Source organism: Gordonia soli NBRC 108243 (assembly GCF_000334455.1).
GTDB classification, from domain to species: Bacteria; Actinomycetota; Actinomycetes; order Mycobacteriales; family Mycobacteriaceae; genus Gordonia; species Gordonia soli.
This window is the reverse complement of the sequence record NZ_BANX01000016.1, coordinates 1-115,343: the sequence shown is the minus strand read 5'-3', so window position 1 is coordinate 115,343 and position 115,343 is coordinate 1. Positions and strand designations below refer to the sequence as shown.

General features: G+C 65.0%; 86 protein-coding genes and 2 pseudogenes (1 of these 88 running past the window's edge). 63 read left to right on the top strand and 25 right to left on the bottom strand.

The genetic code is table 11. From position 1 onward, the window contains the following. The 4 genes in view from eno to GS4_RS11835 are tightly spaced (at most 13 nt apart) and all read left to right on the top strand, a layout consistent with a single transcriptional unit that may run on beyond the window. A protein-coding gene (gene eno, locus GS4_RS11850; protein ID WP_007620793.1) for a phosphopyruvate hydratase crosses the window boundary here: on the top strand, positions 1 to 1,058 show its 3' portion. 229 nt of this gene lie to the left of the window's left edge; the window shows 1,058 of its 1,287 coding nt (coding positions 230-1,287); its start codon lies beyond the left edge, outside the window; the stop codon is at positions 1,056 to 1,058. 13 nt (positions 1,059 to 1,071) lie between these two features. Beyond that, positions 1,072 to 1,644 (top strand): FtsB family cell division protein, encoded by a 573-nt coding sequence (locus tag GS4_RS11845; RefSeq protein ID WP_007620791.1) that lies wholly within the window; start codon positions 1,072 to 1,074, stop codon positions 1,642 to 1,644. Then, positions 1,641 to 2,156, top strand: a complete 516-nt coding sequence (locus GS4_RS11840; RefSeq protein WP_007620788.1) for a DUF501 domain-containing protein — start codon at positions 1,641 to 1,643, stop codon at positions 2,154 to 2,156. The genes GS4_RS11845 and GS4_RS11840 overlap by 4 nt, the downstream gene beginning before the upstream one ends. After that, positions 2,153 to 3,100 (top strand): Ppx/GppA phosphatase family protein, encoded by a 948-nt coding sequence (locus GS4_RS11835; RefSeq protein WP_007620786.1) that lies wholly within the window; start codon positions 2,153 to 2,155, stop codon positions 3,098 to 3,100. The genes GS4_RS11840 and GS4_RS11835 overlap by 4 nt, the downstream gene beginning before the upstream one ends. 6 nt (positions 3,101 to 3,106) lie before the next feature. On the opposite strand, the gene GS4_RS11830 is transcribed toward GS4_RS11835, so the two are convergent. The 5 genes from GS4_RS11830 to GS4_RS11810 all read right to left on the bottom strand — a co-directional run bounded on the left by GS4_RS11830 (position 3,107) and on the right by GS4_RS11810 (position 6,992). Next, a complete protein-coding gene (locus tag GS4_RS11830; protein WP_007620785.1) occupies positions 3,107 to 3,616 on the bottom strand; it encodes a DUF4395 domain-containing protein in 510 nt (169 codons plus the stop codon). 74 nt (positions 3,617 to 3,690) lie between these two features. Beyond that, positions 3,691 to 4,293, bottom strand: a complete 603-nt coding sequence (locus GS4_RS11825) for a hypothetical protein (protein ID WP_007620784.1) — start codon at positions 4,291 to 4,293, stop codon at positions 3,691 to 3,693. After that, positions 4,290 to 4,619 carry a hypothetical protein gene (locus tag GS4_RS11820; protein WP_007620783.1) on the bottom strand — a complete coding sequence of 110 codons (330 nt, stop codon included), beginning with the start codon at positions 4,617 to 4,619 and terminating at the stop codon, positions 4,290 to 4,292. Before GS4_RS11820 ends, GS4_RS11825 begins: the two co-directional genes overlap by 4 nt. Positions 4,620 to 4,695: 76 nt before the next feature. Beyond that, positions 4,696 to 5,901 (bottom strand): fatty acid desaturase family protein, encoded by a 1,206-nt coding sequence (locus tag GS4_RS11815; RefSeq protein WP_007620782.1) that lies wholly within the window; start codon positions 5,899 to 5,901, stop codon positions 4,696 to 4,698. A 5-nt stretch (positions 5,902 to 5,906) separates the two neighbouring features. Then, positions 5,907 to 6,992 carry a ferredoxin reductase gene (locus GS4_RS11810; RefSeq protein WP_007620781.1) on the bottom strand — a complete coding sequence of 362 codons (1,086 nt, stop codon included), beginning with the start codon at positions 6,990 to 6,992 and terminating at the stop codon, positions 5,907 to 5,909. A 193-nt stretch (positions 6,993 to 7,185) separates the two neighbouring features. Here GS4_RS11810 and GS4_RS11805 point away from each other — a divergent pair, with 193 nt between their 5' ends. The 4 genes from GS4_RS11805 to GS4_RS11790 all read left to right on the top strand — a co-directional run bounded on the left by GS4_RS11805 (position 7,186) and on the right by GS4_RS11790 (position 11,816). After that, entirely contained in the window at positions 7,186 to 7,881 is a 696-nt protein-coding gene (locus GS4_RS11805) for a TetR family transcriptional regulator (protein WP_040510325.1), read from the top strand. A 266-nt stretch (positions 7,882 to 8,147) separates the two neighbouring features. Then, positions 8,148 to 9,782: a serine/threonine-protein kinase gene (locus tag GS4_RS11800; protein ID WP_040510324.1), complete on the top strand. Its 1,635-nt coding sequence runs from the start codon at positions 8,148 to 8,150 to the stop codon at positions 9,780 to 9,782. 30 nt (positions 9,783 to 9,812) lie between these two features. Further along, on the top strand, positions 9,813 to 10,703 hold the full coding sequence (locus tag GS4_RS11795) for a hypothetical protein (protein ID WP_007620777.1): 891 nt from the start codon (positions 9,813 to 9,815) through the stop codon (positions 10,701 to 10,703). A gap of 198 nt (positions 10,704 to 10,901) precedes the next feature. Beyond that, positions 10,902 to 11,816 (top strand): hypothetical protein, encoded by a 915-nt coding sequence (locus GS4_RS11790; RefSeq protein WP_007620776.1) that lies wholly within the window; start codon positions 10,902 to 10,904, stop codon positions 11,814 to 11,816. A gap of 514 nt (positions 11,817 to 12,330) precedes the next feature. On the opposite strand, the pseudogene GS4_RS11785 reads toward GS4_RS11790, so the two are convergent. Both GS4_RS11785 and GS4_RS11780 read right to left on the bottom strand, forming a co-directional pair. Next, positions 12,331 to 13,638, bottom strand: a pseudogene (locus GS4_RS11785) (YibE/F family protein); the annotation flags it as partial. Between the two features lie 214 nt (positions 13,639 to 13,852). Continuing rightward, positions 13,853 to 14,407 (bottom strand): TetR/AcrR family transcriptional regulator, encoded by a 555-nt coding sequence (locus tag GS4_RS11780; RefSeq protein ID WP_007620774.1) that lies wholly within the window; start codon positions 14,405 to 14,407, stop codon positions 13,853 to 13,855. Between the two features lie 158 nt (positions 14,408 to 14,565). Between GS4_RS11780 and GS4_RS11775 the strand changes: the two genes are divergently transcribed. Beyond that, positions 14,566 to 16,266: a nitroreductase family deazaflavin-dependent oxidoreductase gene (locus tag GS4_RS11775; protein ID WP_007620773.1), complete on the top strand. Its 1,701-nt coding sequence runs from the start codon at positions 14,566 to 14,568 to the stop codon at positions 16,264 to 16,266. A gap of 68 nt (positions 16,267 to 16,334) precedes the next feature. Here the strand turns inward: GS4_RS11775 and GS4_RS11770 are convergent, their stop codons facing one another. From GS4_RS11770 to GS4_RS11750, 5 genes are all read right to left on the bottom strand, one after another. Continuing rightward, on the bottom strand, positions 16,335 to 17,261 hold the full coding sequence (locus tag GS4_RS11770; protein WP_007620772.1) for a MetQ/NlpA family ABC transporter substrate-binding protein: 927 nt from the start codon (positions 17,259 to 17,261) through the stop codon (positions 16,335 to 16,337). A 51-nt stretch (positions 17,262 to 17,312) separates the two neighbouring features. After that, positions 17,313 to 18,023 (bottom strand): methionine ABC transporter permease, encoded by a 711-nt coding sequence (locus GS4_RS11765; protein WP_007620771.1) that lies wholly within the window; start codon positions 18,021 to 18,023, stop codon positions 17,313 to 17,315. Further along, positions 18,020 to 19,027: a methionine ABC transporter ATP-binding protein gene (locus tag GS4_RS11760; RefSeq protein ID WP_007620770.1), complete on the bottom strand. Its 1,008-nt coding sequence runs from the start codon at positions 19,025 to 19,027 to the stop codon at positions 18,020 to 18,022. The genes GS4_RS11765 and GS4_RS11760 overlap by 4 nt, the downstream gene beginning before the upstream one ends. Further along, complete coding sequence (locus GS4_RS11755) at positions 19,024 to 20,472, bottom strand: LLM class flavin-dependent oxidoreductase (RefSeq protein ID WP_040510319.1); 1,449 nt, start codon at positions 20,470 to 20,472, stop codon at positions 19,024 to 19,026. Before GS4_RS11755 ends, GS4_RS11760 begins: the two co-directional genes overlap by 4 nt. A 170-nt stretch (positions 20,473 to 20,642) precedes the next feature. Continuing rightward, positions 20,643 to 21,989 carry a M20/M25/M40 family metallo-hydrolase gene (locus tag GS4_RS11750; RefSeq protein WP_040510354.1) on the bottom strand — a complete coding sequence of 449 codons (1,347 nt, stop codon included), beginning with the start codon at positions 21,987 to 21,989 and terminating at the stop codon, positions 20,643 to 20,645. A gap of 107 nt (positions 21,990 to 22,096) precedes the next feature. Between GS4_RS11750 and GS4_RS11745 the strand changes: the two genes are divergently transcribed. Continuing rightward, positions 22,097 to 22,597 (top strand): mycothiol transferase, encoded by a 501-nt coding sequence (locus GS4_RS11745; RefSeq protein ID WP_007620767.1) that lies wholly within the window; start codon positions 22,097 to 22,099, stop codon positions 22,595 to 22,597. A gap of 79 nt (positions 22,598 to 22,676) precedes the next feature. Here the strand turns inward: GS4_RS11745 and GS4_RS11740 are convergent, their stop codons facing one another. Beyond that, positions 22,677 to 23,093 carry a hypothetical protein gene (locus GS4_RS11740; RefSeq protein WP_007620766.1) on the bottom strand — a complete coding sequence of 139 codons (417 nt, stop codon included), beginning with the start codon at positions 23,091 to 23,093 and terminating at the stop codon, positions 22,677 to 22,679. A gap of 235 nt (positions 23,094 to 23,328) precedes the next feature. Here GS4_RS11740 and GS4_RS11735 point away from each other — a divergent pair, with 235 nt between their 5' ends. Further along, positions 23,329 to 24,240 carry a cation diffusion facilitator family transporter gene (locus GS4_RS11735; protein WP_007620764.1) on the top strand — a complete coding sequence of 304 codons (912 nt, stop codon included), beginning with the start codon at positions 23,329 to 23,331 and terminating at the stop codon, positions 24,238 to 24,240. Positions 24,241 to 24,288: 48 nt separating this feature from the next. Next, complete coding sequence (locus GS4_RS11730; RefSeq protein ID WP_007620763.1) at positions 24,289 to 25,218, top strand: LLM class F420-dependent oxidoreductase; 930 nt, start codon at positions 24,289 to 24,291, stop codon at positions 25,216 to 25,218. Between the two features lie 69 nt (positions 25,219 to 25,287). On the opposite strand, the gene GS4_RS11725 is transcribed toward GS4_RS11730, so the two are convergent. The 6 genes from GS4_RS11725 to GS4_RS11700 all read right to left on the bottom strand — a co-directional run bounded on the left by GS4_RS11725 (position 25,288) and on the right by GS4_RS11700 (position 31,890). Further along, positions 25,288 to 26,016, bottom strand: a complete 729-nt coding sequence (locus GS4_RS11725; RefSeq protein ID WP_007620761.1) for a pirin family protein — start codon at positions 26,014 to 26,016, stop codon at positions 25,288 to 25,290. After that, on the bottom strand, positions 26,013 to 26,471 hold the full coding sequence (locus GS4_RS11720; protein WP_007620759.1) for a MarR family winged helix-turn-helix transcriptional regulator: 459 nt from the start codon (positions 26,469 to 26,471) through the stop codon (positions 26,013 to 26,015). The genes GS4_RS11725 and GS4_RS11720 overlap by 4 nt, the downstream gene beginning before the upstream one ends. After that, the gene (locus tag GS4_RS11715; protein ID WP_007620757.1) at positions 26,468 to 27,439 is read right to left on the bottom strand and encodes a pirin family protein; all 972 of its coding nucleotides are present in this window, start codon (positions 27,437 to 27,439) and stop codon (positions 26,468 to 26,470) included. The genes GS4_RS11720 and GS4_RS11715 overlap by 4 nt, the downstream gene beginning before the upstream one ends. A gap of 103 nt (positions 27,440 to 27,542) precedes the next feature. After that, on the bottom strand, positions 27,543 to 27,857 hold the full coding sequence (locus tag GS4_RS11710) for a hypothetical protein (protein ID WP_007620755.1): 315 nt from the start codon (positions 27,855 to 27,857) through the stop codon (positions 27,543 to 27,545). Positions 27,858 to 27,954: 97 nt separating this feature from the next. Next, positions 27,955 to 29,799, bottom strand: coding sequence for an AMP-dependent synthetase/ligase (locus GS4_RS11705; RefSeq protein WP_007620753.1), 1,845 nt, complete (start codon positions 29,797 to 29,799; stop codon positions 27,955 to 27,957). A 42-nt stretch (positions 29,800 to 29,841) separates the two neighbouring features. Further along, complete coding sequence (locus tag GS4_RS11700) at positions 29,842 to 31,890, bottom strand: flavin-containing monooxygenase (RefSeq protein ID WP_007620751.1); 2,049 nt, start codon at positions 31,888 to 31,890, stop codon at positions 29,842 to 29,844. A gap of 122 nt (positions 31,891 to 32,012) precedes the next feature. Here GS4_RS11700 and GS4_RS11695 point away from each other — a divergent pair, with 122 nt between their 5' ends. Together GS4_RS11695 and GS4_RS11690 are read left to right on the top strand one after the other, a co-directional pair. Next, positions 32,013 to 33,182 (top strand): acyl-CoA dehydrogenase family protein, encoded by a 1,170-nt coding sequence (locus tag GS4_RS11695; protein WP_174344011.1) that lies wholly within the window; start codon positions 32,013 to 32,015, stop codon positions 33,180 to 33,182. Between the two features lie 2 nt (positions 33,183 to 33,184). Then, a complete protein-coding gene (locus GS4_RS11690) occupies positions 33,185 to 34,324 on the top strand; it encodes an acyl-CoA dehydrogenase family protein (RefSeq protein ID WP_007620746.1) in 1,140 nt (379 codons plus the stop codon). Positions 34,325 to 34,500: 176 nt separating this feature from the next. On the opposite strand, the gene GS4_RS11685 is transcribed toward GS4_RS11690, so the two are convergent. Both GS4_RS11685 and GS4_RS11680 read right to left on the bottom strand, forming a co-directional pair. Beyond that, entirely contained in the window at positions 34,501 to 35,655 is a 1,155-nt protein-coding gene (locus tag GS4_RS11685) for a CaiB/BaiF CoA transferase family protein (protein WP_007620744.1), read from the bottom strand. After that, positions 35,652 to 36,974, bottom strand: a complete 1,323-nt coding sequence (locus tag GS4_RS11680; RefSeq protein WP_007620742.1) for an oxygenase MpaB family protein — start codon at positions 36,972 to 36,974, stop codon at positions 35,652 to 35,654. The genes GS4_RS11685 and GS4_RS11680 overlap by 4 nt, the downstream gene beginning before the upstream one ends. A 268-nt stretch (positions 36,975 to 37,242) precedes the next feature. Here GS4_RS11680 and GS4_RS11675 point away from each other — a divergent pair, with 268 nt between their 5' ends. From GS4_RS11675 to GS4_RS11655, 5 genes are all read left to right on the top strand, one after another. Continuing rightward, positions 37,243 to 37,887, top strand: coding sequence for a nitroreductase (locus GS4_RS11675; RefSeq protein WP_245555639.1), 645 nt, complete (start codon positions 37,243 to 37,245; stop codon positions 37,885 to 37,887). A gap of 123 nt (positions 37,888 to 38,010) precedes the next feature. Continuing rightward, on the top strand, positions 38,011 to 39,225 hold the full coding sequence (locus GS4_RS11670) for an acetyl-CoA C-acetyltransferase (RefSeq protein ID WP_007620738.1): 1,215 nt from the start codon (positions 38,011 to 38,013) through the stop codon (positions 39,223 to 39,225). Between the two features lie 52 nt (positions 39,226 to 39,277). Next, positions 39,278 to 41,464, top strand: coding sequence for a 3-hydroxyacyl-CoA dehydrogenase NAD-binding domain-containing protein (locus tag GS4_RS11665; protein ID WP_007620736.1), 2,187 nt, complete (start codon positions 39,278 to 39,280; stop codon positions 41,462 to 41,464). 40 nt (positions 41,465 to 41,504) lie between these two features. Next, entirely contained in the window at positions 41,505 to 42,332 is an 828-nt protein-coding gene (locus GS4_RS11660) for an alpha/beta fold hydrolase (RefSeq protein WP_007620734.1), read from the top strand. Between the two features lie 43 nt (positions 42,333 to 42,375). After that, entirely contained in the window at positions 42,376 to 43,674 is a 1,299-nt protein-coding gene (locus tag GS4_RS11655) for a TetR/AcrR family transcriptional regulator (RefSeq protein WP_007620733.1), read from the top strand. A gap of 71 nt (positions 43,675 to 43,745) precedes the next feature. Here the strand turns inward: GS4_RS11655 and GS4_RS11650 are convergent, their stop codons facing one another. After that, positions 43,746 to 44,558 carry an enoyl-CoA hydratase gene (locus GS4_RS11650; protein WP_007620732.1) on the bottom strand — a complete coding sequence of 271 codons (813 nt, stop codon included), beginning with the start codon at positions 44,556 to 44,558 and terminating at the stop codon, positions 43,746 to 43,748. A gap of 198 nt (positions 44,559 to 44,756) precedes the next feature. Here GS4_RS11650 and GS4_RS11645 point away from each other — a divergent pair, with 198 nt between their 5' ends. Together GS4_RS11645 and GS4_RS11640 are read left to right on the top strand one after the other, a co-directional pair. Then, a complete protein-coding gene (locus tag GS4_RS11645) occupies positions 44,757 to 46,148 on the top strand; it encodes an aldehyde dehydrogenase family protein (RefSeq protein ID WP_007620731.1) in 1,392 nt (463 codons plus the stop codon). A 204-nt stretch (positions 46,149 to 46,352) separates the two neighbouring features. Further along, complete coding sequence (locus GS4_RS11640; protein ID WP_007620727.1) at positions 46,353 to 47,849, top strand: aldehyde dehydrogenase; 1,497 nt, start codon at positions 46,353 to 46,355, stop codon at positions 47,847 to 47,849. Between the two features lie 71 nt (positions 47,850 to 47,920). Here GS4_RS11640 and GS4_RS11635 read toward each other — a convergent pair whose 3' ends face one another. After that, a complete protein-coding gene (locus tag GS4_RS11635; protein WP_040510348.1) occupies positions 47,921 to 48,577 on the bottom strand; it encodes a TetR family transcriptional regulator in 657 nt (218 codons plus the stop codon). Between the two features lie 362 nt (positions 48,578 to 48,939). On the opposite strand from GS4_RS11635, the gene GS4_RS11625 reads away from it, so the two are divergent. From GS4_RS11625 to GS4_RS11515, 23 genes are all read left to right on the top strand, one after another. Further along, complete coding sequence (locus GS4_RS11625) at positions 48,940 to 49,809, top strand: SDR family NAD(P)-dependent oxidoreductase (RefSeq protein WP_007620721.1); 870 nt, start codon at positions 48,940 to 48,942, stop codon at positions 49,807 to 49,809. A gap of 12 nt (positions 49,810 to 49,821) precedes the next feature. Next, positions 49,822 to 50,049, top strand: a complete 228-nt coding sequence (locus GS4_RS11620) for a ferredoxin (RefSeq protein WP_007620720.1) — start codon at positions 49,822 to 49,824, stop codon at positions 50,047 to 50,049. Beyond that, a complete protein-coding gene (locus GS4_RS11615) occupies positions 50,046 to 51,275 on the top strand; it encodes a cytochrome P450 (RefSeq protein WP_007620719.1) in 1,230 nt (409 codons plus the stop codon). Before GS4_RS11620 ends, GS4_RS11615 begins: the two co-directional genes overlap by 4 nt. A 189-nt stretch (positions 51,276 to 51,464) precedes the next feature. Then, positions 51,465 to 52,646, top strand: coding sequence for an aromatic ring-hydroxylating oxygenase subunit alpha (locus GS4_RS11610; RefSeq protein WP_007620718.1), 1,182 nt, complete (start codon positions 51,465 to 51,467; stop codon positions 52,644 to 52,646). A 135-nt stretch (positions 52,647 to 52,781) separates the two neighbouring features. Next, positions 52,782 to 54,302 (top strand): class I adenylate-forming enzyme family protein, encoded by a 1,521-nt coding sequence (locus GS4_RS11605; protein ID WP_007620717.1) that lies wholly within the window; start codon positions 52,782 to 52,784, stop codon positions 54,300 to 54,302. A 135-nt stretch (positions 54,303 to 54,437) separates the two neighbouring features. Then, complete coding sequence (locus GS4_RS11600) at positions 54,438 to 55,073, top strand: TetR/AcrR family transcriptional regulator (protein ID WP_007620716.1); 636 nt, start codon at positions 54,438 to 54,440, stop codon at positions 55,071 to 55,073. A 515-nt stretch (positions 55,074 to 55,588) separates the two neighbouring features. Continuing rightward, complete coding sequence (locus tag GS4_RS11595) at positions 55,589 to 56,449, top strand: ABC transporter permease (protein ID WP_007620714.1); 861 nt, start codon at positions 55,589 to 55,591, stop codon at positions 56,447 to 56,449. An 89-nt stretch (positions 56,450 to 56,538) separates the two neighbouring features. After that, positions 56,539 to 57,321, top strand: a complete 783-nt coding sequence (locus GS4_RS11590) for an MlaE family ABC transporter permease (RefSeq protein ID WP_157226606.1) — start codon at positions 56,539 to 56,541, stop codon at positions 57,319 to 57,321. Between the two features lies 1 nt (position 57,322). Beyond that, positions 57,323 to 58,408: an MlaD family protein gene (locus tag GS4_RS11585; RefSeq protein ID WP_007620710.1), complete on the top strand. Its 1,086-nt coding sequence runs from the start codon at positions 57,323 to 57,325 to the stop codon at positions 58,406 to 58,408. Position 58,409: 1 nt separating this feature from the next. Continuing rightward, positions 58,410 to 59,417, top strand: a complete 1,008-nt coding sequence (locus GS4_RS11580) for an MlaD family protein (protein WP_007620705.1) — start codon at positions 58,410 to 58,412, stop codon at positions 59,415 to 59,417. Continuing rightward, entirely contained in the window at positions 59,405 to 60,415 is a 1,011-nt protein-coding gene (locus GS4_RS11575) for an MlaD family protein (RefSeq protein WP_007620703.1), read from the top strand. Before GS4_RS11580 ends, GS4_RS11575 begins: the two co-directional genes overlap by 13 nt. A 1-nt stretch (position 60,416) precedes the next feature. Next, the gene (locus GS4_RS11570; protein ID WP_157226598.1) at positions 60,417 to 61,505 is read left to right on the top strand and encodes an MlaD family protein; all 1,089 of its coding nucleotides are present in this window, start codon (positions 60,417 to 60,419) and stop codon (positions 61,503 to 61,505) included. After that, a complete protein-coding gene (locus GS4_RS11565) occupies positions 61,505 to 62,512 on the top strand; it encodes an MlaD family protein (protein WP_040510314.1) in 1,008 nt (335 codons plus the stop codon). The genes GS4_RS11570 and GS4_RS11565 overlap by 1 nt, the downstream gene beginning before the upstream one ends. Continuing rightward, complete coding sequence (locus tag GS4_RS11560) at positions 62,509 to 63,465, top strand: MlaD family protein (protein ID WP_007620700.1); 957 nt, start codon at positions 62,509 to 62,511, stop codon at positions 63,463 to 63,465. The genes GS4_RS11565 and GS4_RS11560 overlap by 4 nt, the downstream gene beginning before the upstream one ends. After that, entirely contained in the window at positions 63,465 to 64,226 is a 762-nt protein-coding gene (locus GS4_RS11555; RefSeq protein WP_007620699.1) for a hypothetical protein, read from the top strand. The genes GS4_RS11560 and GS4_RS11555 overlap by 1 nt, the downstream gene beginning before the upstream one ends. A 51-nt stretch (positions 64,227 to 64,277) precedes the next feature. Next, positions 64,278 to 65,366 carry an ABC transporter ATP-binding protein gene (locus GS4_RS11550; RefSeq protein WP_007620698.1) on the top strand — a complete coding sequence of 363 codons (1,089 nt, stop codon included), beginning with the start codon at positions 64,278 to 64,280 and terminating at the stop codon, positions 65,364 to 65,366. 205 nt (positions 65,367 to 65,571) lie between these two features. Further along, complete coding sequence (locus GS4_RS11545) at positions 65,572 to 67,185, top strand: FAD-dependent oxidoreductase (protein ID WP_040510313.1); 1,614 nt, start codon at positions 65,572 to 65,574, stop codon at positions 67,183 to 67,185. Positions 67,186 to 67,267: 82 nt separating this feature from the next. Beyond that, positions 67,268 to 68,749 carry an acetyl-CoA acetyltransferase gene (locus tag GS4_RS11540; RefSeq protein WP_007620693.1) on the top strand — a complete coding sequence of 494 codons (1,482 nt, stop codon included), beginning with the start codon at positions 67,268 to 67,270 and terminating at the stop codon, positions 68,747 to 68,749. 73 nt (positions 68,750 to 68,822) lie between these two features. After that, on the top strand, positions 68,823 to 69,143 hold the full coding sequence (locus tag GS4_RS11535) for a hypothetical protein (protein WP_007620692.1): 321 nt from the start codon (positions 68,823 to 68,825) through the stop codon (positions 69,141 to 69,143). Then, positions 69,140 to 69,583: a Zn-ribbon domain-containing OB-fold protein gene (locus GS4_RS11530; RefSeq protein WP_007620691.1), complete on the top strand. Its 444-nt coding sequence runs from the start codon at positions 69,140 to 69,142 to the stop codon at positions 69,581 to 69,583. The genes GS4_RS11535 and GS4_RS11530 overlap by 4 nt, the downstream gene beginning before the upstream one ends. Next, on the top strand, positions 69,580 to 70,764 hold the full coding sequence (locus GS4_RS11525) for a thiolase C-terminal domain-containing protein (protein WP_007620690.1): 1,185 nt from the start codon (positions 69,580 to 69,582) through the stop codon (positions 70,762 to 70,764). Before GS4_RS11530 ends, GS4_RS11525 begins: the two co-directional genes overlap by 4 nt. 30 nt (positions 70,765 to 70,794) lie before the next feature. Next, positions 70,795 to 72,234, top strand: a complete 1,440-nt coding sequence (locus GS4_RS11520; RefSeq protein WP_007620689.1) for an aldehyde dehydrogenase — start codon at positions 70,795 to 70,797, stop codon at positions 72,232 to 72,234. Positions 72,235 to 72,277: 43 nt separating this feature from the next. Then, positions 72,278 to 74,725: a CaiB/BaiF CoA transferase family protein gene (locus GS4_RS11515; RefSeq protein WP_007620688.1), complete on the top strand. Its 2,448-nt coding sequence runs from the start codon at positions 72,278 to 72,280 to the stop codon at positions 74,723 to 74,725. A gap of 42 nt (positions 74,726 to 74,767) precedes the next feature. Here the strand turns inward: GS4_RS11515 and GS4_RS11510 are convergent, their stop codons facing one another. After that, positions 74,768 to 75,919 carry an acyl-CoA dehydrogenase family protein gene (locus GS4_RS11510; protein WP_007620682.1) on the bottom strand — a complete coding sequence of 384 codons (1,152 nt, stop codon included), beginning with the start codon at positions 75,917 to 75,919 and terminating at the stop codon, positions 74,768 to 74,770. A 194-nt stretch (positions 75,920 to 76,113) separates the two neighbouring features. On the opposite strand from GS4_RS11510, the gene GS4_RS11505 reads away from it, so the two are divergent. Further along, entirely contained in the window at positions 76,114 to 77,100 is a 987-nt protein-coding gene (locus GS4_RS11505) for a GNAT family N-acetyltransferase (protein WP_007620680.1), read from the top strand. Between the two features lie 26 nt (positions 77,101 to 77,126). Here the strand turns inward: GS4_RS11505 and GS4_RS11500 are convergent, their stop codons facing one another. Further along, positions 77,127 to 77,915: an SDR family NAD(P)-dependent oxidoreductase gene (locus GS4_RS11500; protein ID WP_007620678.1), complete on the bottom strand. Its 789-nt coding sequence runs from the start codon at positions 77,913 to 77,915 to the stop codon at positions 77,127 to 77,129. Between the two features lie 128 nt (positions 77,916 to 78,043). On the opposite strand from GS4_RS11500, the gene GS4_RS11495 reads away from it, so the two are divergent. The 18 genes and pseudogenes from GS4_RS11495 to GS4_RS25165 all read left to right on the top strand — a co-directional run bounded on the left by GS4_RS11495 (position 78,044) and on the right by GS4_RS25165 (position 115,034). After that, positions 78,044 to 79,003: a PDR/VanB family oxidoreductase gene (locus GS4_RS11495; protein ID WP_007620677.1), complete on the top strand. Its 960-nt coding sequence runs from the start codon at positions 78,044 to 78,046 to the stop codon at positions 79,001 to 79,003. Positions 79,004 to 79,032: 29 nt separating this feature from the next. After that, positions 79,033 to 79,842: a crotonase/enoyl-CoA hydratase family protein gene (locus tag GS4_RS11490; protein ID WP_007620670.1), complete on the top strand. Its 810-nt coding sequence runs from the start codon at positions 79,033 to 79,035 to the stop codon at positions 79,840 to 79,842. Then, positions 79,827 to 80,702, top strand: coding sequence for an enoyl-CoA hydratase-related protein (locus GS4_RS11485; protein WP_245555633.1), 876 nt, complete (start codon positions 79,827 to 79,829; stop codon positions 80,700 to 80,702). Before GS4_RS11490 ends, GS4_RS11485 begins: the two co-directional genes overlap by 16 nt. A 33-nt stretch (positions 80,703 to 80,735) precedes the next feature. Beyond that, on the top strand, positions 80,736 to 81,803 hold the full coding sequence (locus GS4_RS11480) for an oxidoreductase family protein (protein ID WP_157226596.1): 1,068 nt from the start codon (positions 80,736 to 80,738) through the stop codon (positions 81,801 to 81,803). A gap of 16 nt (positions 81,804 to 81,819) precedes the next feature. Next, positions 81,820 to 82,419: a PaaI family thioesterase gene (locus GS4_RS11475; RefSeq protein WP_007620662.1), complete on the top strand. Its 600-nt coding sequence runs from the start codon at positions 81,820 to 81,822 to the stop codon at positions 82,417 to 82,419. Positions 82,420 to 83,842: 1,423 nt separating this feature from the next. Beyond that, positions 83,843 to 85,375: a sugar transferase gene (locus tag GS4_RS11470; protein ID WP_083862710.1), complete on the top strand. Its 1,533-nt coding sequence runs from the start codon at positions 83,843 to 83,845 to the stop codon at positions 85,373 to 85,375. A gap of 80 nt (positions 85,376 to 85,455) precedes the next feature. Next, positions 85,456 to 85,929, top strand: a pseudogene (locus GS4_RS26395) (glycosyltransferase); the annotation flags it as partial. A gap of 45 nt (positions 85,930 to 85,974) precedes the next feature. Further along, the gene (locus GS4_RS26195) at positions 85,975 to 86,514 is read left to right on the top strand and encodes a glycosyltransferase (protein WP_245555632.1); all 540 of its coding nucleotides are present in this window, start codon (positions 85,975 to 85,977) and stop codon (positions 86,512 to 86,514) included. Then, positions 86,514 to 87,530: a glycosyltransferase family 4 protein gene (locus GS4_RS26330; RefSeq protein WP_007620658.1), complete on the top strand. Its 1,017-nt coding sequence runs from the start codon at positions 86,514 to 86,516 to the stop codon at positions 87,528 to 87,530. The genes GS4_RS26195 and GS4_RS26330 overlap by 1 nt, the downstream gene beginning before the upstream one ends. Next, entirely contained in the window at positions 87,479 to 88,588 is a 1,110-nt protein-coding gene (locus tag GS4_RS11455; RefSeq protein WP_157226595.1) for a polysaccharide pyruvyl transferase family protein, read from the top strand. Before GS4_RS26330 ends, GS4_RS11455 begins: the two co-directional genes overlap by 52 nt. Before the next feature lie 95 nt (positions 88,589 to 88,683). Next, entirely contained in the window at positions 88,684 to 89,979 is a 1,296-nt protein-coding gene (locus GS4_RS11450; protein ID WP_007620656.1) for an oligosaccharide repeat unit polymerase, read from the top strand. Continuing rightward, a complete protein-coding gene (locus GS4_RS11445; RefSeq protein WP_007620655.1) occupies positions 89,976 to 91,292 on the top strand; it encodes an MATE family efflux transporter in 1,317 nt (438 codons plus the stop codon). The genes GS4_RS11450 and GS4_RS11445 overlap by 4 nt, the downstream gene beginning before the upstream one ends. A 90-nt stretch (positions 91,293 to 91,382) precedes the next feature. Next, positions 91,383 to 92,843: a tyrosine-protein kinase domain-containing protein gene (locus tag GS4_RS11440; RefSeq protein WP_245555630.1), complete on the top strand. Its 1,461-nt coding sequence runs from the start codon at positions 91,383 to 91,385 to the stop codon at positions 92,841 to 92,843. A gap of 148 nt (positions 92,844 to 92,991) precedes the next feature. After that, complete coding sequence (locus GS4_RS11435; RefSeq protein ID WP_369403307.1) at positions 92,992 to 94,632, top strand: DUF4012 domain-containing protein; 1,641 nt, start codon at positions 92,992 to 92,994, stop codon at positions 94,630 to 94,632. After that, the gene (locus GS4_RS11430) at positions 94,629 to 95,606 is read left to right on the top strand and encodes an ATP-binding cassette domain-containing protein (protein WP_007620652.1); all 978 of its coding nucleotides are present in this window, start codon (positions 94,629 to 94,631) and stop codon (positions 95,604 to 95,606) included. Before GS4_RS11435 ends, GS4_RS11430 begins: the two co-directional genes overlap by 4 nt. Continuing rightward, the gene (locus GS4_RS11425) at positions 95,603 to 96,430 is read left to right on the top strand and encodes an ABC transporter permease (protein ID WP_007620651.1); all 828 of its coding nucleotides are present in this window, start codon (positions 95,603 to 95,605) and stop codon (positions 96,428 to 96,430) included. Before GS4_RS11430 ends, GS4_RS11425 begins: the two co-directional genes overlap by 4 nt. Further along, on the top strand, positions 96,364 to 114,468 hold the full coding sequence (locus GS4_RS11420; protein WP_083862708.1) for a non-ribosomal peptide synthetase: 18,105 nt from the start codon (positions 96,364 to 96,366) through the stop codon (positions 114,466 to 114,468). The genes GS4_RS11425 and GS4_RS11420 overlap by 67 nt, the downstream gene beginning before the upstream one ends. Then, on the top strand, positions 114,465 to 115,034 hold the full coding sequence (locus GS4_RS25165) for an arsenate reductase/protein-tyrosine-phosphatase family protein (protein ID WP_083862707.1): 570 nt from the start codon (positions 114,465 to 114,467) through the stop codon (positions 115,032 to 115,034). Before GS4_RS11420 ends, GS4_RS25165 begins: the two co-directional genes overlap by 4 nt. Positions 115,035 to 115,343: the final 309 nt, after the last annotated feature.

Genomic DNA, 115,343 nt, shown 5'->3' with positions numbered 1-115,343 from the left:
CCGTCATCGACATCGACGCCGAGGACCAGCGTCTGGTCGACCAGGCCCTGCTCGATGCGGACGGCACCCCGGACAAGTCGCGACTCGGCGCGAACGCGCTACTCGGCGTCTCGCTGGCGGTGGCGAAAGGCGCGGCCGAGTCGGCCGGTCTGCCGCTGTTCCGCTACGTCGGCGGCCCGAATGCACACATCCTGCCCGTACCGATGATGAACATCCTCAACGGCGGCGCGCACGCCGACACCGGCGTCGACGTCCAGGAGTTCATGGTCGCGCCGATCGGCGCGCCCACCTTCAAGGAGGCCCTGCGCTGGGGCACCGAGGTCTACCACTCGTTGAAGTCGGTGCTCAAGGCCAAGGGCCTGTCCACCGGACTCGGTGACGAGGGCGGCTTCGCGCCGGATGCCGCCAACACCACCGCGGCACTGGAGCTGATCTCCGAGGCCATCAACGCCACCGGGCTCCGCCTGGGACCCGACGTCGCGCTCGCACTGGACGTCGCCGCGACCGAGTTCTACACCACCGGAACCGGATACGCCTTCGAGGGCTCCAACCACAGCGTGGAGCAGCTGATCTCGTTCTACTCGAAGCTCGTCGACGACTTCCCGCTGGTCTCGATCGAGGACCCGCTCAGCGAGGACGACTGGGACGGCTGGGCCGCGCTGACCGAGACCGTCGGTGACAAGGTGCAGCTGGTCGGCGACGACCTGTTCGTCACCAATCCGGAGCGCCTCGAGGACGGCATCGCCAAGGGCGTCGCGAACGCACTGTTGGTCAAGGTCAACCAGATCGGCACGCTCACCGAGACCCTCGACGCGGTCACGCTGGCGCACAACAACGGTTACAAGACGATGATGAGCCACCGGTCGGGAGAGACCGAGGACACCACCATCGCCGACCTCGCCGTCGCGGTCAGCTCCGGCCAGATCAAGACCGGTGCGCCCGCACGCAGCGAGCGCGTCGCCAAGTACAACCAGCTCCTCCGCATCGAAGAGGGTCTGGGCGACGCCGCGCGGTACGCCGGGGACCTCGCCTTCCCGCGGTTTTCGTTCGGTTCGTGATTAGCTAGGAGTCATGGCTTCTCGGGACCGGGTGCGGGGTGATCGACGCGACGTGCGTGCGCGCGATCGCTCCCGGCCCGGTTCCCGGCCACGTCGCTCGTCGGAGCAGGCGCCCGCATCGGTCACCGAGACCGGCGAGCAGGAGCTCTCCGACCTCGACGCGCGGGTCGTCACCCGTCGTCGGGTCACGCCGAACCTGGCCGTGCGATGGGAAGGGCTCAACCCGCGTCGAGCTCTCGTACTCGGCCTGGTGGTCAGCGTCGTGGCGTTGACCCTCGCGATGCCGCTGCGCACGTACTTCTCACAGCAGTCGGAGTTCGATCAGTTGAAGACCTCCAATGCGCAGCTCCGCACGGAGGTCGCCGACTATCAGCAGAAGGTCAACGAACAGAACGACCCGGCCTACATCGAGGCGCAGGCACGCGATCGGTTGAAATTCGTGAAGCCGGGGGAGAAGCCGGTGGTGATGATGTTCCCGGGCGATGACGCACGGAAGGCTGCCGAGCAGCAGGCCGAGGAACGCCGCCGCGCACCGTGGTACGGCAATCTCTGGGACGCGGTCGCCACACCGCCGACGCAGAAGTGAGCGTCAGCGACGCCGACCTGTCCGTGATCGCCACGCAGCTCGGACGTGAGCCACGCGGCGTCATCGAGGTCAGCTACCGCACGCCCGACGGCGCGCCCGCGGTGATCAAGACGACCCCGCGCCTGCCTGATGGCACTCCGTTTCCCACCCTGTACTACCTGACCGACCCGCGGCTCACCGCCGAGGCGAGCCGGCAGGAATCGGCCGGGGTGATGAAAGGGATGACCGCCCGACTGGCCGAGGATCCGGAGCTGGCCGAGGCCTACCTGCGCGCCCATCGCTCCTACCTTGCCGAACGCGATGCCATCGAGTCGTTGGGTACCGAGTTCACCGGTGGCGGTATGCCCGACCGGGTGAAGTGCCTGCACGTCCTCATCGCGCACTCCCTGGCGAAGGGGCCGGGAGCCAACCCGCTCGGCGACGAGTCGGTGGCGCTCGCCGCTGATTCGGGTCTGCGGGGCACCGCGATCCCGGCCGACTGGCCCACCTACCGCGACGAGACGGCGCAGTGACGGTCGTCGGCGCGGTCGACTGTGGGACCAACTCGATCCGCTTGCTGGTCGTGCGCGCGGATCCCGACGGAACCCGGCACGAGTTGCATCGTGAGATGCGGGTCGTGCGTCTCGGGCAGGGAGTCGATGCGACCGGCCGGTTCGCCGACGAGGCCATCGAACGCACACGGGTGGCACTCGCCGACTACGTGGACATCCTCGTCGACGCCGGTGCCGAACGCCTCCGGATGGTCGCGACGTCGGCCACCAGGGACGCCGCCAACCGCGACGACTTCTTCGCCGTGACCGGCGCGCTCCTCGATCGGGTGGTGGCAGGGGTGAATGCAGAGGTCATCAGTGGTGACGAGGAGGCTTGTCTGTCCTATCGAGGCGCCGTCGGCGAGCTCGATCCGGCCGACGGACCGTTCGTGGTGACCGACCTCGGAGGTGGTTCCACCGAGGTCGTACTCGGCGACTCCGACGGTGTGATCGCGGCGCACTCGGCCGACATCGGTTGCGTTCGATTGACCGAGCGGGCGTTGGCCTCGGATCCGCCGACACGCGACGAGATCGACCACGCGACCTCGTTCGCCACCGAGCGGTTGGCTCCGGCATTCGCTACGGTCCCGGTCGAGCGGGCGCGCACCTGGGTGGGTGTCGCCGGGACCATGACGACTCTCTCGGCTGTCGGCGCCGGACTGGAGACCTACGATCCCGACGCCATCCACCTCTCCCGCATCTCGTTGGGCGATCTCGACGACGTGTGTCGGCAACTGGTGGGTATGACCCGGGCAGAGCGCGCGGCGCTGGGGCCGATGCATCCCGGCCGAGTCGACGTGATCGGCGGCGGTGCGCTGGTGACCACTGTGCTGGCAAACGAGTTCGACCGGCGTGCGGGCATCTCCGAGCTCGTGGTCAGCGAGCACGACATCCTCGACGGCATCGCCGCGGGACTGCTCGACTGATCGCGGTCAGCGTGCAGCGGCGCTTTCCTCGGGGACGCGCAGCGAGATGTTGTTGCACGCCTCGCAGACCGACTCGGGAATGATGCCGCGCCGCTGCAGGAAGCCGAAGATGATGCAGCCCAGGCAGATCCCGAAGACCGACTCGAGTGTTGCCGCGACGATCAGGAACCCGACCGCGATCTGGGCCGCGAGGCCGAAGCCGAGGAGGCTCAGGACGAGCGCCACCGTCGTCAGGACGAGACCGATCGACTGGGCGAACCGCTTGGGCGGGCCGGCGACGAGCTTCGTCTTCTTCCAGATCTTCGGCACGATGAAACGTACGGACAGCTGACCGAATGGCGACAGCTTCGGGCCGGCGAGCACACGCAACAGGAATCCGATCGCGAGCACCGCATACAGGACCGGGTGGTTCACGACGACCGCGACGATTGCCAGGAGCACCACCAGGCCGGCCGTGGATCGGGCGGCGTAGTCATTGACCGGGTTCGGAAAGGTGTACAGCGATCGGACGGACATCGCGACCTCCTGGGTAGAGCCGTGGCGAACGGAACCAAGTTACGGAGTCGCGGCAGTCCTGGCAACGGATGCGATCACTGGAGATGTAAGGGCGCCGAGGGCGAGATCGGGGTGTAGTGGCCGGTGACGACGGCCGACGACACCGTCCGGGGTGGCGCGGGCGATCGGCTCGCCACCGCGAGAGCGGCTGCGGTGACCACCGCGCAGATCACCAGGAACAGCGGGAAGCCCCACGCCGCGGTGAAGAGGCCGGCATCGGAGTCCCCGTCGAACCAATAAGGACCCAGGGCCAGATACGGCCCGGTGAAGCCGAGCAACATCAGGATGGTCGGGAGGATCAGCAGCACCGAGCACACGCGGGCGACGCGACTGAAGAACGACGCGATCGAGCCGATGAGCAGCAACGCGCTGATCGGCGGCGACAGGACCCAGCAGAGCAGCAGGGTCGACAGAGCCGCACTGCCGGAGTGGCTGATCCCGGTCAGGATCTCGCCGATCGGCCAATTACCGCCACCGACTATCTGCGACCAGGTCACGGCCGTGTAAGCGGCGACGAGGATCGCGAAGATCACCGCCAGCAGACCCGAGACCACCGCCGACGCCGGACGTGCCGGAGTCGGCGGTGGAGGTGGTGTCGCAAAGGTATTCGGCCCCTGCCCTGGCGGCGGGAAGGTCACCGATCACCCTCGGTCTCGAGATCGCGCTGCTCGCGGGCGCCCGGGAGTGCCGGTCGCTCACCGATCCCGTCGAGGATCTCGCCGTCGATGTGATCGTCGACGGGTACCTCGTCGTCGGCACCCAGTTCGCCCGTACGCTCGGCGTCCAGGCGAGCACGTTGGGCCGCTTCGCGCATCTCGAATCCATCGCTGATCAGGTCTCCGACCTCGCGCGCGACGTCCACGACGGCGGTGGTGATGATCGTGGCGATTCGCCCGACCCGGGTGGCCGTCGACTCCAGGATCTCCTGGGCGATGTCCTTGTTGCGTTCCAAACGGTCGACCATGGTCTCTCCTCGTCGTCGCGGGATCGCGCGCCGTCGGTGGGTTCGGACCGACCATACCGCCCGCGGGCGGGTCTGCTCAGGCCGCCGACGACGCCGAGCGCTCGACCGTCACCACGATGTCGTTGTCGTCGCGGGTCATGAAGTTCGGCAGCGACAGCTTGGCGATCTTCTTCCACGTCGACATCAGCTGGTGGCTCAGCGAACCGGTGTTGTAGGGCAGACCGTACTTCTCGCAGATCTCGCGCACCTCGCCGGAGATCTCCGGGTACCGGCTCGCCGGGATGTCGGGGAACAGGTGGTGTTCGATCTGGTGCGAGAGGTTGCCGCTCATGATGTGGAACAGGGGCGACCCGTCGATGTTCGCGGAGCCGAGCATCTGCCGCAGGTACCACTGACCGCGGGTCTCGTTCTCGCATTCCTCCGACGTGAACGTCTGTGCGCCGCTGGGGAAGTGACCGCAGAAGATGATGGAGTACGTCCACACGTTGCGGACCAGGTTGGCGGTGGCGTTGCCGACCAGAGTCGGAACGAACAGCGGTCCGGTCAGTGCCGGGAAGACCACGTAGTCCTTGAGGACCTGGCGACCGGCCTTGCGCCACATGCCCTTCACGAGGCCCTTGACGTCGTGCCACTTGCGCTTGCCGGCCACGATGTTCTCGACCTCGAGGTCGTGCAGCATCACGCCCCACTCGAACAGCAGCATCAGTGCGGTCGCGTACCCGAGGTTGCCGAGGTAGTACGGATTCCACTTCTGATCGCGATCCATCCGCAGGATGCCGTAGCCGATGTCGCGGTCTTCACCGACGATGTTGGTGAAGGTGTGGTGCATGTAGTTGTGGCTGTGGCGCCACTGGTCGGCCGGGCAGACGGTGTCCCATTCGAATTCGCGCGAGTTGTAGGTGTCCTCGCGCATCCAGTCGTACTGGCCGTGCATGACGTTGTGACCGATCTCCATGTTGTCGAGGATCTTCGACACGGAGAGTGCACCGACGGCGGCGATCCAGGCCGGCGGGAAGAAGCCGAGGTACATCAGGGCGCGACCGGCGACCTCGAATCCACGCTGGGCGCGGATGACCGAGTAGATGTATTCGCGGTCCTTCTCGCCGAGGTCGGCGACGAGACGCGCCTTCAGGGCGTCCAGGTCGCGTCCGAGTGCCTCGACCTCCGCGTAGCTCAGGACGATGTTCTTCGGATCGCGGACGACCTTGAGAGGGTTCGCCGGTTCGACCGCGGTCTCGGCGGCCTCGGGAGCGGGGGTGGGGGTGTCCAGGATGTCGGTCATGGTTCTCATACCTCGATTTCCACGTCGCCAACCGGTGCGTTGATGCACAGCTGGATCTGGGTGTCGGATTCGGTGTCGATGTCGCCGGTCAGCACGTTGCGCGTGCATCCGGCCTTCTTGACGGCGGTGCAGGAGAAGCAGATCCCCATGCGGCAACCGTGCTCTGGCGAGAGCCCCGCGGACTCGGCCTGGTCCAGGATCGTCCGGCCGTCGTTGGTCGCCACGCGATCGGAGGACAGGAAGCGGAGTTCGCCGCTCACCGCCTCGTCGGGGTCAGGTGCGACGCGGCTCGCCAGGGTGAATGCCTCGGAGTGCAGCGACCGGGTGTGGCCGGTCGACTCGTGGTGCTCGGTGACCGCCGACATCAGGCCGGGCGGACCGCAGAGGAAGAGGTCTGCGACGGCGAGGTGTTCGATGTCGGCCAGGTGGCCCGCCTCGAAGTGGCCGCCGCCCGGACCGTCGGCACGGGTGTACCGGAGCCGGAGATCCACGGTCGGATGAATGGCTGCGAGTTCCTCCAGTAGTTCTCGCTGCGGGACGTCGTCGGCGTCGCGCGCGTAGTGCAGGAAGGTGATCGGACGGCGGTACCCGCGGGCCAGCAGCGTGCGCACCATCGAGAGTACAGGTGTAATGCCGCTGCCTCCGCTGACGAAGACCGCTGCCTCCGGATCGCGCGCCGGGAGGGTGAAGGTGCCGTCCGGGGTCGAGAGGCCCAGGACGTCGCCGACCCGGGTGCGCTCGCGCAGATGTCGTGACACGAATCCGTCGTCATGGGCAGTCACGATCAGTTCGATGTCGGAATCCGGGCCACCCTCGGCGTTGGCCGGCGAGAAGCAGCGCATGTGACGCACGCCGTCGATGACGACGCTGAGCTGCACATACTGGCCGGCACGATGGCCGGACCACTGACGGGTGGGACGGAGGACGAGGCGAACCGTCCGGTCCGTGGGGTGCTCGACCTCGATCACCTTCGCGCGGAGGTCACGCCACGTCAGCATGGGGTCGACGAGCTCGAGATAGCGGTCGACGGGGTGGGGCGAGAGTGCGGCTTCGATGACGGAGCCGACGAAATCTGGGAGTCGGATGCTCATTGGGCTGAGTCCTTCACTTCGTGCTTTCAGTGCACATCTGTACACCAACGAGTGTGGCATGGGATCGGACCGGTCCGTCAAGGCGAACCGCGTGTGATGGCACTCACGAGTGACCCCGGTATGTGGCGTGGACTCCAGACAGGCGGACGGGGACGTCGACGCGCTGATGCGGGTGGGACATAGAATCGTCGTCGTGACCCGGACCCGGACCGCAGGTTCCGCGCGTCGGCCCCGGCCGGCACGCGGCGATGTGACCGATTCGGAGAGCCGGGCCGAGCGCAAGGGGCGGACGCGGCAATCGCTGATCGACGCCACCATGGACCTGGTCGAGGAGCGCAGTTTCGCCAGCATCAGCCTGCGCGAGGTGGCACGCGGTGCGGGCATCGTCCCGACCGCCTTCTATCGACACTTCGCCTCGATGGAGGACCTCGGGGTCACCCTCGTGGAGGACTCGATGCGAGTGCTGCGCGGCGCGCTGCGCGAGGGTCGGCGTGATCTGGCCGCGCGTCAGGCGCTGCCGACCGCGCAGAACTCGCTGGAGATCCTGCTCGCCCACGTCGACGACAACGAGCCCGCGTTCCGATTCCTGGTGCGTGAACAGCACGGCGGCGTCAGCGAGATCCGGCGCGCGATCGACACCGAGCTACGACTGTTCTCCAAAGAGCTCGCGATCGACCTCTCGCGCATGCCCGACCTCGCGGCCTGGGGGCCCGAGGATCTCGAACTCGCCGCCGAGCTGATCGTGACGATCATGCTCACCGCGGTCGCCGACATCCTCGACGGTGACCACCGGGGCCGTGGGTCCCGTCGTGAGATCGTCGAGCGGACCGAACGCCAGCTGGTGATGGTGTTCCTGGGCATGGGAAAGTGGCGCCCGCTGAACAGCTGAGACGTCGATCGTGCGCTCGGATCCGTCGATCGTGCGCTCCGACTCGTTCATCGTGCGCTCGAAAGCGTCGAACGTTCGCTTGAGTGCGTCGGTCGTGCGGGTCGCGCCGGCAGCTGGTGGTCTGCTCTCCGCACCGGTGACACCTCAGGGCCGATCGCTGTGCAATGCGGCAAGCGCGCCTCTCTGACGCGTCATTTGTGCAGATCGAGCGCGTGATGAGATCCGGATACCGTACGGCTGTCCGACTTCCCGCATATGCTTCTGCCATGTCCGGTGAGCGCGTCGACACCCAGTTCGGGCCCTATCGGCTCGACGAGTTGCTCGGGCGTGGTGGCATGGGAGAGGTCTACCGCGCGTTCGACACCGAGAAGGAACGAGTCGTGGCGGTCAAGCTCCTTAACCCGGGACTGGCCGGCGATGCGACGTTTCAGGAGAGGTTCCGTCGCGAGTCCCGTGCAGCTGCTCGCCTGGGCGAGCCGCACGTCATCCCGATTCACGACTGGGGCGAGATCGACGGCGTGTTGTTCATCGACATGCGGCTGGTCGACGGAGAGGACCTGCGTTCCGTCCTCCGGCGCGAGGCGCCGCTGACGCCGGAGCGAGCGGTCGGGATCATCGCGCAGGTATCCTCGGCGCTCGATGCCGCGCACGCCGACGGATTGGTGCATCGGGACATCAAACCGGAGAACATCCTCATCGGGACAGGCGATTTCGCCTATCTGGTCGACTTCGGCATCGCTCACGGCGCCGACGACACGCACCTCACCCAGACGGGGACCGCGATCGGGTCCATCGCGTACATGGCTCCCGAGTTGTTCGACGCGACCGCGATCGGCCCCTCTGGTGACATCTATGCTCTGACCTGTGTGTTGTTCGAGTGTCTGACGGGCCGGGTCCCTCATCCGGCGCATTCGGTCAGTGCGGCCATCAAGGCTGCGGTCCTGGATCAGCCGCCATCGGTGAGCGAGGTGAACTCCGATGTGCCGGCAGGCCTCGACCCTGTGATCGGGGCCGGCCTCGCCGCTGATCCCGAGAGACGGTTTGCGACGGCCGGACGTCTGGTCGACGCAGCGAAGCGTGCACTCGCCGGCGAACCGGACCCGTTGGCCGGCCTGGTCCCGGGACCCGTGGTCGGTGCCACGACGTCAGATGCCGAGTCGCCGACGTCCATCGTGGCCTCCCCGACGGTCATCGCACCGTCTGGCGAGCAGTACGAGCCGACTCAGGTTCGCCGCCTGGATTCGGGCGGGGCCGGCCCTGAGCCGGCGCAGTATCCCGCAGCGACCAACTTCTCGGGTCCTCAGCCCCCTTCAGGAATCACCCAGCCGGGAACCACTCAGTACTCGGGACCACAGCAATTCTCCGGGCCCCAGCACTTCTCGGCCCCGCAGCAGTACTCAGAGCCGCACGCCTACGGCATCTATGGACCTCCGGTAGTCGGCCGGGAGGCGCCGCCACGTCGGGATCGCTCGGTCGCCTACGTGCTGCTCGCGATCGCTGCCGTCGCCGTGATCGGAGTACTCGTCCTCGGCGCGATCTGGCTGACCGGCCGGTCGTCGACAACACAGTCGGCGTCGACCCCGACCACGCCCACCGTCACCCAGACGATCACGCCGTCGGACGCGACCCCGACGATCCCGCCCGTCGCGACAGGTCCCGCGGCGCCGCCGCCCGGGTCGTCCCCGTGCGACGGAACGGTCGGGGTCGGGACCGGCGTCACCAGCTGCGCATTCGCGTTCAGCGTTCGCGACGAGTACCTCCGCACAGGTCCAAAGGGCGCACCACGGGCGGTCACCGCATACAGCCCGGTCACCGGGGCGTCGTATCCGATGGTGTGTGTGCCGGAGGGGGTCATCGTGGTGTGCCGCGGGGGAACCGATGCAGTGGTCCACATCTATTGACCACACCTGGTCGTCAGGAGCCGAGATCGTATGTCCATCCGAGCTGTCCTCGCCCCACTCCTGATCGTCCTATCCCTTGCCGTCGCTCTCGTGGGATGTGGGACCTCATCGACCACCGAGCCGTCGTCGGTGCCCCCGGTGACGGTGACCGTGACAGCTCCTCCGTCGAGCAGCGCACCGTCTACGTCGGAGTCCGCCACGCCGCGAACAACCGCGTTGACTACGGGATTCACGCGGGCGCAGGCATCTGCGGGTCAGCCGGTCGGCGTCGTGGTGGTCCCGGTGGGTGGTGGAGAAGCGGTGGAGTTGGGCGATCAGACCCCTCGCGTCGCCTGGTCGACGATCAAGGTCCCGCTCGCGATCGCCGCTCAACGTGCCAATGGCCAGTCCTCGGCGCAGACGACTGCGATCATCAACTCCGACAATGCCTCAGCCGAGCAGTTGTGGTCCTCGCTGGGCAGCGCAGGCCAGGCATCTGCGGCAGTCACCGCGGTGCTGCGGGACGGTGGGGACACATCGACGGTGGTGCCGGCACAGCGACTCCGGCCCGGGTACACGGTCTTCGGGCAGACGGTGTGGACGCTCGCCGCGGCCGGGACGTTCACCGCACAACTGCCGTGTATGAGGGGTACCGAGCACGTCGTCTCCCTGATGGGACAGGTGGCGGCCAACCAACAGTGGGGCGTCGAGACGATGGCGACTCCGAAAGCCACGGCGGTCAAGGGAGGGTGGGGCCCCGGCGCGTCTTCCGGCTACGTGGTCCGGCAGATCGGGCTCATCACGTATCGCGACGGTCGGATGGCCTCGATCGTCATGAGCACTGCAGGTTCGTCGTTGGACTCCGGGATCGCTGCGTTGAACGTGATCGGTAGATGGTTGAACCGGAACCTCGTTCAGTTGCCCCGCGGTCGCTGCAGTTAGCCTCTCGAGCTCGTAGTTCGCGCCCCGACTGCACTCGTGCGCCTGTTCGACCAGACGCAGCAACTCGGGGGAGACACTCATGGGCGCGGATCATCCAGGTCACGGCTACTTCACACCTTGATTGCTGTTCGTGACCCAACTCGCGGACCAGCGCGCGAGCTCGTAACCTGAGTTACTGATGTTATTCAGGAGGTAGAAGTGACTAGAGTGAGGCGGACGAGTCGGGCCGCGATCATCATCGCGCTGACCGGCGTACTCATGTGCGGGGGTGCGGTCGCGCACGCGGCACCGCAACCGCCGTGGTTCGCGATGCTGCCGCCTCAGATCCAGCAGTTGCTGACGCCACCGGTTCCGGTCGAGAAGAAGCTCGCGACCAGCTTCGCGGCACTGCAGAAGTCCATGCGGAAATCTCTGCCCGGCAAGTTCGGTGTGTCCATCGCCCCCATCGGCGGCGACACCCCACTGACTTTCGGCACGCTTCGCACCGGTCGGGCATGGTCGACGCTCAAGGTCCCGGTATCGCTCGCGGCTCAGCGCAAGAACGGGTATCGCGTCGTACAGAAGGAGAACAAGGCGATCATGTTCTCGGACAACGACGCCGCGGGAGACCTGTGGGGATCCCTCGGCGGCGGTCGTAGCTCGGTCGACGCCGTGACCACGGTTCTACGCGAGGGGCATGACGACGGCACCAGGGTGAGTTCCGAAGCCGACAACCCGCCGTCGTACCCCGGCTACACCCAGTGGTCACTCGCCGATCAGGCGCGATTCGGCGCCCACCTGCCGTGCCTGAAAGACAGCGAGCACGTCATCCGACTGATGAGTTCGGTTGCGCCGAACCAGCAGTGGGGTCTCGCGAAGGTCGGTCGCAATCAGGGTGCGGTCACCGCAGTGAAGGGCGGGTGGGGGCCGGCGACCGGGAACAGTGGCGGCTATCTGGTGCGCCAGCTCGGCATCATCACCACCACTCGGGGCCAGGTCGCGGTCGCCATGGCGGCGGTGCCCAAGAACGGTTCGTTCTCGACGGGCACAGCGATGCTCAACCGCGTCGGAGACTGGCTGGGCCGGAACCTCGCGACCCTCCCGGCCGGGAAGTGTGGGGTGTCCGTGCCCTGACGTGTCAGCTGCCGTCCGGGAGTGAATGACGCCCGGAGCTGGGGCCGTCGTTCGGCGGTGCGTTTCGGGGCGGACCCGATGTCGGCGGAATCGCCGGCCACGAATCGGTCGGTGCGGATGACGGTTCCGGAGCGGGTGCGGGAGTCGGATCATCGTCGCCCAGCCACGGGTCGAGGCGACGTGATGTCACCGGCTTCTCGAGACGCGAGCCGGCGGTGTCGTCCGGTCGGCGGTCATCTGTCGCGGGCCGGTCAGCCGAGGTCGGGCCTTCGGGATCGATGGTCGACCGGCGAGCGGCCGGCTCGTCGTAAGGATCGATCGCGATCGCGTTGAGTTCGCCGGTCCGCAGGCGGGCCGGGAGATCAGAGTCCCTGGCGCGCGCGGATCTGGCCTCTCGCAACCGCTGACCCGACGTCCGGCCAGGCGTCGCGGCAATCGGCGCTCCCGACGGATCGTCGCCGGCCTGATCGTCGTGCCATCCTGCATCGTCGGAGTCGGCGTCGTCGGTCCCGTCCCGATTCCCCGACGGCCGGGTGAGCAGTGCGGCGATGGCAGTCGTCAGCGGAACCGACAGGGCGATCGCGATCCCGCCGACGAACGAGCGACCCAACTCCACGGCGACCGCATCGGTGGTCAGCAGCGACCCGAAAGGCTGCTGAGCCACCGAGAAGAGCAGCAACAACGGCAGAGCGCTGCCCGCGTATGCGAAGACCAGGGTGTACACGGTGCTCGCGATGTGGTCGCGTCCCACGCGCATCGCCGCACGGAACGTCGCCGTCCGGGTCGGCTCGCCGGCCGCGGACAGTTCGAAGGCAGCTGATGCCTGGGTGATCGTGACGTCGTTCAGCACCCCGAGCGTGCCGATGATGAAGCCTGCCAACAACAGTCCGCTGATCGAGATGCTGCCCTGATAGACCTGCAGGTTGGTGGTCTGGTCACCCGAGAGCCCGGTCAGGTTCATCGTGTCGATGGCCAGCCAACTCAGCAGTCCGGCGAAGACGAGCGAGGTCAACGTGCCCAACAGGGCGGAGCTGGTCCGCAGACTGATGCCGTGCGCCAGATAGAGCACGACGAACAGGATCGCCGCGGACGACACCACGGCAACCGCCACGGGTGACTCACCGTCCAGTATCGCGGGCAATGTGAAGAAGCCGAGGACGACGAAGGCGAACACGAGCCCGATGATCGACCGGAGTCCGCGCCAGGCGGCGACCAGGACCACGGCGCCGACGAATGCGAGGGCCCAGAGGATCGTCGGGATCGTTCGGCCGAAGTCGTAGAAGGTGTAACGCTGCGATCCGTCGGGGTTGGGGACCACGCTCAGTCGGATCTTGTCCTCGGTGCGCAGCGTCGGCTGGCCGGCCTGCGGTTCGTCGAGGATTGCCGGGTCGGGCGTCACCGAGTCGGGGCCCGCGCCGGACTGGGCGCGATTCGTCGGGACCTCCAACAGCACGTACTTGCCGGAGTCGGTCCCGGACGACAGACGCACGACATTCTGGATGCACGGGCCACCATCACCCTGTTGCACGGGGATGTCGGAGGTGTCCTGGACCGTGCCTGCCAATGGGTTGAGGCAGTCCGCGCGAACCTGCGAGATGACCTGACCGTCGACAGTCCTGATCGAACCGCCGTCGGCGGACCGGAACTGGACCGGGATCGGATGATCGCCACCCGACGGCCACAGCGCCACCGCGCCGGCCACCACCCCGCCGCCTGCGAGGGCCAGCAACACGATGACCAGCCATTTGGCGACAGGTGAGAGCACCGACGACGTGTCGATCTGCGGCGCCCCGTGCCCGTGCCCCACATGGCCATGACCCACATGCCCGGGGGAAGTCTCCGGTCGGGACGCTCGTAGACGGGTTCGGCCCGGGGTGCGATCCACGACGACACCCTATGCGCTGCGGCCGGCAGTTCCCAGGTACGCGGTTGATCAGCGACTCATCTCACCGCCGAAGGCGACGAGTTCTGATGACGTCACGCGGCACGGCGGCATCGGTCTGCAGACCGTGACCGCAATCGGCAGGGCGAGATGCTCAGCCGGCGAGGTGCAGGGCGACGAGTTCGTTGAGGTGGGCGGCGACGTCATCCAACGGTGCGGTGGTCCGGGTGGCCTCGGACAGCACGACCGCACCCTCGACCGCAGCGACGATGGTCGTGGCCAGCGATGCCGCGACGGTGTCGGCGACACCTGCCTCGTGCAGATGGTCGGCGATCACCCGTCGCCACTCGCCGAACACCTCGACGGCGGCTTCGGTCGCCCCGGCGGCGGAGTGTCTGCCGAGGGCTGCGGCGACCACCGGGCATCCGCCCTGGAAATCCGTCGCCCGCAACATCGCCGACCACATCTCGGCAAATGCGCCGATCGGGTCGGGTTTCGTCATGACCGCGCTCAGTACGGCGGTGAGCGCACCGCCCGCTGTCTTCGTGGTGGCGGTGACCAGTTCCGTCTTGCCGCCGGGGAAGTTCAGATACAGCGAACGTCGGGCGACCCCGCTCTCCTTGAGGATCTCGGCGACACCGGTTCCGGCCACGCCATGACGACGCATGAGATCGGCTGTGGCCTCGATGAGTTGATCCCTGACCGCCATCCGGCTGTACCTCCTTGCGAATCGTCGCCGGCGCGCCGCTGCCGGTCCCGGTGGCTGCGCGATCAGACGCGCACCGTTGCAATATACCAATTGGTCTACTACCGTTCGATCGGAGTAGACCAACTGGTCTAGCCTGCCCCGCCCCCGAGGAGTTGTCGATGTCGCAGACCCTGACCCTGTCGACGTCCCTGACCTTGCCGTCAGGGCTGACGTTGCCCAACCGCATCATGAAAGCCGCGCTCAGCGAAGGACTGGCAGGCGACGACGCCTCGCCAGACGATCGTCTGGAACGCCTGTACGAACGCTGGGGGACCGGTGGATACGGGCTGATCGTGACCGGGAACGTGATGGTGGACCGTCGATACCTGGGCGAGCCGGGCAATGTGGTGATCGAGGACGAGCGTCATCTCGATGCGCTGAAGCGTTGGGCGGGGGCCGCTCGCGGCGATGGCGCCCCGGTCTGGATGCAGATCAATCACCCCGGGCGCCAGGCGAACCCGTTGACCACGGACGGGCCGGTGGTCGCGCCGTCCGCGATCCGCATGTCTATCCCGGGCCTCCCGACGCCCAGGGCGCTGACCGAGTCCGAGATCGAGGACATCGTCACACGCTTCGCCGCTACGGCGGCGGTGGCGAAGGCGGCGGGATTCGACGGTGTGCAGATTCACGGCGCGCACGGGTACCTGCTGTCGCAGTTCCTGTCGCCGTTGGCGAATCAGCGCACCGACCGCTGGGGTGGATCGATCGAGAACCGCACGCGCTTCGCCCTCGAAGTGGTCCGGGCCGTGCGATCCGCGGTCGGCCCCGGGTTCGGCGTCGGCATCAAGCTCAACTCGGCCGACTTCCAGCGGGGCGGATTCACCGAGGATGAGTCCCGCACCGTGGTCGCGACATTGGCCGCGGAGTATCTCGACCTGATCGAGATCAGCGGCGGTAGCTATGAGTCACCGGCGATGATGGGGCGCCCCGCCGTGTCGGACAGCACCCGTGCACGGGAGGCGTACTTTCTCGAATACGCCGTCACCGTCCGTGATCTCGCCGCGGGAATCCCGTTGGCTGTCACCGGTGGCTTCCGAAGCCGTTCGGCGATGGCCGACGCGGTCGCAGACGGAGCGTGCGACATCGTCGGCATCGGCCGACCGACCGTCATCACGCCCACCGCGGCCGACGAACTCATCACCGAGGGACTGTCGACGCTGCCTGCGCAGAGGTCGCGTCTGCCGCTCCCTGCGCAGGCCTCGACCATCGCCTCGGTGCGGTCACTCGAGGGCGCTCTGGACCTGCAGTGGCACACCGACCAGCTCCATCGACTCGGTGGCGGTCAGGAGCCGGACCCGCGACGTCCACTGTGGCGGACTGCAGTCACGACCGTGCGCCGCAACGGGATCGATGCGCTCAGGCGGTCGCGTGGTGTCACGTCCGCCGACAACCGCGCGGTCGTGCGCAAGTTCCGGTTCGAGCGCGCTGTCGGCCGATACGTCGCGAACCCGACGGTCGCCCTGCTCGGCCGGCTCGGTGTCAGCACTCGGTTGGCGACCGACCTGGAGACGACCGGCCGCAAGTCCGGACAGCCTCGGACAGTCCCGGTATCGGCGGCTTTCGACGAGACCGGTGCCTGGATCATCAGCCAGCACGGCCGACGATCAGGATGGGCGATCAACGTCGCGGCCGAGCCGCGCGTGCGAATCCGTCAGGGCGACGTGTGGAGGACCGGTACCGCCGCGTTCGTCCCCGACGACGATGTGCAGAGTCGGGCGCGCACCTTCGCGTCCCGTCCGGCCTTCGCCGGGCTGACCGCGGCCGGTTTCCGTGCCCTGCAGAGTGATCCGATGTCGGTGCGAATCACCTTCGTGGACTGACCCCTCGACGAGAATGTGGCGCGGACACGCGGATCGATCCCGCGTGTCCACGCCACATATCGAGTGGGTCAGAGCGGCAGCAGAATGTTCTTCACCGACGGATCGGTACGCAGGAACTCCTGCACCGCAGGATCCTTGAACGCGGCGACCAACTTCTTGATGTTCTCCGTGTCCTTCCACTGACTGCCGATTGTCAGCTGACCGGCGAACTCGTCCGGTGCCGGCGGCGAGAAGATCTGCTTCGCGATGTCGATCCCGGCGGCAAGGTAGTACTCGGTGTAGCCGACAGTCGCGTCGAGATCGGGCAGCGCTCGTGACTGTGCGGCGAAGTCCAGCAGGGTGAACTTGAGTCCCTTGGGATTCGTCGCGATGTCGTTCTGGGTGGCTTTCCATTTGTCGGTGCCGGGCTTCAAGGTGATCAGCCCCGAACGCTCGAGCAGCCAGAGCCCCTGCGCTTCGTTGGCCGGATCGGAGTACAGCGACACCGTTGCGCCCTGCGGAAGTTCGGCGGGGGTCTTGTACTTGTCCGACCAGATGCCGAATCCCCAACGGAAGACGGGGGTCGCGGCCTCCTCCTTGAAGTCGGGGTTGGCGGCGAGGACCTGCGACAACCACAGCTTGTGCTGGTAGATGGTCCCCGCCACCTCGCCGTCACTGACCGCCCGATTCAGCGTGGTCGAGTCGGCCAACCCCTTGAACCCGACCTTGATGCCGTACCGCGGTGCCACGTTCTTGGCGACGAAGTCGACCAACGCCTGCTCCGACGCATTGCTCTCGGCGGTGACGACCGTCAGGGTCGCGCCGGCCACCTCGTTCGGCGACTGTTCATCCGAACCGAAGAAGCGCCAGCCGATCACGGCTGCGACGACGACGATGACGACCGCGACGGCGGCGTAGATCGGCCACCGCTTACGGGCTGCGATCTCGATTCCCTCCGAGCCGCCACCGGGCGGCTGATCACCGACCTCGGTGGAGTCCTGCGTGGATTGGGACATGGCGTGCGCCTTTCTGGGTGACTGGTGGGACTTCTGACCACAGCCGAGCCGTCATCGATTGACGCGCGCGGACTTCTCCGGGGTGAGGTGACGGACCAGCGCATCGCCGACCACCTGGATGAGCGCGACGGTGATCACCAGCACGATGATCGTCGCGATCATGACGCCGTGGTCGAATCGCTGGTAGCCGTAGGTGACCGCGATGTAGCCGAGTCCACCGGCGCCGATGGTGCCGGCGATGGTCGAGTACTCGATCATCGCAATGGTGTTGATCGTGAGGCCTCCGATGATGTTCGGGAGAGCCTCGGGCACCTGTGCCTTCCAGATGATCTGGGCATTGGACCCGCCGGAGGCCTTGGCGACCTCGACCACCGACGTCGGCACTGCGCGCAGCGAGTTCTCGACGATGCGGGTGAAGAAGGCGATACCGGCGATCGACATCGGGACGACAGCGGCCGCGATGCCGATGTTGGTGCCGGTGATGAGTCGCGTGAACGGGATGATAGCGGTCATCAACACCAGGAACGGTAGCGAGCGCCCGATGCTGATGACCCAGGACAGCGGCGTGTGGAACCCGCGGTTCTCGAAGAGACCACCTGGTGCGAGGTTGTGGACCAAAGCTCCGAGCGGTACGCCGACCACCAGGACGACGGCCATCACGATGGTCACCATCAGCACGGTGTCGATTGCTGCGGGGATGAGCAGTGAGGGGATCTCGTCCAGGGGGACGGTGATCGCGGCCAGATTCAGGGTGGTGCTCATACCGTGACCTCCAGCAGTCCACCGGCGGTGCGACGCGCGGTGATCCCGAGCTCAGCGGTGGCGGTGACGAATTCATCGACATCGGCAGCGGCCACCGACACCGTCAGATCTCCCACAGAGACCCCGTCGACGGTCTGGATGTTGGCACCCAGAACCGAGATCGGGGTGCCGATCCGCTGCCCGACGCGGGTGATCCAGTCCACCGGGACCGCGACGGAGTGGTAGGTCACGTCCAGTGACACCTGACCGTCGACCGCGGTAGCGGTGGCGCCACGGGGACGGAGCGACTTCCCGAGTGGTGAGTCGGGGTCCAGCACGAGATCGACGAGCGCACCTTGTTCGACGATGCGACCCTGGTCGATTCGGCCGACCTTGTCGGCCACCTTGACGATCGTCTCCATCTCGTGGGTGATGAAGACGACGGCCAGCCCGAGCTCGTCGCGCACCTCGGTGAGCAGGCGGAGGAACGAGTCGGTTGCCTGTGGGTCGAGCCCCGACGTCGCCTCGTCACTCAGCAGGACGGCAGGCTTGAGCGCCAGCGCGCGGGCGATGCCGACACGCTGTCGCTGCCCCCCGGACAACTGGTGCGGGTAGTGATCGGCCTTATCGCCCAGACCCACCCGGTCCAAGAGCTCATGGACCCGGGTCTTCGTGGACTGCTTTGTCGCACCCAGGTATTCCAGCGGCAGCGCGACGTTCTCGGCAGCCGTGCGGCGCGCCAACAGGTTCGACGACTGGAAGACCGTCCCGATCCGTCGACGCGCCGTACGAAGTGCCGCCGCGCTCAGATCGGCCAGATCGTCACCGTTGACGATGACCTTTCCGGACGTCGGTCGCTGCAAGAGGTTCAGGCATTGGGCGAGTGTGCTCTTGCCCGCTCCGGACGGGCCGACCACCGCGAAGATCTCGCCGCCGTCGACGGTGAAGTTCACATCGTCGAGAACACGATTCGACGACTCGGTCCCGGAACCGAAGACCTTGGTGAGGTGCTCTACTTCGATCATCGTGTCGTGCTTCCTGTCAGCGCCGTGTGGTCGCGGAGCGAGTCGTCGATCGTCGAGTCGGGGCCGCCGACCCGGTAGCGGGCCGCCCGATGGTTGTGGGGCAAGAGGTCACCGCGTCCGAACAGCTTGTGTCGCAGCGTCCCCGGCGTGTAAGTGCGGTCGTAGACACCGCGGCGCTCCAGTGCCGGGACGACGTGGGTGACGATGTCGGCGAAGGTGCCGGGGGAGACGGCATAGGCGACGTTGAAGCCGTCGACGTCGGTGTCGTCGACCCAACCCTGCAGCGCCTCGGCGATCTCGTCACCGGAACCGATCAGAACCGGACCCATACCGCCGATGCCACCCCAGGCGGCGATGTCGCGGACCCGCCACTCCTCGCCGCTCTCCGATGCCTGGCTGAACGCCTCGACTGCGGACTGGATGGCGTTGCTGTGTACGTTGCCGATCGGTTCGTCGAGGTCGTAGGACGCGAGATCGATGCCCATCCAACCGGACATGAACACCAGCGAACCCTCATCGCTGGCGTAACGCCGGTACTCGGCGGCCTTCTCGCGCGCGGCCTCGGGGGTGGAGTCGGTGATGATCGTCAGTAGCGTGTAGATCCGCGCGTCGTACGGCCCGCGGCCCGCGGCGACGAGCTCTTCGCGGATCTGCGAGACGATCTGGCGCAGAATGGTCTTCGTCGGCGCGGCGACGAAGATCGCTTCGGCGTTCTCTGCGGCGAACCGTCGTCCGCGGGTGGAAGCACCGGCCTGGTAGATCACCGGCGAACCCTGTGGGGAGGGCTCCGCGAGGTGGATGCCGGGAACGGTGAAATGTTCACCGCGATGGCCGATGTGGTGCACCTTCGCCGGATCGGCGAACACACCCTGTTCGCGATCGCGCTGTACGGCATCGCGTTCCCACGAACCCTCCCACAGCTTGTAGAGGACCGTCAGGTACTCGTCGGCGTGGTCGTAGCGGGCGTCGTGCTCGAGTTGGTCGTCGGACCCCATGTTCCGAGCGGCGGCAGGGAGGTAGCCGGTGACGACGTTCCACCCGATGCGACCACGCGTGAGGTGGTCGAGCGTCGAGATGCGGCGGGCGAACGGGTAGGGATGCTCGAATCCGGTGCCGGTGGTGACACCGAACCCCAGGTGCTCGGTGGCGTGCGCCATCGCGGAGACGAGCAGCAGCGGGTCGTTGACCGGGATCTGCGCACCCTGCCGGATGGCCGCCTCGTCGGTGCCGGCGTAGGCGTCGTAGGTGCCGAGCACGTCGGCGATGAACAGGCCGTCGAAGCCACCCTGTTCCAGTAGCTTCGCGAGGTCGACCCAGTAGTCGATGGTGTTGTAGTCCCACGAGCGGTCGTCGGGATGCCGCCAGAGGCCGGGCGACTGGTGGGCGACGCAGTTCATGTCGAACGCGTTGAAGCGGATCGGGCGCTTGTGGTTCAGGTCAGGCACCCTGGCATGGTGCGCAGCGCCCGGCACCGTCACCAGCTTTGCAGCCAGCACGAATCCAAGTTGGGCGGCTGCTCACAACTGGGGTAAGGCGTCGGGCCGACCTGCGCAGACGCCGTCGGACAGCGCCGAGATCGTGAGCGTTGCTCAGGTGTCGGTGCCCTGCGGACCCGTCAGGAGAACGTGCTGAGGAAGATCGCCTCGGCCAATGCTGTTCGTCGGATCTCCTCCGGGTCGACGCTCTCGTCGACCGCGTGGATGCGGCATTGCGGCTCCTCCACGCCGATCAAGGCGATCTCTGCCCGCGGCACGATGTCGGAGAGCACTGTGCACAGCGGGATCGAACCGCCCTGACCCGAGCGGACCACGTCGGCGTCGTATGCGGTCGAGAGGGCGTCGGTGAGCGCGCGGTAGCCCGGGCCGTCGGTATCGGCGGAGAACGGCGCACCCACTGCATCGGCGGCGATCTCCACCTCGACGCCCCAGGGGATGTGCCCGCGCAAGTGCGCGGTGAGTGCTTCGAACGTTGCATGGGGGTCGAGTCCCGGTGGCACACGCAGATTCAGTACGGCCTTCGCCTCCGGGACGATTGCCGCGGCACAGTCCGCGGTGGCCGGCGCGTCGAGACCGATGACGGTGACCGCCGGTCGCGCCCAGACCATGTCGGCGGGGGCTCCGGACCCGAGGAGGTCGGTGCCGGGCAGGGCGGTCGAGTCGGTGCGGAAGACGTCGGGGTCGTACGCGGCGCCATCCCAGCGCTGATCGGTGGTGACACCGTCGATCGTCGTGTTGCCCTGCGCATCCCGCAGCGATGCCAAGCCCGCGACCAGCGCTGCCAGAGCATCCGGGGCTGCGCCGCCGAACTGCCCGGAGTGCACGGCTGACCCGAGCGCACGCACGGTGACGGTCGCGTTGACCACGCCCCGCAGCGAGGTGGTCAGCGTCGGTGTGCCGACCGCGACGTTGCCGGTGTCGGCGATGATGATCATGTCGGCGTCGAAGAGCTCGGGCCGGTTCCGAGCGAGATCGTCGAGTCCCTCACCGCCGGCCTCCTCGGAGCCCTCGATGACCACGCGGACGGCGGCACCGGTGGTTTCGCCCACGGCCCGCAACGCCGTCAGGTGTGCGATCAGATTGCCCTTGCAGTCGGCGGCTCCGCGTCCGTACCAACGGCCGTCGCGGTCGGTCAGCTCGAACGGCGGTGAGGTCCAGCGGTCGACCTGTCCGGCCGGCTGGACATCGTGATGGCTGTAGAGCAGCACCGTGCGGGCATCCGGCTCCGAACCAGGACGAAAACCCATCACCGCGGGGCTGCCGTCGGAGGTCTCGATCACATCGATCTCGAAGCCGAGTTCGGTGAATGCCGCGGCCACCCACATCGCACTGGCTCGACTGTCGTCCCGACGTGCGACGTCGAGGTGCACGGACGGGTGTGCGACCAACGCGGCGAGATCGTCGCGGGCGCGTCCCATGAGGTCGTCGACTCGTGCGGCCAGATCCGTTGCGGTGAATGCGGACATGGATCGAGCATGCCACGTCGAGACGTCTGCCAGCTCGGTCGGCGACGTGTCGGTCGGCCCGTGCGGACACATCGACCGATGCGCATGAGAAGAGTAGAAGTGGTGCCATGCGTTCCACAGACATCCTGGCCGACAGCCTGAGCCGCATCGCCGAGAACGTCCACGGTGTCCTCGATGGCATCGACGCCGACGGGTTGGTGTGGCGGCCGGAGAACCACGGGAACTCGGTCGCGTGGCTGATCTGGCATCTCACCCGGGTCCAGGACTCGCACATCGCGGATCTGGCCGGGACAGAGCAGGTGTGGATCGTCGACGGTTGGGTCGATCGCTTCGGGCTGGACCTGCCTGCCGGACACACCGGATACGCCCACTCGTCGGACGACGTGGCCAAGGTGGATGTGCGCGACCGGGAACTCCTGCGCGGCTACCACGACGCGACGCACGCGGCGACCCTCCGCTACCTGGAAGGCCTCTCCGACGCGGATCTGGACGAGGTCATCGACGAGAACTGGGACCCACCGGTCAGGCGTGGGGTCCGGTTGGTCAGTCTCGTCGACGACGACGCCCAGCACGTCGGTCAGGCGGCGTTCGTCGCAGGCCTGCGCTGAGAGCGGACTGCGGGCCGGGCCGCGGACGACGTGTGGCGCGGCAGATCAGCGTTCCGCGCCACTCGTACGTCTCGTCGCGTCAGGACCGGCAGCCCTGCCAGGTCTGGAAATCCCCGGCGAACGCCGGGCCGCCCGTGCAGACCGGTCGGTTCTTGCCGTCGACGGTGACGGTCGCGCCCGGTCCCGCGATCCCGATTGCGAGTCCCGGCTTGATACCGCTCATCGTCACGGTCGCACCCGGCCCCATGGCGATTGCGGCTGGACCTGCGAAGTTGTCCCCCGTGGAGGTGGCCTTACCGCCGTTGTCGGTGATCGCCAGAGTCAGTCCGGTAGGCCCCGATTTCGCCGAGCACGTCGAGGCCGACGACGATTGGCCGGGCAGGCCCGGACAGACCTGAGGTGCGGCGCTCGCAGCAGGAGCGGCGGCGAATGCGATCGCGCCGGCTCCGGCGGCCGACAGGGTCGCTCCGACCATCATCCGGGTGAACGTTCTCATCGTGAATCCCTTCCTCGTGCTCATGTGTGATTGCCGACACAGGGTGTTCGGAGTCGACTACCCGGGCAGATGGGCCCGAAACGTCGCCGGTTCGGCACGAGTGCTCCGCGTACTCGCGGGCGCCGGTGACGACGGCGCTGCGTGAGACGATGGCCCGGTGTCCGACGACGCTCATGACGCCCCAGATCCCTCGACCACCGAACACGACCGTGCCGGGAGTGGTGGTGGTGAGTCGATGGTGACGGTCGTACTGGCGTTCGCGATGAACGTTCTTGTGGCCGTTGCGAAGACGATCGCATCGGTGCTCACGGGATCGGCGTCGATGGTGGCCGAGGCGGCACATTCCTGGGCCGATGCCGGCAACGAGATCTTCCTACTCATCGCCGAGCGACGCGGCTCGCGTGGGCGCGACCGTCGGCATCCGTTCGGGTACGGACGAGAAACCTACATCTGGTCGATGTTCGCGGCCTTCGGATTGTTCACCGTGGGCGCGGTCGTGTCGGTGATGCACGGCATCAGTGCGCTGACTGCGGAAGAGGGCGAGACCGACTATCTCGTGGGATACCTCGTGCTCGCGATAGCCGCCGTGCTCGAGGGCATCTCGTTCCTGCAGTCGATTCGACAGGCGACGCGTGGTGGCCGCCGACTCTCGATGCATCCCTTGCGGTACGTCAATGCCACCTCGAACACCACATTGCGTGCGGTCTTCGCCGAGGACGCCGCCGCGTTGACCGGCCTGGCGATCGCCGCCGGCGGTATGGCCCTGCACCAGATCACCGGGTCGCCCGTATGGGACGCGGTCGGGTCGATCCTGGTCGGCGTCCTGCTCGGGGTGATCGCGGTCTTCCTCATCAAGCGCAACGGGCAGTTCCTGCTCGGCCAGACAGCCCTCCCGGCCACGCGTTCGGAGATGTTGCGGCGACTGCTCCAGCACCGCGACATCGATCGCGTGACCTACCTCCACGTCGAGTACGTCGGACCGTCGCAGTTCTATCTCGTCGCCGCGGTCGACATCGTCGGCGATCTCGCCGAGCACGATCTCGCCGTACGTCTCCGCTCCCTCGAGGCGCAGATCGAGACCAGCGACCGGGTCGTCGAGGCGGTGTTGACGTTGTCGACCGCCGACGAACCGTCTCTCGTCCCGTGATCAGGACGTGCTGGGCGCACCCCTCACGCCGGGCGTAGGTTGATATGCGTGGAACTGCGAATCTTCACCGAACCCCAGCAAGGTGCCACCTACGACGATCTCCTGCGTGTGGCGAAGGCGACCGAGGACCTGCACTTCGACGCGTTCTTCCGCTCGGACCACTACCTCGCGATGAATGTCGACGGGCGGCCCGGCCCCACCGACGCCTGGCTCACGCTCGCCGGCCTGGCGCGGGAGACGTCGCGTATCAGGCTCGGCACACTCGTGACCTCCGCGACGTTCCGTTATCCGGGACCGCTCGCCATCTCGGTGGCCCAGGTCGACCAGATGAGCGGCGGCCGTGTGGAACTCGGCCTCGGTGCGGGATGGTACGAGGAGGAGCACGCTGCCTACGGCATTCCGTTCCCTCCACTCGGGGAGCGTTTCGACCGTCTCGAGGAGAGTCTGGAGATCATCACCGGGTTGTGGGGCACACCCGACGGCGAGACGTTCGACCACCCGGGTGGGAACTACCCGATCAATGATTCGCCCGCACTGCCCAAGCCGACGCAGTCGCCGCATCCGCCGATCATCGTCGGTGGTAGTGGCAAGAAGCGCACACCCGCGCTCGCCGCCCGTTTCGCCGACGAGTTCAATGCGGCGTTCCAGCCCGTGGACGAGGCCGCCAAGCTGTTCGAGCGCGTGGGCTCGGCCGTCGAAGCCGCCGGGCGCGCGTCCGATTCGATCGTCTACTCGGCTGCGCTCGTCCTCGCGGCCGGCCGGACCGAGGAAGAGTTGGCCAAGCGGGCCGATGCCATCGGCCGTGAGGTCGCCGAACTCCGTGAGAACGGCGCTGCGGGCACACCGGCCGAGGTCGTCGAGAAGATCGAGAAGTACCGGGCTGCCGGAGCGAGCCGGATCTATCTCCAGGTGCTCGATCTCGCCGACCTCGACCACCTCGCGCTGGTTGCGGACGAGGTCGTACCGCAGCTCAGCTGAGGCCTCGCCGCCCCGAGTTGTGTAATACGTAGCGACTCTCAGGAACGCTACGTACTACGAAATCGCTTGTCACGACGCGCGGGCATCCATCTGCCAGTAGAGGATCTCGGCGTCGGTGGTCGCGATGAGGTCGATGTCGGGGTGGTCGGTGAGGCGTAGCGCGTCCCCCTCCGACAGATCGCCGACGTCGGGAACGGTGACAGCTCCGCGCACCACGAACAGATGGCCGAACGGTGCACCGGGAAGGCTGATCGTGCTCCCGGCCGCAGGGCGCGCGGCGTGCAGGACTGCGTGGCGGTTCGCTACGGTGACCGATGGACCGGACGCGTGCTCGGGCCTTCCCGAAGCGATCACGATCGGTTTTCCGGAGGCGAGTTCGCCTGTCATGTCCCGCTGTTCGTAGCTCGGATCGAGACCAGCCGTGTCCGGCGCGACCCACATCTGGATGACGCGGAGGGTGTCATCTGCGGAGCGTGGCTCGGGGTTGCGTTCGCTGTGCCGGATGCCGCGGCCTGCGGTCATCCGCTGGATCTCCCCGGGCCGGATGACGGACTCGTTGCCCGCCGAGTCACGATGGGCCGCAGAGCCGTCGACCACCCAGGTGAGGATCTCGGTGTCGCGGTGCTGGTGTGTGTCGAGGCCTTCACCGGACTCCACACGATCGTCGTTGTGGACGAGGAGGACACCATGCGCGTTGGCCGCGAGATCGAAGTTGCCGGTGGCGGGGAACGATTGTCGCGAGTCGAGCCACTCGTTCCACCAGTGGTGTCGATCGTCGGCGCGGATCAGTCGGATCATCGTCGATCCTCCATCGTGGTCAGGTGTGCGGACAGTCGGGTCATGATGTCGAGCAGCGCTCGACCGTCGTCGTCGGTCAGCGCATCGGTGAACAGTGCGCGCACGCATCGGCCGTGATCACGTACGGCAGAGCGGAAGACGGTGGCTCCCTCGTCGGTCAACACCGCGTAGCTCCCGCGTCGGTCCTCGTCGGCGCGTTCGCGGCACAACCATCCCCGACGCACGAGTGTGTCGATCTGGTACGAGAGCCGAGACGTCGAGAACACCAGTCGATCCGAGAGTTCACGCATGCGCAGGCGCCGGTTGGGTGCGTCGTGCAGGAGCATCAACACCTGGTAGTCGGCCAGGGACATCCCCGCGCTCGCCTTCAGATCGTCGTCGAGGACGGTCTGGAGGCGAGCGCTGGTCTCGATGAAGACCTGCCAGGCGCCGCGGCGTGGGTCGGTCGCCGTCACCGCGAGGTGTGGGGCATCAGCGCGTCCGGCGGGATGACCCCGAGGCGTCCGGCCTGGAAGTCCTCGATGGCTTCGGCGAGCTGCTGTTTGGTGTTCATCACGAACGGTCCGTATTGCACGACCGGCTCACGGATCGGCCGACCGCCGAGCACGAGCACCTCGAGCGCAGGCCGATTCGAGTCCTGGTCTTCGTCCGCCGCGATGGTGATGCGGTCACCGGCTCCGAACACGGCCAGTTGGCCCTGCCGGATCGGGCGGGCATCGGGCCCGACCGTGCCACGTCCGGACAGGACGTAGACGAGTGCGTTGAAATCGGTGCGCCACGGCATCGAGACGCGCGCGCCCGGAGCGATGGTCGTGTGGGAGAACGTGATCGGCGTGTGAGTCGATCCCGGTCCCTGGTGCCCGCCGACGTCGCCGGCGACGACGCGGATCAGCGCACCACCGTCCTCCGAGGTCAGCAGTCCCACCTCGGCGCCCTCGAGATTCTGGTACTTCGGGGTCAGGAACTTGTCCGCGGCAGGCAGGTTCACCCACAGCTGGATCCCGTGGAACAACCCGCCGGAGTCGACGAGCTCCGCGGGCGGTGTCTCGATGTGCAGGATGCCGGCACCCGCGGTCATCCATTGCGTGGCGCCGTTCTCGATCAGCCCGCCACCACCCGTCGAGTCCTGGTGCTGGAATCGTCCGTCGATCATGTACGTGACGGTCTCGAATCCGCGGTGCGGATGCCACGACGTGCCCTTGGGCTCACCGGGCTCGTAGTCGACCTCACCCATCTGGTCCATGTGGATGAACGGATCGAGGTCGGCGGCCGATACCCCGGCGAATGCTCGGACCACGGGGAATCCCTCGCCCTCGTACCCCCGCGGGCCGGACGTGATCGACCGGACCGGCCGGTCGGTGGCCTCGACCGGTGCCGGGGTCAGACGGGGCAGGGTCAACGTGTCTGCGGTGACGGCGGGCATGGTGGACTCCTCTCAGTAGCTCAATTTTGAGCTATGCGAGGGTCAACTGTCGGGGTTCGAGGACTATTCCCCGCTCCCTGCGAGGTCTGCCGCCGGCGCTCTCTCAGGACGCGATCGGCTCGCCGACCGTGGACGATCTCGACACGAGTGCGACCCGAAGGAACACTCCGTCGAACCATCCGCGGCTGTCGGCGAAGGAGAGGAGTTCGCGGACCTCCGCCGACCATCGTGGTTGAGAGTCGAGCGACTTGAGCCACATCGCGTTCACGTACGCATAGCCGCCGTCCACGTATCCGAGGCCACGTCGGCGGAGCCGCTCACCGGTGTCCGGGCCGTCCAGTGACGTCGTGACCCTGAGTGCCCGAAGATCTTCACGGTCGAGGACCTGCACGACGTCCTCGTCCACACGGATGTCCATCTCGGTCAGATCCTCTCGTCTCGTTGTCGATGCCCCGATTCAGCCGAGGCGGCGCGGCCGACCCCGACTCACGGTGTCGTCGCGGTCGTGGCAGGTGTCAGCGCGCCGACGTCGCGTAGATGTCGTCGATGACCTCTGCGTACTTCGATGCGACTCCGCGTCGCTTCAGCTTCATCGTCGGTGTGAGTTCGTCGGAGTCGGGCAGCCATTCGGCCTCGAGGATGCGATAGGCCTTGACCTGTTCGATGCGCGACAGTTGCGAGTTCGCCAGCGAGACCGCGTCGGCGACGGCCCGCTGCAGTTCCTCGTTGTCGATCAGGGCAGCGATGGATGTCTGATCGAGTCCATGGGTCTGGGCGAACACTCGCGCCCCATCCGGGTCCAGGACGAGGAGTGCGATGTTGTAGGGACGGCGGTCCCCGACCACGCACGCCTGGCCGATCAAGGGGGACGCGCTCTTCAATTTGCCCTCGATGTTCACCGGTGACATGTTCTTGCCGGCCGCGTTGATGATGAGTTCCTTCTTGCGGTCCACGATGGTGACCCAGCCGTCGGCGTCGATCGTCGCGATGTCACCCGTGTGCAGCCACCCGAATTCGTCAACCGCTTCCTTGGTCTTCTCCGGCGCCTTGCGGTATCCGCGCATGACGTGCGGTCCGCGCAGGAGGAGCTCACCGTCGTCTGCCAATCTGGCTTCGGTACCGGGCTGGGCCAGCCCGACCTTGCCCACCCGGATGTCGGTGGGCACGTTGGTGAATCCGAGCGCACCCGTCTCCGACATCCCGAACCCCTCCTGGAGGGGCAGGCCCAACGCCAAGTAGAACTCGTGCACCGCGGCGGCGATGGGCGCGGCCCCGGTCATGAGCAGGGAGACACGGTCGAAACCGAGTTGAGCGCGCAGGTTCGCGAAGATCTGCGCGTCCGCCGCGTCGACGCGGGCCACGTGCTCGACGGGTACCTCGACTCCCGATTGATCGAACTGCACCTTGGTGATGGCGTCCTCGAGCGCTGCGAGCGTCGCGGCACGTTGCGGTTCGTCGAGGCCGTTGAACCGCGCGAGCAGCCCGGCGCGGAGCTTCTCCCAGATCCGTGGGACCCCGAGGAACCAGGACGGACGTGCTTCGGCAACGGCTCCGAAGACATCGGTTGCGATCGCGACCGTGGTGATCGGCCACCCGGTGACGGTGGCGAGGTAATGGGAGAAGACGCGGTCGGCGGCGTGGGCCGTCGGAAGGTACGAGATCGCAGCGCCTTCCGGGGTGAACGGGAATCGGAGGTTGCACGTGTGCATCACGAACATCAGGTTCGCGTGGGTGAGCTCGACGCCCTTGGGATCACCGGTGGTGCCGGATGTGTAGATGAGTGTCGCCAGGTCGCTCGATTCCACCGACCGCCACTCTTTCGCGAAGTCGAAGTCGGCTGGTCGACGTGACCTCAGGGCATCCATCGCCACGATCGTCGCCGGTCCCGCGAGATGTGTCTCCGCGGTGAGCGGATCGGTCACCACGACGCTCTCGACCTTCGGCATCGCGGTGCGGGACAACACATCCAGGAAGCGTGATTCGGTGACGACCACCCGGTTGTCGGCGTTGTCGAACAGGTAGTCGATCTGCTCGGGCGCGGAGGTGAGGTAGATCGAGAACGGCGTGGCACCCAGGTGAAGGACCGCCATGTCGACGATGTGGAAGTCCGGACTGTTCGGCAGCATGATGGCCACGGTGTCGCCTCGTGCCACACCGAGGTCGGCCAGTCCGCCGGCAACTTCCTCGACGGCCGTGGCGTACTCGTTCCACGTCAACGCAGTGTCTTCACCGAATGCGCTCAGGGCGAGGCGATCACCGCGATCGGCAACCGTCGCCTGGAAAGCGGCCGGCACCGTGATGGCACCGATTCCCGGAGCCGCAGTGATCGGGGTGGTGGGTGCGGAAGCAGTCGTCGACATGTTTGTCCTCGCCTCGTTGTGGCTCACGTGGATGTTCTGGGATCAGGTATGAGATGCGACGGCATCAGTCCGGATCGGCTCGTCGCCGACGAGCGGTTCGGTGACGTAATCGCCGATCACCGGTTCGTGCACTCGGCGCCAGTAGTCGATGTACTTCCACGGACTGTTGGTGACGATGCGGCCGCGGGAGTTGCGGTAGTACGTCGTGGCTCCGCCGAAGTCCCACACCGTGTGCGCCAGTGCTTCGTCGAGTTCCCGGTTGTAGGCGTCGTGTGCTTCCCGGGTGACCTCGATGGTCTTCAGGCCCTCGTCGATGAGGGTCGCGATGAGCGACGTGACGTGCTGGACCTGCATTTCGGTGCCGGCGATGACCGTTCCGCCGTGACCGGTGTTGGTGTTGGGACCGTACAGGCAGAAGAAATTGGGGAACCCCGGCACGGAGATACCCAGATGGGCGCGTCCGTCTCCCGCTCCCCAGGTTTCGCGGAGGGTCGCGCCGTCTCTGCCGCGCACGGTCAGTGAGGCCAGTACATCGACCGCCCGAAAGCCGGTGGCGAGGACGATCACATCGGCGGCATGGTGTCCTCCGTCGCTCGTCCGGACTCCATCGGCGGTGATCGCGTCGATGGGTTCGGTGACGAGATCGACGTCATCGCGGGTGAGGGTCCGAAACCATCCCGCGTCGATCAGCAGTCGTTTTCCGTAGGGCGGATACTCGGGCAAGCTCTTCGACAACAGGTCGGGATGATCGGCCAACTCGTTCTCGATGTACGAGGTGAGCATCGCCCGGAGCCGATCGTTCGCCTTGTTCACCGCGCGACCGAGATGCGGGTACTCGGGATCGACCTGCAGGAGCTTCCAGACCTTGTCGCCCATCCGCCAGAACAGCCGAACCCGGTACCACGCAAGGTAGAACGGCACATGTGCGGTGAGGAAGTGGAACGCATCGTCGACCTCCGCTCCCTTCAGCGGGTGGGGCATCGCCCACTGTGGACTGCGCTGGAAGACCGACACCCGTTCTGCGACACCCGCGGCCGCCGGCACGAACTGCATCGCGCTCGCGCCGGTGCCGACGACGGCCACCCGCTTGCCGGTGAGGTCGATCTCCCGATCCCACCTCGCCGTGTGGAGAACGGGTCCGTGGAAGTCGTCGAGGCCGGGGATCTGGGGCACGCTGGGCTGATTGAGCAATCCGACCGCGCTCACCACCGCATCCGCAACGATCTCCTCCGGACCGCCGTCGCCGTCGACGGGACCGACCGACAGCCGCCACCGACCCGAATCCTCGTCGAACGTCGCGTCGTGGACGACGGTGCCCAGACGGGAGTGAGCCATGACGCCATGGCGCTCTGCCAGAGTCCGCCAGTGATCCGCCAATTCTTCCTGTGACGCGAAGTAGTGTGTCCAATCCGGCTTCGGGTCGAACGACAACGAGTAGAGGTAGCTCGGGGTGTCCACTCCGCAACCGGGATAGACGTTCTCGTGCCATGTGCCGCCGACGTCGGGGTTCTTGTCGACGAGGAGATAGTCGACGCCTGCCTGGCCCAGACGGATGGCCATGGCGATGCCCGAGATGCCGGCTCCGATGATGACGACCCGGAACTGCGTGCGTGCAGTCGGCGATGCCGTCGAATCCGGTTGCGTGGAGGTCGGCGCGGAGAACCTGGGGTAGATGCCCATCTCTTCACCGAGGAGTTGTCCGTACCCCTCCGGGATCGGCTCGCCGAGCATCACCGAGAGCGCCCGGACGAGTCGATCGGGTGACGGTGGGGTCGTCGGCAAGACGACTGTTCCGTCTCGCCAGCCCCGCAGGATCTCGCGGGCCTCTGCGCGGATCTGCGACTGCAGTTCTTCGTCGAAGCCCCCGGTGTCGTGGTCGCCGAGATCGGTCGGTGCCGTGGGGGTGTACGGAGCCGTGAGCCAGCGGTCGTCGCCGGTGAGCATTGCGAGGGAGCCCAGCAGTATCGGCAGGTTCGATCGAGCGAGGCCGTCGTCGAGTTCGGCGTCGGTGAAGTCGGCACTCGGCCGAAAGGACCCGGACGGCTGTGTGGCCCACGTGACGACGTCAGGGCTGTAAATGGACTCCGACATACGAGTGACCATACAATTTGTTCAGACGTGGTGTCAATCACAATCGAACGGTCTCGACCGTCGTCGAATTCGACTGACTTACATGGCAGACAAAGTGTATGGATTCAATGTATGGTGCGTCCATGACGAGTACTGCAGAGCGGCGCGCTGTGCGCGACGTATACGACGACGAGCACGAGGCGTTCCGGCAGAGCTTCCGCCGGTTCCTGGAGTCGAGGGTCGTCCCCGACTACGACACATGGGAGCGCGACGGCGTCGTTCCCCGAGAGCTCTTCAACGAGGCCGGCGCCCACGGCTTCCTGGGGATGGCCATCGGCGAGGACTACGGCGGCGGGGGAGTCGATGACTTCCGGTTCAACGCGGTCATCGCCGAAGAGGTCGCCTATGCCGGTGTGATGTCGTTCGGGATCAACCTGCACAACGACATCTGTGTGCCGTACTTCCTCCGCTACGCCGACGACGAGCAGCGTCGGCGATGGTTGCCGGGACTCGCGTCCGGTGAGTTGATCGCCGCGATCGCGATGACCGAGCCCGGAACCGGGTCCGATCTCGCCGGCATCGGGACGACTGCGGTCCGCGAGGGTGACCACTACGTCCTGAACGGCTCGAAGACGTTCATCTCCAACGGGATCAACGCAGATGTGGTCATCGTCGCCGCTCGCACCGACAGTGGTGAGAACAGGCACGGCGGTCTGTCGCTCATCGTCGTCGAGCGAGGCACCGAGGGGTTCGAGCGAGGTCGCAATCTCGACAAGATCGGCATGCACGCGCAGGACACCGCAGAACTCTTCTTCGACAACGCTCGGGTGCCGGTCGCGAACCTGTTGGGCGAGGAGGGCGGCGGCTTCAAGTACTTGGTCTCCAACCTGCCGCAGGAGCGGATGACGATCGCGGTGGCGAGCACGGCGGCGTCCGCGCGCGCTGTCGAGCAGGCCACCGAATACGTCACCGAGCGCACAGCATTCGGCCGGACCATCGCGGCCAATCAGAACACCCGGTTCTCGCTCGCGGACGCGCACGTCCAAGTGGAGGTGGTCCGTGCATTCGTGGACGACTGTCTCCGCCGGCACGTCGACGGCGCTCTCACCGCCGACCGCGCTGCGATGGCGAAACTCGCGGCGTCGGAGACCCAGGGCCGGGTCGTCGACCGTTGTCTGCAGATGTTCGGTGGCTACGGCTACATGTCCGAGTACCCGATCTCACGAGCGTACGTCGATGCCCGTGTGCAGCGGATCTACGGCGGCACCAGTGAGATCATGAAAGAGATCATCGGGAAGTCGATCGGGCTGTAGACATGGAACGCACGATCTTCGACCTCGAACACCGGCAGTTCCGCGACTCGGTTCGCGCATTCCTCGCCAAGGAGGCGGTCCCCAACACCGAACGGTGGGAGACGGAGGGGATGGTCGACCGGGCCTTCTGGTCGCTCGCCGCGGCCCAGGGGTTCGTCGGCTTCGCAGCCCCGGAGGAGTACGGCGGCAGTGGACTCCGGGACTTTCGTTTCAACGCAGTGTTGAACGAGGAGGTGGTCCGGTCCGGCGCCGTCGGCGACGGGTTCTCGCTGACCAACGACATCGTCCTCCCGTACTACCTCGACATCGCCGACGAGGAGCAACAGCGCCGCTGGGTTCCAGGAATCGTCAACGGGGACACCGCGATAGCGGTCGCCATGTCGGAGCCGGGCACGGGCTCGGATCTCCGCGCGATCACGACAACCGCTGTGCGAGCGGACGGAGGATGGCGACTGAGCGGATCGAAGACCTTCGTCACTCGGGGAATCCAGGCAGACCTGGTCATCGTCGCCGCACGGATCCCGGAGCCGGACGGTGGTGGATACGGTCTCTTCGTGGTCGCCCACGGGCAGCCGGGTTTCGAACGCGGCCGGAAGCTCGAGAAGATCGGCCGCAGGGCCCAGGACACCGCCGAGCTGTTCTTCGACGACGTCTGGGTCCCCGACACCGATGTCCTGGGTGAACCCGGTCGTGGGCTGCACTACCTCATGGGGAACCTCGCGCAGGAACGTCTGTCGATGGCGGTGGTCGCGGTGGCGAGCGCTGAGTACGCGGTCTCGACCGCGATCGACTACGCGACCGAACGGAAGGCCTTCGGCAAGCCGATCGGGAGCTTCCAGGCCAACAGATTCCGGCTGGCCGAGTTGCACACGCGCGTGGAGATGGCCCGCGTCTACATCGACCGCTGCATCGAGGCCCAGAACAGCGGCGAACTCACCGCCGCGGAGGCCGCTGGGGCGAAGTTCGCCACGACCGAGCTGGAGTTCGAGGCCCTCGACGCGTGTCTCCAGATACACGGTGGGTACGGCTACTTGGAGGAGTACGAGGTGGCTCGTCGGTGGAGAGACGCCCGCGTGCAACGTATCTACGGTGGGACGAACGAGATCATGCGCGAGATCGTCGGACGATCGCTGGGGTTGTGACGACGACTCGGCGATGACCTGCGGGTCGCCTTGTGAGGGGTGCGACCATGGTGGGTGCAGGAAGAAGGCGTGTCCCGGGAGACCCGGGACACGCTCTTTTTCGTGCATCGAATTGCTCGGCACGAGCGGACCACCCGACTCGATGCCGGCCAGCGGACGTCCTGCCGACGGTCGTCCTATCCGGTGGCCACCACACCCTCGGTCACCAATTCCGCGATCTCCTCGTCGGAGAACCCGGCTGCGGCCAGGACAGCACGCGAGTCCGCGCCAGGTGCCCGCCGCGCGGTCGGAGATGTCGGCGGCGCACCGTGGAACCGGGGTGCCGGTGCGGGTTGCGGTATCCCGTCCACCTCGACGAAGGTCCCCCGTTCCACGTGATGGGGATGGGTGACGACATCCGACAGAGGCAACACCGGCGCGTAGCAGGTGTTGCGGCCGGCGAACATCCGATCGAGCTCGTCGCGGTCGAACGCCGCTATCCGCGATGCGAGTACTTCGCGGAAGTCGTCCCAGAGTGCGGTGTCGAACTGGTTGTCGCGTAGCTCATCCGGGAGCTGCAGCACATCGCACAGCTCGGCGAGGAACTGGGGCTCGATCGCACCGATGCTGACCCACTGGTCGTCCCGGGTGCGGTAGGTGTCGTAGAACCACGCCCCCGTGCCCAGCAGGTGCGTACCCCGTTCTTCGGAGAAGGCGCCCTCGGCGCGATACGAATGGAACATCGCCATCAAGGCCGAGACACCGTCGATCATCGCCGCATCGACCACGCGACCTCCACCGCCCGAACGTGCGGCGAGGATGCCCGAGACCATGCCGAAGGCGAGCAGCATGCCACCTCCACCGAAGTCTCCCACGAGATTCAGTGGGGGCACGGGTGCCTGTCCGGCGCGACCGATGGCGTGCAACGCGCCGGACAGGGCGATGTAGTTGATGTCGTGACCCGGTAGCGCTGCCATCGGGCCGCTCTGGCCCCAGCCGGTCATCCGGCCGTACACGAGGTCGGGATTGCGGGCGAGGCAATCCTGCGGCCCGACGCCCAGGCGCTCGGCGACACCCGGTCGGAAGGTCTCGATGACCCCGTCGGCATCGGCACACAGACGGCGGATCACCTCGGCCCCACCATGCGCCTTGAGATCGACCGCGAGGTGTCGACGGCTACGGAACATGATCCCGTGCCCCGCTACCGCCCACGGGTTCCCGCCCGGTCGATCGACACTGATCACCTCTGCTCCCATGTCCGCGAGCATCATCGCCGCGAAGGGGCCGGGACCGATGCCTGCGAGCTCGACGATCCGCAACCCGGCGAGAGGCGGTCGTGACGGTGCGGTCACTGCGTGGTGACCACGGGCATCCCGCCCTTGTTGGCTGCGATGTCCGCGTGGACCTCGTCCGGGTTCGCCACGGCCATGGCCTTGTTCGCGCCGTCGGGCAGTTTGATGGCGTCGTTGAACTGGCGAAGCATCGTGAACGCGGCCTTCTCGTCGTCGTGCGGCAGCAGACGTCCGATCTTGTCGGCCAGCGTGACGACGGGGCTGATCGCCGGCAGGATGTGTCGCCACGCGGTCTTCTCGGCACCGAGTGCATCCATCACGTGTGCCGGGATCCACGAGTGGAGTAATCCGTAGGCGAGCTTGAGCCTGCGTTCGTTGGTCATGAACTTGGCGACCGGCCCGGGTAGGACCTCCACGTCGCCGGGCGGGTTCTCGACGCTGTACTCGACGATCGAGTGGACGACGTCGCGGCAGAGATCGTCCGGCGGCAACTCGATCAGGGTGTGCAGGTCCGTCTTGCGACGGGCGTCTTCGTAGCTCGTGTGGAGGATGTCCTCGGGGACACCGATGACGTATCCCACGTAACGGCTCAGTGCGAAGATGTCCTCGAGTTCGCGGTCGCTGTAGCGGATGCCGGAGGCCTGGACCGCGTCGGTGAACTTCACGCCGAACTGTCCGGCCTGTGTGACCATGCTGTCGAGGTTGTTGATCGGGATACCCCATCCGGCCCAGTCCCAGTGATCCGAACGTCCCAGGCTGTGGCGGACCGCGGCGTGGATCATACGGACCTTGGCGGTGAGCCGGAATCCTTCTTCGAAACGGGTCATCCCACCCGGGGTGTACGCGGCGACGACGTACCGGAAACTCTCGATGAGTCGTGTGCCGACCTTGTCCTGCTCGCGGAGACGACCACTGAACAGGACCGGCCGTGTCGCGCTGTACATCGAGAACCCGCCCGCGATCGCGCCCCAGGCGAGTACCGGGGGGACGATTGGACCCGCGCGCCAGAACGCGACGGCACCGCGATAGAGCTGGTCGAAGTCGACCCAGTCCGGGATGTGGTCCAGCTGATCGAACAGCGCCACCAGTCCGGGAGTCGGTTCGTCGATGGCGTCGATACCGTACTCGAGGGCCTGATCGAAGGTCCGCCAGCTCGCGCCATTGCTCTTGTCCTTGAAATCGAGCATGGCCGCGTACGCGTAGTCGTCGGCGAGCAGCGCGTGATCGGTCAGTTTCTCGACGAGCTCTCGCCCGTACATCGCGATCGCCTTCTCCTTGTTGGCGATTCGCCCGAGATCGATCCCACGGGGAAGTCCGGCGGGAACGTCGAGGTCCCCGCGGAACGTCTGGGAACCGGTGCCCGGCTCGGTGATCGTCATCGCGCCTCCTTGTATTGGTTCACGGAACGTCGACCGACCCTGTGATCGCCGTTACAGCTGAGGGTAGACCGTGGTGAACACGTTGTCTACACTCACTGTATGGTCGCATGTCCGACACGGGATGTCCGTGCGGGTCGACACCTCGGCAGCCAACGAGATGAGGATGTGGATGACGCAGCAGTATTCGCCCGACCTGACCGGAGGCGACACCATCGACGGCGTCGTGGCCGACGGAGCAGGAGATGCCTATCGAGTCGTCGACGGCCTGATGTCGACGAGGTGGAGTTGCCGTGCGTTCTCCTCGCGTCCGGTTCCGAGGACCGAGATCGCCAAGATCCTCGAGGCCGCGCGGAAGACCCCGTCGTGGTGCAACACCCAACCGTGGCATGTCGACATCACCGAAGGGCGGGCCACCGACGACCTGCGTGCTGCATTGCGCGCGGCGATCGCGGATGGACCTGGGCAGAACCCTGACATCGAGTTTCCGACGTCGTACGAGGGTGTCTATCGGGACCGGCGGCGGGAGAGTGGTTTCCAGCTGTACGAGAGCCTGGGAATCGAGAAGTCCGACCGGGCCGGGTCGGCTCGGCAGATGTTGCGCAACTTCGACTTCTTCGATGCCCCGCATGTCGCGATCGTCACCACCGAGCCGGCCCTCGGCGCATACGGCGCAGTCGACTGCGGTCTCTTCGTCCAGAGCTTCGTCCTCGCGGCGCACTCGCTCGGGATCGCGACGATCCCGCAGGCTGCGTTGGCAACTCAGGCGCCCGTCATCCGGGAGCATCTGGGGCTCGACCAGAAGCGCCATGTCCTGATCGGTGTCTCTTTCGGCTACCCCGACATCACGAGTCCGGTGAACGGTTATCGGACCAGTCGCCGATCGACCGAGGAGGTCGCGACCTTCCACGCGTGAGGTGTCGCGTGGCGAACGCCGATCGCGTTGCCGCGCAACATAGACACTCTGTATGGTCATGATGTACGTTCCGGAAGTCGACCGACGGCACCCACGTCGCCGGTCCGTATCGAGGAGCTCGTGATGTCGAATACCCAAGCGCTCGTGTACGACGCGATTAGGACCCCGCGCGGCAAGGGGAAGCCATCGGGTGCGTTGCACACGATCAAACCGATCGATCTCGTCACAGGTCTGCTGGCGAGCATTCAGGAGCGCAATCCGGGTCTCGATCCGGATCGCATCGACGACCTGGTGCTCGGGGTGGTGTCCCCGGTCGGGGAGCAGGGAGGCGACATCGCCCGAACGGCCGCGTTGGCAGCAGGTCTGCCCGAGACCGTTGCCGGAGTGCAGGTCAACCGCTTCTGCGCATCCGGCCTCGAGGCGGTCAACTTGGCGGCGCAGAAGGTGCGTTCCGGCTTCGAGGATCTCGTGCTGGCGGGAGGCGTGGAGTCCATGTCCCGGGTTCCGATGAGCTCGGACGGTGCTGCGTGGATGGACGATCCGGCGACGAACCTGTCGACCGGGTTCGTGCCACAGGGAATCGGGGCCGATCTGATCGCCACCATCGACGGATACTCTCGCGACGACGTCGACACCTTCGCGGTCCGATCGCACGAGCTGGCGGCCAAAGCCGAGGCCGACGGCCGATTCGACGGTTCGGTGGTGCCGGTACGCGATCTGAACGGCGCCGTCGTGCTGGATCATCACGAGACGATCCGGGCCGAGACCACGACCGCGACGCTCGCCGGTCTTCGTCCGTCATTCGCGAAGCTCGGTTCTGCCGGCTTCGATGCCGTTGCGCTGCAGGAGTTCACATCCGTCGAGAAGATCGACCACGTCCATCACGCCGGTAACAGTTCGGGCATCGTCGACGGCGCATCGCTGGTGGCGATCGGCAGTGAGGCGATCGGTGCGGAGCTGGGATTGACCCCCAAGGGGCGGATCGTGTCGACGGCGGTGTCCGGTGACAACCCGACCATCATGCTGACCGCACCGGCTCCCGCCTCGCGCAAGGCGCTGGAGAAGGCCGGACTCGGTGTCGGCGACATCGACCTCGTCGAGATCAACGAGGCGTTCGCATCCGTGGTCCTGCATTTCGTCGACGATCTCGGGGTCGACATGGAGAAGGTCAACGTCAACGGTGGCGCGATCGCGATGGGGCACCCACTCGGGGCAACCGGGGCGATGCTCGTGTCCACGGTCCTCGATGAACTGCATCGCACCGGCGGGCGCTACGGACTGATCACCCTCTGTGTCGGTGGCGGGATGGGGATCGCCACCGTCGTCGAAGCACTGTGAGTCTGCCGACCCCCGACCCGTCCTTCCGTCATCCGAGAGGAACACACACCTGATGAGCACCAGCATCATCCGCCGCACCGCCGAGGACGGCATCGTCACGCTGACCATCGACGACCCGGACCAACGCGTCAACACCATGAATCACCGCTTCGTCGATTCCCTGGCCGAGGCTCTCGACGAGATCGGTGACGGGCACGGGATCTCCGGCGTGATCCTCGCGTCCGGCAAGCGCACGTTCTTCGCCGGCGGAGACCTGAACGATCTCCGCGGTGCGGACCGATCGCGGATCGACTCGTTCACCGAGTTCGTCGTGCGCAACCGCACCCTGCTCCGGAGACTGGAGCAACTCCCGGTGCCAGTGGTGGCAGCGATCAACGGTGCCGCACTCGGCGGCGGTCTCGAACTGGCACTCGCCACCCACCATCGGATCGTGGTCGACACCCCGGATGTCCGCTTGGGTCTACCGGAGGTCACCCTGGGCCTGCTGCCGGGTGCCGGTGGTGTCGTCCGGACCGTGCGGCTGCTGGGGGTCCAGGAAGCGCTCTCGTCCCTACTGCTGTCCGGTCGTCCCCTGACTGCTGCTGCGGCGCACGACCTCGGCCTGGTGGACGAACTGGTCACCGCGCCAGAGGATCTGGTGCCCGCAGCGATCGCCTGGATCCGGGCGAATCCCACCGCGACCCAGCCGTGGGATCGCAGCCCGGCCGTCGGCATCCCCGGTGGGGCCCCGGGTGACCGTTCGCAAGCGCTCAACCCGCTCTTGCCGATCCTTCCTGCCCGCCTGCGCGCCGATCTCAAGGGAGCGAACTACCCGGCGCCGCAGAACATCCTGAAGGCCGCGGTGGAAGGCGCGCAGGTCGATTTCGACCGTGCGCTCGAGATCGAGACCCGCTATTTCGTCGATCTGGCCGTCGGCCAGGTGTCGAAGAACATGATCCAGTCGCGGTTCTTCGACACTCAGACCGTCAACGGACTCCGCGGACGAGACGCGTCGAGGACACCGTGGACGGCATCCAAGGCGGTGGTTCTCGGCGCCGGGATGATGGGCGCAGGAATCGCCTATCAGTGTGCGATCTCCGGCATCGACGTCGTGTTGAAGGACGTTGACACGAAAGCTGCTGAGCGAGGTAAAGGCTACTCGCGCAAGCTCGTCGGCAAGCGGATCGACCGGGGAGAGCTGTCGGAGTCCGACGGCGCGGAGATCCTGGCGCGCATCCACCCGACCGCAGACATCGCGGATGCCGCCGGCGCGGACCTCCTCATCGAGGCGGTGTTCGAGGATCCGGGTCTGAAGGCGCGAGTCCTCGCCGAGGCCGTCCCGGTGCTCGCCCCGGGGGCGCTGGTTGGGTCCAACACCTCGACACTGCCCATCACCGGTCTCGCCGAAGACGTTGCCGTGCCCGCTGATTTCATCGGCCTGCACTTCTTCAGCCCGGTCGACAAGATGCCGCTGCTCGAGATCATCAAGGGTGGTGCGACCTCGGCCGACGCGGTCTCCCGGGCTCTCGACCTGGCGCGCCAGATCTCCAAGACGCCGATCGTGGTGAACGACAGTCGCGGGTTCTTCACCAGCCGCGTCATCGGGACGTTCGTCAACGAGGCCCTGGCCATGTTGGGCGAGGGCGTACCCGCACCGACGATCGAACAGGCCACCCTGCAGGCGGGCTACCCCGCTCCCGCCCTGCAACTGGCCGATGAACTGAACGTCGAGTTGCTCCGCCGCGTCCGTGACGCGTCGCGGGACGCAGCGATCGCCGAGGGTGGTGAATGGAACCCGCACCCGGCCGAGACGGTGATCGACAGGATGCTCACCGAGTTCGGCCGGGCAGGCCGGCTGGCCGGCGCGGGGTTCTACGACTACACCGATGGCCGGCGCGGTGGTCTCTGGTCCGAGCTCTCGACCGCGTTCCCGGTGGTGGAGCCGATTCCGCGGCTGCTCGAACTCAAGGAGCGACTGCTCTTCGTCGAAGCCGTCGAATCGGCGCGATGCCTCGAGGAAGGGGTGCTCGAGTCGGTTGCCGACGCAAATGTGGGTTCGCTTCTCGGGATCGGATATCCCGGCTGGACCGGCGGCGTCCTGCAGTACATCGACGGCTACGAGGGTGGGGTGGCCGGATTCGTCGCGCGCGCCGACCGACTGGCTGCCGATCACGGACCTCGATTCGCCCCGCCGCCTCTCCTCCGCGACCTCGCCGCACAGGGTGGGACCGTGGCCGAGGGTTCCACGGTGTCGGCATGATCGTCGGTGACCGCCGCGCTCCGGGATGCGGTGCCAGACCATGACGATCCGGCAGATCTCCACCAGGGACGGCATCGCGCTGAACGTCCGCCATCTCGGCGAAGGCCCCGCAGTGTTGTTCATCCACGGCTGGAGCCTCAGCTCGGAGGTGTGGGACCGGCAACTGCGTGTCGTAGCGGAGGCCGGATTCCACGCTGTCGCGATGGACATGCGTGGGCACGGCGGCTCCCAGGCGCCGTTGCGGGGGTACGAGATCGAGCACCTGGTCGACGACACCGTCGACGTGCTCCGCGGTTTCGGCATCGACAGGGCAACGGTGGTGGGGTGGTCGCTCGGGGGGATGGTCGGATTACGTCTCGCCCACGACCGACCCGACCTGGTGGAGGCGTTGGTGATGGTGGCCTCGAACGGTGTCGCGGCCTCACGGACGACCGACTTCCCGTTCGGCGTACCGGCCGACGGGCCGTTGACGGCGATCCTCGAGGCCGAGCACGCCGACCGGATCTCTTTGCGGCGCAGCGCAGTCGGCGATCCTTTCAAGGGCACGCCCGATCGTCACGTGCTCGATTGGCTGCACCGGATCTCGTTGCAGACCCCCAGTTGGGCCGGCCGGGCCGCCATGCGGACGCTGATGTGCACCGAACAGGTCGACCTGCTGACTGACATCAGATCGCCCGTCACCCAGATCATCGGGACGTCGGACCCGGCGTTGTCGGTGCGGGGGGCGCGATGGGTGCGAGACCGGTTGGGCAGCAGGCTGATCGAACTCGACGCCGGGCACTACCCGATGCTCGAGTGTCCCGATGGTTTCGACGAGGCGCTCATGTCGGCGATCGTTGTCGAGCAGCCGCACAGCCGCGACACGTGAACAGTTCAGACGCTATGTCCGGACATGCTGTAAAGTCGCTGGCATGACTCGGGGATCGTTCGCGCGGAAGCGCCCGCGCGAGTTCGACGGCAGCTCGTCCGCCGAACTCGCGGTGCTCGATGCCACCGAACGCCTGCTCGGTGAGATCCCGCTGCAGGACCTCACCGTTGCCGACATCCTGCGCGCCGCAGGGCTGTCGCGAGCCAATTTCTACCACTACTTCGCCAACAAGTACGACGTTCTCGTCGCGCTGGTGGGCCGTGCATTCGACGAGTCATACGGGTCCGACCCCCCGTGGGCTACCAGCCCGGGGCCTTCGCGGGCGAAGCAGATGGGCGTGAGCTTGGGGCACACCCTGGACATGTGGTCGAAGCACGGCCCCGTGTTCCAGGCCGTCATCGAACACATGCACAGCGAGCCCTCGGTGGCTGCGGCGTGGCAGCGGATGTTCGCCCGGTTCGTCGATGCCACCGCGGAACAGATCTCGTTCGAGCGCGATGCCGGGCGAGCGCCGGACGGACCTCCTGCGACGATGGTCGCCTCGATGTTGGTCGGCGGTTCCGAGCGGGTCTTCTACGTCAGCTCCCGCGGTCTCGACTCCAGGCTGCCGACGATCGACGACGTGGTGGAGCCGCTGAGCGCGGTCACCGAGGCAGCGACATACGGCGGTCGCAGGGGAGACGACACCGGCGTCCCGACCGTCGAGGGCGTCGGCGTGGCGGATGTGGCGGATGCCCTGTCGAGCGTTGCCGTGGCCGAGCCGGAGACGGGGACCGCCGGTTCGATCCTGCAGGCGATGCGGGAACTGTTGGTGGACGAAGCCCTCGACGCGCTGAGCGTCGCAAAGATCCTGGAGCGCGCGGGGATCTCGCGGGCATCGTTCTACTTCTATTACCGGAGCAAGGAAGACGCGTTCATCGCGCTGTTCCGGGCCGCGGCCGTCGGCATCGTCAACGGGCTGTCCGGGTTGGCGGCCATCGAGCGAATCGACCCCGATGCATTCGCCGGACAGGTTCGTCAGTGGATCGACCTGCAGGGGTTCGCCGGTCCGGTGATCCGGAATGCTGTACACGTCTGGCCGCGGCTTCCCGAGTTGCGCGCGGAGTACCTCGGCGCCATGAACGCCATGGAGTCGGTCCTCGAGGCCATCATCACCGCGGATCGCGCAGCCGGGACGGCGCCCGGAGGGCCACCGCCCCCTCAGTTCGCGGCGACGGTGCTCTGGACCATCGAACGTGCCGTGGCAGGTGCCCTCGCCGGTGAGGAGTACCTGGACGACATCGATGCGGTGATCGACATGGTCGCCCAACTGCTTTACGCCTCCCTGTACGGACGACGCTGACGCCCCGAAGGTCTTGACTCCCCGGAGGGCCTGACTCGTGGCGCGGTTCGCCGTCGATCGAGCGCGGTCGATCAGCGGCCGTAGAACACCGGCCGCCGCCGGCCCGTGAACGCTCGCACACCCTCGCGGAAATCAGGACTGTCGACCAGTTCGGTCTGTCCTTGCACCTCGACCTCGAAGGCGGCATCGAGGTGGGGGAGTAGTGCAGCGTTGAGACTGCGTTTGGTCGCGGCGTAGGCCTGGGTGGGGCCGAGCGCGAGCTTCTCGGCCACGGCGTCGACGTGTGCATCGAGGTCGTCGTCCGAGACGACGGCGTCGACCATCCCCCATTCGAGCGCCGTCGACGCATCGACGGACTCCGACAGCAACGCCATCCGCGACGCCCTGCCGAAGCCCACCCGAGCTCCGAGGAGCAGCGACGCGCCGGCGTCGAGCGTCAACCCGACGTTGGCGAAGGCCAGCGAGAAGGAGGCGCGGCGGGCGGCGACCACGTGATCACACGCCATCGCGATCGCGCACCCCACCCCGATCGCCGGTCCGTTCACCGCCGCGACAACGGGTTTGGGCATCGCGCGGATGGAACGGATGATCGGGTTGTACCGAGTTCGCAATTCCTGCTCGGTACGAGGTGCCAGCCGGGCGTCGGAGTCGGGGTCGATCCCGAGGTCGGCGCCCGCGGAGAACGCGCGCCCGCGTCCGGTGATCACCAGGCAGCGCACGGAGTCGTCTGCCGCCGCGCCGTCCACAGCTGCTCGCATCGCGTCCTGCAGCGCTGTGTCGAACGAGTTCAGTTGGTCGGGTCTCGTGAGTGTGAGGGTCACACGGCCCCCGACCCGGTGACAGGCCAGCACTTCAGCAGAGATCGACGATTCCCAGGAGGTCACCCGATCAGCGTACGAGCGATCGGTCCGCCAGACAAGGTATCCATACGGACTGTTCACTCCTGCCGCAGAGGAGGACCTGAGAGTGATTGACGTCACGTCTGAACACTATGTATGCTCGCGCTGTCCGGACCCGTGCGCCGCACGGTGCTCGGTACACCCGGAATTGATCCGTAGTCACAGCCGAACGGGAGTTAGACGATGAGCGTCACCGATGCCTCCACCGTGTTCCAGCAGACGAGTGTCGCCGACCAGTTCGCGCGAGCCCGCGCGGTGTTCGCCACGGGTCGGACCAAGCCGATCTCGTGGCGCATCGCGCAATTGGAAGGCCTCCTGCGTTTCGTCGACGACTGTGAGTCCGAGATCGCGGACGCGATCTCGGCCGATCTCGGTCGCGGCTCGATGGCGACCTTCATGGCAGATGTCGGGCCGGTGCGGCACGAGATCAGGCATACGCTGGCCGACCTGCACAAATGGGTGAAGCCGACGAGTATCCCGATCACCGCGGCCACCGCGCCGGGCAAGGCCTGGTCCCAGCCGGAGCCGAAAGGGACGGTCGCCATCCTCGGTGCGTGGAATTTTCCGCTGCTGCTCACGATCCAGCCGTTGGTCAGCGCCCTCGCAGCCGGTAACACCGCAGTCGTCAAGCCCTCGGAGATCTCCGGCACCACCGCGGATCTGATCGCGCGACGGTTGCCGCAGCACGTCGACGGCGAGGCGGTGCAGGTCGTGTGCGGCGGTGTCGAGACGAGTGCTGCCCTCTTGGATCTCCCGTTCGATCACATCTTCTTCACCGGTTCGACGACGGTGGGGCGACTGGTCATGGAGGCGGCCGCGAAGCATCTCAGTCCGGTGACACTCGAGCTCGGCGGCAAGAGCCCGGTGATCGTGGCGGCCGACGCCGACATCGAGGTGGCTGCACGACGCATCGCCTGGGCCAAGTCGATCAACGGTGGGCAGGCGTGCATCTCGCCCGACTATGTGTTGGTCGAGGAGTCGGTGCGGCCCGCGTTGGTGTCCGCGCTGTTGCGGGAGTTACCCGCTCGCGCACAACACGACAGCACGCGGATCGTCAACCGTGGGCATCTCGAGCGTCTCCGGCGCCTACTCGACACCCACGGTGGCGAACAGTTCGGCGGGGTCATCGACGACGACAAGCTGACCGTCTCGCCCGCGCTGGTTACCGACCCGCATCCCAAATCCCCTTTGATGACTGAGGAGATCTTCGGTCCGATCCTGCCGCTGGTCAGCGTGCCCAGCGTGGCCGCGGCAGTACGATTCGTCAACGACCGGCCGAAACCGTTGTCGCTGTATGCCTTCACCGGCTCCGGCGCCACGGAGAAGCTGATCCTGGACGGCACATCGTCCGGCTCTGTCGGCATCAACCAGGCGATGTACCAGATCCTGGTTCCCGAGTTGCCGTTCGGAGGTGTCGGGGATTCCGGGATGGGTCGCTATCACGGCAGGCATGGTTTCGACACGTTCACGCACCACAAGGCGGTGCTCCGCAAACCGATCAGCCCGGATCTGTCCATGACCTATCCACCGTACGGTTCCTCGATGCAGCGTCTGTTGCGCAAACTCATGGGCTGACCAGCGGTCCGGCGAACTCGACAGCTGCGGACAGAGAGACAGATACTGTCATCTGTTGACCTAATGCCTTTCGATTATTACGCTGCTGTTGTGACCCTCTTCACAGGGGTCGGTGCGTCGATGCGCTCCAGCGCGCGACGGCCAGTGAGTGGTTGGCCCTGTCCGGCACCACCTTCCGCAACTAGTTCGAGGAGCACCACTGCGATGACGACGACAGAACAGGCCGCTGGTCCGACGGCCACGATCGCCGACCGGGACCAGGTCTTCATCGGGGGTCGATGGGTCGACTCCACCGGTGACGACCGCATCGAGGTCGTGGACTCATGGTCCGAGGAGGCCGTGGCGCACGTGCGTGCGGCGAGCGTCGAGGACATGGCCAGGGCCGTTCATGCGGCACGGACCTCGTTCGACGAAGGGACCTGGGCCCGTACGCCGATCGCGGATAGGGCGGATGTCATCGACGCGATCGCCGATCGTCTCGAGGCGCGCGCGGAGGAACTGACCACGATCGGTGTCGTCGAGGTCGGGGTCCCCTTGCCGGTCAGCGCGATGACGCAGCAGATGACGGTTGGACTGTTCCGCGCCGTCGCAGCCGAGGCGCGTGCGGCGAGGCTCGTGGACGAGCGGTCGCGTGCAGACGGTGGGGTGTCGCGAGTCCTGAAGGAGCCCAGTGGGGTCGTCGGCGTGATCATCCCGTGGAACGGGCCGATCGGAACGATCGCCTTCAAGGTCATCCCGGCCCTCGCCGCAGGCTGTTCGGTGGTTCTCAAGACGTCGCCGGAGGCTCCGTTGTCTCCGTCGGTGTTCGCCGATGTCGTCGCAGAACTCGTCGCGGAAGGACGGATTCCGGAGGGGGTGGTCAGTGTCCTGGTGGCGGATCGCGAGGTCTCCGAGTCGCTGGTGACCGATCCGGAGGTCGACCACATCACCTTCACCGGCAGTACGGTCACCGGTCGGCGGATCATGAACCTCGCGAGCGAACGGGTCGCCAAGGTGTCCCTGGAACTCGGCGGCAAGTCCGCGGCCATCATCCTCGACGACGCCGACCTGTCGACGGTGATGCAAGCGTTGCCGATGGGCGGCTGCATGCAGTCCGGTCAGGCCTGCATCGCACTCACCCGGGTCCTGGTGTCGCGCAACCGACATGACGAGGTCGTCGCGGCGTACAAGGCTGCCCTGGACATGATCCCGATGGGTAATCCGTGGGAACAAACCAACTTCCTCGGACCTCTGACTTCTGCGCGCCAGCGGGATCGGGTGCTGGGTTACATCGAAGCGGCTCGGGCCGAGGGCGCAGAGATCGTTCACGGCGGTGAGCGAGCAGGCGAGCAGGGCTTCTTCGTCCAACCGACCATCGTCGACAACGTCCGCAACGACATGACCATCGCGCAGGAAGAGGTCTTCGGTCCGGTCATCTCGATCATCACCTATGACGACGAGGACGACGCGGTGGCGATCGCGAACGACTCGATGTACGGACTCTCGGGCGCGGTCTTCACCGCAGACGCCGAGCACGGGTTCGAGATCGCGCAGCGAATCCGGACGGGCACGGTGAACGTCAACACGTCGACCGTGGACTTCACCCTCCCGTTCGGTGGGTACAAGCAGTCGGGTATCGGCCGCGAAGGCGGTCCCGAAGGTCTCGAGGAGTTCTTCGAGACCAAGACCGTGCACTTCCCGGCCCCGCAACCCGCGCAGTAGAGTCCACGCGACGTGACCGGCGGTGGCGCGGGAGATCCCCTCGCGCCACCGCCGGATCTCGCGAACCTCCCTCAGGCCGTGGCGGTCGCCGTGCTCTGATCTTCGAGGTCGTGATCACGGATGATCCCGTGGAGGAAGCTCCGGACCATCTCCTCGAAGAGTTGTTTCTGGGTGAGCGGATTGCTCGTGAGCGCCTCCGCGAGCAGCGGTTGTGACACGCGGTCCACATTCGGGAAGATCGTCGACTTCGTGCTCGGCGGACGCACGGCCTCCATCAGCACGGTCCCGATGGCCAGTGTCTCCATCCCGTCGAGGATGCGGACATGGAGTTCGGCCGGGACCCCTGAGTCGAGCAGGAAACGCGCGGTGTCCTCGTAGGTGTCCACGAAGAGCTCACGCGGGAGATGTTGCAAGAGCACAGGTGCCGCGTTGCGATGGCGCAGTATCGACTGGCGGAAGTTGAGCGCCAGGGACACGAAGTACTCCGGCCAGTCCGGGCCGGGCCGGCGCCGCGGTCGGGCGACCGACGTGCCGGCGATGAAACGTGCCACCTCTGTGAGGATCTCGTTCTTGTCGGAGAAATGATGGTACAGCGACGGTGCGCGTACCCCCAGATGCTTTGCCAGCCTGGGCAGGCTGAACGCATCCAGGCCCTCGGAATCGATGATGTCGATCGATGCCGCGACCGCCGCCGCGCGGCTGATCAACGGCTTGGATGGTCGGGCCATCATCACACCTCTCGTCGCTGTACCTAGTCAGCGTAGTTTTCCGGCGGTCGTTGGTCCATGGCGATCGCTATCGGGCCTGTCGCGGCACGCCGAGTTGTGCCGACATCGGAGCACACCTGCCCCGGCGCACTCGGTCGAGCCGAGATCTGCTGTCCCGCAGCCGCCAGCGCGTTCACCGAGGTGCTGACAAAGATCACTTGACGTCTCATGTAAAAGGTCTTACCGTTGCCTGCGAGGTGGTCGGCGTCACACTTGCGGGTCAAGTGGACGCGGGTCACCTGCAGTCGACGCACGGGTGTTAGTTCGGCGGCGGTCCGGATCGTCGAGACCCGTGCACTCTCCAGAGCAAGGAGTCCCATCGCATGAAGCTCGAAGGCAAGGTCGCCCTGATCACAGGTGCAGGTTCAGGATTGGGGCGGCAGTCATCCCAGTTGTTCTCGTCGGAGGGCGCGAAGATCGCCGTGGTCGACATCGATGGCGATCGCGCGGAGCAGACCGCCAAGTTGGTCGAGCAGCAGGGTGGCGAAGCGATCGCGCTCACCGCCGACGTGGCCCAGAAGTCGCAGATCGTCGCCGCCGTCGACCAGGCGGTCGAGCATTTCGGAAAGCTGGACATCGCGTGGGCCAATGCGGGAATCGTCTCTCGCGGAGGAGTTCCCACCGTCGCCGGCGGTGAGGCGGTGTTGTTCGAGGACCTCACCGAGAACGATTGGCAGAACGTTCTCGGCGTGAACCTCAGCGGCGTGATCTACACCGCGCAGGCCGCGGTGCCCGCGTTGAAGGCCAACGGCGGCGGCGCCATCCTCGCCACCTCGTCCGCCGCATCGCTCGTCGCCTACCACGACATCGCGCTCTACAGCGCGACCAAGGCGGGAGTCAACGGATTCGTGCGCGGCCTGAGTCTCGACCTGGGGCCGTACGGAATCCGGGTCAACGCACTCGCGCCCACCCACGGTATGTCGCCGAACTTCCTCATGCCGGCCGGATCGCCGGTGGTGGGCCAGTCCTACGAAGAGGTCTCGGGACCGTGGGACCCCTTCGTCTCGCCGATCCCGCTGAAGCTCAATCGGCCGCCATCACTCGGTGACAACGCCAAGGTCGCCCTGTTCCTGGCATCGGACGACTCGGGTTACATCACCGGGGCGACCATCGGTTCGACCGATGGCGGAACGCTGTCGCGGGTCGGGATGTGGTTCGAGGAAGACCTCGATCAGAAGAACCCGAACGCCTGACCGATGTCCTCGATGCCGGAAACCGTTCTGACGGTTGATCGGGTCGCCTGTGCGGGGCACGGACTGTGCTACGGCGCCGCCCCCGATCTGATCGACTGCGACGATCAGGGCGACCCGATCGTGCCGGACCACTCGCTCAGCTCCGATGAGCTCGGTCCGGCGAACGAGGCCGTCTCCATGTGCCCGGAACGTGCCCTCGCTGTCCAGACCATCCCCACAGCCCACAAGGACCAGACATGACAACAGCTGAACGTTCGCGCGAGGACGTCACGGTCGACTTCGACGTGTACGACCAGGAGATCGCGGCACCCATCGACACCTTTCAGGAGCGGGCCGCCGACCTGGCAGCCAAGGGGCCAGTGGTCTATTCGACCGCCTACGGCGGACATTGGATCGTGACCCGCTACCAGGAGATCCACGAGGTCCTGCGGGATCCCGAGACGTTCTCCAGCTACCCCAACAACCTTGTGACCAACGAGGCGTTCGGCAAGTTCATCCCGATCGAACTCGATCCACCGGAACACACGGGCTATCGGAAGGCTCTGCAACCACTGTTCGGGCCGGCACGGATGAAGAAGCTCACGGAGAGCATCCGATCGGTGGTCAACGATCTGCTCGACGGCTTCACCGGAAAGGGTGAGGCGGAGTACATCTCGGCGTTCGCCCATGAGCTGCCGGCCCGGATCTTCCTGGCCCTGATGGACTGGCCGATCGAGGACGCTCCGCTGTTCACCGACGCCACCGACGTCGTGCTCTTCGGCAAACCGGGTGGGACGGAGGAGGAGTCCCTCGAGGCGCGGGCGATCGCAGGCATGCAGATGCTCGGCTATTTCCAGAAGATGGTCGACGAACGGAGGGCGACACCCGGCGACGACGTGACGTCCCAGCTGATCCACACCGAGGTGGAACTCGAGGACGGGCTCCGGTTGCTCACCGACGAGGAGCTGAACCGGATGTTCTTCCTGCTCCTGATCGCGGGACTGCACACGGTGCAGGGGTCGCTGGCGTGGGCGATCGTACATCTGGTGAACAACCCGGAGCAGCGTCGGCAGATCATCGACGACCCGGACATGATTCCCAGCGCGGTCGAGGAGATCCTCCGGATCGAAGCCGCGGTGGTGCCGGGACGACGGGCCACGCGTGAGGTCGAACTGGGAGGGATGACGATCGCCGAAGGTGAGCAGCTGATTCTCATGCTCTGTTCTGCCAATCGGGACGCAGGCGAATTCGACGATCCGGACGAACTGGACGTCACCCGCCGACCGAACCGGCACCTCTCGTTCGGCGGTGGAGCTCACCGGTGCCTCGGATCCCACCTTGCCCGCATCGAGCTGACCATCGCGCTCGAGGAGATCCACCGTCGGATCCCCGACTACGACCTGGTCGAGTCCGATCCGCCAGTCTTCCATGCGAGTCAGGTCCGCGGATGCGTCAAGATGCCGATCAGGTTCACCCCCGAGTCCTGATCGACGGGTTCCCGGACGTCCGGTTCGACGGGGCGCCCGCGCGTTCACCGAGGGGTTGCGCGCGGGCGACCGCCGGGGGCGTCGAGTTCGCCGGACGTTGCCGGCAAAACCTTATACCTGTAGATTAAAGGCGACAGTCGGGCGAGCTTCCGGCCGTCGATCGACACCAGTCCCACATCGGAGGATTCAATGACCACCTCGCTCCCGCGTCAGGACCGGATCCGACGTGCGCTCGAACTGTTGCGCCATGAGACGACCGACAAGTTCGAGGCGATCATCCCGTTCGAGCCCGGCGAGTTCACGGACCCGGTTCTCGCCAAAGACGAGCGCGATCACGTCTTCGGGACGGTGCCGTCGATCGTGGCCCATTCCTCCGAATTGGCCAAGCCGAACGACTTCATGACGATCCAGATGCCGCGCAACAACATCATCGTCGTGCGTCAGAAGGACGGTGGCGTGAAGTCGTTCGTCAATCTCTGCCGCCACCGCGGGGCCTTGCTGGAGGAGAAGGAGAAGGGGCGCTGCCGGATCTTCTCGTGCGGCTATCACCGGTGGTCCTATGACCCCGACGGATCGCTGCGGACGATCACCCGCGACTCGACGTTCGGTGATGTGGATCGCGACGATCACGGACTGATCGAGATACCGACAGAGGAGCGCCACGGCTTCATCTGGGTCATCGACAACGCGAAGGCGGAGATCGATGTCGCGGCCTGGCTGGGGTCCGACATCGACGGGATCCTCACCGAGTACGAGATGGACAAATCCGTGTGCTTCCGAGCCGGCGGCTTCGACGAGCCGACCAACTGGAAAATCATGCAGGACGCGTTTCTGGACGGCTACCACATCCAGTACGCGCATCCGAACACCGCCGGGAAGATCATCCACACGAACGTCATGGCCTTCGAGGACTTCGGCCGGCACTGCCGATTCATCGCGCCCCGAAAGTCGATCGATCGATTCCTCGAAGAGGACCCGGGGGACGAGAACCTCGACAAGTACGTCACCGAGACCCACTTCCTGTTACCCAACAGCACTCTTCTACGTCAGCCGGATCACTTCCAGCTGTTGACTTTCCGGCCACATCCCACCGATCCGACGAAGTCTCGGATGGAACAACGTCTGATCGTGCCGAAGGTCGAGGACAGCGACATGACACAAGAGCGGTGGGAACGCCTGTGGAACAAGAACTGGGAGATCCTGCTCGCCGTGCTCCACAACGAGGACTTCCCGCTGTTGCGGGATTCGCAGCGGGGGATGGGCAGCGCCGACGCCGGCGGAATGTTGCTCGGCCGCAACGAGATCGCAAACCAGGTCTTCCGTCGCGAGATCAAGAAGCTCGTCGCCGAAGGTCGCTCGCACGCCGTCTGACGGCGCGCGTTCGACGCACTCAGCGGAAACGGACACCTGAGCGACATGTCCATTTTATTCTATTTGCGTTAGATGGGCGCCACTCGCTGTGTCCACTGATCTGCCCGGCCCACATCACTCGACGAAGGAACAATCATGACCGCAACGATCGGCGCAGCCCTGGACTGGTGGGCGCGGACAAAGGGCGACACCACCGCGGTCGTGTTCGCCGAGTCCTCCCTCGACTACCGGGATCTCAGGGACTGGAGCAGTCGGTGTGCGCGACACCTCGTCCACGAACGCGGGATCGCCGAGGGGGATCGGGTGGGCGTGCTGGGCCCCAACTCGCTGGAGTGGCCGGTTGCGTCACTGGGTGTCTTGAAGGCGGGCGCGGTGCTGGTACCCCTGAACAGTCGGTACAAGCCGGCCGAACTCCGCAAGATCGCCGATGACGCCGGCATCTCCCTCGTCGTCGCCGCACCCGGGTTCGAACAACTCGCCGACGACACGGCAGCCATCGGGGACAGCTTCACCGTCGTCTCGTTCGCCGAGCTGGAGAAGTTGCGCGACGGAGGTTTCGACGACTTCCGGGTCGACCGCGAACCCGACGAGCCGACGACGATCCTCTTCACCAGCGGTTCCACCGGACTGTCCAAGGGGGTCGTACTCACTAACCGCACGCTGCTCGCCATCGTCCTGGAGAACACGTTGACGGAGGAGGGGTTCCGTCCCGGCACCACGACACTCCTGGTGCTTCCGCTCGCCTTCACCCCGGGCCTCGTCTACGGACTCCTGATCACCACGGTCCTTGGTGGAACCCTGGTCGTGGAGCCGGAACTGAATCCGTCGAATGCAGTGACGCTCCTGGAGAGGCACTCCGTCGAGGCGATCTTCGGGGTGCCGTTGATCTTCGAGGCGATCTCTCGTGCACCGGAATTCGCCGACGCGGATCTCAGTTCGCTCAAGACGGCCATCGTCGGCGGTGCCGCGGTGCCCTCCCAGCTGCTGAAGAGGTGGGCCGACAAGGGGGTGCTGCTGCGACAGATCTACGGGATGACCGAAGCCGGTGGTGTCGCGACGGCGACGATCCAGGAAGAGGCCCTCGAGTACCCCGACCGCTGCGGCACGGGCTCGATCTTCACGGAGGTCAAGGTGTTCACCGCGGACGGTCAACCGGCGGCTCCGGGGGAGGAGGGTGAACTCGTGGTCCGCGGGCCGGGTGTCACGCCGGGGTACTGGAACGACGCGGAGTCGACCTCGCAGGCGATTCGGGACGGCTGGCTCCACAGCGGGGACCTCGGCGTCAGTGATGACGATGGGCGGGTCAAGTTCGTCGACCGCCTGAAAGACCTCATCATCTCCGGAGGGATCAACATCTCGCCCGTCGAACTCGAGATCGCGATCGGTGCCATCGACGGCGTCGAAGAGGTGTCGGTGATCGCTGCGCACGACGACCGGTTCGGGGAGACGCCGGCGGCCATCGTCACGGTCTCCAAGGATCTGGACGCCGACGCCATCGTCGGCCACTGCGAGAAGGTGCTCGCCGACTTCAAGGTCCCGCGATACGTAGTGATCCGGCAGGACCCGCTGCCGCGGCTGCCCAGCGGCAAGATCGCGAAGACGGTCATCCGCGACGAGTACAAGGACGTCGACACCCGCTTCGACAAGGTCCGGTAGTCGCACACCGGCGCACCGGCCGCCGTACCGATGCGCCGGTGCACGGCGAGATCGGGCCCCGGCGCGCCCCGCTCCCTTACACCGGACGGAATGCGTCTCTTGTATCGTGATTGCAACTGACGCAGGAGGTGAGCGGTGGCGCGACGGAAGACCGGCAATGTCCTCAGTGAGGACGTCGACGAAGCGCGCAAGCAGATCATGGTTGCCGCGGAGCGCGTCTTCCAGCGGTACGGCGTGTCCAAGACGACGATGGACGACATAGGGCGCGAAGCCGGCGTGTCGCGTCCCACCGTCTACCGGTATTTCGGCGATCGGGACAGCCTCATCTCGGCGCTGATCGAACGTCGCTCACGCATGTTGTTCGTCAAGGCCCGCAAGTTCTTGCTCGAGCAGGAGACATTTGCCGACCAACTGGTCGAGGGCCTGATCTTCCTCGTGGAGCGTGGCCGCAAGGACCCGCTCGTCAGAATACTTGTCAGTCCCGAGCACATGCAGATGGCGGAGCCGTTGGTCGGGAGCTCTGGCCTCGCCGCACGCCTCACCGCCGAGATGTGGGAGCCCATCATCGACCGTGCCATCGAGCGCGGCGAGATCCGTCGCGATCTCGACAAGCAGAAGATGGCCGAGTGGATCGCGCTCGTCCAGTTCATCCTGGTCGGCAGGCTGGACTTCGACAGGCCGGACGACCCGGCCCATCGTGAGATGCTCCGCGACTTCGTGTTGCCCGCGTTCCTCCCCAGTGCGGTACCCGCCGCCGACATCGGGTCCTGAACCGGCCGGTCTGCCCTTCCCGGCCCGAGCCGTCGGCCGAGCTCCCGGGTATCTCACCAGGATTCGCCGATCGGCGGCGTCCTCGACTCCCAAAAACTACTCTGTTTAGGTATGTGCCCCCATTCCGCTCCTCTGACGTGCGCGGATGCAGAGCTCTCGGCGCGGCGCGCGTGACCGAGGTGTGACGTCGGGCCGACACTCCTCCTCCTGAGCGTGATTGACATCACGTCTGAACACTTTGTATGCTCGCAGTGTTCAAGCGAGCTGCGTCGCAATCGGTGCGACCCGCCACCGCGAAAGCCGGCGTTGGACAGAGCTGCTGACAAATGACAATTGACGTATCGCGTCTCATGTCTGTATAGATGAGGGTGTGACTCAGCACACGTACGCAGATCAATGTGTCCGTGATTGCACGAGTTCGAGCCGCCACTCGACAGAGCCCGACCGGTTGGTCCGAGGCAGATAGACCGGCCGCGTCAGCGGATCGGCCGCCGAGAGAAGCAGGAGAAGGTGTGATGGGCGCAGTAGCGCTTGGCACAGGTCGCGCATTGCCGCGGACGACGACAGGGTTGCGGAAGCTCGCAGCCGGTGTCCTCGACAGGTTCATCCGGAGCATCGACACCCTGGGACGGTCGGCACGTCTGGCCGCGGACGTCTTCCGGTTCTCGGTGACCGACTCCGTTGCCCTCCGCCTGCCGGTCGGCGAGGTGGTCGAGCAGATGTGGAAGTTGTTCAAGGTGACCGCGCTCCCGGCGCTGCTGATGGCTGTTCCCATCGGCGCCGAGGTGTCCGTCCAGGTGGGCGGCGTGATGGACCAGGTAGGGGCCAATTCGCTCGCCGGCGCGGCAAGTGGACTCGGTGTGGTCGGGCAGGGAGCTCCGATGGCGGCCGGTCTCCTGATGAGTGGTGCCGCCGCCTCCGCGATCGCGTCGGACCTCGGCGCGAGATCGATCCGCGAGGAGATCGAGGCCATGCGGGTGATGGGAGTCAATCCGATCCAGCGGCTGATCGTACCTCGGTTCCTGGCCATGCTCATGATCGCGCCGGCGCTGTGCATCATCATCATCGCATCGGGCGTCGCTGCCGGCCTGGCCATCTCGGCCAATGTCAACGACGTCGTGCCGGCCAGCTTCTGGCAGTCGTTCGGCGCATTCGCGACGCCGACCGATCTCGCCTTCTCGATGCTGAAGGCCGTGTTGTTCGCCATCCTCGTCGTCGTGATCGCCAGTCTGCGTGGACTCGAGGCAAAAGGCGGACCGAAGGGCGTCGCGAACGCGGTGAATGCATCGGTGGTGTTGAGCGTCTTCTGCATCTTCATGACGAACCTCATGGTCAGCCAGTTGCAGACCATGTTCTTCCCGCCCAGGCTGGCGTGATCATGGTGGCGCTCAACAGCACCGGGACGCGTGGTGGTGTGGTGACGCGGGGGATCCAGGCGATCGGCCGTGGACTGCTCGGCATCGCGATGGAGATCGGTCAGATCGTCGTCTTCGTGTGGAAGACCGTGGTCCTGCTTCCGACGACCATCCGTCACTATCGCAAGCAGACCGCCAAGACCATGAACGACATGGCCTGGGGAAGCGGCTCTCTCATCGTCGACGGCGGCGTGGTGAGTCTGATGTTCTTTCTCGGAGTCGCGGTCGGTGCGGTGGTGGCCATCCAGGCGTTCATGGCCTTCGACCTACTCGGGTTCGGAGCCTTGACCGGGATCATCGGTTCGTTCGGCAACATCCGGGTCATCGCACCCATAATCACGGGGATCGGGTTCGCCGCCCAGGCCGGGTGCCGGATGACGGCGGAGATCGGTTCCATGCGCATCTCGGAAGAGATCGACGCGACGGAATCCATGGGGCTGCGGGCCATCCCGTTCGTGGTGGGCACACGATTGGTCGGCGGCATGCTGGTCGTCCTGCCCAGCTACCTGATGGCACTGGTGGTCAGCTTCTTCACCGGTGGCCTGATCATCAAGCTGTTCCATGAGCAACCTTCCGGCACGTATGACCACTACTTCGCGCAATTCGTGACATTGCCTGATCTGATCGCCTCAGTTGTCAAGGCACTCATCTTCTGTGCTGTGGTGACCGTGATCCATTGCTACTACGGATATTTCGCGAACGGCGGGCCGGCCGGAGTCGGCTCGGCATCGGGTCGGGCCATCCGCGCCAGCCTGGTTGCCATCGTCGTTCTGAACTTCGTCATGACCGTCGCGATCTGGGGTCTGAACCCCGAATTGCCTTTCCGAGGATGACATGACCAGACATACCAGTCAGGACTTCATCCGCGGTGATCTCCGCGGGCAGTTGCGGACGCTCGGCCTGGTGGGAGGGGTGTCCATCCTCGTCATGGCGCTCGTGATCGCCGTCATCTGGGTGGTCTACCCGAGAGCCACGGCGCCCGAGGGCACCGACGTCGCGTTGGTGGTTCCCGCCCTGGGGCCCGGGGTCAAGGTGGGATCCAAAGTGCTCCTGCGCGGTTCGGAGGTCGGCGAGGTCACCGACGTGTCGTCGCCGCGTGCCGGGGACGTGCGGGTCGATGTGGTGCTCACGGACTCGGCGACCTCTGTGCTCACCGATTCGTTCGACGTCGACTTCCGGCCGGAGAACTACTTCGGGATCACCGCGGTCAATCTGATCGCGAAGCCCGGCGGCACGCCGCTCACCGACGGGCAGGTCGTGGCCCGGGACTCGTCGCCGGACTTCACCATGTCGACCATGCTCGAGCAGGGATCGCTGGTCGTCGACGGCACACTCACCAAGGACATGATCGCCAGCCTGGACGAGGTCATCCGCTACGCCGACGGCCTCGCTCCGCTCATCAGATCGAGCATCATCGTCGCGGACTCGATCGCGAAGACGCAGAAGCACCTGCCCAGCACCTTGATCCGACGCGCGAACAACGTCCTGACCGAGTTCCCGTCCTTCAATCGGGGGGTCATGGACGCACTCTTCTCGATAACCGAGAGTCCCTACAACAAACTGCCGGACGGCTCGCGGGGGGTGGACGAGGCTTTCCACACCGAGACCGACAAGGCCCTGGAGATCGCCTCGAGCGACCTCTTCGGTAAGGCGGGCGCACTGCTGGCGTCCCACGATCGTGAACTGACGCCGTTGACAACTCTTCTCGAAAAGCTCGCAGATCCGTTGCCCGGCGTGATCGGCGGAGGGGTGACCATGGACAAGACGATCTCTCTGATCGACGGCCTCGAGTCCGCATTCGACGGCGACGAGAAGCAGCGCACCCTGAAGCTCCGGATCGTCCTCGACTCGATGCCGGGCGTTGCGGGCCCACTGGCCCAGATGGGTGTCACACAGCGACAGGCGCGAGGAGGACGCTGAGATGACACAGAGAACCCGAACCATCGTGTCCGCGTTGAAGGTCATCGCCGTCGCGGCGATCACCGTGCTGCTGTTCATCCTCGTCATCAACGCGATGAAGAACCCGGTCGAGGGCAAGACCAACTCGTACACAGCGGATTTCACCGACGCCTCCGGACTCAACGTCAACGGAGACGTCCGGATGAAAGGCATGCGGATCGGCAAGGTGACCGCAGTCGATCTGACGGAGGCCGGCGGGCGTCCGGTGGCACGAGTCGGATTCACCATGGACGACGGACACCGCCTGACCGAGAACACCGCGCTGGCGATCAAGTACCAGAATCTGACGGGCGTGCGGTACGTCGATGTCGCCGACCCCAAGAACCCCGGACGCGAGGTGGAATCCCTGCCGGCGGACAAGACGACACCGTCGTTCGACATCACCGAGCTGTTCAACGGTCTGCAGCCAGTGCTGAGCACGATGAACACCGAGCAGGTCAACGAGTTCAGCGAGAACGCGATCTCGCTTCTCCAGGGTGACGGCGCCGGACTGGCTCCCATGTTGGACAACGCTCAGCGGCTGGCCTCGTTCGCCAGCGACCGCCAGTCGGTCATCGAGACGTTGATGAAGAACATGGGGCGGATCGCGGACTCGATGGGCGGCCGCTCGCAGTACGTGATCCAGTTCCTGGAAGCGGTCAACGTCCCGATCAGCAACGCGATGACCGTCCTCGAGGAGTTCCCCAAGACGGCGACCTATGGACCCGCGTTGCTCGAGCCCATCGAACAGATCCTCAAGTCACTCGGTGTGAGCCCGGATCTCGACGTCAACGTACTGCTGAAAGCGACCTTTCATTCGATGACCGATGCCCTGAACTCCTTCAAGCTGATGCCGAGCGCGCTTGCCGGACTGAAGCTCTCTCAATCCGGGTCGGATACGTCGAAGCGATGCAGCCGCGGGCCGGCGCAACTCCCGACCGACGTCCGGGTGCTCCTGAACGGAAGTGGGGTCGTGCTGTGCGCGAAGTAGGGCAACGCAGCGCCGGCAGCCGACTGAGATCGGCGTGGGGCGATGATCGGGTCCTGGGGGCCGTCGTCGTCCTGGTCACCGTCGCGATCCTCGCGACGTTCGGGATCCTCTACCTGCGTCCGGCCGCTCAGAAGACCATCGCCTTCGAGACCACCGACGCCTCTGCGATCACGACAGGTCAGGACGTCCGTGTGGCAGGTATCAGCATCGGTAAGGTCACCGATCTCACCATGGAGCCGAACCGGGTCCGGGTGTCGATGCGTGTCGACGAGTCGATGGCGATCGGCGACCAGTCCCGGGTCGAGGTGCGCATGCTGACCCCGGTGGGCGGATACGCGATCACGCTGGTCCCCCTCGGTGAGAAGTCCTCCGGGGCCGATCCGGTGATCCCGAGTGAGCGTGTGTCGGTTCCGTATTCGATCGGTGACGTGCTCCAGAGTGCTCCGACCGTCACCGACGAGGTCGACGCCGTCGACGTGAATGCGAACCTCGCACAGGTCGCAGGAGCGCTGCGGGCGAACTCGACATCGCTCCGATCGATCGTGGACGGAATGAATGCGGTGACCGGTGTCTTCGACCGGCAGCGCACCCAGGTCCACCGGATCGCCGCACTGGCAAGCGAATACCTGCGCGACTTCAACGCCAACCGTGAGTTCGTGTTCGATCTGATCCGCAAGATCGATGTGGTCGTGACCACGTATCACAACAACTCGGCAGGCTTCAACTACACCTACTATCTGCTCGGGATGGTGCTCTCGCGGTTGCAACCGTTCATGAAGTTCTACCTGCAGAACAGCGACCTCGTCCGGACCAACATCTACGCGCTCCGGGATGCGATCACCGAGATGCAGAAGCACATGGGACCTGCGCTCGACAATCTTGTCGCGATGCGCGATCAGTTGGCGAAATGGCTGACTCCGAAGGGCATTCGCGAGGTCGGAGGTGGCACCCTCCTCGCTTCCGACGTGTGCGTGCCCATCGCTGGACGGGAGTGTTGAGATGGCATCGAGAATGAAACCGGCTGCGCTGGCGGCGATCGGTGTGGTGGTCATCGTGGCCATCGGTGCCACACTCGGACTCGGGATGACCGGCGCGGCGGATCGTACGGGGGGAGTGTCCACGACTGGAGGCAACGGATTCTGTGCCGACATGTCCGACGCAGTGGGGTTGTATGTCGGGAACCCGGTGACCCAGATGGGGCTTCAGGTCGGGACGGTCAGCCGTATCGACAACGCGGGCGATCACGTCCGGATCACCTTCGACCTCGATGACGGCCGGGCATATCCGGCGGACGTGCAGGCGGTGACCCGTTCGAAGTCGCTGTTGGCCGATCGAAGTCTCGAACTCGTCGGCAACTACACCTCCGGCCCCACCCTCGAGCAGGGGCGGTGCATCGATCGGAAGCACTCGCACACCCCGAAGAGCATCTCCGAGGTGACGGGCTCGGCCTCGGACTTCATCAAGAACCTGACCGATGCCGACAGCGGTGACGTGGGCGGCACGATCGCGGGCCTGGACAAGGCGTTGGCAGGGACGGGACCTGACGCCGCCAACATGTTCCGGCATGCCGCCGCGGCGTCGGCCGATCCGGATCAGTTCATCGCGGACATCGGGGCGTCGATCGCCAACATGGCCCCGCTCACCGACAACGCACTGCGGCAATGGGATCAGATCATGTCGATCCTCAACCAGATGCCCTCGATCGCAGGCCTCGGAACGGAACTGTTCGGATTCGTGTCCAAGTTCGACCGGGGTGTCGGTTGGACCGTCGCGACGATCTACGACATCCAGCGCAACTATGGGTCGATCCTGTGGCCTCTGGTCCACGGGCCGGTGAAGGACCTCATCTCGTTGGCTGCAGCGCGGGCTCCCGATCTCCAGAAGCTCTACGGCACGGTTCCGGCGGTCTCCGCGGCACTGCGGCAACAGACCAACGCAGCAGGCGGGCTGTCGGTTCCTTACCGTGCGCCGGGGGTCCAGGTGAGCGCTGCGCAATGCCGGGCGCTCGGACCTGCGTGTTCGACGACGGGTCGGACCAACACGGTCAATCTGTTCTCGCTCATCGTGCAGAAGGCAGGTGTCCGATGATGATCACGAGGATCTCGTCACGGATCTGGGGATGTGTGATCGTGCTCGTCTCGCTGGTGGTGGTGACCGGATGTTCGTTCGGTCCGAACGATCTGCCGTCGGTTCGGGCCGGAGTCAGCAGCGACTTCGAGGTCACCTTGCAATTCGACAGCGTCCTGAACCTTCCGTCCGGAGCCGACGTCATGATGAACGGTCTGCGGGTCGGACAGGTCAAGTCCACTCGCGTCACCGCCGACGGGGTCGATGTCACCGTCGGTCTGTCGGCGGACGCGAGAGTGCCTGCGGACACCACCGCCATCATCAGACAGAACACACTGCTCGGTGACACATACCTGGCGTTCACCCCACCGGCTCGAGATGTCGGACAGTCGGGTCACCTCACCGCCGGTGCCTTCGTGCCCAGGGCACGGACGACTTCACCGCCTCAGCTCGAGGACACGATCGCGGTGCTGGCCTACTTCGTCAACGGCGGCAGCATCCAGAAGGTGCAGGACACCATGGCGACTCTCAACAAGACGATGCCTGCACTTCGTGACGTGCGGAGGATGGCGGCGACAGTCGCCACGGATCTCGGCGATCTCGCCGACCAGACCTCGGAGATCGACCGTCTGCTCGTCGGTCTCGACCGGACGTCGACGTCATTCCAGGATCGCGCTGCCGAGATCGCGGGAGTGTTCGGAGAGCAAGGGGCGTACTACTGGAAGCGCGTCGCCAACTCGGTCGTCGCCCATATCAGTACGCTGCTGCCCTCGGTCGGGTCGATCTTCATCGGCGGTGTGTGGCTCATCCCGATGCTGAAGTCCATCGCCCGCACCACCGAGGCCGGACGTGGGATGTGGGACAAGGCGCCGGCGACCGCCACCCGCGTGTCGGACTTCCTCCGGACGACGGTCTTGCCGTTCGCCGAGAGACCATCGGTGAATGTCACCTCCGTGCGCACCGGTTCCGGTGACCAGCTCATCGGGGACGCCACCACCCTGCTGAGGATGCTGGGAGCTGTCCGATGATCACCAAGACCCGTGTGTCGGGGCTGGCGATGGTGGTCCTCGCAGCGCTGTCGATCGCCTACATCATGAGCGTCGGACTGCACGTGCGCACCCCCGACGAGCGTGCCGCTGACCTGACCGTGCCCGACACCAACGGTCTGATACCTGGATCTCGAGTTCTGTTGCGAGGCATCGAGATCGGACACGTCGTCGGTCTGGAACAGACTGCACGCGGAGTTCAGGTGCAGCTGAGTTACGCCGAGAACGAGCGGATCCCGGTGGACAGTGACTTCCGCGTGGACAACCTCTCTGCGCTCGGTGAGGCCTACGTCTCGGTGTCGCCCAACTCTGCCGACGGTCCGTATCTCGACGATCACGCCAGCGTCGACCCTGCTCGCGTGTCCGTCCCGACGACCTTCAAGGAGCTGTCCGAGCGTCTCACGGTCCTCCTGGAGCAGACCGATTCCGATGCCGTGCGACGTATCTTCGGGACGCTGGACGAAGGGTTGCCAGACGGGGTCCAGGTGCTCGGAGATCTGAATCGAGCCGGCACCCTGCTGTCGGGCGAGTTGACCCGGCAGTCGGACACGTTGATCACGCTGCTCAGCACGATGCAGCCTCTCCTGATGCGTTCGGGACGGATCCCTGCACTGCTGCAGGCCACATCACCGCAGATGCCTGCGTTCGGCGACGGATTCCGTGAACTGCTGGCCTCGGTCCGCGACGCGACGGTCACGGGTCCGCTCCTCGCCGGTATCCGCGACGGTGCGAGCCCTCTGTTCACCGAACTGCAGAAGTTCCTGGACCAGAACTCGGCTGATCTGAACGTCATCGGAGTGAACCTGCTACCGGCGGCCCAGTCCGGGGCGGCATCGTTGCGCACAGTCGACTTCGGACGGCTGCTCGACCGCGCGCTGGCTGCGACGACACCGAGAGGGGCTCTCACCGTGAGGGTCCCGGGAGGAGGACCGTGATGGCCGATCCCGACAAGGAGCGAGCCGAGCAGAGCGAGTCACCAGAACCTCTACGGAAGGAGGTCGACGCGATGTCGACCGTTACAACCAAGTCCGCGACAACCGAGAATCCGGCCGAATCGGATCACCAGGGCCCGACCGAGGACGACGCGGTGACCGGTTCACCCGCGAACGAATCCGTCGACACGGCGCAGTCAACCGGGACCACCGGTCGCTGGAAGGCCTTCGCCGGTCGCTCGATCTCGACGCGGGCAGTGCTCGTCGCGGGTGTGACAGTGGTGGTGGTCGCGGTCATCGGCGTGCTCGGTTGGCAATTGGCGGCTGCGAAGTCAGAGGTCAGTGATCTGAACGCGGCGAGTTCCGACCGTCAGCAGGCTGAGAAGGTCGCGCTGGACTATGCGACCGGCGCGGCTCAGATGAGCTACGAGAACCCGGCGGACTGGCGTACCCGGTTGACCAAGGGCACGACGCCGGAGCTGGGTGATCGCCTGGAGAAGGCGTCGACGTCGATGGAGCAGCTCATCAAGCCGCTCCAATGGAGTTCGACTGCGGAACCCATCGCTGCCAAGGTCGAGTCCGACGCCGGTGGTGTCTACCAGGTGCAGGCGTTCGTCAATGTGTTCACAAAGAACGCGCAAGCACCGGACGGGATCGAATCCACCGCCACATACAAGATGACCATCGACAAGAACAACGACTGGGTGATCACCGACATCTCGGGTATCGGTTCGTCGTTCGGCGGGCAGCAGGGTCCGCGATGACGGGCAGATCCTCCCGGACAGCGGACACGGCTATGACGAAGGGACGAATCAGTGGGTGTTGAGGTCAGTGTCGAGGGGCTCACCAAGTCGTTCGGTTCGCAGAACATCTGGCGTGACGTCTCGCTGACCTTGCCGTCGGGAGAGGTCAGCGCTCTGCTGGGTCCGTCGGGTACCGGTAAGTCGGTGTTTCTCAAGACCTTGATCGGGTTGCTGCATCCCGAGCAGGGGTCGGTGATCATCGATGGCACTGACATCACCAAGTGTTCGTCCAAGGAGCTCTACGAGATCCGTAAGTTGTTCGGTGTGCTGTTCCAGGATGGTGCGCTGTTCGGTTCGATGAGTTTGTACGACAACATCGCCTTCCCGCTTCGTGAGCACACGAAGAAGAAGGAAGACAATATTCGCGACATCGTGATGGAGAAGATCGACCTGGTCGGTCTGACCGGTGCCGAGGACAAGCTGCCCGGTGAGATCTCCGGTGGTATGCGTAAGCGTGCGGGTCTGGCGCGTGCGTTGGTGCTCGATCCGGAGATCATTCTGTGTGATGAGCCGGACTCCGGTCTGGATCCGGTGCGTACTGCTTACATCTCGCAGTTGTTGATCGATATCAATGCGCAGATCGACGCGACGATCCTGATCGTGACGCACAACATCAACATCGCCCGGACGATCCCGGACAACATCGGCATGCTGTTCCGTAAGGAGTTGGTGATGTTCGGTCCGCGCGAGGTGTTGTTGACCTCTGAGCAGCCGGTGGTCAAGCAGTTCCTCTCCGGCGATCGTTTCGGTCCGATCGGCATGTCCGAGGAGAAGGACTTCGCGGTCGCCGAGCAGGAGGCACAGATGCAGGCTGCGGGGATCTCAGGTGGCGGCACGAAGGACGACTTCTCCGAGATCATCCCGCAGGTGCAGCCCAATCCCGGCCAGCCCGAGCGCAAGGCCATCGAGCGCCACAGACGACGGGTCGTGGAGTTGCTGCCGACACTACCGGCCAACGCTCGAGAGGCCGTCGAGCGCGGAATGGCGGAGGAGGACCGGATTCGCGCCGACAATCGAAGTCGCGACGAATTCGGTTTCGGCGCCGACGCTCCCACGGCACCGCTGAAGGTGGTCGCGGGACAAACGGCCACTGATCACTGAACCGCCGACAGGACCGGGAGACACGATGGCGCGCGGGCGGACGACGGGTCGAGCGCGTCCCGGACCTGTCGCAGGGTGATGTCGTAGATGGCCGAGCTCGACCACGGACGAGGCTCGACAGGACCTAGTAAACCTAATAAGCTTAGATTAAATGTCGGTGAGATCGTCACCGGCGGAATCGAAAACCCACAGCTTGAGGATTTACGTGACCTTTGTCGTGACACAGAACTGCTGCAACGACGCCACCTGCGTGGAGGTCTGTCCGGTCAACTGCATCCACCCGGCGCCGGGTGAGGACGGGTACGCGACAGCCGAGATGCTCTACATCGATCCGGATGTGTGCATCGATTGCGGAGCGTGTGCCGACGTCTGCCCCGTGGGGGCGATCTCGTCCGACGACGAGCTCGAGGGGCTGGACGTGCGTTATCTCGAAGTGAACGCCGAACACTATGCACGGTCGCCGGTGACCCCGCCTGTGCCGACGGAGGCCAGGTCCAGTCGGCCGATCGCCTCGATTCGGCCACCGGAACCCGTTCTGCGCGTCGCCATCATCGGTAGTGGCCCCTCGGCGTGCTATGCGGCAGAGGAATTGCTGTCGAACCGAGACGTCGCAGCCGAGGTCACGATCATCGAGCGACTCCCGTTCGTCGGTGGACTGGTGAGATACGGCGTGGCGCCCGACCATTCGCGGACGAAGTCGATCGATCGATCTTTCGAACGAACCTTGCGACGTCCGGGCGTGACACTTCACCTCGGGGTCGAAATCGGCTCCGACATCGGTCTCGACGAAGTCGTGGCGCATCATCATGCCGTGATCGTCGCCGCCGGCGCGGCCGATGATCGGCGCATGGGGATACCAGGAGAGGACCTTCCCGGAGTCCACTCGGCACGGGACGTCGTGGCTTGGTACAACGGCCATCCCGATCACGCACACCGGGCTCCCGATCTGTCTGGACCGCGGGCGATGGTGCTCGGAAACGGGAACGTGGCGTTGGACGTCGCCCGCATGCTGATCTCCCGGCCGGACGATCTGCGGCGCACCGACATGGCCGACCACGCGCTCGAGGCTCTGGAGGACAGCGGGATCCGTGAGGTCGTGCTGGTGGGTCGACGCGGCGCAGAGTTCGCTGCATGCACCACCCCGGAGCTGCTCGGTCTGAAGTCGCTCCGCGGGGTGGATGTGGTGGTGGCAGATGAGGTTCCGGTGGGCCAGGCATCTCCCCTCAAGACCCGGATTCTGGCAGAGTTCGCGGCTCGCGAACCACGCCACGATCGCCGGATCGTGTTCCGGTTCGGCGCCTCTCCGAGTGTCGTCAGGGGTTCGGATCGTGCGACCGGGGTCGGGTTCGTGTCCGCAGGCGGGAACGAGCCCCTCGAGATCGACTGCGGACTGGTGGTGCGGTCCATAGGTTATCGAGGTGCCGCTTTCGACGGGCTGCCGTTCGACGACGTCACCGGGACCGTCTCGAACGAGGACGGCCGAGTGGTCGCCGCGCCTGGTGGCCGTCGCATCCCGGGTCTGTACACCGCCGGGTGGCTCAAGCGTGGACCGACGGGCGTGATCGGGACGAACCGTTTCTGCGCACGCGAGACGGTCTCCGCGCTCATCGAGGACCGTCGCGCCGGTGCCCTCCCCAGCCCGCTGGGCGACGCGAGTGGCTTCGAGGAGCTGGTGCGGACTCGGAACCCGCAATCACTTGACGCCGAGGATTGGTTCGCGATCGACAAGTACGAACGATTCGAGGGGCGTCGACAGGGGCGACCGCGCGTCAAGGTGGTCGATCGAGCCGATGCCGTCGCGTTGGCGAGATCCCGGTGACATCGATGACGGGCGTTGCGATACGCCCGTTCCTCTGCGGACCAGGGGACACGCGAACCCACTACCGAGAAAGAGGCCTCGTATGCCGATCGATCCCAGGACACCGGTACTCGTCGGGGGCGGACAGGTCGATGAAAGTGATGGCGGTGTGGAACCGGTCGACCTGATCGCGCGGGCGGCGCGCGCCGCGGCAGAGGAGGCGGGCTCGGCGCGTCTGCTGGAGATGGTGGATTCCATCCGCATCGTGGGCCTGCTGTCATGGCGGTACCGCGACCCCGGCGCGCTGGTCGCCGAGCGGATCGGCGCGCGGCCGCGTCGATCGGGATACACCGGCAACGGCGGTAGCACCCCGCAGGTACTGGTCAACGTCGCCGCCGAGGAGATCGCGTCCGGTGTCGCCGACGTCGTCCTGATCGGTGGCGCCGAGTCGTGGCGTACCCGGATGAGACTGCGCGCACGAGGGGAGCGGCCGGCGTGGTCGCGTCAGGACGAATCGGTCGAGCCCGCGGACATCGTCGTACCCGATGTCCCGATGGAAGCGGAGAGTGAGCGACGGATCGGTCTGGATCGCCCGTCGTTCGTCTACCCACTCTTCGAGCAGGCGCTGCGAATCCGCGCCGGCCACACGATCACCGAGCACGCCGCCGTGCTCGGTGATCTGTGGGCGCGGTTCAGTGTGGTTGCCGCTGCCAATCCCCATGCGTGGCTGCGCCAGGAGTTCACGCCTGAAGAGCTCACGACCCCGTCGGACTCCAATCGCATGATCGCGACGCCATATCCGAAGTTGTTGAACTCCAACAACATGGTCGATCAAGGGGCGGCGCTGTTGATGTGTTCGGTCGAGACCGCGACTCGTCTGCAGATCCCGCGCTCGACGTGGGTCTTCCCGCAGTCGGGGACCGAGTCGCACGACACCTCGGCCATCGCCGAGCGGGCAGCTCTCGACCGCTCTCCCGCGATCCGCCACGGAGGCCGGGAGGCGTTGGCCCTCGCGGGTGTCGGGATCGACGACGTCGAACACGTCGACGTGTACTCATGTTTCCCGTCCGCGGTGCAGGTCGCCGCGGGCGAACTCGGGCTCTCCACAGACGATCCGGCTCGCCCGCTCACGTGCACCGGCGGGTTGACCTTCGCAGGGGGGCCGTGGAACAACTACTCTACGCACGCCATCGCCACCGTCGCGTCGCGCCTACGAGCCTCTCCGGGCAGTTACGGGCTGGTCACTGCCAACAGCGGGTACCTGACCAAACATGCCTTCGGCGTCTACCGGACCGAACCTCCCGCGCGCGGATTCCGACGTCTCGACGTCCAACACCTCGTCGACCGTGAGCCGACCGTCCGGGCGCTCAACTCCTATGTGGGACAGGCGGTGATCGAGTCGTGGACCGTCGCCCACGACCGGACGGGCGCCCCGGAGCGGGCGTTCGTCGCCGTTCGCACACCGGACGGCGCCAGGGCGCTGGCGGTGATCACCTCCACGTCCGGGCTCGCCGCGCTGAGTCGCACGGACGTCGCCGGGCAGCCCGTCGACGTCCGCGCCGATGGTTCGGCAGACCTGCGTTGACCGGATTAATCTAATGGCGTAAGTTTTAATGCACAGATGGCGTTTCTTCGCCGTCACCAGGAGGAGTCACGCAGTGTCTGAGATCGACGAATTCCGGGCCCGTTACGAGAGCCACGTCAGGCGCGTTGTGTCCGGAGACATGAAAGCTGCCGTGGCAGACATGGTCCCGGACGCGGTGCCGGCAGTGTTCGAGGGGGTCGACGTGCCCCGGGGCGCGGTCGACGACTTCGAGATCGTCGGAGTCCGGCCGGACGGGGATCGGATGGTCGGTGAGGCGGTCTACATCTCGGCCGAGCGATCCATCGGGCTCCGCTCGTATTGGGTCCGGTACGACGACGATTGGCGTGCAGCGGCTCTGGAGAACTTCCCGACCACATCAAGGGATCGACGGTGACCGTCGCGGTCCCGTGGGGACCCGCTGCGGACGGCCACGATCGGCCGTACTGGGACGGGCTGTCGACCGGGGAGCTCATGCTCCAACGGTGCCGTACATGTGACACGTGGATCTGGGGGCCCCAGGTCATCTGCGCGACGTGTCATGGATTCGATCTCGCCTGGGAGCAAGTCGATCCCGTGGGGATCGTCTTCAGCTGGACCCGCAGCTGGTATCCGTACATCGAGGAACTGGGCGACAAGATCCCGTACATCAGTGTACTTGTCGAGTTGCCGCACGCGGGCGGGCGGCGGCTCCTGGGCTTGTTCGTGGACGACGGTGAGGACACGCCGCGGATCGGGGAGCCGGTTGTCGGCTTCTTCGAGCAGCCCGAGGGAGAGCCCTGGACTCTCCTGCGCTGGCACCGACCGGTTGCCGAGCACGAGGGGAAGCTGGGATGAGCGTGTCCATGCGGGGTGCCGCCGCGGTGGTCGGAGTGTCGGAGAAGCACTACAAGCGCGGCCGGTCACCCCACAACGAACAACGCATGACGATAGAGGCCGTTCTCGACGCCTGCGAGGACGCCGGGGTGTCGCCTCGTGACATCGACGGCTTCGTCTCGTACGCGGGCGGTTCCAACGACGGTCCGATCCTCGGTGCCGCCTTGATGATCGACGAGTTGCGCTGGTCGAACATGATGTGGGGGGGTGGTGGCGGCAGCGTCGCTGCCGCGATCATCAACGCCGCGACGGCCATCGCCACCGGACAGGCGGAGACGGTGGTCGTCTATCGCGCGATGTCGCAGGCCGACACCGGACGGCTCGGCTACGCCAAGTATCACTACGGCTCCCATTTCTTGGCACACGGTGTCGGTTCCCCGGCTCAGATCTGTGCGATGCGCACCCAGCGGATGCTGGAGCACGATGGCGTTCCCAGGTCTGCGATGCGGTCGCTCGTTCTCGCCGCATATGCTCACGCGCAGAACAATCCGACGGCTCAGGGGCACGGACGGCCGTTGGATGAAGAGGCGTACGAGGACTCGCGCCTCATCGCCGAGCCGTTCCATCTGTACGACTGTTCGCGAGAGAGTGACGGGGCGGTGGCCCTGGTCCTGGTGTCGGCCGACAGGGCTCGCGGGCTCCGTGCCGATCCGGCCTACCTCCTGGCGGGCGCGCAGGGGGCACCCGGCGGATATTGCGAACGGATCGACAACGATCAGCAGTACTCCACAGCCGGCTTCGGCCCGGCGAACAACAACAAACCAGGTGTGGCAGAACGTCTCTGGTCGCAGTCAGGATTCGGCCCCGACGACGTCGACGTCGTGCAGGTGTACGAGAACTTCAGCGGACCTGCGCTGGCGGCGCTGATCGACCATCGGCTGTGCCCACCCGGCGCGGCGGCGGGCAGTGTGATGACGGTGGAGAACCTCACCGCGCCACACGGGAAGCTCCCGATCAACACCAGCGGTGGAAATCTCGCCGACGCATTCGTCAACGGACTCAACCTCGCCGTCGAGGCGGTCCGACAGATACGCGGCACCTCCACCAACCAGGTCACGGACGCGCGGACGTCGCTGTTCATCGGTGGCCCGATGGCCCCGCTCGTGAGCTCGGTTCTCTTCGGTCACGCCGACACCCTGTAACCACGCATTCCGAGAGTCAGGAGACCTGAGATGACTGATCGCACAGAGCTCTTCATCGACGGACAGTGGAGTCCGCCGTCGGATGGCACGGCGGCCGACGTCATCGAGGCGGCTACCGAGAAGGTTCTGGCACGGACCGCGCTGGCGGGGCGAGCAGACATCGATCACGCGGTGTCGGCGGCGCGCACCGCGCTGCGAGGACCCTGGAGTCTTCTGTCGGCTCTCGAACGTGCCGATCTGATGAGCGGATTCGCCGACGCCCTGCGGGCCCGAGGTCGCGACACGGCTCAGCTCGTCAGCCGCGAGAACGGTATGCCGATCTCCTTGTCCAAGGCGGTCAACGGGTACGGTCCCGCCGCGATGCTCGACTACTACGCATCCCTGATCCGCGCGGATGCCGTCGACGATGTCCGCCCGAGTGCGTACGGCGGGCGGACCGTCGTCCGCCGCGAGCCGGTCGGCGTCGTCGCGGCGGTGACGCCGTGGAACTACCCGCAACCGCTGGCGGCGATGAAGATCGCGCCGGCACTGGCTGCGGGGTGCACCGTGATCCTGAAGCCCGCACCCGAAACCGCATTGGATGCGTTCGTATTCGCCGACGCGGCCGCGGAGGCCGGACTGCCATCGGGTGTGGTGAACGTCGTCCCCGCCGATCGCGCGGCGAGCGCCTACCTCGTCGCGCATCCAGGTGTCGACAAGGTCGCGTTCACGGGTTCCACCGCAGCGGGCCGAGCCATCGGTGAGGTGTGCGGGCGCCTGCTGCGCCCCGTGACACTGGAACTCGGCGGCAAGTCGGCCGCGGTCGTCATGGACGACGCGGACCTCGACGACCTGTCGAGCCATCTCCTGGATGTCTGTCTGGTCAACAACGGTCAGACCTGTCACGCCAGCACTCGCATCCTCGCTCCCGCGAACCGTTATGACGAGGTCGTCGAGATGGTCACCGCCACGGCGCGTGGATTGCGTGTCGGCGATCCATTGGACAAGGGCACGGATGTCGGCCCTCTCGTCAGTCGTTCCCAGCGCGAGCGCGTACTGGGGTACATCGAGGCCGGCCGAGCGCAGGGATTCCGGGTCACCACCGGAGGTGGTGCGCCGCATGATCTTCCGGTCGGATGGTTCGTCGAGCCGACGGTCTTCGACCGGGTAGACAACAGTGCCACGATCGCGCAGGAAGAGATCTTCGGGCCCGTGCTGACCGTGACGCCGTATGCGGACGACGACGACGCCGTACGCATCGCCAACGACTCGCCCTACGGACTCGGCGGGACGGTGTGGACCAGCGACGAGGAGCGCGGACTCGCGATCGCCGCACGTGTCCGGTCCGGGACGGTCGGGGTCAATCACTACGCCCTCGATCTCGCCGCACCATTCGGAGGCGTCAAGGCGTCGGGACTGGGCCGGGAACTCGGCCCCGAAGGTCTGACCCCGTACCTGTCGACGAAGTCCGTGTATCTGTCCACCAATTGAGGGCCCTCATCCGGGCGCTCGACCCGCCTCACCCAGGAGCATCATGACGGCCCTACCTCTCGACGGTGTCCACGTACTGGATCTGACCGACGGACTCGGTGAGTCGGCAGGGCGATTCCTGGCCGATCTCGGCGCCGACGTCGTCCGTGTCGAGCCGGACTCGGGTTCCGAGTCGCGACGGACCGGGCACCGCGACGGCGGGCCCAGCATCCCGTTCGCGCTCCGCAACGCGAACAAGCGCAGCGTCTGCATCGATCTGACCGACGAGGCGGGAGTGGAGCGCTTCCGTTCGCTCGCGGCCGTCGCCGACATCGTGATCGAGTCGACCGGGCCCGGTCGACTGGCCGAACTCGGAGTTGCGCCCGAGGAACTGCTCGCCGCGTACCCCCGCCTGGTGGTCGTGTCCATCAGCGGTTTCGGCCAGACCGGTCCCTATCGGGACTGGACCGCGACGGAATCGGTCGTCTATGCCCTGAGTGGCGTGCTGTCGCGGTCGGGTGAACCCGGACGCGAACCGCTGCTGCCGCCGGTGGGGTTGGTGGAGGAGTCGCTCGGGGTTCACGCAGCCTGGTCCGCACTGCTCGCCCACCTCGACAGGCTCGAGACGGGAGTCGGTCAGCTGGTGGACATCTCGGCGCTCGAAGCGGTGGTGCACGGATTCGATCCCGGCTTCGGTGTCCAGGGCTCGGCCGCTGCCGGCCGTTCCGAGGACTTCCCACGCGGCCGTCCTGACGCGGCGAACTTCTACCCGGTCTTCCCGTGTGCCGACGGACAGGTGCGCATCTGTCTGCTCGCACGGCGGCAATGGCGGGCCATGTTCGCATGGCTCGGGGAGCCGGCCGAGTTCGCGGACCCCTCTTACGACACGATCCCGGCACGGTTCGCCGCGGCCGATCGCCTGCACCCCCTCATCGAATCGCTGTTCGCGGGTCACACCCGCGACGAGCTGGTCGCCCAGGGATCAGCGCGCGGCATCCCGGTGGGAGGAGTGTTGCGACCGGGCGAGGTGCTGGGAGAGAGACACTTCCAGGAGGCCGGGACCTTCACCGACGTCGAGATCGCCGACGGGGTGCGCGCGACCGTGCCGTCCGGGTACGCGAGGGTCGACGGCGTACGGCTCGGGTTCCGCCACCGCGCTCCGGCGATCGGCGAGGGTGGGGCCGCTGTTCTGGCCGAATGGTCTGATGTCGGCGGCACCGAGGTGGTCGGCGCGACACCCGGTCCGCCCGTGCGGTCCGCGGGTACGCATCCTTTCGACGGGCTCCGTGTCCTCGATCTCGGAGTGGTGGTGTTCGGCGCGGAGCTCGGCCGCCAGTTCGCCGACCACGGCGCCGACGTGATCAAGATCGAGAACACGGCATTCCCCGACGGTCTTCGACAGTCCAAACGCGGTGCGGCGCTTGCTGCCTCGGTGGCATGGGGGCATCGGAACAAACGATCTCTGGGCATCGACCTCCGCAGTCCCGACGGCCGGCGGCTCTTCCTGGACCTTGCAGCATCCGCCGACGTCGTGCTCGCGAACTTCAAGCCGGGGACCCTCGGATCCATGGGTCTGTCCTACGACGAACTCGCAGCCGTCAATCCGCGGATCGTGGTCGCCGAGAGCAGTGCCTTCGGTGGCCTCGGGCCGTGGAACACCCGACTGGGGTACGGACCGCTGGTCCGGGCAGCCTGCGGTGTCTCGTCCCTGTGGCGGTACTCCGAGGACTACCCGGGCCCGTGCGACGGCTCCACGGTCTACCCGGATCACATCGCCGCGCAGGTCAGCGCTGTCACGGTGCTCGCCACCCTGATCGCGCGGAAGACGACCGGTCGCGGTGCCGCCATCGAGGTGGCGCAGGCGGAGACGGCCATCATGCAGATCGGTGTCCATCTCGTCCGCGAGTCGTTGGATCCTGGTTCCGTCGCCGCGACGGGCAACGGCGATCCGTCCGCGAGCTCATTCGGTGTGTACCGCTGTAAGGGAGACGACGAGTGGATCGTCGTCGATGTCCGCGACGATCGCCACCGACGCGGTCTTGCGAGGGTTCTCGGGCGGAGTGTGCTCGCCGAGGATCATCGGCACGACTCCGGGGTGACTCGTCTGCGCCCGCGCGGCGAGATCGACGCGTTGCTCGTCGCGTGGCTCGCCGAGCTGAGTCCGACACAGGCCATGACCGCTCTGCAGGATGCGGGCGTCCCGGCCGGCGCGATGCTGCGGTTGCCCGAACTGCTGACCGATCCGCATCTGATCGCGCGAGATGCGTACTCGAGCCTCGATCATCCGCTGTTGCCGAACGATCTTCCCACGGCTGTCCGGGTGGCGCGGTTCGGGACTATCCCGGACGCACCTGTTCGACCCGCTCCGCTTGCGGGAGAGCACACCGCAGAGGTTGCCTCAGAACTGTTGGGGCTCGGCGTATCCGAGATCGCCGACCTCGTCGCGACCGGTGTGCTGCAGCCCGCCGGTGAGGTGACGGTGGCTGCCGGCTCCGCGTCCTCGAGCAGATGAGGTGAGGGACGCCACCGTCCGCGGTGGCGTCCCCCGCACGGTCTATCCCTTCATCAGGTCACGGTGGATGATCTCCTTCATGATCTCGTTCGTCCCGCCGTAGATCCGCTGAATGCGCGCATCGATGTAAGCCTTCGCAACCGGGTACTCCATCATGTATCCGTACCCGCCGTGCAGCTGTACCCCGCTGTCGATCACGCGCCCTTGCAGCTCCGTGGCCCACAGCTTTGCCTTCGCGGCATCGACGGCGGTGAGCCGCCCGCTGTTGTACTCCCGTACACAGCGATCGAGGTAGGCCCGCGAGACCTCGACCGCCGTCTGCAGATCGGCGAGGGTGAACCCGAGGCCCTGGAACTCGCCGATCCGCTTGCCGAATGCGGTGCGGTCCTTCACATAGGCAAGCGTCCAGTCGAGGACCGCCTCCGCCGACACCTGCGCCGCGATGCCGATGCCGAGGCGCTCGAGGGGCAGGCTCTGCATCAGGTACGCGAAACCCGCACCTTCCTCACCGAGGAGGTTGGCGGCGGGCACACGCACGTCGTCGAAGGCGAGCTCGGCGGTGTCCTGTGCGTGGAGACCGACCTTGTCGAGCTTCCGGCCCCGGCTGAATCCGGCGGTCCCGTCCTCGACCACGAACAGGCTGAAACCGCGCGAACCCGCCCCGGGATCGGTCTTCGCGAAGACGATGACGAGGTCGGCGAGGATGCCACTGGTGATGAACGTCTTGGCGCCGTTGATCACCCAGTGGTCGCCGTCGCGCCGAGCTGTCGTGGTGATGGACCGGAGATCGCTGCCGGCGCCCGGTTCGGTCATCGCGATGGCGCCGATCGTCGCGCCCGTGACGAAACCGGGGACCCACCGCGACTTCTGGTCGTCGTCGGCGTGACGTAACAGGTAATTGAGCACGATGTCGTCGTTCGTGGAGAAGCCCGACTGCAGCGCAGACGCCCCCACCCGGGCGATCTCGGTCTGGATCGCCACGCGGAACCGGTAGTCGGTCTCTCCGGGACCGCCGTACTCGGTCGGCACGGCGAGGCCGAGGATGCCCTGAGCGCCCGCTGCCCGCCATGTCTCGCGGTCGATCAGTCGATCGGTGTCCCACATCTCCAGCTTCGGCACCACGTGCTTGGTGACGAAGCCGCGTACCGACTCGCGGAACAACTCGTGGTCGGATTCGAACAGATCAGTCTGCATGGAGGTCTCCTGGTACAAGCGATGTCCGGCGCGGCATCGTGTCGCGCGGAGTCCGGTGTCACCTGATCGACACCGCCGAATGTCGACCATATACCTAACTACTGTAGGTTTACATCATCTGCGCACGGCGGGCGGCGCGCAGGTGTATACCGAGAAGCGTCGGGCTGGATCGCAGTGAGCAGGAGGGCGGATCGATGATCTCGTACGAATGGTGCCCACAACTCGTCGATGAGGATCTCGACGAGGTCCTCGCTCTCGTCGCGGCATCGGCCGAGTACGACGACGAGGCAGGGTTCACCCGTGTCGACCCGGATCTCGTACGGGAACGCGACGGTGTGGACGGCGCGATCCGACATCTGGCGATCAAGGCGCGCCGAGATCTCGGCCCGGACGAGGACGGACCCAAGGTCGTCGTCGCGTACCTGCACCTGGCGGTCGACGAGAATCGCATCGGTACCGTGTCCTACGTCGTGCACCCCGACTTCCGATCCCGGGGCATCACGACGTTGCTGGTCGAGCAGATCGGGCTCGACATCGACGAGCGCGCCGGGTGGGTCGGGTCCGGCGCGGACGCGCTGCGTTGCTGGGCCTACGCGACTCATCCGGCCTCGGAGCGTCTCACCAAACGTTTCCGGGTGCCCGCGGTCAGCAGGCAATGGACTCTCGTCCGACCTCTCGCGGGACCCTACGCACTCCCGGTCGAGCGCCCCGGGACGCCCACGGGCGCCTCGATCTCGGAATCGCGACCGATCCGGGCGGACGACGACGACGTCGTCGCGCTGCTCGGGCGTGCGCGCCTGCCCGAGGTGCAGCGCGATCGTCTGGGTGTCGACATGCGGCGCGGTACCGGGCAGGTCGCCTTTGCCCGAAACGACGACGATCAGGTGATCGGATTCGTCTGGTACTCGACCGAGACACATGTGCACTCGGAGCTGCGGACCGCGTCCGTGGACGCGTTGATCGTCGCGGCCGACGATCGCGGCTGCGGCCTCGGAGGTGCGCTCCTCGCTGAAGCGTTGGAACGACAACGGGACGCGGGTGTCCAACTGTCGATGCTGCGTATCGATCCCGATGATGTCGCTGCCGTGCGCATGTGCCGGCTGCTCGGATTCGAGCAGGAAGATGCGCACGCCTGCTATCAGGTCGGTCAGACCACCGCGCCGCCGCCAGCGTTCGAGTGACGTCGTGGGCGGAGGTCGTGTGCGGATCAGTGCCCTGAGGTGCCCCCGTCCACTGCCAGCGTCGATCCCGTGATGTACGACGCGGAGGGGCCCGCCAGGAAGACCAGGGCGGCATCCATCTCGCGCTGGGTCCCCATCCGCCCGAGCGGGCAGCCCCGCAAGAAATCGGCCATGGCGGCCTCAGGCAGGTGAGCGACCATGTCCGTTTCGACGAACCCGGGCGCGATCGCGTTGACGCGGATGCCTTTTCGGCCCGACCACTGATTCGCGAGATCGCGCGTCAAACCGATGATCGCGGCCTTGCTCGAGGAGTAGGCCGCCTGCGGCAGAGCGGATTTGACCAGACCGAGCATGCTCGCCACGTTGACGATGCTCGATCCGGGTTGCATCACGCGTGCGCAGGCCTGCGCCATCCAATAGCTCCCGAGTAGGTTGACATCGACGACCGCCCGGAAATCCTCGGGCAGTTCGCGGGTGGCGGGCGCCGCGTGCGTGACGCCTGCGTTGTTGACCAGGATGTCGACCCGGTCGAACTCGTCGAGCGTCGCGCGGACCAGGTCGTGGCATGCGCCGGGATCGGTCACGTCGGCGGTCACATCGAGAGCGCGCCCTCCAGCCGCGCGCACCTGTGCCGCAGCCGATCGCAGCGGTTCGGCGCGGCGCCCGGCCAGCACGACGTCGGCTCCCGACTCGGCGAGTGCGCGTGCGAAGCCGGCTCCGAGGCCGGAGCCGGCACCGGTCACGATCGCCACCCGGCCGTCCAGGCGGAACAGATCCAGGAGCGATCCGGTCGGTGGCGTCGTCGGTGTGTCCATCAGCTACTCCTTGTCGGCGCGGTCATCCCGGGCCGCGCGGGTGCGAGTCGACCCCGGCCGGTTGCTCGCATTAATCTAATACCATAAGATTAATGTCGTTCCACCCACGCCCGAAACGGAAAGTCTCGATGCCAGCGAAGACCGAGCAGGATCACCACACGTTGCAGGTGGCTGCCAAGGACGACGTCGCGGAGGGGGTCGTGTCGTTGACGCTGACCGATCCCGACGGGGGCCAGGTGCCGACCTGGACACCGGGGGCGCATGTGGATCTCGTACTAGGTGCAGACGTCGTGCGGCAGTACTCCCTGTGCGGAGACGTCGACGACCGATCGGGGCTTCGGGTTGCGGTGCTCTTGGAGGCGAACGGGCGCGGTGGTTCGCGGCGAGTGCATGATGATCTACGGGTCGGGGACATCGTCGATGTCGTCGGACCGCGCAATCACTTCGCTCTCGTCGACAGCTCCTCGTATCTGTTCGTCGCCGGCGGGATCGGGATCACTCCGCTGATGCCGATGATCGCCGAGGCCGAGACCCGCGGGGCGGACTGGACGCTCCTCTACGGTGGTCGCACGTCCACCGGGATGGCATTTGCCGACAAACTGTTCGGGCGATACGGGGATCGGGTCGTCGTGCGGCCGCAGGACGAGTACGGACTCCTCGATCTCGCCTCTGCACTCGACGGTGCCGTCGCCGGGACGCAGGTCTACTGCTGTGGCCCGGAACCCCTGCTCGCGGCCGTCGAAGACCTCTGCGACGGACGAGATGACGTCGAACTGCATGTCGAGCGGTTCGCTCCGAAGACGTCCGCCGCACCGTCGGGCCCGGCATTCGAGGTGGTCCTCAGCCAGAGTGGCCGCGAGATCCCGGTCGGCGAGGACGAAACGGTGCTCGACGCCCTGCTGCAGGCGGGGGTCGACGTCGACTCGTCGTGTCGAGAGGGCACCTGCGGAACGTGTGAGACCGGTGTGCTCGAAGGCATTCCGGACCACCGGGACTCGGTGCTGTCCGAGGATGAACAAGCGGCGAACGACTGCATGATGGTGTGTGTTTCGCGCAGTTGCTCACAGCGCCTCGTGCTCGACCTCTGACCTTGAACGCTGTTGATGAGGAGAACCACATGACCACTGAGATCGTCACCGGCGCCGATGGACCCGCCGTCCTGTACGAGGTCCGCGATCACGTCGCGATCGTCACGTTCAACCGACCTGGCGCGCTGAACGCGGTCAATGCCGAGCTCGCCACTGCTGCGGGAGCCGCACTCGAGAGAGCGGCCGAGGATCCGACGGTCCGTGTGGTGGTGCTCACCGGCGCAGGACGGGCGTTCTGCGCGGGAGCCGACCTGAAGGAGATCGCCGCAGGCCGTCGGATCGACGACCCTGATCATCGCGAATGGGATTTCGCGGGCATCGTGCGACACCGGATCCCCAAGCCGATCATCGCCGCGGTCAACGGGTTCGCGTTGGGCGGCGGCACCGAGATCGTGTTGGCCGCCGACCTCGCGGTGATCGACGAGAGTGCGTCGATGGGCCTGCCCGAGGTGAAACGGGGGATCATCGCGGCCGCCGGGGGGTTGCTCCGGATTCACCATCAGGTTCCGCAGAAGGTCGCGGCGGAGATCGTACTCACCGGAGAACCGGTGAGCGCGCACCGCGCATACGAACTCGGACTGGTGAACTCGGTGGCGCCCACGGGTACGGCCCTCGAGGTCGCCCTCGACCTCGGCGCGATCGTCGCGGCCAACGCGCCGCTCGCCGTGTCGGAGAGCAAGCGCGTCATGCACGAGACGTCGCGGTCCCAACGCGCCTGGGATGACGACGTGTGGGCGATCAACTCGTCAGCCATGCGTGTGGTGTTCGCCAGTGACGATGCCCGGGAAGGGCCACGCGCCTTCGCGGAGAAGCGTCTGCCGACGTGGACCGGACGTTGACCGTGGGGGCGGGTGCCAACGGTCCGGTCGTCACGGAACGCGTCGGTTCCGTGGCGATTCTGCGACTCAACCGGCCGGAACGGCTGAATGCCTTCACCGAGGATGTCCGTGCCGGCATGATCGCTGCCTTCGACGACTTCGATGCAGACGACGGCGTCCGTGCAGTTGTACTGACGGGGACCGGGCGAGCCTTCTGTGCCGGAGCGGATCTCGCCCGTGGCGGTGACACCTTCCGACCGGAGTCCGGGGAGGGCGACGATGGGTTCCCGCCCGATGCGGGCGGCCAGGTGGCATTGCGGATCTTTCGGTCGACCAAGCCGGTGATCGCAGCCGTCAACGGGCCCGCCGCGGGGGTGGGCGTCACCATGACTCTCCCGGCCGATGTCCGGATCGGCTCGGACACTGCGAAGTTCGGCTTCGTCTTCACCCGCCGCGGTCTCGTCCCGGAGGCGTGTTCCACCTGGTTCCTGCCCCGCATCGTCGGCATCTCGACTGCTGCGGAATGGGCGCTGGGAGGACGCATGGTGACGGCGGCCGAGGCCCTCGAGCGCGGACTACTGCGTGAGGTGGTCCCGGCGGAGAGGGTGGTGGATCGCGCGATCGAGGTGGCGAACGAGATGATCACGGGCACCGCTCCGGTGTCGGTTGCCCTCACCCGCTCGTTGTTGTGGACGATGCTCGGTGCGCCCGGACCCGAGGTGGCGCATCGGGCCGAATCCGAGGTGCTGTACGGACGTGGTCTCGCGGCAGATGTGCAGGAAGGCGTGCAGGCGTTTCTCGCCAAACGCGCGCCCGAGTTCACCGATCGGGTGTCGGACCTGCCGCTTGCCGTGGCGACCATGATGTCGAAAAGTGATTGACACCACATCTAGACACTATGTATGGTCCACGACATGACGCAGATCGACGCCCCCGCCTCGCAGCTCCCGTTCTCGGTGAACGGGCTCACGCCCGAATGGTTGAGTGACGCACTGACACAGGACGACCGAGCTGTCATCGTCGCCGATGTCGATGTCACGAGGATCATCTGGGGCTCGGCGACCAAGGTCTTCGCAACCCTCACCTTCGCGGAGAACGCCCGGGACATCCCCACGCAGGTGTGCATCAAAGGTGGGTTCGACGAGCGCAGCCGCGCTTTCGGACTGGGGCCGGCGTACGAACTCGAGGGTCACTTCTACCGTGATCTCGCACCCGGGTTCGCTGCCGAGGTGCCGGCGAGCTTCTACGCGGCGACAGAGGCCGATCAGGGCGTGATAATCATGGAGGACTTGACCGCTCGCGGTGCCGAGTTCGGCGATGCCACCGATCTGTGGCCGGTCGATGACGTCGCCACCACACTCGAGGTGCAGGCGAAGTGGCATGCGGCGCTGTGGGGGAGCACCAAGGGTGATCGGAAATGGTTGCCGATCGGGGCGAAAGCCGCCAGGGACGCGTTCACGGTGATGCTGAGCCCGGAGGTCTTCCATCCGCTGATCGAGCGCCCCGAGGTCCCGGAACTGTCCGCCGGACTGCGTGACGATGCGCGGGTCCGTGCCGGATTTGCGCGGCTCTGGGAGCATGATGATGCCGCGACGCACACCATCAATCACGGGGACGCGCATTTCGCGCAGCTGTACCGGGTTCCGGGTGCCGCCCCGGCCTACCTCGATTGGCAGACCGCATGTCTCGCACCGTGGGCACACGACGTGTCGTACTTCCTGGGGTCCGCACTCAGCATCGAGGATCGGCGCACACGAGAGCGGGAACTGGTTCGGCACTATGCTGATGCGTTGGCCGGGTACGGGGGGCCGCGCCTCGACGACGAGGAGGCCTGGTATCAGTACCGCCTGCACACTTTGCACGGGTTCGCATGGATGTGTGTACCGACGGTGATGCAGCCCTCTGCGGTGGTGGAGGCCATGGCCCACCGCTACGGCGCCGCTCTCGAGGACCACGACCCGATCGGCATGCTGCTCGGATGATGTTCGGAGGCAATGTATGACGTCCAGTGCCTGGGCCGCGCAGACGTTGGCCGATCAGGAGACCGGCACGGCTTTCGAGCATTTGATCGGCAGTCTTCGCGGTCTCCAGGACTCGGTCACGAGCACGCGGCCGCCCGCAGAGGTCGCGCTCGCCATCGCGGCCGAGTTGCGTGCCGTGGCGCATCGACTCGATGAGTTCGGAGTGGGGGAGGCCGACCAATTGGCCGGCGCCCAGATGGATTATCCGGGTCGGTCGCAGGCGTGCGTACCTGTGCTGGATCATACGGCGCAATCGGCTGACGAGGTACGAGGTACCCTGCAGCTCAGCAGATTCCATCTGGGTCGAAACGGCGCGGCACACGGTGGGGTGATCCCGCTGGTGTTCGACGAGATCTTCGGTCGGCTCGCCGGAACAGATCGGCCGCGATGTCGCACAGCGTTTCTGCATGTCGACTATCGTGAGATCACCCCGATAGGGCGGCGCCTGGATTTCACCGGGAGAGTCGAGCGGGTCGACGGGCGGAAGATCTTCGTGACCGGCAGCCTCGCTGATGGAGACGCGGTCGTAGCCGAGGCCGACGCGCTATTCGTCGTCCTGCGCGAGGGGCAACCCTGATCGGCTTAGATCACATCTCCACTGTGCGTTGCGTCGGATGCGAGTGATGTCATAAGTGCGCGGCGGTACGAGTCGATATTCACATCATGGGCCAGGTCCCCGGACAAGCTCTCGGGACCACTTCGGAGAGGGTGCCTCCGTGTGAGCGTTGAGATCATCGGCTGGGAATGCTCATCCAAAAGTTGCTGCCCTAGCGCAACTCGTGGAATGACGAAATGCATAGCTGCCCTGACTATTACGTAGGATCTGATTCGCGACGAGTGGTCGAAGTACGAGGATCCGCTTCGGTACAGCGCACAAAAGCGCCGGGCCCGCGTCGTTGCGCTGTTGGCGGACAGGGTGTTTGGGCAGCCGCGGCCACACTTCGTACGACTGTTGTTTCCGTGGAAGAGCTCTCCATGCGCAGGTCATCACGCAGCTGTGGTCTACCCGCATTACTCATTCGGACTTCGATTTGCTCTTCGTAGTTCTTCTCCTGCTAGGCATCAGCTGCGTGCCTGGCTGATGTTTGTATGAGCGATCTTCAGGTATGTCGATGACGACTTCGCCCGAGGGGCGAGTTCTGACAGTGCTGGACGAACGACGCGGCTGAGGGGGCCAGGGCGGCCCACGATTTCCAATTTCGGTTACTAGGCGGCGGCGCACGACTGAGTGATTACGTGGCTGTCGGGAAAACGAGGTGGGGCGTATGGTGCCCATGGGAAAGCCGAGTCGATCACCGCGTTGCGCTTTATCGTTGCTCGCCAAGCGTGACCCCGAGGACGCGTTTCCTCTTCCTCGACCTACGCTTGAGACTTTGGAGCGCAGAATGGTCTGATTCACCAAATATGCTTTACATACGCCCGCGAATTGTTGTTTTTGTGATGGTTTCCATCGGCCTAAACTTCGTATTTAGGGGGTATCCAATGCGCCTCCGCTGGCCAAGGTGGGAACGAATGCGAGATCGCGACGTCGCTGTCACAGTGCTTGTATGTGCTGATCAGGGACTTGACGAACGTGCAGAGGCGCTGCAGTCGGTGTGCGGCGTGCTGACGGCGTGTGCGGCATCGCTGATTATATGGGCGCCCGTGGCGGTTTGCCTGTCCGCCCTCGCCTCCTGATCAAGCGCCCTGTCGGCGGACCCTCAACTACTCGTTCGAGCCCGGTGATCGAGCCCGGTGATCGACTATTAACCGGAGCGTGGTGTAACACCTACTTGCCGATCGTGACAACGATTCTTGTCCGATCCCGCGGTGCCCGACTTTTGCGAACCATTATTGCACTTTGCGGTAGTTAATGATCACGGTCCGGTTGTGAGTAGGTCGGCCTTGCTTTACATTCGGAACGTGGCAAACGCCGGAACCGATTAACAGGTTTCTCGAATTCGGCGCCAGGTCAAGAAATGCGCCGATGTCACACCCATCTATTCGCTGGGGGGCCAGCTATGGAGGGTTCCGTGACCAGTAGTCGGGATACCGGTCAGGTGGAGGTCGACGTTCAGGGCGTCCGGCTGCGCCATCGACTCACAATCAGCGGAGACCGCTCACAACGATCATGGGTGAGTGGGTACGTCAGACGGCTGATACTGACGGATGCGGCTGTGGTGACGATCGCGGTGCTCGCGGCGCAATGGCTCCGTTTCGGCTCTGACGGCGCACTGGTTCCGGCGGGGGCGACCAGCGTACCCGTGGGCCTCGTGTCCGTCGTGCTCATCGGTGCATGGTTGGCGGCCTTGCGCGGAACGCACTCCCTGGATCGTCGGATCTTGGGGGCGGGCCCTCTGGAGTACAGCAGAGTCGTGACGGCGTGCCTGTGTGTGTTCGGGCTACTTGCCATGCTTGATCTGCTGTTTCGCCTCAACATCGCGCGGGGTTTCATAGCTCTCGCGCTACCGATCGGAACCCTCGGTTTGCTGGCTGGGCGGCGATATTGGCGCGCCGGCCTCCATCGACAGCGACTGCTCGCGAAGAATCTCGACGATGTGGTGGTCGTCGGGGCCGTATCGTCCGCCGCCCCGATGATCGAGCGGCTGGCCGCGCAACCCCAGCTCGGATACCGCGTCGTGGGAGCCTGTGTTCCCGCGACGGCCTACTCGCCCGACTTGTGCGTGCCGTCTGGGGGAGGTGACGTCCCCGTGCTCGGCTGTTTCGACCAGGTCCGCGAGGCCGTCATCAGGTGCGGGGCGACAACTGTCGCGATCACATCGGCCGACGCTCTTGGTCATCAGGCGATGCAGGAACTCTCCTGGGATCTCGAAGGGATCAATGTCGACATGTTGATCTCACCGGGGGTCCTCGACGTGGCCGGCCCGAGAATGCTGATGCGGCCGGTCGCCGGTCTGCCTCTCCTACATATCGACAAGCCGCGCTACGACGGCGCCAACAGGACACGCAAGGCCCTCCTCGACCGACTCGGGGCAGCGACGCTGCTCCTGTTCATGATGCCAACCCTTCTTCTCGTTGCTCTCGCCGTGAAGATCGACTCCCGCGGCCCGATCTTCTACCGCTCGACCCGTGTTGGCCTGAACAACCAGCCATTCGAGATGTGGAAGTTCAGGTCGATGGTCGTCGGAGCCGACTCTGAGCGGGCGGCCTTGGCGGCGCAGAACCAGGCCGCAGGTGTGATGTTCAAGATGCGCGAAGATCCGCGCGTGACGCGCGTGGGCAGAATCATTCGCGCGTACAGCATCGACGAGGTCCCGCAGCTGTTCAACGTGGTCGGCGGGAGCATGAGCCTGGTGGGACCGCGTCCGCCGCTTCCCAATGAAGTGGCGCGATACGACGGCCGTGTCGCCCGACGGATGCTGGTGAAGCCGGGCATGACCGGCTTGTGGCAGGTGTCAGGACGTTCCGATCTCTCCTGGGAAGAATCAGTACGGCTGGATCTCTCGTACGTCGAGAATTGGTCGATCATGCAGGATCTTGTAATCCTCTGGCGCACTGTGCATGCCGTCTTCGCACGCGAAGGAGCTTACTGACCCGTGAGTGTTCGAGTGGATCACGTGGTCTGCCGATCAGGACGCAGCCGACAACAGCGTGTGGCTATCGAGTGGCAAGGATGTCGATGATGAGAGTTCTTCACGTTACGAACGTGTTCGACGGGGGAATCAGCAGGGCCATTGCGAAGATCATCGAGCTGACACCTGAGGTCGAGCACTACTTGATCAAAGCCGGGAGTGAATGTGCCCGCAGTATCGATGGCCTCCGTGAGGCCCGTGACCTACCGAGCGGACATCTACGGGCACGAGCCGCCGTACGGGACGCGATCCTTGAGATAGACCCGGATCACATCCACGCACACTCCAGTTGGGCTGGGGTTTACACGCGAACCGGTCTCACCGGACGTGGTCGTCAGATCATCTATCAGCCACACTGTTTCGTACTCGAGGATCATGATCGTCCGCGTTACCACAGGGCCGTGTTCAGTGCGGTTGAGCATCTATTGAGTACTCGCAGGCAAACTGTCGTCGCATTGACGCGACACGAGTCGACGATTGCCGGGGGTCTCCTCGGGGCGCGCATCGGCCGTGTATCGGTGTTGCGACTTCCCAACGCCCCGTCGATACTTCCGCGATGCGTGCGAAGCCGCGAGGAAGATGACCACGCCTCGTTGGTGGTGATGGTCGGAAGAATATGTAGCCAGAAGGACCCTGCGTTCTTCGGTGAGTTGGCCGCTTGCGCGAAGCGATGCAATCCGGAGCTTGAATTCGTATGGGCCGGCGACGGAGATGTCGGACTTCGGCGTGTGCTGGAACGGCATGGCGTCGATGTCACAGGCTGGCTGGACAGTGATGCACTGTCGGATCTGCTGTCGAAGGCCCGACTGTATGTCCACTCCGCGCGTTACGAAGGCTTCCCGTTGAGCGTTCTCGACGCGGCTGCGTTCAGAGTTCCGGTCATCGTCCGGCCGATCGACTGCTTCGCAGAGTCGGGCTTGCCAACGGCCGACTCACCCGAAGCCATGTCGCGCCGCCTCACGGACCTGGCGGTCGATGGTGTCGAGCGTGACAACGCTCTGCGGGCGGGCGATCGGATGCTCGCACAAATGAACGAAGGCGCGCAGCGCAACTCATTGCGCGAACTGTATTCCTACGCGGATGAGATGGCTGCCGTCTGATGAAGGTCTACATGCCCAGCCGAATTGTCGACCGGCACGTCGGAGGCAATACGACCTACGCGCGAAACCTTCGGGCGGAGATGGAGAAGCGCGGAGTTCGTGTTGCGACGATCGGAACTGCCTCGCATCCGCTCATCACGGTTGCCGAAGAGACGATCGCAGGTCTGCGCAAACGAGAGCCGAGTCAGCTGCTGCATTATGTCGCCGACACAGGACCATTGGTACCAACGCGTCTACCGTCGGTGGTGACGGTGCATGGGGTGGCCAGCCGGTGGATATCCACCGCACGAACCGCCCGTCAGGAGCGTATCTGGCGCGCTCGTGTGTCGAGGGCCATCCGTAGCTGCGATCGGATCATCTCGGTCTCTCGTTCCAGCGCCGACGATATTGCTGAGACGTTCACCATTCCTCGCGACGAGATCGTGGTGATCCCGCACGGTGTGGGCACCGTGGTAGAGGAGTTCGATGCGGAGCACGCGGACGATCATGCTGACGATCTGGACAGCACGGTCCTGTATCTCGGCAACATCGAACCGAGAAAGAACCTGATCGAGCTCGTGCGGGCGTTCGAGTCACCGTCGCTGAGTGACGTTCGCCTGGTCATCGCGGGCCGGCCGGCGTGGAACCACGCGGCCACGATGGCAGAGATTCGCCGATCGCCTTCGACCACGCACCTGGGCTTCGTCAGCGAGAGCGAACGGCAACGTCTGGTCCGGAACTGCGCACTGTTCGTGTTCCCCAGTCTGTATGAGGGGTTCGGTCTCCCAGTGTTGGAAGCGCTGAGCATGGGGGCAGTCGTACTCAGTTCGGATCGTGGCGCGCTCGACGAGGTGGCCGGCCCCGCCATGCGCTTCACGGGTTTGGACGCCGAGGCCATCGCCGCCGACATCAGGCGCGCACTCGACGATCGTGATGCTCGCTGTCGTGTGCGGGAAGAGGGGCCGATCTGGGCGGAGAGGTACACGTGGGAGTCGAGCGCCGAAGCGCATTTGCGAGTCTACGAGAGTCTGCTGTGAAATCGGTACTGATCCTGCACGCGTACAGCAGCAGGAACCGCGGTGACGGGCTGCTGGTCGAATATGCGGTGAGACTCGCACAGGAAGCCTTTCCGGCTGAATCAGTGTCGGTGACTGTTGTCGCGCGTGACTGCGACTCGTTCTCGCATCTCGATGTCGAACTCGTCGATGCCCTCCCGCGAGGATTATCTGAGTTGGCCGCCTACGCGCGAACACTCAAACGGATCGCGAACTTCGATCTGATCCTCGGCGTGGGTGGCGGGTATCTACGATTCGGAACTCCGACGGAGGCGATGAAGGCTGCGGTGGTACATCTTCCGCAACTGCTGGCGACACGACGGTCGAGCGGTCAGGCGGTGTATCTCCCGCAGAGTGTCGGACCCCTGAGGTTCGGCACTCGGCCAATCGTGCAACACCTACTCGGTCGGACCCGTCAGGTGTTCGTGCGAGACGATCGCAGCGCTTCAGATCTGACACCTTGTGACAACGTCGTCAGGGAACCTGATCTGGCGATTGTGCTCGGAGAGTTTCGGCGTACGTCGGAGTCGATCGACCCGGTGCCGGTACTGACGGTCCGATCGGTTGGCGGCGGAGTTCCGCACCAAGTCCGGTCGCTCGCCTCGGCGATAGGTGTGTTCGACGGTTACGTTCAGAGTTCGGTGGGGGGCAATGACGACCGTGAGGCGATGCGGTCCCTCGGGGCCCGGCAATTGCTCGACGAAAGTGAGTTGATGGCGGCTGGCGCCGCACCGAGGGTGGTGATCGCGGTCCGTCTCCACGCCGCATTGATAGCGCTTCACAATGGCCACTTCGTCATTCATCTTGCATACGAACGCAAGGGATTCGGCGCATTCGAAGACCTGGGCCTGCTGGAATACGTACATCCGGTCGGGACGTTCGCGGTGTCCGAGGTGCGGGAACAGGCGCAGAAGCTCGTCACCGATACCCGGGCTCGTCAAGAGTACGACGGGTTGATCCAGGATCGCTCGGAACGATTGGCGGGCGCACGCGATCGGATAGTCGGGGCGCTCAGGTCGACGGCGGGCGCTCGAACGTGACTGTCCCCAGCCTGGCTTCTTCGAACCTGTTCGCATCTCCAGCGCGATCAGATGAGTGCAGTCCGATCATTCTGCAGATCCGATTTCCCTGGTGGTTGAACCCACTGTGGCCCGCCGGGTTGTTCATCGGTGTCTTTCTGCTCTCGTCCACGGCTTCGACCTCCGGAATGTTCTCGCTATGGCGCGTACCTCGTTATGTAGACGGACAGTACGCGCTCCTGGCGTCCATCAGTGCTCTGGCATTCCTGATCGGTCTCAGCATCAACTGTCTCCGCCGCACACCGGCCGCGGTCCACATGGAGTTGACCGGATCGGCCATCCGCATGTTACGAGTGTGCGTTGGTGTCGCCTTCTGGCTGTGTCTTCTCGGCTACGTGTTGTGGATCGGATTGGCACTGGCGCGCGGCACCACCGCGTCAGATTTCCTCGCGGTCCTCCGCTTCGAGGACGGAGCCATAGGTGCTTTGAAGCGCTTGAGTCCTCCGGTCGCGGGTGTTACCACCTTCGCGCAGCTCGGTGCCGTTGCAGCACCTCTGATGGTCTTGCTTCGCAAGAGCGGGATCGGAGGGCAGGCGAAGCGACTGACGATAGTCGTGGCCTTGGCGCTGTTCCGCTCCTTCTTCTATGGTGAGCGTCTCGCGATCATCGAGGTCGTCCTGCCAGTGTTGATCATCGCGATAGTGGTCACCAGGGTGGGCCGCGACACCGCTGGCACTCGGGGGCTGCCTTCCTCGGGTCCACGTTCGCGATTCCTGCTCAGATCGGTGCCGTTCCTGGCGCTACCGGTGATCTGGGTTGTGTTCGCGGTGTTCGAGTACTCCAGGAGTTGGCTGTACTACCGGAACGTGATCAACACCTCGTTCACGGAGTACGTGTCCACTCGATTGGTCGGCTACTACGCGACGACCGCGAACAACGGTGCGCTATACCACGGATTGGTCGCCGACCGCGCCCATGATCCGTACTTCACCTTTCCTGTTCTGTGGGACGCCCCGTTCGCACAGATGTTGCTCGGAGACCCATCGGTTGAGGGAGGTCCGCCGCGCACGTGGTGGCGGATAATGTTGGAGAACTACGGAAATCCCGAGTTCAACAACGAAGGCACCTTCCTCGTAACCGATGCCGATCTCGGGACTGCCGCGTCGCTGGTCTTCTGGCTCGTCCTGGGCTTCGTGGTGGGGTACGTCTATCACCGGGCGCGCGTCGGCTCGCTGTCCGCTGTTGTCGCTTATGCCGTGCTGTTCCTCGGGCTGGTCGAGATATCGCGCATCATCTACTGGGTCCAGGGCAGGTTCTTCCCGATCGCGATCTTCGTCGTGCTCGTCGCCTTCCTCCTACGGTCAAGCACCAGAACAGTCGAACGACAGTCTGTTTCGGGAGCGACGCCATGATCCGCGGCAAGGGCGTTCGACTCGTCTACGGCGCTGTCGACCAATCGATCGTCAGCTTCACCAGCTTCGTGCTCCTGATAGTCGGCGCGCAGTTCCTCGCCCCAGTCGATCTCGGTGTCCTCGCGACCGCCATGGTGTTCTACCAAGTGATGATCGCGGTGGCACGAGCGGTGACTGGTGAGCCCCTTTTGGTGCTGCGCTGGACTGATCCTGCCCGAGAGGCCGACGTGCGTCGGTCGATGATGGGGGCTTCACTTCTCGGCTCGCTTCCCATTGCCGGTGTCGGAGCCGTCATGCTGATGACTGCCTCGAACTCGCTCGTCGAAGCGGTGGGAGTATGCCTCGCGTTCGCTCCGGTGATCTTGGCCTACGATGCGCTCAGATTCGACTACATCTCGCGGCTCGAGAACCGCGCGCTGTCGGGCATCGACGGCGGTGTCGCGCTGTGCCAATGCATCGGTATGGCGATTGCGCTCCACTTCGGATCCGCCCCGCCATTGGCACTGGCAATTGCACTCGCACCGCAGTCGGTGCCCCTTGCCATCTATTTCACCCGGTCGCGCCCACGTCGAACCGATCTCCGAACATGGTTCACGGCGGCTCGTCGCTATGCACCCAGTTTCCTCTACGAGTCTGTGTGGGGTGCACTGCTGCAATGGTTTCTGGTGTTCTTCGTGGTCATCTTCGCCGGACTGGCGGAGGCTGCCGCCTTCCGGGCAATCGTGGTGGTGTTCGGTGTGACGAATGTGGTGACCAACTACCTTCGCTCGACGGCACTGTCGCACATCACCAGGCGAGGTGAACTGACGGCTCACTCAGCCAGGCTCGACGCAGTGTGGATGGCGATGGCGATCACATTGACCGTCGGGGCCTCCATGGTCGCGTTGCTGGCGATTCCGGACAGTTGGGGTCATCGAATTCTCGGCGATACATGGTCGATGGCAACGGAGTTCGTAGTTGTCGGCGCACTGGCGCGCGTATCTGCCGCGTTCGAGGCCATCCCCGGCGTCCTTCTGCGCGCTGTGCGCGAGACGTGGTCGGTGGTCTGCGTTCGGACCGCAGTCGGACTGGCCGCACTCGTTGTGTGTCCACTCACGGTCGCGATCGGTGGGGTCGCAATGGGTTTTGTCTCCCTGGCTGTCATGTCGTGGGTTCTGACTCTCTCGCTTTCCGTACTGCTATGGCGCAGCCTCGCGCACCGACATCCAACTCCCGACTCAACCGATGTGGGACCCGTCGACGATCACCCACTGCAGCAGGAGGTGTCCCGTGTGTCCGAGCCGAGCTCGGCGCGTAATGCGCAACATCGGTGAGCGTCGATTGATGCGCTCGCCGGAGGTAGCTTCCAGTGTTTTTCCAATCGAGGGAAAGAAGTGATCGCAATGGCCCCAGAAACTGTCCGAGTGGAGGCCACGCCGACGAGCTCGGTACGTGCCACGATTGCGGTGATAGCACGCAACTGGTGGGTGATTCTTCTGTGTGCTGTCATCGGAGCAGTTCTGGGAATGGCAGCCAGCCTTGCGCAACAGCCTGTCTATCGGTCGACCGCGACGCTCTACGTGACTTCCGGAGCTGACGCGAACTCCCAGAGCGCATATCAGGGCTCGCTGGCGTCGCAGCAGCGTGTCGCTTCCTACGCGGAGTTGGTGACGTCTGATGCCGTTGTCACAAAGGGTTTGCGGGACGGCGGATTAGACGATCTGTCGCCTGCCGCGGCCAAGGAAGCTCTGGACGCGATGAGTACGCCCGAGACCGTACTCCTCAGAATAAGTGCCGATTCGACCGACGAGCAGGTGGCCACACGTCTGGCTGACGCTGTGGCGGAATCACTCACCGAGTACGTGACGGGGTTGGAACGGCCGAGTAGTGGTGGTGCGCCACTGGCCAAACTGACGGTTGTGAACCGCGCAACTCCGGAATCAGGACCGGTGTCCCCGAAGATTCTGCGTAACACGGTGTTCGCTCTTCTCGCCGGAGTAGCCGTCGGATTGGTTATCGTGTTCGTACGGCGCAAGCTGGATGTCAAGGTCAGAAGCCAATCGGACGTCACCGCGCTCAGTGGTGCGCCAGCCGTGCTGACGACCGTGCCGAGTGAATCGGTCCTCAAAGACCACTACGTGATCGACTTCCGTAGCGGGTCGAGCCCTGCTGCTGAGTCGTACCGGAGGTTGCGGACCAACCTGGGCTTCGTGAGCGTCGATCGACCGCTGCGGACGATCTTGGTGACGAGTGCCGGTCAGGGCGAGGGCAAGACGACCACCGCGATGAACGTGGCCGCTGCTCTCGCCGAGGCCGGACAGAGGGTGGTCGTTGTCGATGCAGACCTTCGGAAGCCGACCATGGCGGCCCGGTTCGGGGTCAGTGACAGCATCGGTGTGACCGACTACCTTGCCGGCAATGCCGAGATAGTGGATCTGTTGCAAGAGACCGGATTCCCGAATCTCGCCATTCTGGCGAGTGGTGCGCTCCCGCCCAATCCAGCTGAGTTGCTGGGCTCGGAGAGAGCAAGGACTCTGATGGAAGATCTGTCCCGCCGTTTTGACCACGTCGTCGTCGACTCGCCGCCTGTTCTACCGGTCACCGATGCGGCGGTCCTGGCGAGCCTTGTCGACGGAGTGGTCGTTGTCGTCCGAGCCGGACGGTCAAGGCTGCCGGAACTCGCTGACGCTCTGGAGCGACTCCGCACGGCTCATGCGCCTCTGGCCGGAGTGGTTGTGAACGACGAGCGCCCGAGCGGCAGTTCCTATCGATATGCCTACTACCGTTCATCACCTCCCTCCGCATCGGAGGACTTGGCGCTCGCAACACCAGTCGCGCCCACTGATGTGACCGCCGCGCACGGATCCAACTCCCGAGGTGGGTGAGATGCGGCGCACACGTACACCGTCTGCAGACGGGCGCCACTGGGGTGGTCGGAGACTCCTCGGGTGGGGGATCGCGGTCTTCCTGGTCGCCGTTCTGCTTGTGCTCGGAGCCTGGATCATATTCTCTGCTCAAAAGGTTCGAGATGACGTGAGCGTTGCCCAACACAATGCCGGTGTCGTCCGGAGTGCACCGTTCGACGCCGATTCCGCGAGAGTGGCCGCGACGAAGGCGGTAGATGCTGCCAAACGGGCGAACGCGCGGAGTCACGATCCGGTGTGGACAGCGGGATCGTTGATCCCTTGGGTGGGAGATCCGTTGGATTCCATCCGGCAGATGACCGATGTCGTCGAGAAGCTGTCGGAGGAGGTGCTGGTGCCGTCGTCGGCGACTGCCGGCAGCATTCGTCCGCAGTCGCTGATACGTGGCGATGTGATCGACATCGGAGCTCTGGCTGGCAGCCGCAAGCAGTTGGATGCGTTGGCCACACGTTCCTCGGAACTCGCCAAGAAGGCGGGGCAGATCGATGGGTCATGGTCTACCACGGTCTCTGGGGCGCGCGACAGACTGGTTGCAGCGGTCCAAGATGCTTCGAGCACATTCCGATCGGCTGACTTGGCAGCTCGCTTGTTGCCGCCGATGCTCGGGGCGACCGGACCGCGAAACTATTTCCTTGCCTTGCAGACTCCTTCTGAGGCGCGAGCGACCGGCGGACTACTAGGCGGATTCGCCACGGTTGAAGCAAACGAAGGCCGGGTGACCACACCACTGCTCGGAAGGAACATCGATCTGCGAAACCCTCCGTCACCACAAGTGGAGCTGGGGAGCGACTTCGACGATCTCTACGGCTGGACCAAGCCTTACACTGATTTTCGCAACAACAACATCAGTCCGAGTTTTCCCGACGCGGCCAAGATCTGGATAGCCAATTGGCGCGCACAGACGGGGCAGAATCTCGACGGTGCGATTGCGCTTGATCCGATCGCTCTCAGCTACGTACTGGAGGTCACTGGCCCGACACGTTTGCCCGGAGGCGAGGTCATCGACGCAAAGAACGTTGTTCCGATCACGTTGTCGACGTCCTATCAGAGGTTTGCCGGTGACAACGGGCTACGGAAGACGTATCTGCAAGTCATCGCCAGATCGGCGATCGACAAGATCAGGACCTCGGATGCCGACCCGGCCCAGCTCCTGAAGGCGCTCGGCCGAGGCCTGCACGAGCGGCGGATAATGGTGTACAGCAACGATGTCGACGAGCAGAAGCTACTGGAGAGCACAGGGCTCGGCCATCAGGTGCCGGACACCGCCGCGCCGTATGCAGATGTCGCAGTTCAGAACGTCGCCGGCAACAAGATCGACTACTACCTGCGCAGAGAGATCTCGTACTCTGCCGGCGAGTGCCGTGGAGCGTCGCGTCAGAGCATCGTGAAGATCCGACTCGTGAACACGCTGGACGACCTCACCCTCCCTCCGTATGTGATCGGGTCCCTGGGTGCGAGGCAAGCGAATCTGCCTCCTGGGACGAGCCTGACGAGTGTGCAACTGACGGCGACTCGGAACGCGACTCTCAAGCAGATGACCGTGGATGGTCGTGCACCGCTGTACTACGAGGGAAATCTTCATGGACATCCTGCAGTGGTGACGCAAGTCCGCATACCGCCTGGCGGGGCGGTGACGGTCGAGTTCGTGCTCGATGAGCCGACCTCGGCGAAAGGCGCGGCGTTGGTACCCGTTCAGCCCCTGGTGGACCAACCGACTCCTCTGGTCGACGTTCCGGAGTGTGGCGAATGAGAGCGGATACGTCGACGCTCGGATCAGGTCTCGGGACCACGACGAATTCGGTCGTCGTCCGCGAACTGACCAAGGAGTACGGCGATCACGTTGCCCTTCGCGGCATCGATTTCGATGTGCCTGCCGGTTCCGTCCTCGCGCTGCTGGGACCGAACGGCGCTGGAAAGACCTCTACTGTCCGCATTGTCAGCACACTGCTCCGGCCTACCGGTGGGTCGGTTTCGATCTCGGGCATCGATGCGGTTCGCCGGCCGCACGATGCGCGGTGTCGAATCGGTTTGTCGGGACAGTCGGCAGCAGTCGATGAGCTCCAATCGGGAAGCGAGAACTTGATCATGATCGCGCGGCTCGTGGGATTCGGCCGCACGGAGGCGAAGTCGCGAGCCGCGGAACTCCTCGAGCGGTTCGACCTCGGTGCTGATCGCCATCGGCGAGTATCGACCTATTCGGGAGGAATGCGTCGACGATTGGATCTCGCCTGTGCATTGGTCTCCAGGCCCGAGGTCCTTCTACTCGACGAGCCGACCGCAGGTCTGGATCCGGCTGGTCGCAGCGAACTGTGGTCAGCGGTGACCGAAGTGGTCGACGGCGGCGCAGCAGTCATGCTGACGACTCAGTACTTGGAGGAGGCCGATCAGATCGCAGACGCGGTCGTTGTTCTGGACCACGGTGAGATCGTCGCGCGCGGTAGCCCCGCCGAGTTGAAGCGGACGATCGGGACGGACACAGTTCAGGTCATTCTGGAGACGGTTGATGACATCGACCTCGCCGCAGACACGGTGCGGGAGCTCGGGTATGACGCGGTGTCAGTGCATACCGACACCGTGACGGTCGCTGCCGAGTCAGGGGGGCGGGTGGTGGCACGGATACTGTCAGAACTCGCGGGTCGACACATCACCGTCGTCTCGGCGTCAGTGAAAGCGCCGACTCTGGAGGACGTCTACGTGCGTCTCACCGATCGGCGGCAGACGTGACTGATGCTCTGCCGGCTCGGCGACTCGGTCCGACAGAGTTCGTCGTCGACTGTGATGTCCTGGTACGACGCAACCTTCGCGCGATTCGTCGTGTGCCGCAGATGCTCGTCGCTGTGGTTGTTCAACCACTGATGTTCGTCCTCTTGTTCTCGTATGTGTTCGGGGAGGCGCTCGGAGGTGACACATACCGTCAGTTCCTCATCGGCGGAATCATGACGCAGACGGTTGCGTTCAACGCGGCATTCAGCGCGTTGGGTATTGCGACCGACATGGACCACGGGATCGTCGATCGCTTCCGCGCGTTGCCCATGTCCAGGCTCTCGTTCATTGCGTCGCGCACGATCTCAGACATCGCAATCAATGTGATCAGCTTGCTGGTCATGACACTCGCCGGCTACATGATCGGATGGCGGATCGTCGGCGATGCCGGCGGCGTAATGGCTGGCTATGCGATCGCCCTGTTCTTCGGTTTCGCGTTGTCGTGGGTCGGAGCGGTGATTGGAATCGTCTCAGCATCGATGCAAGCCGCGCAGAGCCTGGTCCTGACGGTGTTGTTCCCGCTCACTTTCATCTCGTCGGCGTTCATCCCGTCTTCACGGCTGCCGACAGCACTTCAGATTGTGGCGAACTGGAATCCGGTGACCTCGGTGGCACGGACGCTTCGGGAGGCTTTCGGAAATCCGACGTCGGTCAGCGCATTCATCGCCGAGCCGGTGACCTGGGCCGGGCAACACCCTGCGGTGTACAGCTTCCTCGCATGCGTGGTGATCTCGGCAGCGGCTGCGCCATTATCCGTCGCGGCACTGAAATCGAGTACGCGATGACCGGAACTGCTCGGGCAACTCGCGTCAACGTGCACACATTTCCACTCACCCGTGCCCAACGAGCGCTGTGGATCGCGCAAGAGCGAAATCCTCAGGCGCCCCTGAACATCGCTCAATATGTCGAGATCAGTGGCCCGATCGACACGGACGCCTTCATCGAACACGTGTCTGCGGCGGTGCGGCGTGACCGGTTCATGCAGGTTCGATACGAGCGGAGCGGCGATGAGATAGTCGGGCTCTGGGATCCGACGCTGTCCGACGCTCCGGAATGCGTCGATCTCCGTGCAGAGCGTGATCCACGAGCTGCAGCAGAAGCCTTCATGGTCGCGGACGTGACTCGTCCCATCGACCCGCTCGTCGATCGACTGATGGTGGCCCATCTCTTCGACCTCGGTCGGAATCAGTTCATCTTCTACAACCGCGCGCATCACCTCGTCGTCGACGGTGTATCCGGCAAGAACGCTCTGCAGTCGATGCTCGAAGCGTACACAGCGGGCGTGGAGGGCAGACCGACGGTCACAACGCGCTTTGTCGACTTCGCGGCGGCGGCGGAGGACGACGCGCGATACGACGACTCGCTCCGGCGTCGCCGTGATCGAGCATACTGGCTTGACGAACTCTCTGGAGCTGCCGCGCCGCCGACGCTTTCGTTACGCCAGGGTGGTCTGAGCCCGAACAACATTCGGCGAACCGACAGTCTTCCGCGCCGTACGATGGATCTGCTGCGACGCGCATGTGATGGATCGGGACACTCGGAAGCCGTCGTCATCGCCACCGCGTTGGTCGTCTACATGTATCGCTTCACCGGTCGGAGAGATCTCATAGTGGGGCTGCCGGTCGCTGCCAGGACCACCGCTACCCTGCGCAACACGCCCCTGCCCGTTTCCAACGTGGTCCCGTTACGGGTGGCCCTGGCCGCAGATGGCGGAACGGTTCGCGAGGTGGTGCGTCGCGTCCAAAAGGCCCTCAGCGGTGCGCTTCGGCACCAACGTCATCGACTTGAGGACATCCTCGACGAACCATCTCTCCGATCCCTGGCGGACTCTACCGGGCAACGAGGCCTGAATGCTCCGCAGCTCAACCTGATGCTCTTCGACCGTGTGATGCGTTGCGGCGCAGCGGCGGGTACGTTCCGTCTGCTGACGACGAGCCCGGTCGACGATATGTCGGTGAACGTCTACCCGTCGGCGCCGGTCGATGCGTGTCGGACCGACGTCACACCACTGGTGGTGGAAATCGAAGCAAATCCCTCGCGTTACGACGCTGCGGAGGTAGGCCTACATCACCGCGGGTTGGTCGCGGCCCTTCACCAGGTTGCCGAATCGCTGCTAGGCGAACGTGATCGCACTGTGGTCGAGCTGCTGCCGGGGCCCGATTTCGCATCGCCTCCCATGAGTGAACAAGTTCCGCAGCCGAACACATTGCCCGCGGTCTTGGATGGTGCAGTCGACGCATACATGGACCACCCGGCGCTTGCCGATGGAATCCGGGATCTCACTTTCGGTGAGCTCGACGGTATCGCACGCGGCGTTGCGGAACAGCTCATCGATCGTGGTGTCGGCGTCGGGAGCGCCGTTGCGATACTCGCCCGCCAGTCACCCGAATCGGTTATCGCTTGGTGGTCGGTAGCACGCACTGGCGCTGCAATCCTGTTGATCGACCCTGGCCAGCCCTCAGCGCGAATCGAACGCATATTGGCCAACGCCGGCCCCGTCGTCATGCTCGTGGCGACTTCCCGGCCGCAGGACCGAACAGACTACGACGGCGTCGTACAACTGTCGCTCGCTGATCTGTTGCAGACGAGGGCTTCTGGCGCCATCGTCGTGGCGGAGCCGACCCTGGACGACATCGCCTACATCGTGTACACCTCTGGCACCACCGGAGACCCCAAAGGGGTGACGATCACGCATGGCGGGCTCGCCATGTTGATCAAGTCTCAGCGAAAGGCGTTCGGCAGCACCTCGAAGAACTCTCGATCCGAACGATCGCGCATCGCCGCAGTTTCGTCCCCGATGTTCGACGCGGCGCACTTCGAAATTCTTCTGTCAGTCGCGATCGGTGCATGTCTCGTTCCGCTGTCGTTCGACGACGGCGATTCGCTGGGCAGGGCCATCCGCACGCATCGGATCACGCATCTGGCAACAACACCGGCTGTTCTGACGGATCTATCTCCGGCTGGACTGCCGTCGACGGTGATGTCTGTCGGAGAGTCGCTGCCTGTGTCACTGGCACGCTCGATTCTCGACCAGGGACGCCGCCGCCTGCTCAACCTCTACGGCCCGGCTGAGTTCTCGGTATGGGCAACGGCTGCCGAGGTCACGGTCGCGACCGTCGCGAATAGCGCCGAGAACTCGCATGCGACCGTACCGATCGGTGACGTAGTACCGGACGCGTCGTTCCGGGTTTTGGATGGGCGGTTGCGGCCGGTCGTCCATGGAGCAGCAGGGGAGTTGTATCTGGTTGGAAGACAGTGTGCTCGAGGTTATCTCGATGAGCGCCAGCTGACATCCATGCGCTTCGTCGCCGATCCCTGGGGATCAGGACAACGGATGTACCGAACGGGTGATCGCGTCCGGGTGGATCCGGGTAGCGGGGAACTGGTGTATCTCGGTCGGACGGACCACCAGGTGAGTGTTCGCGGGGTTCGGATCGAGCCTGCTGAGGTGGAGATGGCGGCGTCCGCCGTGTCCGGGGTGCGCGCGGCGCTCGTGGTCTGGTCGGCGGACTCTGACGGTGATGTGGCGTTGGACTTGGCCGTAACGACCGAAGAGGTTCGTGACGACACCGCACTGCGCGTACTCATCCGTGATCAGCTGGCCATGCAGCTGCCGACTGCCATGTGGCCACGTCACGTCGTGATCGTCGACCAGATGCCACGGAGTGACTCGGGAAAGGTCGACCGAGACGAACTCCGTCGGCTCATCGAAGAAGGTTCGGCACAGCGAGATTTCGTGCCGGCGAGCGACCCCGCTGAATCAATGGTCGCTCGAGTGGTGTCGGACGTACTGGGCGTTCCGACACCGTCGATGGGCGATCACCTGCTCGAACTCGGAGCAACGTCCATGTCGGCGGTTCGACTGAGGAACGCCTTGGCGCGAGAGTCGCACCGCGTTGTGGAGGTGGGAGAGGTGCTAGCCGCGCGCGACCTGCGTGATCTGTCGCTACGCGTGCAACGAGCTCCGTCGAGCAACGATCTGGACGACGTCGGGACGCTGTCGACTCGGATCACGTCGGCGCAGCGTTCGATGATTCTGCAAGCCGGCCTCTTCTCCGGCGTCGACGCCGACACTATTGCTGTCACGATCCACATGGTCGGCCGGAGGCAGGAAGATGTGCGCGGTGCGCTGATCGACGTCCTCACTCGCCACGAGATCCTCCGCACAGTGATCGATGCTGTGGACGGCGACTTCCGTCAGCAGGTGCTGACAGTCGATGAAGCGGCGGCGAGAATTCTGGTTGATCGCACGGTCGACCGATACGAAGTCGCGGATCCTCTCGGGGACATCCCGATACGTATTCTGATCACTGGTCGGGACACCGATGTAGACAGTTCCGTAGTGGATGTCGTCGCGCATCACATCGTTCTCGACGACGAATCGGTCGCGGTGTTGTTGCGCGACTTGGAAGCGGCGTATGGCGCACGTGTGAGCCAGGCGCCTGCTCGCCAGCGGGCCGCGGCGGTCGGCTACGGTGTTGCGGCGGCCGCGATCCAACTGCGAGATCGATCTCGCGACCATCTATGGTCTCGAATCGACCGGGATCTCGAGTTCTGGATTCGCGAACTCGGCGACACGCCGTCCAGAACCTCGATTCCGTCGAACGATCCGGGCAGACTTCGAGCGTCCAGCGGATCCAACGCAGGTTCGATGCGAGCAGCTCTCGGTCAGCCCGACCTCTCTGAGCTGTTGGCGGCCGCTCGAAGTCACCGTGTTACAGCGTATTCCTGGATTCACGCGGCGGTAGCAGTCGTCGTCAATCGGTTCACCAACAGCGACGACGTGGTGATCACCATCCCCTCTGCAGGACGCGATCCCGAGGCTGATCTGGTTGTGGGCCTGTGGACCAACCCGATTGCAATACGCAGCAAACTGCGCCCGGGTGCGACCTTCGCCGAACTGGTGAAGGAGACGTCGGACGCTGTTCGGGCCGGGCTTGATCATAGCGCTGCGCCCTTCAGCGCTGTGGTGGATGCCGTTTCCCCGGCCCGTGACCCTTTCGAGTGGCCCCTGTCGGATGTGGTCCTGACGCATCGCGACGAATCCGTCAACTCGGGCATCCTCGGACCAGGCGTCGCGATAACCGTACATCCTGCGAAATCTGCCAACATCCCGTTGAAGATCGCCACCGCGGTGACAGACGGGGATCTATCCATCGAGATCACCTATCGCACGGATCGATTCGCAGCACACATGGTCAGAGCACTCGTCGATTACCTGTGTGAGGTCCTTCGCGCAACGGTGCGAACGCCGCACCAGACGCTCAGGTCGTTGGGTTCGGCAGCAAGGGAGAATGGTGATGTCACCGGGGTCGACGACGACGTGGTGACAGCCATCCGTCGCGTCTCTGAGACCGCCCCCGAGCGCGTTGCGGTGCTGGACGGCGACTCTTCGATGACCTACGGCGAGTTGTGTCGTGCTGCTGGATGGGTTGTCGCCGAGCTGTACTCACGAGAAATCGATGTCTCCAAACCGGTGGTTGTGCTAGCTCCGCGCGGAGCCGAGATGGTAGTCGCGATGGTGGGCGTCATGATGTCCGGGGCACCCTATCTGCCCGTCGACCCAGGCGATCCACCTGACAGGATTGCGCACCTCGCCCACGATGCCGGTGCCAGTGCGGCCGTGGTCGTGGCGTCCGGGCCCACCGGAAGACTGGCAGCGCTGGACATTCCCATCGTCGAGTTGCCGAGGCGAGTTCATCCGACCGACGACGCCTCATGGTCGCGAATCCTGCCACGATCGGCCGCGTACCTCATCTACACCTCGGGGACGAGCGGAAAGCCGAAGGGCGTCATCGTCAGTCATCGATCGGTGATGACCATGCTCGACAGCTACCGTCGACGCTACGATCTGACTGCCGACGATGTTATGAGTTGCGTGCACTCGGTGGCCTTTGACGCCTCTGTTCTCGAGATCTTCTCTGCGCTGACCACTGGGGCACGCTTGGTGATCGTCGATGATGAAGTCCGTCGTGATCCAGCCCTCCTGTGGCCGACTCTCGTCGACACCGGTGTGACCGTCACCGTTCACACGCAATCGGCCTTCTATGCGCTCGCCGATGTGGCTGTGCGCAGCGGTGAACCAGGATCGATCAGACAGGTGGTTCTCGGGGGCGAGGCCCTGCGGCCTCCTCGAATCGAGCAATTCATCGACGAGTTTCGCGGCCGGATCCGTGTGGACAATCTCTGGGGTGCAACCGAAGGAACGGTATGTGCAACCGCGACGTCCGTGGACCCTCGAGATGATCGGAGCCTCATAGGCTCTCCCATGGATCACGCAGGGATAGCCCTGCTCGACCGTTGGCTCAGGCCGGTGCCCGTCGGCGTGTGGGCGGACATGTATCAGCTGGGACCTCAGCTTGCCCGCGGCTACCACGGCCGGTGCGATCTGACCGCCGGTTTCTTCGTTGCTGCGGTGGGTGGCACACCTGGCGCCAGGATGTATCGCACGGGTGACATCGCTCGCAGGTGTCCAGACGGAAACATCGAGTACCGCGGACGCAGCGATGACCAGGTGCAGCTGCGGGGCTTTCGGGTCGAGCCCCGTGAGGTCGCCGCAGTTCTGGCCACGCACCCCGCAGTGACCGACGCCGTGTGCGTGACCGGGGATCCCGACCGCGCTGGGGAGAGTGCGCTCACCGGGTGGATCGTCCCGATGCCCACTCATCTGGAATCGGCTGGCTCCCTGGACTTGATCGATGACGTGCGAGCGTTCGCGGCAAAGTTCCTACCTCCCCATGCGGTGCCGCACCGTATTCACGTCGTCGGTGCCTGGCCGAGGACGACCTCCGGCAAGATCGACCTGGCGGCGTTGCGAAGTGTCGGACTGTCCCGGTTGGCCCCCGTCGGTGATCCCGGTCCGGACTTCGAGATCGTGGCCTCCGCGGTAGCATCCGTCGTCGACGTATCGGTCGAGGATCTCCGGCCCTCGGATCGACTCCTCGATCTCGGCGTGAATTCGGTCAGTCTCATGCACATCTCGTTGGCGCTCGCGGATCGCATAGAGAAGCCTGTGCGAGTCCGGGACCTCGCCGAGGCGGTAGATCTCGCGGCAGTAGTTGATCTCATCAGCTCGGCTCACGGAAGCGTGAATCTCGCTGGCCGACTGGATGGTGTGACCCTTCCGGAGGAGTGGATCAGACCGCAGCAACACGAGATCTGGCTACTGAACCGGGTCGCCCCTAACAACGCCGTCTATCACCTACCCACCCTGATGCACGTGCGAAGGGGCTTCACTGCCAGCGATGTTCATCGCGCGTTGAATCGTCTCGTGTATCGACACGCTCCATTGCGCACTGTCTTCGAGGATCGAGACGGCTACCCGACGGCCCGCGAATTGTCAGGGGCGGAACTTCATTCGCGGTTGCAGATCGTCGATTCGCATTCCGCTACGTCGATCGATGCCGCCGACGAATTCGTCGAGGACTATTCGCGACGCCCGTTCGACCTGAGTCGTGAGTTGCCGTGGCGCGCAGCTGTCATGTCCTCTGGAGATGACGTGTCGCTCTTGGTGGTGGCCCACCATGTCGCGGTTGATGCGTGGTCGGCGCAGATCTTGTTGCAAGATTTTGAATTCGTCCTTCGGTCCCAGATCGACGGCGCCGCGGAGACGTCGACCGAATCCGAACTCCCGGAGACAATGTCGGTGAACGTTGGCGGCGCCGCAGCACCGACCGAAGATGAGCATCGTGTTGCCAGACAGTACTGGCGTCGTCGACTGAAAGGTGCTCCGCCATACATCGACCTGCCCTCGCCGGCAGTCAGGTCGACTGATGAGGGTGATGCCCAGCCGGGGACTTATCTGGACCGGACGCTGCCTGCAGAAGTCCGGGACGCGCTGGCGAACCTCACCAGATCATTGGATGCGCACGTGTTCCATGCCGTCCATGTGGCCTGGGCGGTCACGGTGGCGCGGTTCTCCGATTGTGGTGACGTGGTTATCGGCGTGCCGAGCAGTGGACGAACCACCTCGGACGACCTCAAGCGAGTCGGCATGTTCGTCCGAACACTCCTCCTGAGAAGCACAGAGCTCAAGAAACGCACTCTCGGAGAGGCGATAACAGAGTCCGTCTACTCAACGGTCGACTCCGAGCGCCACTCGGTCATCGGATACTCCGGAATGATCGCGGCTGTGGAGCCAGAGCGGCTGCCCCGACGCGCGCCATACCTTGATGTGCTCCTCTCGTTCGGCGATCAGACTGTGGCATGGGAACCCGTGGACGCAAGCGTGCGCAAACAAGTGCCCATTCGTGTGGGTCACGCACGTGTACCGATCGAACTGACGGTGACCGACAACGGCGGTGACTCCGACATGTCCGTGACCTTGACTGTTGCGCACGAGCTGGTTGATGTGACCGCGGCCGGTTCGATGCTCGACGTGTTCATCGACGTCGTGGCTCGGCTCGGCACGGCGGATCCGAACGATCCGCTGGATCTCGTCGCATTCGGGTCCGAGCCGCTTCGGCCCCCGAAGCGGCGGACCACCGAACCCGTCGAGCCAATCGGAGCGATTCGTTCGCACGCCCGGTCGAGGCCGGCGGCGGACGCCGTCAGTGACGGTGTCCGGTCCTTGACCTATCAACAGATGATCGATGCTGTCGACCGGTTCGCCGTCACTCTTGCGGATGCGGGCTTCGGGCCGGGCGATCGACTTGCAGTTCTCATGCCACCTCGAGTGGAGGCGATTGTCGCGATCTTGGCCGTACTGTCTCGTGGAATCGCCTATGTCCCTGTCGATCCGAGCAATCCGCCGGCCCGGGTCGAACAGATTCTGCGATTGTCGGGGGCTTTGGGTGTGATCACTGGAACCGACGGAGTGGAGGCACGGATCGCGCCGACCGCAACAAGGTGCAGGTCAGCTCTCCTGTCACCGGGCGAAGTCGAGGCCTACGTCATCTTCACGTCGGGGTCGTCCGGACAACCCAAGGGAGTGGTGGTCACCCGCTCGAATCTGTCGGCAATGATCGGTGCCGCACTGGACTCCGTCGAGGTCGACCATACCGATGTGTGGACATGGTCTCACTCGTCGGCGTTCGACTTCTCGGTATGGGAGATCTTCGGGTGTCTTGTAACCGGAGGGCATCTGGTCGTCGTGGACCGGGAGACCGCGCGCGACCCCATGTTGTTCTCCGAGCTCATATCGCGCAGACAGGTCAGCGTGTTGAGTCAGACTCCCAGCGCTTTCAGCAGACTTACCGACCCGTTGATAGCCCGCTCGACCGATGCGAGGTTGGAGTCACTCCGGCACATAGTTTTCGGCGGAGAGGAGCTGTCGACTGCGTCGATCCGACGGTGGATGAGACGCCACCCACTGGTGGTGATGACCAACATGTATGGCATCACGGAGACGACGGTGCACCTCACCTCTACGCGCGTCGATGTGAACGACGATCGTAGTGTCATCGGCGCACCGCTGGACGGGGTCTGGCTCGCGGTGCTCGATGAGCGGCAGCGTGAATTGCCCGTGGGCGCGCGTGGCGAACTGTTCGTCGCCGGTGACCAGGTTTCCGCGGGTTATCTCGACGAGGGAACAGATGGCGGTCGGGTCGGTGCGGAACAGAGCCGATTTCGGGACGCGCCGTGGGGATACGGCCGCATGTACGCCACCGGCGACAGTGTCCGGCGGCTGGGTTCCAACACATTCGAGTACCTGGGTAGATTGGACGCCCAAGTCCAGTTGCGAGGTCACCGCCTTGAGCTCGATGAGATCGCGGCTGTGCTTGCAAGGCGACCCGAAGTCGCAGATGTCAAGGTGTTGGTGCGAACCAACGGCCATGGCGACGATTCCGTGGTTGCGTTCGTCACCTCGGCGGGATCTGACCACGAGCGCGTGCGCCTCGATGAAAAGGAACTCGAGAGCCTCTGCGTACAACACCTGCCAGTGCACGCGATCCCGAGTCGTGTGATCGTGGTCGATGAATGGCCGCTGACCGGCACAGGAAAGCTCGATCGCCACGCGCTTCTCGACATTGTCTCGGAACCAGTGACTGTGACAAGAGCGATGACATCCACCGAGCGTGTCGTCGCGACCGCTTTCGAGGCGCTGTTGGAGGCTCCGAGCGTACATAGCGGTGACTCCAATTTCTTCGCCCTCGGCGGCACGTCGTTGTCCGCTGCGAGGCTGGCCGCCGTGTTGTCGTCCGATGGCGGTGCTCGGGTATCTGTAGCCGACATCTTCCGTTCTCCCACAGTGCAGTCGCTGGCTGAACTGCTGGACGAGTCACGACGTGCTTCGGCGACAGTGGAGTACGTGCCGCTGCCCTCGATCGTCGACTACCGCACCGAACCGGATGACATGCCGTTGTCCCCGGAGCAGGAAGACCTGTGGTTACGGTGGCGTACCGATCCTGGGTCGACATCGCACGTGTTGGCGGCAAGTATCTCGATTCCAGAAGAGGTCGACACCCGGCGCGTGGTTGCGGGCGTTCGAATGCTGATCGGCAGGCACGAAATGCTGCGCACCACCTATCCCGAGGTCCGTGGCAGACCTCTCCAGCACCTGTGGTCTACCGACCTTGCACTGCAGATGGGCGAGGTCGATGTGCTGTCGACCAAGGTGGACGACGTTGATTCTGCACTGAAAGTGCTGATCAACCCTATCGACATCGCTCGCGAGATGCCCTGGCGGATACGCCTCGTTCGCGATGCTCTCGGCCAGCGGCACCTGTTGACCGTCATGCATCACATCGCTGTCGACGGCGCTTCGGTCGACGTATTGCGGCGGGAGTTCCGCGAAGCGCTCGAGCTCGACATCGTTGCGTCTCCAGGACTCTGGCAGCCGTCACGTCGGCGCGTCGACTACCGGCAGTACACCCTGTGGCGACGACACGTCGCGGCACTGCGGCACGATTCCGATGTCGACTTCTGGCAGGAAGTCTTCCGCACCCCGATCGATGCAGGTAGCGTTCCCGGCTTCCGATTGAACGTGACGGCGTCTCGGACAGTGGCGGGTGCCCGCCGGATACACCGGAGTCTCGACGAGGATGCGACGACCCGGCTCACCGAACTGGCCGCAGCGTCTCACACGACTGTTTTCGTCATCGTCCATACCGCTCTCGCGGCCGTGTTGGCGCGGTCCACCGGTCACGACGACGTGGTGGTCGGGACTGCTATGTCTGCCCGGACTGTCGATCAACTCGCCGGGGCGGTAGGACTTTTCGCGCAGGCGATTCCCTTACGCACGCATATCGATCTGGAACGCCCATTCCGAGAACTGCTCGAATGTGTCACCGCGCGCGACGCAGATGCATTCGCTCACGCAGGTCTGCCTGCCGTGGAGATAGCCACCATCGCGGACCCGGAACGAACGGCCGCTGGACGACCATTGTTCGATGTGGTGCTCGGTCAACTTGATCTACGGGGCGAAGTCCGGGACGAGGATTTTGCACGGACCCTGCCTCTGTACGGGCTCGATTTCGCTGTCTACAACGACGGCCATCGGCTGAATCTGACGCTCACCACGGACGAGCGATCGGTCGACGAGCACCGGGCTAGAGAACTCGTGGACTCGGTGATCGTGCTACTCGCGTCGGCAGTCGCTGCCCCTGATCGTCCTGCCGCGGACCTGTTGGTGGGGACCGATGTTGTCTTTTCGGCGCCTCGAGACGAGGCGAACACCGATCCGGCGCCGGCGACTTGTGGCCATCTGCTGCGACGCGCACTGAACGTGGACCCAGACGCCCTCGCGGTGATCGACATACGCAATCGCGTATCGGGTTTCGGTCGATCGATCAGTTATCGCGACCTGGCAGCCCTCGCTAGCCACGTGGCGCGCCGATTGGCGGCACGTGGTGTCGGCGCCGGTGATGTCGTCGTGCTCAACATGCACCGATCGGTCTGGTCGGTCATCGGAGAATGGGGGGTCGCGTTTGCCGGGGCCGCGTTCGTATCGATCGAACCTGGTGAGCCCGAGGCACGTCGCAGAAGCATGATTGATGCAGTGGGTGCTGCGCTGCTGCTGTACAACGGCGAGCGACCGGCCGAGTGTGCGATCGAGACGATGGAAATCGACTGGGCGAAGTCAGATCCCGATACCGAGAGATCTGGCGAGCTGTTCTACGAGCGCGATCGTGTGCGAACTGTGCGGATGGATGATGTCGCCTATCTGGTCTTCACCTCGGGTACGACGGGTGCACCCAAACCCGTGGCTGTCACCCATCGCGGTTTGGTCGGGGTGATCGGTGCCGCCGTCGACCGAGCCGGATTGTCGGTCGGCGTGCGGGTGATGCACACATATGCAAACACCTTCGACGCGCACCTCATCGGGGTCGTGCCGGCCGCGGTGGCCGGCTCGACGCTGGTGATCTGCCCACACGACACAGTCGGGGGCCACGAATTGGCCGACCTGATCACCCAGGAGTCGGTCGAAGTCCTGATGACAACACCGGGAGTGCTTGCGACACTCACCCCAGAGTCGGTAGGCACTGTCAGTCGAGTGGTCGTCGGGGGAGAGAAGCTGCCACCCCGGTCGTCATCGATGTGGTCGTCGCGGGTCCGGCTGGTCAACTTCTACGGCCCCTCCGAGACCACCATTGCCGTGACTGCAGCGAACGTGGTCGACTCGGGCACCGGCCCGGGGCGCGAGATCTCGATAGGGACGCCTGTCGGTGGTGTGGAGGTGCTGGTATTGGATCGCCGGTTGCGGCCCGTTCCCGATTACACGATTGGTGAGCTCTACGTCGCCGGACCCGCACTGGCCCGCGGGTATGCGGGCATGTCTGCGAAGACCGCAGCATCCTTCGTGCCCCATCCCGGGCGTAGCGGCCGACGGATGTACCGAACCGGAGATCTGGTGTACAGGGAGGCGAGTGGGCGTCTGGTCATACGAGGGCGGTTGGACTCCCAGATCAAGATCAACGGAATTCGATTGGAGCCTGGCGAGATCGACGCCGCGTTATCTGATGTCTCAGGTGTGCGGGCATCAGTCACCGATGTTCACACGGCCCATAGTGGAGACCAAGTACTGGCAAGTTGGGTGGTACTCGACGAGTCAGCTGCGATCACCCCCCATCAGATTCGAAGCGAGCTACGAAACATTCTGCCGCGCTCGATTGTTCCGTCGGCGGTGACCATCGTCGAGCAACTTCCGATCGGTAGACACGGCAAAGTCGATCGACGTGCACTACCGGCCCCCTCATTTGCCGGACCTCCGTCAGCCGCTCCATGCACTCCATCCGAGTCTCTAGTAGCGCAAGTGTGGTCGGAGATGCTGGACCGCCCGATCTCCGAGATCACCAACCAGTCAGACTTCTTCGGACATGGGGGGACGTCTCTGTCCGCGACGAGGGTTGCAGGACGACTGAGAGAGCTGTCGGGCGTGGACATTCCCGTATCCGCAGTCTTCGAGCATCGCACTCTCGCTGAATTGGCAGGTCTCCTTTCCGCATCACTCAGCACGATCGACGCTCCCGCGCCGGTCCATGAAACGTACTCCGGACCAGTGCCGCTGGCGTTTCCGCAGCAGCGCCTGTGGATTCACCATCGGATCGCGCCGCAGTCGAGTGCCTATCACGTGCCGGTGGTGCTACATCTGAGCGGACATGTCGACCCCACTCGCCTCCGGCGTGCCGTCGAAAGGGTAGTCGAGCGGCACGTGAGTCTGCGGATGGCGTACCCGGACACGGCTGAGGGGCCGGTGCAAGAGGCCATTGAACAATGGACTGTGGATTTCGAAGTGGTGGAGGTCGATGCCGGATCAGCGGACACCGAGGTGGCCAAGCGGGTCACTACCCCGTTCGACCTCGCCCGAGGCCCGGCCTTTCGTGCAAGTCTCGTCCGCTCCGATGCAGAGTACGTGTTGGTCATCGTCTTGCATCACGTGGCTGTCGACGGCTGGTCCATGCGAGTCCTGATGGAGGATCTCAGCGAAGCGTGCGGCGATGCATGGGACGCCGGTGAGCCGCCGCTCGACTACCTGGACTACTCACGGTGGCTTCGTGAGCGTTTGGGCAATCCTTCTGATCCGAGCAGCCGTTTCGCGTACGAGTTGGAGCACTGGTCGCGAGTTCTCGAGGACGCTCCGGCGCCGATTCCGATCGCTGATCTGAGTCCACGGACCGGTGGTGACCAGTTGGGCGGGCGCACAACACGGCGACTCGGAAACGCGCTCATGGATTCGGTTGCTCGACTCGCCGAGGCCGAGTCGAGCACTGTGTTCCACATCGTGCATGCCGCGCTGGCGGTCCTGCTGAGCAGATTGACAGGGCGGGACGACGTTGTGATCGGGGTTCCGACCCACGGTCGAACCGATTCGCGGTGGGACCGTGTGGTCGGAATGTTCGTGAACACACTCGCCTTACGAACTCGGATCGCTCCGGCGTCGAAGGTCGTCGATGCTGTGCACGTCGCTCGTGATGTCAACCTCACCGCCGCCGCCCACGCTGAAGTGCCGTACGACGCCGTGGCCGGACTGGTGGCACCGGCACGTGGCGTGGCCGGGGACCCGCTGATCTCGGTTCTACTCGTCCATCAGGATGTGCTCCCGATCGATCAGATGCGGGCGTACCTGGATCACGGCTCGCTCACAGGAGAACTGGACACGCGGTCGATCGACGGTGTGAGCGCCAAGTATGACCTGGAAGTTGTCCTGTCGCGCGATGCGGACGGGTGTGCCCATCTCGGAGTCATTCACTCCACACGAGTCTCCGGCGCCAGGGCCGAAGCTGTCGTCGGCGAGCTCGTCACCATGCTGGCAGGGGCAGAAGCTCCGCAGAGCGCATTTCCGCGGGGCGATCTCGAGGCGAATCCGGCAAACGATGCAGTGGTACCGGACAGCGTCCACGGCTTCCCCGGGCAACCGACGACAGCAGAGCCTCCCGATGCTCAGACGGGCCGATCCGGTGCTGTGACGACCGAAGTCATGAAATCGGCGATTACGATTGCGGACGCGATGGCCGCAGCCGTCGGTGGCGCCCGCGGAACCGTAGGCCTCGATGATGACTTCTTCGCAATCGGTGGTACTTCGCTTTCGGCGACTCGTATGGTGACGATTCTGAGAGCCGACGGTTTCGACGTCGCTGTCCGCGATGTATTCGATTCCGCCACACCGGCCGAACTCGCTACGCGTTTGCTCACTCGGGGGACCGTAACCGCGACAGCGACAGGTTCGGCTCCCTCGAGCTACGCAGTCGGTCTCGAACAAGTGCCCATGGTGCCACCGCAGCGGCAGATGTGGGTGTTGTCCGGTCTCTATCCTCTGGTCCCTCGTTGGGTACCACTCGCAGTGGCCGCTGCTGGTGGGTGCTCGGTGGACGACGCGCGGTCTGCGGTTTCGTCGCTGGTCTCACGCCATCACGCACTGCAGATGAGCTACCCGTCGTTCACAGAACCTCGTCAGTATCACCATGCCCACTGGAGCGCAGATCCGATGCTCGTACCGGAGAGTCGCGCGATGGAGGAACTGGCAGTTGCAATGGCCAGGCCGGCCCGACTCGACAACGAGCCGCCAGTTATGGTGTGGATCGTCACACGCGAGTCCGGCTCGGCCGGAGCGCAACCGACGGTCAGCGGGGTGGTGATGCTCGTTCACCACATCTCTGCTGACGGAGAGTCGGCGGCCATCATGCGCCGTGACCTGGCAGCGCTGTTGTCCGGCGCAGAGTTGCCTGCGCCCAACGTGGGATACGCACAGGCCGCGAGGTGGATCACTGAACTGGCCCACCGTAATCGACCGGCGGACCTCGAGTACTGGCGTCAGGCGCTGGATGACGTGCCCCCCAACTCATCGCTCGAACGTGACCCATCAGTACGGCCGAGCGCGAACGGAATCGAATGGGCTGTCATCGATGTCGATGACGAGCTGTCCGTCGCGGTGGGGCGAACAGCTCGCGTGCACCGCGCGTCGCGGTTCCACGTCTTTCACGCTGCACTTGCGATGTGCCTGTCGGCGCACCTGGGCACCGACGACGTCCTCATCGCGACCCCCGTGTCATTGCGCGTGCATCCGGACATCCGGGAGATCGTGGGCATGTTCGTGAACACGGTCGTCTTGCGCTCTCGCTTCACCACGGACATGACGATCTCCGACCTGATCACCTCGATCCGTGACCGTGATGTCGCCGCGATGGATCACTGCACCGTCCTGTTCGCTGATGTGATCGACCATCTCGGGGTGGAACGGCACAAGGATCATCACCCGCTGACGCGGGTGATGTTCAGCGTGGTCGACGACAGCGGTGCCACAGTCCCGCTGCGAGATGACCTCGACGAGATGCGATCCTCGTCAAAGGAATTCGAACTGCAGGTGACTGTGGTCCGGGAGGGCGGCACATGGCGCATTCGCCTTCTCTTCGCACGCGGCCTTCTCACGGAGGGACAGATCGGAAGATTCCGACGACGGCTCAGTCGTTGCTTGGAGATAGTGGCGGGTGATCCGGGTCGGGCCGCGGCAGCGATAGATGTGCGTCTCGATGACGAAATCGAGACCGTTGAGCAGTCTGTCTCATCAGAGGACAGACTTCTGGGCGACTTGCTGGACGCGCAGATAGTCGCGCGTCCGGACGCGCCTGCCATCGACGACGGCCGCGTCACGTTGACGTATCGCGAACTCGACCGCTGGGTATCCGTCGCGGCGCGCGGGCTCATCCATCGTGGGGTGAGACCGCACCGTTGTGTCGCGATAGCGATAGGGCGATCGATCGAGTCGGTGGTAGCGCTGTGGGCGGTTACGCGTATCGGGGGCGTTGTGATCCCCATCGACACTGCATACCCGACCGAGCGAATCGCGGAGATTGCGCGAGTGACTCGCGCAATGGTGATCACCCGGAATGACATCGAGGGACCTCCTCGTTCGGATGCGCAGTTGCAACGTTACGAAGTGGTGCGCGTGCGGACCGACTCCCTCGCCTACGTGATCACGACGTCGGGTACGACCGGAGCCCCGAACATCGTCGGCGTCACGCATCAAGGCCTGACAGGGCTCATGGATGCGACTCGATTCCCGGCTGTCGCAGCCGACCGAATCGCCATGGCGTCGAGCCCGGGCTTCGATGCGACCATCCTCGATGTTCTGTGGCCACTGATCTCGGGGGCCACGTCGGTGGTGGTGCCGCCTGAGGTGATCGGGGGCGGCGAGATGACCACATGGTTCCGTGAGCAGCAGGTGACCGCATTCTTCGCAACACCGTCTGTGCTGGCGACATTGAGTGTCGACGACTTACCCGATGTCCGCACAGTGGTCGTCGGTGGCGAGGGACTACCGCAGCATCTTGCCCAGCGATGGGCCGGGCGGGTGCGACTCGTCAACATATACGGTCCGACCGAGACGACAGTGTGCGCCACCACAGCTGAGGTGTCCCAAGATCGCCCTGTTCGGATCGGTGTTCCGCTTCCAGGTTTCGGACTCGAGATCCTGGATTCTCATCTGCGCCCGGTTCCCCCGGGCACCGTGGGGCAACTCTTTCTTTCCGGGCACTCGCTGGCACGCGGTTACCTGGGGGATGCCGCTCTCACCGCTCGGCGTTTCGTCGCCGGTCCGAACGGCCGTCGCCGGTACGCCACAGGCGACTTGGTGCGTTGGACCGCGGAGGGGCTCGAGCATCGTGGCCGCATAGACCGCCAGATCAAGATCCGCGGACAGCGAGTCGAGCCGGCAGAGGTCGACACCGTTCTCGTCCGCGCGGGCGCCGGTGCTGCAGCCACCGTTGTCGTCCCGAGTCAGTCGGGAGATGCGCTCGTGTCATACGTGACTGTGAACGGTACCGATATCGACGCTCGCGAATTCAAGGAAACATGCGCACGGTTCTTACCGAGACACATGGTCCCGGCTCAGATCGTGATCGTGCCAGGTCTACCGCGAACGAGTTCCGGAAAGCTGGCGACGAATCAGCTTCCACCGCCGCCCTGGGTGCGCTCGGACCGTAGGCCTCGAGACGAACTGGAGACGGCCGTGCTCGACTGCTTCACGCAAGTTCTGGGTGTCGACATCGGGATGGATGACGACTTCTTCTCAGCGGGGGGAAACTCGTTGACGCTATTGGAGTTACGTGCTGAGCTCGCCGAACGTGCCGGATGTCGAGTTCCTGCGTCTGCCCTGTTCGGTGCATCAACGCCATCTGAAGTCGCATCGCTTGCACGCGGTGAGCAAGGGCTGTTCGGATCGGCGGCGGCACACGTCGTCGACATATCCGAGAAGTTCGGCCGACGCTCTGGACAGCCTCGGCCCGATACCGAGAGCACCGTACTCTGGTGCGTGCATCCCGCGTCGGGACTGGCGCGGGACTACCTACCGTTGGCCGGGGTTCTCACCAATGAGAAGGTGCTTGGGCTCCAACTGCCAGATGCCGGTTCGGCCGGAATCGAATTCGAGCCCACAATCCAGTCGGTTGCCGCGGCTCACGTCGAGGCGATCCGCTCGCGTCAACCCAAGGGCCCGTACCAACTTCTCGGATGGTCGATCGGGGGCGCCATTGCCCACGAGATAGCCTCTCAGATAACGGATCTGGGGGAGCACGTATCGCTGCTGTGTCTCATGGACGCGCACACGCCTGAAGAACTGGCTGCCGTTCAAGCACCGTTGTTCGGGATGAGTCCGGTGGAACCGGGTGCGCTCACTGTCAGCGAACTGCGGGAACTCGACCGGCATCGTCTGTGGATCACACAGCTGATCGATTCGCTGGCGGCCCATCGTCCGTCGACGGTCGTTGTACGAAACACGATCTTCTTCGCTGCCGACAACACCATCGCCTCGGGTTGGGGGCGTTACGTCTCTGGTCCCATACGCGTTCTACAGGTGGCGGCTCCACATTCCGATTTCGGGCGGCCTGATGTGATGCGCGATATGGGGCGTATGTTGGCGGGCGCAATCGCTTCGGGAGTCGAGCGATGAACGACGAGGTGACGGCGCCGTTGTCTCTGCTGTTCGTGTGCACAGGGAATCTGTGTAGATCGCCGATGGCGGAGGTGGTCGCCACCGACCTGGCTGTCTCTCGAACCCTGCCGGTGGTGTTCGACAGCGCAGGAACTGCAGCGCGCAACGGCAGCCCCATGCATCCACTGACTCTCGCCGTGTTGGAAGCACATGGGCATTGCGGTGGCCGCTTCACCGCATCCTATCTCGCGCCATCGATGATTTCTTCCGCTGATGTGGTTCTCGCATTCACCAGATCCCAGCGATCGAGATGTCAACAAATTGCGCCGATTCAGTGGAAGAAGATATTTACTCTGAAAGAGTTCGTGCAGCTGTCGAGGTGGGGGTCGCTGAATTCTGCGATCGCCGCTCGCACGCAGGTTGATGCCACGGATCCTGAACTTGATATTGCAGATCCGATCGGTGGACCTCGGACTAGTTTTGAGTCGACGTTCTCCGAGATCCGTCCCCTTCTCGAAGTGGTCGTTTCTTGGGTCGAATCACACGGCGCCGAATCCAAAGCTGCTCGCGTGCAGAGAAATTAGCGCCGCTGGCCGCATGTGGGGGAAGGGTGAACCTTCGACATCGGACGTGGGCGGCGAAGAATCGGGTAACGGACTGGAGTGTGGTTTCGAAAAGTTCGTGTGAGATCCAGTGGAGATTTCTAGACGTGGTGCGCCTGGGTTGACATCACGCTCTTTCGGGTCCACTATTCACTTGATTGCTGAATATTATGACCCGCTGTCCAGTCGGACATTTTGTATCGGTCATCACGGACGGGCAATACGCGTTCTCTTTCTGAAAGTAGGTCGGTATGGGTAGGTGGCGGGTATGTCGCACCATCGGGTCTTTTG

Coding starts and splice junctions, on each gene's coding strand:
- GS4_RS11845 (WP_007620791.1), top strand. CDS start 1,072: ATGGCTTCTCGGGACCGGGTGCGGGGTGATCGACGCGACGTGCGTGCG.
- GS4_RS11830 (WP_007620785.1), bottom strand. CDS start 3,616: ATGTCCGTCCGATCGCTGTACACCTTTCCGAACCCGGTCAATGACTAC.
- GS4_RS11820 (WP_007620783.1), bottom strand. CDS start 4,619: ATGGTCGACCGTTTGGAACGCAACAAGGACATCGCCCAGGAGATCCTG.
- GS4_RS11815 (WP_007620782.1), bottom strand. CDS start 5,901: ATGACCGACATCCTGGACACCCCCACCCCCGCTCCCGAGGCCGCCGAG.
- GS4_RS11810 (WP_007620781.1), bottom strand. CDS start 6,992: ATGAGCATCCGACTCCCAGATTTCGTCGGCTCCGTCATCGAAGCCGCA.
- GS4_RS11800 (WP_040510324.1), top strand. CDS start 8,148: ATGTCCGGTGAGCGCGTCGACACCCAGTTCGGGCCCTATCGGCTCGAC.
- GS4_RS11795 (WP_007620777.1), top strand. CDS start 9,813: ATGTCCATCCGAGCTGTCCTCGCCCCACTCCTGATCGTCCTATCCCTT.
- GS4_RS11780 (WP_007620774.1), bottom strand. CDS start 14,407: ATGGCGGTCAGGGATCAACTCATCGAGGCCACAGCCGATCTCATGCGT.
- GS4_RS11775 (WP_007620773.1), top strand. CDS start 14,566: ATGTCGCAGACCCTGACCCTGTCGACGTCCCTGACCTTGCCGTCAGGG.
- GS4_RS11770 (WP_007620772.1), bottom strand. CDS start 17,261: ATGTCCCAATCCACGCAGGACTCCACCGAGGTCGGTGATCAGCCGCCC.
- GS4_RS11765 (WP_007620771.1), bottom strand. CDS start 18,023: ATGAGCACCACCCTGAATCTGGCCGCGATCACCGTCCCCCTGGACGAG.
- GS4_RS11760 (WP_007620770.1), bottom strand. CDS start 19,027: ATGATCGAAGTAGAGCACCTCACCAAGGTCTTCGGTTCCGGGACCGAG.
- GS4_RS11750 (WP_040510354.1), bottom strand. CDS start 21,989: ATGTCCGCATTCACCGCAACGGATCTGGCCGCACGAGTCGACGACCTC.
- GS4_RS11745 (WP_007620767.1), top strand. CDS start 22,097: ATGCGTTCCACAGACATCCTGGCCGACAGCCTGAGCCGCATCGCCGAG.
- GS4_RS11740 (WP_007620766.1), bottom strand. CDS start 23,093: ATGAGAACGTTCACCCGGATGATGGTCGGAGCGACCCTGTCGGCCGCC.
- GS4_RS11735 (WP_007620764.1), top strand. CDS start 23,329: ATGGTGACGGTCGTACTGGCGTTCGCGATGAACGTTCTTGTGGCCGTT.
- GS4_RS11725 (WP_007620761.1), bottom strand. CDS start 26,016: ATGATCCGACTGATCCGCGCCGACGATCGACACCACTGGTGGAACGAG.
- GS4_RS11715 (WP_007620757.1), bottom strand. CDS start 27,439: ATGCCCGCCGTCACCGCAGACACGTTGACCCTGCCCCGTCTGACCCCG.
- GS4_RS11710 (WP_007620755.1), bottom strand. CDS start 27,857: ATGGACATCCGTGTGGACGAGGACGTCGTGCAGGTCCTCGACCGTGAA.
- GS4_RS11705 (WP_007620753.1), bottom strand. CDS start 29,799: ATGTCGACGACTGCTTCCGCACCCACCACCCCGATCACTGCGGCTCCG.
- GS4_RS11700 (WP_007620751.1), bottom strand. CDS start 31,890: ATGTCGGAGTCCATTTACAGCCCTGACGTCGTCACGTGGGCCACACAG.
- GS4_RS11695 (WP_174344011.1), top strand. CDS start 32,013: ATGACGAGTACTGCAGAGCGGCGCGCTGTGCGCGACGTATACGACGAC.
- GS4_RS11690 (WP_007620746.1), top strand. CDS start 33,185: ATGGAACGCACGATCTTCGACCTCGAACACCGGCAGTTCCGCGACTCG.
- GS4_RS11680 (WP_007620742.1), bottom strand. CDS start 36,974: ATGACGATCACCGAGCCGGGCACCGGTTCCCAGACGTTCCGCGGGGAC.
- GS4_RS11675 (WP_245555639.1), top strand. CDS start 37,243: ATGTCGACGAGGTGGAGTTGCCGTGCGTTCTCCTCGCGTCCGGTTCCG.
- GS4_RS11670 (WP_007620738.1), top strand. CDS start 38,011: ATGTCGAATACCCAAGCGCTCGTGTACGACGCGATTAGGACCCCGCGC.
- GS4_RS11665 (WP_007620736.1), top strand. CDS start 39,278: ATGAGCACCAGCATCATCCGCCGCACCGCCGAGGACGGCATCGTCACG.
- GS4_RS11660 (WP_007620734.1), top strand. CDS start 41,505: ATGACGATCCGGCAGATCTCCACCAGGGACGGCATCGCGCTGAACGTC.
- GS4_RS11655 (WP_007620733.1), top strand. CDS start 42,376: ATGACTCGGGGATCGTTCGCGCGGAAGCGCCCGCGCGAGTTCGACGGC.
- GS4_RS11645 (WP_007620731.1), top strand. CDS start 44,757: ATGAGCGTCACCGATGCCTCCACCGTGTTCCAGCAGACGAGTGTCGCC.
- GS4_RS11640 (WP_007620727.1), top strand. CDS start 46,353: ATGACGACGACAGAACAGGCCGCTGGTCCGACGGCCACGATCGCCGAC.
- GS4_RS11635 (WP_040510348.1), bottom strand. CDS start 48,577: ATGGCCCGACCATCCAAGCCGTTGATCAGCCGCGCGGCGGCGGTCGCG.
- GS4_RS11625 (WP_007620721.1), top strand. CDS start 48,940: ATGAAGCTCGAAGGCAAGGTCGCCCTGATCACAGGTGCAGGTTCAGGA.
- GS4_RS11620 (WP_007620720.1), top strand. CDS start 49,822: ATGCCGGAAACCGTTCTGACGGTTGATCGGGTCGCCTGTGCGGGGCAC.
- GS4_RS11615 (WP_007620719.1), top strand. CDS start 50,046: ATGACAACAGCTGAACGTTCGCGCGAGGACGTCACGGTCGACTTCGAC.
- GS4_RS11610 (WP_007620718.1), top strand. CDS start 51,465: ATGACCACCTCGCTCCCGCGTCAGGACCGGATCCGACGTGCGCTCGAA.
- GS4_RS11605 (WP_007620717.1), top strand. CDS start 52,782: ATGACCGCAACGATCGGCGCAGCCCTGGACTGGTGGGCGCGGACAAAG.
- GS4_RS11595 (WP_007620714.1), top strand. CDS start 55,589: ATGGGCGCAGTAGCGCTTGGCACAGGTCGCGCATTGCCGCGGACGACG.
- GS4_RS11590 (WP_157226606.1), top strand. CDS start 56,539: ATGGAGATCGGTCAGATCGTCGTCTTCGTGTGGAAGACCGTGGTCCTG.
- GS4_RS11585 (WP_007620710.1), top strand. CDS start 57,323: ATGACCAGACATACCAGTCAGGACTTCATCCGCGGTGATCTCCGCGGG.
- GS4_RS11580 (WP_007620705.1), top strand. CDS start 58,410: ATGACACAGAGAACCCGAACCATCGTGTCCGCGTTGAAGGTCATCGCC.
- GS4_RS11570 (WP_157226598.1), top strand. CDS start 60,417: ATGGCATCGAGAATGAAACCGGCTGCGCTGGCGGCGATCGGTGTGGTG.
- GS4_RS11565 (WP_040510314.1), top strand. CDS start 61,505: ATGATCACGAGGATCTCGTCACGGATCTGGGGATGTGTGATCGTGCTC.
- GS4_RS11560 (WP_007620700.1), top strand. CDS start 62,509: ATGATCACCAAGACCCGTGTGTCGGGGCTGGCGATGGTGGTCCTCGCA.
- GS4_RS11555 (WP_007620699.1), top strand. CDS start 63,465: ATGGCCGATCCCGACAAGGAGCGAGCCGAGCAGAGCGAGTCACCAGAA.
- GS4_RS11540 (WP_007620693.1), top strand. CDS start 67,268: ATGCCGATCGATCCCAGGACACCGGTACTCGTCGGGGGCGGACAGGTC.
- GS4_RS11525 (WP_007620690.1), top strand. CDS start 69,580: ATGAGCGTGTCCATGCGGGGTGCCGCCGCGGTGGTCGGAGTGTCGGAG.
- GS4_RS11520 (WP_007620689.1), top strand. CDS start 70,795: ATGACTGATCGCACAGAGCTCTTCATCGACGGACAGTGGAGTCCGCCG.
- GS4_RS11515 (WP_007620688.1), top strand. CDS start 72,278: ATGACGGCCCTACCTCTCGACGGTGTCCACGTACTGGATCTGACCGAC.
- GS4_RS11510 (WP_007620682.1), bottom strand. CDS start 75,919: ATGCAGACTGATCTGTTCGAATCCGACCACGAGTTGTTCCGCGAGTCG.
- GS4_RS11505 (WP_007620680.1), top strand. CDS start 76,114: ATGATCTCGTACGAATGGTGCCCACAACTCGTCGATGAGGATCTCGAC.
- GS4_RS11500 (WP_007620678.1), bottom strand. CDS start 77,915: ATGGACACACCGACGACGCCACCGACCGGATCGCTCCTGGATCTGTTC.
- GS4_RS11495 (WP_007620677.1), top strand. CDS start 78,044: ATGCCAGCGAAGACCGAGCAGGATCACCACACGTTGCAGGTGGCTGCC.
- GS4_RS11490 (WP_007620670.1), top strand. CDS start 79,033: ATGACCACTGAGATCGTCACCGGCGCCGATGGACCCGCCGTCCTGTAC.
- GS4_RS11480 (WP_157226596.1), top strand. CDS start 80,736: ATGACGCAGATCGACGCCCCCGCCTCGCAGCTCCCGTTCTCGGTGAAC.
- GS4_RS11475 (WP_007620662.1), top strand. CDS start 81,820: ATGACGTCCAGTGCCTGGGCCGCGCAGACGTTGGCCGATCAGGAGACC.
- GS4_RS11470 (WP_083862710.1), top strand. CDS start 83,843: ATGGAGGGTTCCGTGACCAGTAGTCGGGATACCGGTCAGGTGGAGGTC.
- GS4_RS26330 (WP_007620658.1), top strand. CDS start 86,514: ATGAAGGTCTACATGCCCAGCCGAATTGTCGACCGGCACGTCGGAGGC.
- GS4_RS11445 (WP_007620655.1), top strand. CDS start 89,976: ATGATCCGCGGCAAGGGCGTTCGACTCGTCTACGGCGCTGTCGACCAA.
- GS4_RS11430 (WP_007620652.1), top strand. CDS start 94,629: ATGAGAGCGGATACGTCGACGCTCGGATCAGGTCTCGGGACCACGACG.
- GS4_RS11420 (WP_083862708.1), top strand. CDS start 96,364: ATGCGTGGTGATCTCGGCAGCGGCTGCGCCATTATCCGTCGCGGCACT.
- GS4_RS25165 (WP_083862707.1), top strand. CDS start 114,465: ATGAACGACGAGGTGACGGCGCCGTTGTCTCTGCTGTTCGTGTGCACA.